General features: G+C 67.9%; 116 protein-coding genes and 2 tRNA genes (1 of these 118 only partly in view). 66 read left to right on the top strand and 52 right to left on the bottom strand.

Going from position 1 to position 110,059, the window contains the following annotated elements:
* Positions 1-298: the 3' portion of a RidA family protein gene (locus ACZ63D_RS37880; RefSeq protein WP_465359139.1), read on the top strand. The gene continues 95 nt to the left of window position 1, outside the view; 298 of the gene's 393 nt are visible here — the last part of the coding sequence; the start codon falls outside the window, past its left edge; it ends in the stop codon at positions 296-298.
* Here ACZ63D_RS37880 and ACZ63D_RS37875 read toward each other — a convergent pair.
* A complete protein-coding gene (locus ACZ63D_RS37875; protein ID WP_465359138.1) occupies positions 288-1,136 on the bottom strand; it encodes a PaaX family transcriptional regulator in 849 nt (282 codons plus the stop codon). The two genes, ACZ63D_RS37880 and ACZ63D_RS37875, sit on opposite strands and share 11 nt — an antisense overlap.
* 142 nt (positions 1,137-1,278) lie before the next feature.
* On the opposite strand from ACZ63D_RS37875, the gene ACZ63D_RS37870 reads away from it, so the two are divergent.
* Positions 1,279-1,950: a GNAT family N-acetyltransferase gene (locus tag ACZ63D_RS37870; protein WP_465359137.1), complete on the top strand. Its 672-nt coding sequence runs from the start codon at positions 1,279-1,281 to the stop codon at positions 1,948-1,950.
* 32 nt (positions 1,951-1,982) lie between these two features.
* On the opposite strand, the gene ACZ63D_RS37865 is transcribed toward ACZ63D_RS37870, so the two are convergent.
* Positions 1,983-2,432, bottom strand: coding sequence for a MarR family winged helix-turn-helix transcriptional regulator (locus ACZ63D_RS37865; protein ID WP_465359136.1), 450 nt, complete (start codon positions 2,430-2,432; stop codon positions 1,983-1,985).
* An 85-nt stretch (positions 2,433-2,517) separates the two neighbouring features.
* Between ACZ63D_RS37865 and ACZ63D_RS37860 the strand changes: the two genes are divergently transcribed.
* On the top strand, positions 2,518-2,922 hold the full coding sequence (locus ACZ63D_RS37860) for a nitroreductase family deazaflavin-dependent oxidoreductase (RefSeq protein ID WP_465359135.1): 405 nt from the start codon (positions 2,518-2,520) through the stop codon (positions 2,920-2,922).
* Positions 2,923-2,928: 6 nt separating this feature from the next.
* Here the strand turns inward: ACZ63D_RS37860 and ACZ63D_RS37855 are convergent, their stop codons facing one another.
* Positions 2,929-4,071 carry an FAD-binding oxidoreductase gene (locus tag ACZ63D_RS37855; protein ID WP_465359134.1) on the bottom strand — a complete coding sequence of 381 codons (1,143 nt, stop codon included), beginning with the start codon at positions 4,069-4,071 and terminating at the stop codon, positions 2,929-2,931.
* Between the two features lie 70 nt (positions 4,072-4,141).
* On the opposite strand from ACZ63D_RS37855, the gene ACZ63D_RS37850 reads away from it, so the two are divergent.
* The 3 genes from ACZ63D_RS37850 (at position 4,142) to ACZ63D_RS37840 (ending at position 6,893) form a co-directional block, all read left to right on the top strand.
* On the top strand, positions 4,142-5,017 hold the full coding sequence (locus tag ACZ63D_RS37850; RefSeq protein WP_465359133.1) for a LysR family transcriptional regulator: 876 nt from the start codon (positions 4,142-4,144) through the stop codon (positions 5,015-5,017).
* Between the two features lie 53 nt (positions 5,018-5,070).
* Positions 5,071-5,850 carry an oxygenase MpaB family protein gene (locus ACZ63D_RS37845; protein WP_465359132.1) on the top strand — a complete coding sequence of 260 codons (780 nt, stop codon included), beginning with the start codon at positions 5,071-5,073 and terminating at the stop codon, positions 5,848-5,850.
* 77 nt (positions 5,851-5,927) lie between these two features.
* The gene (locus tag ACZ63D_RS37840) at positions 5,928-6,893 is read left to right on the top strand and encodes a DNA polymerase domain-containing protein (protein WP_465359131.1); all 966 of its coding nucleotides are present in this window, start codon (positions 5,928-5,930) and stop codon (positions 6,891-6,893) included.
* Here the strand turns inward: ACZ63D_RS37840 and ACZ63D_RS37835 are convergent.
* From ACZ63D_RS37835 to ACZ63D_RS37825, 3 genes are read right to left on the bottom strand one after another with little or no spacing between them, the layout of a single operon-like run.
* Positions 6,876-7,613: a class I SAM-dependent methyltransferase gene (locus ACZ63D_RS37835; protein WP_465359130.1), complete on the bottom strand. Its 738-nt coding sequence runs from the start codon at positions 7,611-7,613 to the stop codon at positions 6,876-6,878. The genes ACZ63D_RS37840 and ACZ63D_RS37835 overlap by 18 nt on opposite strands.
* The gene (locus ACZ63D_RS37830) at positions 7,610-8,008 is read right to left on the bottom strand and encodes a 6-pyruvoyl trahydropterin synthase family protein (protein WP_465359129.1); all 399 of its coding nucleotides are present in this window, start codon (positions 8,006-8,008) and stop codon (positions 7,610-7,612) included. Before ACZ63D_RS37830 ends, ACZ63D_RS37835 begins: the two co-directional genes overlap by 4 nt.
* A gap of 11 nt (positions 8,009-8,019) precedes the next feature.
* Positions 8,020-8,994, bottom strand: coding sequence for a zinc-dependent alcohol dehydrogenase (locus ACZ63D_RS37825; RefSeq protein WP_465359128.1), 975 nt, complete (start codon positions 8,992-8,994; stop codon positions 8,020-8,022).
* A gap of 33 nt (positions 8,995-9,027) precedes the next feature.
* Here ACZ63D_RS37825 and ACZ63D_RS37820 point away from each other — a divergent pair, with 33 nt between their 5' ends.
* Entirely contained in the window at positions 9,028-9,744 is a 717-nt protein-coding gene (locus ACZ63D_RS37820; protein ID WP_465359127.1) for a CDP-alcohol phosphatidyltransferase family protein, read from the top strand.
* 363 nt (positions 9,745-10,107) lie between these two features.
* Here ACZ63D_RS37820 and ACZ63D_RS37815 read toward each other — a convergent pair whose 3' ends face one another.
* From ACZ63D_RS37815 to ACZ63D_RS37785, 7 genes are all read right to left on the bottom strand, one after another.
* Positions 10,108-10,503 carry a VOC family protein gene (locus tag ACZ63D_RS37815; RefSeq protein ID WP_465359126.1) on the bottom strand — a complete coding sequence of 132 codons (396 nt, stop codon included), beginning with the start codon at positions 10,501-10,503 and terminating at the stop codon, positions 10,108-10,110.
* A 59-nt stretch (positions 10,504-10,562) separates the two neighbouring features.
* Entirely contained in the window at positions 10,563-11,291 is a 729-nt protein-coding gene (locus ACZ63D_RS37810; RefSeq protein WP_465359125.1) for an SAM-dependent methyltransferase, read from the bottom strand.
* A gap of 42 nt (positions 11,292-11,333) precedes the next feature.
* Positions 11,334-11,957 (bottom strand): TetR/AcrR family transcriptional regulator, encoded by a 624-nt coding sequence (locus ACZ63D_RS37805; protein WP_465359124.1) that lies wholly within the window; start codon positions 11,955-11,957, stop codon positions 11,334-11,336.
* A 1-nt stretch (position 11,958) separates the two neighbouring features.
* On the bottom strand, positions 11,959-13,161 hold the full coding sequence (locus ACZ63D_RS37800) for an NAD(P)/FAD-dependent oxidoreductase (protein ID WP_465359123.1): 1,203 nt from the start codon (positions 13,159-13,161) through the stop codon (positions 11,959-11,961).
* A complete protein-coding gene (locus ACZ63D_RS37795; RefSeq protein ID WP_465359122.1) occupies positions 13,158-13,349 on the bottom strand; it encodes a ferredoxin in 192 nt (63 codons plus the stop codon). Before ACZ63D_RS37795 ends, ACZ63D_RS37800 begins: the two co-directional genes overlap by 4 nt.
* Positions 13,349-14,749, bottom strand: a complete 1,401-nt coding sequence (locus ACZ63D_RS37790; RefSeq protein ID WP_465359121.1) for a fatty acid desaturase — start codon at positions 14,747-14,749, stop codon at positions 13,349-13,351. The genes ACZ63D_RS37795 and ACZ63D_RS37790 overlap by 1 nt, the downstream gene beginning before the upstream one ends.
* 122 nt (positions 14,750-14,871) lie before the next feature.
* The gene (locus tag ACZ63D_RS37785; RefSeq protein ID WP_465359120.1) at positions 14,872-15,747 is read right to left on the bottom strand and encodes a LysR family transcriptional regulator; all 876 of its coding nucleotides are present in this window, start codon (positions 15,745-15,747) and stop codon (positions 14,872-14,874) included.
* A 129-nt stretch (positions 15,748-15,876) separates the two neighbouring features.
* Between ACZ63D_RS37785 and ACZ63D_RS37780 the strand changes: the two genes are divergently transcribed.
* The 10 genes from ACZ63D_RS37780 to ACZ63D_RS37735 all read left to right on the top strand — a co-directional run bounded on the left by ACZ63D_RS37780 (position 15,877) and on the right by ACZ63D_RS37735 (position 25,655).
* The gene (locus ACZ63D_RS37780) at positions 15,877-17,049 is read left to right on the top strand and encodes a CaiB/BaiF CoA transferase family protein (RefSeq protein ID WP_465359119.1); all 1,173 of its coding nucleotides are present in this window, start codon (positions 15,877-15,879) and stop codon (positions 17,047-17,049) included.
* Between the two features lie 3 nt (positions 17,050-17,052).
* Positions 17,053-18,225: an acyl-CoA dehydrogenase family protein gene (locus tag ACZ63D_RS37775; protein WP_465359118.1), complete on the top strand. Its 1,173-nt coding sequence runs from the start codon at positions 17,053-17,055 to the stop codon at positions 18,223-18,225.
* A 13-nt stretch (positions 18,226-18,238) separates the two neighbouring features.
* Positions 18,239-19,402, top strand: a complete 1,164-nt coding sequence (locus ACZ63D_RS37770; protein ID WP_465359117.1) for an acyl-CoA dehydrogenase family protein — start codon at positions 18,239-18,241, stop codon at positions 19,400-19,402.
* 14 nt (positions 19,403-19,416) lie between these two features.
* Positions 19,417-20,274, top strand: coding sequence for a 3-hydroxyacyl-CoA dehydrogenase NAD-binding domain-containing protein (locus ACZ63D_RS37765; protein WP_465359116.1), 858 nt, complete (start codon positions 19,417-19,419; stop codon positions 20,272-20,274).
* Positions 20,271-21,752, top strand: coding sequence for a CoA transferase (locus tag ACZ63D_RS37760; protein WP_465359115.1), 1,482 nt, complete (start codon positions 20,271-20,273; stop codon positions 21,750-21,752). The genes ACZ63D_RS37765 and ACZ63D_RS37760 overlap by 4 nt, the downstream gene beginning before the upstream one ends.
* 1 nt (position 21,753) lies before the next feature.
* Positions 21,754-22,632 carry an SMP-30/gluconolactonase/LRE family protein gene (locus tag ACZ63D_RS37755; RefSeq protein ID WP_465359114.1) on the top strand — a complete coding sequence of 293 codons (879 nt, stop codon included), beginning with the start codon at positions 21,754-21,756 and terminating at the stop codon, positions 22,630-22,632.
* Positions 22,633-22,842: 210 nt separating this feature from the next.
* Entirely contained in the window at positions 22,843-23,205 is a 363-nt protein-coding gene (locus ACZ63D_RS37750; protein ID WP_465359113.1) for a hypothetical protein, read from the top strand.
* The gene (locus ACZ63D_RS37745) at positions 23,202-24,530 is read left to right on the top strand and encodes a putative T7SS-secreted protein (RefSeq protein ID WP_465359112.1); all 1,329 of its coding nucleotides are present in this window, start codon (positions 23,202-23,204) and stop codon (positions 24,528-24,530) included. Before ACZ63D_RS37750 ends, ACZ63D_RS37745 begins: the two co-directional genes overlap by 4 nt.
* 4 nt (positions 24,531-24,534) lie before the next feature.
* On the top strand, positions 24,535-25,137 hold the full coding sequence (locus tag ACZ63D_RS37740; protein WP_465359111.1) for a hypothetical protein: 603 nt from the start codon (positions 24,535-24,537) through the stop codon (positions 25,135-25,137).
* Complete coding sequence (locus ACZ63D_RS37735) at positions 25,137-25,655, top strand: hypothetical protein (RefSeq protein WP_465359110.1); 519 nt, start codon at positions 25,137-25,139, stop codon at positions 25,653-25,655. Before ACZ63D_RS37740 ends, ACZ63D_RS37735 begins: the two co-directional genes overlap by 1 nt.
* Positions 25,656-25,664: 9 nt before the next feature.
* Here the strand turns inward: ACZ63D_RS37735 and ACZ63D_RS37730 are convergent, their stop codons facing one another.
* Positions 25,665-26,264, bottom strand: coding sequence for a TetR/AcrR family transcriptional regulator (locus ACZ63D_RS37730; RefSeq protein ID WP_465359109.1), 600 nt, complete (start codon positions 26,262-26,264; stop codon positions 25,665-25,667).
* 124 nt (positions 26,265-26,388) lie between these two features.
* Between ACZ63D_RS37730 and ACZ63D_RS37725 the strand changes: the two genes are divergently transcribed.
* Both ACZ63D_RS37725 and ACZ63D_RS37720 read left to right on the top strand, forming a co-directional pair.
* Positions 26,389-27,384 (top strand): fumarylacetoacetate hydrolase family protein, encoded by a 996-nt coding sequence (locus ACZ63D_RS37725; RefSeq protein WP_465359108.1) that lies wholly within the window; start codon positions 26,389-26,391, stop codon positions 27,382-27,384.
* 2 nt (positions 27,385-27,386) lie between these two features.
* Positions 27,387-28,337, top strand: coding sequence for an MBL fold metallo-hydrolase (locus ACZ63D_RS37720; protein ID WP_465359107.1), 951 nt, complete (start codon positions 27,387-27,389; stop codon positions 28,335-28,337).
* A gap of 4 nt (positions 28,338-28,341) precedes the next feature.
* Here the strand turns inward: ACZ63D_RS37720 and ACZ63D_RS37715 are convergent, their stop codons facing one another.
* Together ACZ63D_RS37715 and ACZ63D_RS37710 are read right to left on the bottom strand one after the other, a co-directional pair.
* The gene (locus ACZ63D_RS37715) at positions 28,342-28,725 is read right to left on the bottom strand and encodes a hypothetical protein (RefSeq protein ID WP_465359209.1); all 384 of its coding nucleotides are present in this window, start codon (positions 28,723-28,725) and stop codon (positions 28,342-28,344) included.
* A gap of 102 nt (positions 28,726-28,827) precedes the next feature.
* Positions 28,828-30,006 (bottom strand): cytochrome P450, encoded by a 1,179-nt coding sequence (locus ACZ63D_RS37710; protein ID WP_465359106.1) that lies wholly within the window; start codon positions 30,004-30,006, stop codon positions 28,828-28,830.
* A gap of 206 nt (positions 30,007-30,212) precedes the next feature.
* Between ACZ63D_RS37710 and ACZ63D_RS37705 the strand changes: the two genes are divergently transcribed.
* Positions 30,213-30,563 carry an antibiotic biosynthesis monooxygenase family protein gene (locus ACZ63D_RS37705; RefSeq protein WP_465359105.1) on the top strand — a complete coding sequence of 117 codons (351 nt, stop codon included), beginning with the start codon at positions 30,213-30,215 and terminating at the stop codon, positions 30,561-30,563.
* A gap of 3 nt (positions 30,564-30,566) precedes the next feature.
* Here ACZ63D_RS37705 and ACZ63D_RS37700 read toward each other — a convergent pair whose 3' ends face one another.
* A complete protein-coding gene (locus tag ACZ63D_RS37700; RefSeq protein ID WP_465359104.1) occupies positions 30,567-31,163 on the bottom strand; it encodes a TetR/AcrR family transcriptional regulator in 597 nt (198 codons plus the stop codon).
* A gap of 98 nt (positions 31,164-31,261) precedes the next feature.
* Between ACZ63D_RS37700 and ACZ63D_RS37695 the strand changes: the two genes are divergently transcribed.
* A complete protein-coding gene (locus ACZ63D_RS37695; RefSeq protein WP_465359208.1) occupies positions 31,262-32,266 on the top strand; it encodes a hypothetical protein in 1,005 nt (334 codons plus the stop codon).
* Positions 32,267-32,298: 32 nt separating this feature from the next.
* Positions 32,299-33,612: an MFS transporter gene (locus ACZ63D_RS37690; RefSeq protein WP_465359103.1), complete on the top strand. Its 1,314-nt coding sequence runs from the start codon at positions 32,299-32,301 to the stop codon at positions 33,610-33,612.
* Here ACZ63D_RS37690 and ACZ63D_RS37685 read toward each other — a convergent pair whose 3' ends face one another.
* Both ACZ63D_RS37685 and ACZ63D_RS37680 read right to left on the bottom strand, forming a co-directional pair.
* Positions 33,613-34,296, bottom strand: a complete 684-nt coding sequence (locus tag ACZ63D_RS37685) for a TetR/AcrR family transcriptional regulator (RefSeq protein WP_465359102.1) — start codon at positions 34,294-34,296, stop codon at positions 33,613-33,615. It abuts the gene before it with no gap.
* 55 nt (positions 34,297-34,351) lie between these two features.
* Positions 34,352-34,984: a TetR/AcrR family transcriptional regulator gene (locus tag ACZ63D_RS37680; protein ID WP_465359101.1), complete on the bottom strand. Its 633-nt coding sequence runs from the start codon at positions 34,982-34,984 to the stop codon at positions 34,352-34,354.
* 89 nt (positions 34,985-35,073) lie between these two features.
* Between ACZ63D_RS37680 and ACZ63D_RS37675 the strand changes: the two genes are divergently transcribed.
* Complete coding sequence (locus tag ACZ63D_RS37675) at positions 35,074-36,060, top strand: methyltransferase (RefSeq protein WP_465359100.1); 987 nt, start codon at positions 35,074-35,076, stop codon at positions 36,058-36,060.
* Here the strand turns inward: ACZ63D_RS37675 and ACZ63D_RS37670 are convergent.
* Positions 36,057-36,617, bottom strand: a complete 561-nt coding sequence (locus ACZ63D_RS37670) for a TIGR03086 family metal-binding protein (RefSeq protein ID WP_465359099.1) — start codon at positions 36,615-36,617, stop codon at positions 36,057-36,059. The two genes, ACZ63D_RS37675 and ACZ63D_RS37670, sit on opposite strands and share 4 nt — an antisense overlap.
* 66 nt (positions 36,618-36,683) lie before the next feature.
* Here ACZ63D_RS37670 and ACZ63D_RS37665 point away from each other — a divergent pair, with 66 nt between their 5' ends.
* Together ACZ63D_RS37665 and ACZ63D_RS37660 are read left to right on the top strand one after the other, a co-directional pair.
* A complete protein-coding gene (locus ACZ63D_RS37665) occupies positions 36,684-37,652 on the top strand; it encodes an RNA polymerase subunit sigma-70 (protein WP_465359098.1) in 969 nt (322 codons plus the stop codon).
* Positions 37,646-38,800: an AAA family ATPase gene (locus tag ACZ63D_RS37660; RefSeq protein ID WP_465359097.1), complete on the top strand. Its 1,155-nt coding sequence runs from the start codon at positions 37,646-37,648 to the stop codon at positions 38,798-38,800. Before ACZ63D_RS37665 ends, ACZ63D_RS37660 begins: the two co-directional genes overlap by 7 nt.
* A 170-nt stretch (positions 38,801-38,970) precedes the next feature.
* Here ACZ63D_RS37660 and ftsW read toward each other — a convergent pair whose 3' ends face one another.
* Positions 38,971-40,287 carry a putative lipid II flippase FtsW gene (gene ftsW, locus ACZ63D_RS37655; RefSeq protein ID WP_465359096.1) on the bottom strand — a complete coding sequence of 439 codons (1,317 nt, stop codon included), beginning with the start codon at positions 40,285-40,287 and terminating at the stop codon, positions 38,971-38,973.
* A gap of 127 nt (positions 40,288-40,414) precedes the next feature.
* Positions 40,415-41,656, bottom strand: coding sequence for an LCP family protein (locus tag ACZ63D_RS37650; protein WP_465359095.1), 1,242 nt, complete (start codon positions 41,654-41,656; stop codon positions 40,415-40,417).
* A gap of 267 nt (positions 41,657-41,923) precedes the next feature.
* Here ACZ63D_RS37650 and ACZ63D_RS37645 point away from each other — a divergent pair, with 267 nt between their 5' ends.
* Together ACZ63D_RS37645 and ACZ63D_RS37640 are read left to right on the top strand one after the other, a co-directional pair.
* Entirely contained in the window at positions 41,924-42,436 is a 513-nt protein-coding gene (locus ACZ63D_RS37645) for a pyridoxamine 5'-phosphate oxidase family protein (protein WP_465359094.1), read from the top strand.
* A 56-nt stretch (positions 42,437-42,492) separates the two neighbouring features.
* Entirely contained in the window at positions 42,493-43,347 is an 855-nt protein-coding gene (locus ACZ63D_RS37640) for an SDR family oxidoreductase (RefSeq protein ID WP_465359093.1), read from the top strand.
* Positions 43,348-43,359: 12 nt separating this feature from the next.
* On the opposite strand, the gene wzt is transcribed toward ACZ63D_RS37640, so the two are convergent.
* The gene (wzt, locus tag ACZ63D_RS37635; protein WP_465359092.1) at positions 43,360-44,106 is read right to left on the bottom strand and encodes a galactan export ABC transporter ATP-binding subunit Wzt/RfbE; all 747 of its coding nucleotides are present in this window, start codon (positions 44,104-44,106) and stop codon (positions 43,360-43,362) included.
* A 61-nt stretch (positions 44,107-44,167) separates the two neighbouring features.
* Here wzt and ACZ63D_RS37630 point away from each other — a divergent pair, with 61 nt between their 5' ends.
* From ACZ63D_RS37630 to ACZ63D_RS37620, 3 genes are all read left to right on the top strand, one after another.
* Complete coding sequence (locus ACZ63D_RS37630; RefSeq protein WP_465359091.1) at positions 44,168-44,797, top strand: TetR/AcrR family transcriptional regulator; 630 nt, start codon at positions 44,168-44,170, stop codon at positions 44,795-44,797.
* A gap of 16 nt (positions 44,798-44,813) precedes the next feature.
* Positions 44,814-44,886 (top strand) — tRNA-Arg (locus ACZ63D_RS37625).
* A 106-nt stretch (positions 44,887-44,992) separates the two neighbouring features.
* Positions 44,993-45,394 carry a WapI family immunity protein gene (locus ACZ63D_RS37620; RefSeq protein ID WP_465359090.1) on the top strand — a complete coding sequence of 134 codons (402 nt, stop codon included), beginning with the start codon at positions 44,993-44,995 and terminating at the stop codon, positions 45,392-45,394.
* A 37-nt stretch (positions 45,395-45,431) separates the two neighbouring features.
* On the opposite strand, the gene ACZ63D_RS37615 is transcribed toward ACZ63D_RS37620, so the two are convergent.
* Complete coding sequence (locus ACZ63D_RS37615; protein ID WP_465359089.1) at positions 45,432-46,034, bottom strand: TetR/AcrR family transcriptional regulator; 603 nt, start codon at positions 46,032-46,034, stop codon at positions 45,432-45,434.
* A 69-nt stretch (positions 46,035-46,103) separates the two neighbouring features.
* Between ACZ63D_RS37615 and ACZ63D_RS37610 the strand changes: the two genes are divergently transcribed.
* The 3 genes from ACZ63D_RS37610 (at position 46,104) to ACZ63D_RS37600 (ending at position 49,187) form a co-directional block, all read left to right on the top strand.
* On the top strand, positions 46,104-47,543 hold the full coding sequence (locus ACZ63D_RS37610; RefSeq protein ID WP_465359088.1) for a carboxylesterase/lipase family protein: 1,440 nt from the start codon (positions 46,104-46,106) through the stop codon (positions 47,541-47,543).
* Between the two features lie 360 nt (positions 47,544-47,903).
* Complete coding sequence (locus ACZ63D_RS37605; protein ID WP_009083595.1) at positions 47,904-48,557, top strand: response regulator; 654 nt, start codon at positions 47,904-47,906, stop codon at positions 48,555-48,557.
* 9 nt (positions 48,558-48,566) lie between these two features.
* The gene (locus tag ACZ63D_RS37600; protein WP_465359087.1) at positions 48,567-49,187 is read left to right on the top strand and encodes a trimeric intracellular cation channel family protein; all 621 of its coding nucleotides are present in this window, start codon (positions 48,567-48,569) and stop codon (positions 49,185-49,187) included.
* 2 nt (positions 49,188-49,189) lie between these two features.
* On the opposite strand, the gene ACZ63D_RS37595 is transcribed toward ACZ63D_RS37600, so the two are convergent.
* Positions 49,190-49,561 carry a hypothetical protein gene (locus tag ACZ63D_RS37595; RefSeq protein ID WP_465359086.1) on the bottom strand — a complete coding sequence of 124 codons (372 nt, stop codon included), beginning with the start codon at positions 49,559-49,561 and terminating at the stop codon, positions 49,190-49,192.
* A 140-nt stretch (positions 49,562-49,701) separates the two neighbouring features.
* Between ACZ63D_RS37595 and ACZ63D_RS37590 the strand changes: the two genes are divergently transcribed.
* From ACZ63D_RS37590 to ACZ63D_RS37570, 5 genes are all read left to right on the top strand, one after another.
* Positions 49,702-50,394 carry a response regulator transcription factor gene (locus tag ACZ63D_RS37590; RefSeq protein WP_009083592.1) on the top strand — a complete coding sequence of 231 codons (693 nt, stop codon included), beginning with the start codon at positions 49,702-49,704 and terminating at the stop codon, positions 50,392-50,394.
* Positions 50,391-51,830 (top strand): sensor histidine kinase, encoded by a 1,440-nt coding sequence (locus ACZ63D_RS37585; RefSeq protein ID WP_465359085.1) that lies wholly within the window; start codon positions 50,391-50,393, stop codon positions 51,828-51,830. Before ACZ63D_RS37590 ends, ACZ63D_RS37585 begins: the two co-directional genes overlap by 4 nt.
* A 119-nt stretch (positions 51,831-51,949) precedes the next feature.
* Positions 51,950-52,750, top strand: coding sequence for a DeoR/GlpR family DNA-binding transcription regulator (locus ACZ63D_RS37580; RefSeq protein WP_465359084.1), 801 nt, complete (start codon positions 51,950-51,952; stop codon positions 52,748-52,750).
* Complete coding sequence (galT, locus tag ACZ63D_RS37575) at positions 52,747-53,817, top strand: galactose-1-phosphate uridylyltransferase (protein WP_465359083.1); 1,071 nt, start codon at positions 52,747-52,749, stop codon at positions 53,815-53,817. Before ACZ63D_RS37580 ends, galT begins: the two co-directional genes overlap by 4 nt.
* A 79-nt stretch (positions 53,818-53,896) precedes the next feature.
* Positions 53,897-55,504, top strand: a complete 1,608-nt coding sequence (locus tag ACZ63D_RS37570; protein WP_465359082.1) for a S1C family serine protease — start codon at positions 53,897-53,899, stop codon at positions 55,502-55,504.
* Between the two features lie 296 nt (positions 55,505-55,800).
* Here ACZ63D_RS37570 and ACZ63D_RS37565 read toward each other — a convergent pair whose 3' ends face one another.
* From ACZ63D_RS37565 to ACZ63D_RS37545, 5 genes are all read right to left on the bottom strand, one after another.
* On the bottom strand, positions 55,801-56,247 hold the full coding sequence (locus ACZ63D_RS37565; RefSeq protein WP_465359081.1) for a hypothetical protein: 447 nt from the start codon (positions 56,245-56,247) through the stop codon (positions 55,801-55,803).
* Positions 56,244-57,392, bottom strand: coding sequence for a molybdopterin-dependent oxidoreductase (locus tag ACZ63D_RS37560; RefSeq protein ID WP_465359207.1), 1,149 nt, complete (start codon positions 57,390-57,392; stop codon positions 56,244-56,246). The genes ACZ63D_RS37565 and ACZ63D_RS37560 overlap by 4 nt, the downstream gene beginning before the upstream one ends.
* Positions 57,393-57,457: 65 nt before the next feature.
* Positions 57,458-58,087: a class I SAM-dependent methyltransferase gene (locus ACZ63D_RS37555; RefSeq protein ID WP_465359080.1), complete on the bottom strand. Its 630-nt coding sequence runs from the start codon at positions 58,085-58,087 to the stop codon at positions 57,458-57,460.
* On the bottom strand, positions 58,084-58,755 hold the full coding sequence (locus tag ACZ63D_RS37550) for a TIGR04282 family arsenosugar biosynthesis glycosyltransferase (RefSeq protein WP_465359079.1): 672 nt from the start codon (positions 58,753-58,755) through the stop codon (positions 58,084-58,086). The genes ACZ63D_RS37555 and ACZ63D_RS37550 overlap by 4 nt, the downstream gene beginning before the upstream one ends.
* Positions 58,752-59,396, bottom strand: coding sequence for a glycosyltransferase family 2 protein (locus tag ACZ63D_RS37545; RefSeq protein ID WP_465359206.1), 645 nt, complete (start codon positions 59,394-59,396; stop codon positions 58,752-58,754). Before ACZ63D_RS37545 ends, ACZ63D_RS37550 begins: the two co-directional genes overlap by 4 nt.
* A gap of 159 nt (positions 59,397-59,555) precedes the next feature.
* Between ACZ63D_RS37545 and ACZ63D_RS37540 the strand changes: the two genes are divergently transcribed.
* Genes ACZ63D_RS37540 through ACZ63D_RS37530 form a run of 3 tightly spaced genes read left to right on the top strand, consistent with a single transcriptional unit; the run spans position 59,556 to position 62,715 of the window.
* A complete protein-coding gene (locus ACZ63D_RS37540) occupies positions 59,556-60,959 on the top strand; it encodes a hypothetical protein (protein ID WP_465359078.1) in 1,404 nt (467 codons plus the stop codon).
* Positions 60,960-60,967: 8 nt separating this feature from the next.
* The gene (locus ACZ63D_RS37535; RefSeq protein ID WP_465359077.1) at positions 60,968-61,669 is read left to right on the top strand and encodes a response regulator transcription factor; all 702 of its coding nucleotides are present in this window, start codon (positions 60,968-60,970) and stop codon (positions 61,667-61,669) included.
* Entirely contained in the window at positions 61,666-62,715 is a 1,050-nt protein-coding gene (locus ACZ63D_RS37530) for a sensor histidine kinase (protein ID WP_465359076.1), read from the top strand. The genes ACZ63D_RS37535 and ACZ63D_RS37530 overlap by 4 nt, the downstream gene beginning before the upstream one ends.
* Before the next feature lie 18 nt (positions 62,716-62,733).
* On the opposite strand, the gene ACZ63D_RS37525 is transcribed toward ACZ63D_RS37530, so the two are convergent.
* Together ACZ63D_RS37525 and ACZ63D_RS37520 are read right to left on the bottom strand one after the other, a co-directional pair.
* A complete protein-coding gene (locus tag ACZ63D_RS37525; RefSeq protein ID WP_465359075.1) occupies positions 62,734-63,582 on the bottom strand; it encodes an MBL fold metallo-hydrolase in 849 nt (282 codons plus the stop codon).
* 53 nt (positions 63,583-63,635) lie between these two features.
* Entirely contained in the window at positions 63,636-64,697 is a 1,062-nt protein-coding gene (locus tag ACZ63D_RS37520; RefSeq protein ID WP_465359074.1) for an NAD-dependent epimerase/dehydratase family protein, read from the bottom strand.
* Between the two features lie 123 nt (positions 64,698-64,820).
* Here ACZ63D_RS37520 and ACZ63D_RS37515 point away from each other — a divergent pair, with 123 nt between their 5' ends.
* Positions 64,821-65,321 (top strand): MogA/MoaB family molybdenum cofactor biosynthesis protein, encoded by a 501-nt coding sequence (locus ACZ63D_RS37515; RefSeq protein WP_465359073.1) that lies wholly within the window; start codon positions 64,821-64,823, stop codon positions 65,319-65,321.
* A 64-nt stretch (positions 65,322-65,385) separates the two neighbouring features.
* Positions 65,386-65,559 carry a hypothetical protein gene (locus tag ACZ63D_RS37510; protein ID WP_465359072.1) on the top strand — a complete coding sequence of 58 codons (174 nt, stop codon included), beginning with the start codon at positions 65,386-65,388 and terminating at the stop codon, positions 65,557-65,559.
* Positions 65,560-65,563: 4 nt separating this feature from the next.
* On the opposite strand, the gene mscL is transcribed toward ACZ63D_RS37510, so the two are convergent.
* From mscL to ACZ63D_RS37490, 4 genes are all read right to left on the bottom strand, one after another.
* The gene (gene mscL / locus ACZ63D_RS37505; RefSeq protein WP_465359071.1) at positions 65,564-65,983 is read right to left on the bottom strand and encodes a large-conductance mechanosensitive channel protein MscL; all 420 of its coding nucleotides are present in this window, start codon (positions 65,981-65,983) and stop codon (positions 65,564-65,566) included.
* A gap of 74 nt (positions 65,984-66,057) precedes the next feature.
* Positions 66,058-66,717, bottom strand: a complete 660-nt coding sequence (locus ACZ63D_RS37500; RefSeq protein WP_465359070.1) for an SAF domain-containing protein — start codon at positions 66,715-66,717, stop codon at positions 66,058-66,060.
* Positions 66,718-66,846: 129 nt separating this feature from the next.
* Entirely contained in the window at positions 66,847-67,173 is a 327-nt protein-coding gene (locus tag ACZ63D_RS37495) for an FmdB family zinc ribbon protein (protein ID WP_465359069.1), read from the bottom strand.
* 656 nt (positions 67,174-67,829) lie between these two features.
* Entirely contained in the window at positions 67,830-68,429 is a 600-nt protein-coding gene (locus ACZ63D_RS37490) for a 5-formyltetrahydrofolate cyclo-ligase (RefSeq protein WP_465359068.1), read from the bottom strand.
* 24 nt (positions 68,430-68,453) lie between these two features.
* On the opposite strand from ACZ63D_RS37490, the gene ACZ63D_RS37485 reads away from it, so the two are divergent.
* From ACZ63D_RS37485 to ACZ63D_RS37450, 8 genes are all read left to right on the top strand, one after another.
* Complete coding sequence (locus ACZ63D_RS37485) at positions 68,454-69,359, top strand: UTP--glucose-1-phosphate uridylyltransferase (RefSeq protein WP_465359067.1); 906 nt, start codon at positions 68,454-68,456, stop codon at positions 69,357-69,359.
* Complete coding sequence (gene glp, locus ACZ63D_RS37480; RefSeq protein WP_465359066.1) at positions 69,356-70,711, top strand: molybdotransferase-like divisome protein Glp; 1,356 nt, start codon at positions 69,356-69,358, stop codon at positions 70,709-70,711. The genes ACZ63D_RS37485 and glp overlap by 4 nt, the downstream gene beginning before the upstream one ends.
* A gap of 3 nt (positions 70,712-70,714) precedes the next feature.
* Positions 70,715-71,374 (top strand): GNAT family N-acetyltransferase, encoded by a 660-nt coding sequence (locus ACZ63D_RS37475; protein WP_465359065.1) that lies wholly within the window; start codon positions 70,715-70,717, stop codon positions 71,372-71,374.
* Between the two features lie 161 nt (positions 71,375-71,535).
* A complete protein-coding gene (sepX, locus tag ACZ63D_RS37470) occupies positions 71,536-72,348 on the top strand; it encodes a divisome protein SepX/GlpR (RefSeq protein WP_465359064.1) in 813 nt (270 codons plus the stop codon).
* A 74-nt stretch (positions 72,349-72,422) separates the two neighbouring features.
* Positions 72,423-72,495, top strand: a tRNA-Ala gene (locus tag ACZ63D_RS37465).
* A gap of 739 nt (positions 72,496-73,234) precedes the next feature.
* Positions 73,235-75,664, top strand: coding sequence for an EcoAI/FtnUII family type I restriction enzme subunit R (hsdR, locus tag ACZ63D_RS37460; RefSeq protein ID WP_465359063.1), 2,430 nt, complete (start codon positions 73,235-73,237; stop codon positions 75,662-75,664).
* A gap of 116 nt (positions 75,665-75,780) precedes the next feature.
* Positions 75,781-77,277 (top strand): class I SAM-dependent DNA methyltransferase, encoded by a 1,497-nt coding sequence (locus ACZ63D_RS37455; protein ID WP_465359062.1) that lies wholly within the window; start codon positions 75,781-75,783, stop codon positions 77,275-77,277.
* Positions 77,274-78,395 (top strand): restriction endonuclease subunit S, encoded by a 1,122-nt coding sequence (locus tag ACZ63D_RS37450; protein ID WP_465359061.1) that lies wholly within the window; start codon positions 77,274-77,276, stop codon positions 78,393-78,395. The genes ACZ63D_RS37455 and ACZ63D_RS37450 overlap by 4 nt, the downstream gene beginning before the upstream one ends.
* On the opposite strand, the gene ACZ63D_RS37445 is transcribed toward ACZ63D_RS37450, so the two are convergent.
* The 3 genes from ACZ63D_RS37445 to ACZ63D_RS37435 form a co-directional block, all read right to left on the bottom strand.
* A complete protein-coding gene (locus ACZ63D_RS37445) occupies positions 78,379-79,062 on the bottom strand; it encodes a JAB domain-containing protein (RefSeq protein ID WP_465359060.1) in 684 nt (227 codons plus the stop codon). The genes ACZ63D_RS37450 and ACZ63D_RS37445 overlap by 17 nt on opposite strands.
* A 774-nt stretch (positions 79,063-79,836) precedes the next feature.
* Positions 79,837-81,597, bottom strand: coding sequence for a chitinase (locus tag ACZ63D_RS37440; RefSeq protein ID WP_465359059.1), 1,761 nt, complete (start codon positions 81,595-81,597; stop codon positions 79,837-79,839).
* A 70-nt stretch (positions 81,598-81,667) separates the two neighbouring features.
* On the bottom strand, positions 81,668-82,114 hold the full coding sequence (locus ACZ63D_RS37435; protein WP_465359058.1) for a MarR family winged helix-turn-helix transcriptional regulator: 447 nt from the start codon (positions 82,112-82,114) through the stop codon (positions 81,668-81,670).
* Between the two features lie 80 nt (positions 82,115-82,194).
* Between ACZ63D_RS37435 and ACZ63D_RS37430 the strand changes: the two genes are divergently transcribed.
* Positions 82,195-83,343, top strand: coding sequence for an MFS transporter (locus ACZ63D_RS37430; RefSeq protein WP_465359057.1), 1,149 nt, complete (start codon positions 82,195-82,197; stop codon positions 83,341-83,343).
* Between the two features lie 57 nt (positions 83,344-83,400).
* The gene (locus tag ACZ63D_RS37425) at positions 83,401-84,357 is read left to right on the top strand and encodes a LysR family transcriptional regulator (protein ID WP_465359056.1); all 957 of its coding nucleotides are present in this window, start codon (positions 83,401-83,403) and stop codon (positions 84,355-84,357) included.
* Here the strand turns inward: ACZ63D_RS37425 and ACZ63D_RS37420 are convergent.
* The 3 genes from ACZ63D_RS37420 to ACZ63D_RS37410 all read right to left on the bottom strand — a co-directional run bounded on the left by ACZ63D_RS37420 (position 84,354) and on the right by ACZ63D_RS37410 (position 86,859).
* Positions 84,354-85,241 (bottom strand): carbohydrate-binding protein, encoded by an 888-nt coding sequence (locus tag ACZ63D_RS37420; protein WP_465359055.1) that lies wholly within the window; start codon positions 85,239-85,241, stop codon positions 84,354-84,356. The genes ACZ63D_RS37425 and ACZ63D_RS37420 overlap by 4 nt on opposite strands.
* 186 nt (positions 85,242-85,427) lie before the next feature.
* Positions 85,428-85,979, bottom strand: a complete 552-nt coding sequence (locus ACZ63D_RS37415; RefSeq protein ID WP_465359054.1) for a helix-turn-helix domain-containing protein — start codon at positions 85,977-85,979, stop codon at positions 85,428-85,430.
* 7 nt (positions 85,980-85,986) lie between these two features.
* Positions 85,987-86,859, bottom strand: a complete 873-nt coding sequence (locus tag ACZ63D_RS37410; RefSeq protein ID WP_465359053.1) for a LysR family transcriptional regulator — start codon at positions 86,857-86,859, stop codon at positions 85,987-85,989.
* 70 nt (positions 86,860-86,929) lie between these two features.
* Between ACZ63D_RS37410 and ACZ63D_RS37405 the strand changes: the two genes are divergently transcribed.
* The 3 genes from ACZ63D_RS37405 to ACZ63D_RS37395 all read left to right on the top strand — a co-directional run bounded on the left by ACZ63D_RS37405 (position 86,930) and on the right by ACZ63D_RS37395 (position 88,970).
* On the top strand, positions 86,930-87,247 hold the full coding sequence (locus ACZ63D_RS37405; protein WP_465359052.1) for a hypothetical protein: 318 nt from the start codon (positions 86,930-86,932) through the stop codon (positions 87,245-87,247).
* Entirely contained in the window at positions 87,244-87,966 is a 723-nt protein-coding gene (locus ACZ63D_RS37400) for an SDR family NAD(P)-dependent oxidoreductase (RefSeq protein ID WP_465359051.1), read from the top strand. The genes ACZ63D_RS37405 and ACZ63D_RS37400 overlap by 4 nt, the downstream gene beginning before the upstream one ends.
* Positions 87,967-88,055: 89 nt before the next feature.
* Positions 88,056-88,970, top strand: coding sequence for a polysaccharide deacetylase family protein (locus tag ACZ63D_RS37395; RefSeq protein ID WP_465359050.1), 915 nt, complete (start codon positions 88,056-88,058; stop codon positions 88,968-88,970).
* On the opposite strand, the gene ACZ63D_RS37390 is transcribed toward ACZ63D_RS37395, so the two are convergent.
* Both ACZ63D_RS37390 and ACZ63D_RS37385 read right to left on the bottom strand, forming a co-directional pair.
* Positions 88,923-90,098: an MFS transporter gene (locus ACZ63D_RS37390; RefSeq protein ID WP_465359049.1), complete on the bottom strand. Its 1,176-nt coding sequence runs from the start codon at positions 90,096-90,098 to the stop codon at positions 88,923-88,925. The two genes, ACZ63D_RS37395 and ACZ63D_RS37390, sit on opposite strands and share 48 nt — an antisense overlap.
* A gap of 23 nt (positions 90,099-90,121) precedes the next feature.
* Complete coding sequence (locus ACZ63D_RS37385) at positions 90,122-90,688, bottom strand: TetR/AcrR family transcriptional regulator (RefSeq protein WP_465359048.1); 567 nt, start codon at positions 90,686-90,688, stop codon at positions 90,122-90,124.
* 84 nt (positions 90,689-90,772) lie between these two features.
* Between ACZ63D_RS37385 and ACZ63D_RS37380 the strand changes: the two genes are divergently transcribed.
* From ACZ63D_RS37380 to ACZ63D_RS37370, 3 genes are all read left to right on the top strand, one after another.
* Positions 90,773-91,921 (top strand): FAD-dependent oxidoreductase, encoded by a 1,149-nt coding sequence (locus ACZ63D_RS37380; protein WP_465359047.1) that lies wholly within the window; start codon positions 90,773-90,775, stop codon positions 91,919-91,921.
* A gap of 65 nt (positions 91,922-91,986) precedes the next feature.
* Positions 91,987-93,321, top strand: coding sequence for a sensor histidine kinase (locus ACZ63D_RS37375; protein WP_465359046.1), 1,335 nt, complete (start codon positions 91,987-91,989; stop codon positions 93,319-93,321).
* Between the two features lie 11 nt (positions 93,322-93,332).
* A complete protein-coding gene (locus tag ACZ63D_RS37370; protein ID WP_465359205.1) occupies positions 93,333-93,980 on the top strand; it encodes a response regulator in 648 nt (215 codons plus the stop codon).
* Between the two features lie 412 nt (positions 93,981-94,392).
* On the opposite strand, the gene ACZ63D_RS37365 is transcribed toward ACZ63D_RS37370, so the two are convergent.
* Positions 94,393-96,081, bottom strand: coding sequence for a 2-isopropylmalate synthase (locus ACZ63D_RS37365; RefSeq protein ID WP_465359045.1), 1,689 nt, complete (start codon positions 96,079-96,081; stop codon positions 94,393-94,395).
* Positions 96,082-96,286: 205 nt separating this feature from the next.
* On the opposite strand from ACZ63D_RS37365, the gene ACZ63D_RS37360 reads away from it, so the two are divergent.
* Positions 96,287-97,210, top strand: a complete 924-nt coding sequence (locus ACZ63D_RS37360; protein WP_465359044.1) for a LysR family transcriptional regulator — start codon at positions 96,287-96,289, stop codon at positions 97,208-97,210.
* Positions 97,211-97,216: 6 nt separating this feature from the next.
* On the opposite strand, the gene ACZ63D_RS37355 is transcribed toward ACZ63D_RS37360, so the two are convergent.
* Complete coding sequence (locus ACZ63D_RS37355; protein ID WP_465359204.1) at positions 97,217-97,930, bottom strand: GNAT family N-acetyltransferase; 714 nt, start codon at positions 97,928-97,930, stop codon at positions 97,217-97,219.
* A 15-nt stretch (positions 97,931-97,945) separates the two neighbouring features.
* Complete coding sequence (locus tag ACZ63D_RS37350; protein ID WP_465359043.1) at positions 97,946-98,677, bottom strand: DUF2786 domain-containing protein; 732 nt, start codon at positions 98,675-98,677, stop codon at positions 97,946-97,948.
* Between the two features lie 135 nt (positions 98,678-98,812).
* Here ACZ63D_RS37350 and ACZ63D_RS37345 point away from each other — a divergent pair, with 135 nt between their 5' ends.
* The gene (locus ACZ63D_RS37345) at positions 98,813-100,246 is read left to right on the top strand and encodes a phytoene desaturase family protein (RefSeq protein WP_465359042.1); all 1,434 of its coding nucleotides are present in this window, start codon (positions 98,813-98,815) and stop codon (positions 100,244-100,246) included.
* On the opposite strand, the gene ACZ63D_RS37340 is transcribed toward ACZ63D_RS37345, so the two are convergent.
* The 4 genes from ACZ63D_RS37340 to ACZ63D_RS37325 all read right to left on the bottom strand — a co-directional run bounded on the left by ACZ63D_RS37340 (position 100,213) and on the right by ACZ63D_RS37325 (position 103,566).
* Positions 100,213-100,863 (bottom strand): response regulator, encoded by a 651-nt coding sequence (locus ACZ63D_RS37340; RefSeq protein WP_465359041.1) that lies wholly within the window; start codon positions 100,861-100,863, stop codon positions 100,213-100,215. The genes ACZ63D_RS37345 and ACZ63D_RS37340 overlap by 34 nt on opposite strands.
* Positions 100,860-102,002: a sensor histidine kinase gene (locus ACZ63D_RS37335; RefSeq protein ID WP_465359203.1), complete on the bottom strand. Its 1,143-nt coding sequence runs from the start codon at positions 102,000-102,002 to the stop codon at positions 100,860-100,862. The genes ACZ63D_RS37340 and ACZ63D_RS37335 overlap by 4 nt, the downstream gene beginning before the upstream one ends.
* 212 nt (positions 102,003-102,214) lie before the next feature.
* Complete coding sequence (locus ACZ63D_RS37330) at positions 102,215-102,784, bottom strand: TetR/AcrR family transcriptional regulator (protein ID WP_465359040.1); 570 nt, start codon at positions 102,782-102,784, stop codon at positions 102,215-102,217.
* Complete coding sequence (locus ACZ63D_RS37325) at positions 102,781-103,566, bottom strand: SGNH/GDSL hydrolase family protein (protein ID WP_465359039.1); 786 nt, start codon at positions 103,564-103,566, stop codon at positions 102,781-102,783. The genes ACZ63D_RS37330 and ACZ63D_RS37325 overlap by 4 nt, the downstream gene beginning before the upstream one ends.
* 117 nt (positions 103,567-103,683) lie before the next feature.
* Here ACZ63D_RS37325 and ACZ63D_RS37320 point away from each other — a divergent pair, with 117 nt between their 5' ends.
* From ACZ63D_RS37320 to ACZ63D_RS37310, 3 genes are all read left to right on the top strand, one after another.
* On the top strand, positions 103,684-104,298 hold the full coding sequence (locus ACZ63D_RS37320; protein ID WP_465359038.1) for a TetR/AcrR family transcriptional regulator: 615 nt from the start codon (positions 103,684-103,686) through the stop codon (positions 104,296-104,298).
* Positions 104,299-104,364: 66 nt separating this feature from the next.
* Entirely contained in the window at positions 104,365-105,501 is a 1,137-nt protein-coding gene (locus ACZ63D_RS37315) for an agmatine deiminase family protein (RefSeq protein ID WP_465359037.1), read from the top strand.
* A gap of 48 nt (positions 105,502-105,549) precedes the next feature.
* Entirely contained in the window at positions 105,550-106,458 is a 909-nt protein-coding gene (locus ACZ63D_RS37310; RefSeq protein WP_465359036.1) for an NAD-dependent epimerase/dehydratase family protein, read from the top strand.
* Here the strand turns inward: ACZ63D_RS37310 and ACZ63D_RS37305 are convergent.
* Positions 106,455-107,933 carry a helix-turn-helix domain-containing protein gene (locus ACZ63D_RS37305; protein ID WP_465359202.1) on the bottom strand — a complete coding sequence of 493 codons (1,479 nt, stop codon included), beginning with the start codon at positions 107,931-107,933 and terminating at the stop codon, positions 106,455-106,457. The genes ACZ63D_RS37310 and ACZ63D_RS37305 overlap by 4 nt on opposite strands.
* Positions 107,934-108,033: 100 nt before the next feature.
* On the opposite strand from ACZ63D_RS37305, the gene adh reads away from it, so the two are divergent.
* Entirely contained in the window at positions 108,034-109,557 is a 1,524-nt protein-coding gene (gene adh, locus ACZ63D_RS37300) for an aldehyde dehydrogenase (protein ID WP_465359035.1), read from the top strand.
* Positions 109,557-109,928: a DUF779 domain-containing protein gene (locus ACZ63D_RS37295; protein WP_465359034.1), complete on the top strand. Its 372-nt coding sequence runs from the start codon at positions 109,557-109,559 to the stop codon at positions 109,926-109,928. The genes adh and ACZ63D_RS37295 overlap by 1 nt, the downstream gene beginning before the upstream one ends.
* Positions 109,929-110,059: the final 131 nt, after the last annotated feature.

Below are 110,059 nucleotides of genomic sequence, written 5' to 3'. Positions count from 1 at the left end.
CGCGCTCGACGCGGACAACCGGATCGCCGGCGACGGTGTCGTGGAGCAGTTCGAGCGCGCGCTCGGCAACCTGCTCACCGCGTTGCGCGCGGCCGGCGGCGAGCCCGCGGACCTGTGCAGCCTGACCGTCTACATCGTCGACATGGACGACTACAAGGCGCACGCGCGCGAGATCGGCCGCGTGTGGAAGCGGCTGGTGGGCGCGGATTACCCGGCGATGGCGGGCATCGGCGTGAGCCGGCTGTGGGACGTCGAAGCGTTGGTGGAAGTGCAGGGCTACGCGGTGGTCAACCGCTGAGCACCTGCCGCAGGTGCGTCCGCGCGGCTTCCTCAAGCCGGTCGTGGAGCGTGAAGAACACTTCGGCGGCGCGGATGCCGGACCACCCCTCGGGAAGCAATTCCGCGGGCAGGCAGGGGTCGAGATACGGCATCCGCCGCCAGCCGGTGAGCACGCGCAGGTAATCGGCGAACGCTTCGTCGGTGGGCGTCGTCCGGCGGCGCTGCCACCGGCGCAGTGCCGGTTCGTGCTCTTCGAGGAACACGGTGTACAGCTCGTCCAGCTGGTCCAGGTCCCACCACTCGCGCACCTTCTCGCGCGGGTCGCCGAAGGCCAAGTGCTCGGCGCGGAACAGGTCGGCGTACTCGGCGAGACCGAGGCGATCCAGTGTGCCGACCGTGACCTCGTACAGGTGCGCTGGCGCGATCCAGACGCCTGACGACGCGGTGCCGAAACCCAGCCGCGACAACTGCGTCCGCAGCACGTGCCGCTTGTGCCGCTCGGCTTCCGGCACCGAAAACACCGCGAGCAGCCAGCCGTCAGCGAGCTTCGCGCGGTCGCGCCGGAAAATGCGTTCGTCGCCTTCGCGCAGCAAATCCACTGCGGTACCGGACAATTCGTACCCGGCGGCCCCGTCGCGGCGCACCGCTTCGAGCACCCCGCGCCGTTTGAGCCGGGAAATCGAGGACCGCACGGCGGGCTCGTCGATCCCGACCGCGGCGAGCAGATCGATCAGCGAGGCGACCGAAAGCCACTCGCCGCCCGCCTGGTGGTGCACGCCGTAGACCGACACGATGAGGTGTCGTGGCTGGGCCGCACGCCCGCCGTCGGCGTCGGCTGCTTCCGATACGGCCGTCACCCGATCACCATACAGTGCTGTTTGTCGCCAATCCGACTACAGCCACGGCGGAGAAGGGTTTCTATGGGCACATCGGCTGCGGACCGTCTCCGCCTACTTCCGGTCGGATTGGCAACGGGCGAGGGGTAGCATTTCCGGCGCGATGGCGTTTGTGAGCAATGCACCTTTGGTGAGCCGGCTGACCCGCCGCGGACGGCTGATGGCGAAACGCACCTGCGACCGCCGGGGACACGCCTTCGCGTTCGGCCGGTTCCTTTTCCGCACCCCCACCGCGTGGGAGTACGCGGCGGCGGTCGCGGGCGGCAGCGATCCGGCCGCGCAGCGCTGGCTCGGCTGGCTGGCCGACTCCGTGGTGGCCGAACCCATGCGCGGCGAAGCGCTGCGCGTAATCCCCGGCACCGGTCCGGACTGGACCACTCCGGACCCGCATTCGGTGGACGTCGTCGCGATCGATCTCGTGGCTGGCCGCTGCGCTGGTCTCGTGAGCGTGCACGCGGGCGAGGACGGCGGACCGGAAACCGGCGGCTATCTCGCGCCGGAGTATCGCGGGCAGGGCTTCGGCCGGGACCTGTTCGCCGCCGGTCTCGTGCTGGCGCACGAGCATCTCGGACTGTCCCGGGTGCGCGCGGGCGCGGAGGTCGGCAACGTCGCGAGCGGCCGTTCGCTGGAAGCGGCCGGATTGCGCCGGGTGCCGGGTCCGCCGCAGTACACACTGCCGGACGGGCGGGCTTGTGAGGCGTGGTGGTACCAGCACGACGCGGCGTGGCCGAAGAAATGCGCGGGCCCACAGGCTCGGTGGCTAGCTGTCTCGTGAGTGACTTAGCCGGTTAGAACCGGCTGGAACACTCACGAGCCGTATTGCTCGTACACCTTGAGCGTCCTGATCACCAGCGCCCGCTCGCTGGGACTCAACGGCGCCAACGCTTCCTGCCAGGCCTTCGCACCGCGGGCGAGCCACGCGTCGACGGCCGGGCGCTTGTCCGGGTGGATGCTCACGATGGTGCGCCGCCGGTCGCCGGGGTCCTCGGTGCGTTCCAGCACGCCCTGGCGCGACAGGTCGCCGATCATCAGACTCGCTGTGGTGGGCGCGATTTCGAGCCGTCCGGCGAGTTCGTTGACCGTCATCGGGCCGTCGAACAACAGATAGGCCAGCAGGGACAGATGCCGCGGCGCGAGCGCGACGTCGTCGAGTTCCGGAGGCGGCGGCGTCCGCTTCGCGCGCCCGACGATGCGGGGCATGAGAAGCAGCAGTTCGCGGACCCCGTCCTCGACGGTCGGGCCGGATTCGGTGGCCATGCCGCGACAGTACCCGCGGGTGTGTTGACAGCCCGATTCGCGCGATCCTAGGTTTGTTGTTACATCAGCAACAGGGAGTTCTCCGATGTCGGACTGGAATCAGCAGATCATCGACGAGTTCCGCGCGAACGCGGGCAAGGTCGGCGGGATGTTCGAAGGCAAGAACATGGTTTTGCTCACGCACACCGGTGCGAAGAGCGGCAAGCAGCGGGTTACTCCGCTGGTGTACACCACCGATGGCGACCGGATCGTGATCGTCGCGTCCAAGGGCGGCGCGGACACCAACCCGGACTGGTACCACAACCTCGTCGCGAACCCGTCGGTCACGGTCGAGGTCGGCACCGAGAAGTTCCCGGCGACCGCGAAGCTCGTGACCGACCGCGCCGAGCGGGACCGGCTGTATGCCGGGATGGTCGCGCACGCGGAAGGTTTCGCGGAGTACGAGAAGAAGACCGAGCGCGTGATCCCGGTCTTCGTTCTCGAACGCTGAGCGCAGTCAGCTCAGCGGCTGACCGTAGACGAAGCTCCGCAGCCGTCCAGTCGACATCGGGTCCAGCGGAGCGAACAGCTTGGCGTGCGCGGCCTGCACGGTCGCCGCGTCCGGCTCGACCATCGACAACGCGCGCACGGTGTAGCGCGATTCGGCGGTGAAATCCGGTGCGGAGGAGTGCTGGTACGCGCCACCGAGCAGGTCGATGATCAGCACAGTAGGTACGGATGCTTCCGGGCCGGCGTGGTCGAGCACCGCGCTCAGCACGTCGTCCCGGAGCGTCGGCAGCACGCGGTTGTCGCCGAGGTAGGAGTGCGGGTTCGGCGGCTCCGCGGCGATTTTGCCGGAGTCGGTGAACGGCATCGTCGTCAGCGTGTCCTGCAGCGGGCCCAGTGCGCGCAGCGGTGCGACGAGCTGGTCGCCGCCGGTGCCGAGGTAAGCCACCCGGATGTGCGCGATGTGCTTGCCCCGCAACGGTTCCGGCACCATCGGCAAGTCCGGGTAGGGCACCATCGCGACCGAGGTGCCGACGGTGTCGGGCAGGTCGGTGGTCCAGTCGCGCCAGGTGCGCAGGACGTCCGGGATCTTGGCGGTGTCGAAGTACAGTCCGCCGCCGTACAGCGTGGTCACCGGGACCAGATCGAACTCCAGAGCGGTGACGATCCCGCTGCCGAGCGGTCCGGTTTCGCGGGTGCCGTCGGGCCGGACGAGTTCGGCGGAGCGGACGCGGTCGGAGGCCAGGCCGAAATGCCGGCCGAGCAGGCCGAAACCGCCGCCGAGGGTGTAGCCGACCACGCCGACGCCGGGTGCCGAACCGCTCAGCGGCGCGAGCCCGTGTTCCGCGGCGGCGGTGATGACGCTGCCCCAGGTGGTTCCGGCTTCGACGCGCGCCACCGCGCGGTCCGGGTCGATGGTCACGCCGGTCATCCGGCGGGTCGAGATCAGCACGCCCTCGGCCGGTGCGCGCAGCCCGTGTCCGGTCGCCTGCACGGAAACCGGCAGGTCCCGCTCGTTCGCGAGCCGGACCGCCGCGGCGACGTCGTCCGCGCTGGTGGCGGCGACGACCAGCGGCGGGGTGGAGGTGATGCCGGTCTGGAACCCGGCGATCTCTTCGCGGTAGCCGGGCTGATCAGGGGTGAACTTCTGCATGCCTCCAGCCTGCTGGCTGCTTAGCGATAAGTCCAAGAGATACTCGTTCCGGCGGCTAGAATTACTGGTTATGGAACTGCATCAGCTCGAATACTTCGTCGCGGTCGCGGAGGAAGCCAACTTCACGCGCGCGGCGGCCCGGATGCACGTCGCGCAGCCCGGGGTCAGCGCGCAGATCCGGCGGCTGGAACGCGAACTGGGACAGCCGTTGTTCGACCGGTCCGGGCGCACGGTCCGGCTCACCGGCGTCGGCGAGGCCGCGCTGCCGCACGCTCGGGCCGCGCTCGCGGCGGTCGCGGCAGTGCGCGAGACGGTCGCCGAGCACGAAGGCTTGGTGCGCGGTCAGGTGTCGATGGGGATGGTGACTTCTCTCGGGCCGGTGGAGCTGCCGGAGTTCCTGGCCGGGTTCGCCGAGCGGTATCCGGGCGTCGAAATCACGCTCAGCGAAGCGAATTCCGACCTGATGGTCGAGGCGTTGCGCGAAGGACGGCTGGACGTCGCGGTGATCGGCCTGGCCGACGGGGTGCCCGCTGGGCTGACCACGCAGATCGTGCTGGACGAGGAACTGGTCGCGGTGACCGCGCTGGATGACGAGTTCGCCGACCGCGCTTCGCTCGCGCTGGCCGAGTTGGCCGAACGGCCGCTGATCTGCCTGCCGAAGGGCACCGGCATGCGCGGGGTGCTGGACCGGGGGTTCGCCGCGGCCGGGCTGCACTCGCGCGTGACGATCGAGGCGAGCGACCCGAACGTGCTGGCCAAGCTCGCGATGCGTGGTCTCGGCGTGGCGCTGGTTCCGGAGTCGCTGGCCCGCTACTACGCCAAGGACCTGCACACGCTGCGGTTGCGCCCGGAGCTGCGTGGACAGCTGGCGTTGGCATGGCGGTCCGACGGTCCCTCCGGGCCTGCGGCCCGGGTGCTGATCGAGTTCGCGCGGTCGGTGCTTTAGCCGGGCGTGCGGGCCTCTTGACAGGGTGTCAACTCCAGGCGTCCCCTGGACGGATGCTCCAAGACGGCATGCTCGGCGTCAGCCTGCTCGCGGGCGGCGCGAACGTGATCATGCAGCTGGGTCGGCCCGAGGTCGGCTACGGCGTGCTGGAAAGCCGCGTGGAATCGGGAAATCTCTTCAAGCATCCGCTGAAACGCACCCGCACGACAGTCACGTATCTCGCCGTTGCCGTGCTGGGCACCGACGCTGACCGGGCGGCGTACCGGCGGGCAGTGAACGCGGTGCACGCGCAGGTGGTTTCGACCGAGGCGAGTCCCGTTCAGTACCGCGCTTTCGACCGCGAGCTGCAACTGTGGGTCGCTGCCTGTCTGTGCCACGGCGTCGAGGACGTGCATCGCGCTTTCCTCGGTCGTCCCGCGCCGGAATCGTGGTACGCCGAGGCCGCGGTGCTGGGTACGACGCTGCAGGTGCGTCCGGAAGACTGGCCGAAGGACTTCGCCGCGTACTGGGCGGACGGATTGTCCCGGGTGGATATCGACGACCGGCTGCGCGAATACCTCACCGCGATCGCGAACCTGGAGTTCCTGCCGCGTCCGTTGTCGTTCCTCTTCGGACGGTTCCACCGCTTCGTCACGACGGGCTTCCTGCCCGAGGTGTTCCGCGAGCAGATGCGGCTGCCGTGGTCGGCCGCGGACCAGCGCCGGTTCGATCGGCTGATGCGCGGGATCGGCCGAATGGTCGAACCGCTTCCGGTGCGGGTGCGGCGGTTTCCCTACGACGCGTGTCTCGCGGACTTCCGGCGGCGGGTGCGGAAGGGGAAACCGCTCGTCTAAGCGGTTGACCGGGATGGGCTGGTGGGCAAGGGTTGGACTATGGCCACTGCCGACGTACTTTCTGCCGCGGAGGCAGCATGAGTAAAGCGGATGAGGTGCGCGAAGGGGTTTCCCTGACCAACCTCGACCAGGAGCTGTTCGTCGACGCCGGGGTGACGAAGCGCGATCTCATCGACTACCTCGACGCCGTTTCGGACCGGTTGCTGCCGGTGCTGCGCGACCGTCCGCTGTCGGTGATGCGGGTGCTGCGCGGGCAGGACGCGTTCATGCAGAAGAACCTGCCGAAGTACACGCCGGAGTGGGTGCCGCGGGCGAAACTGTGGGCGGAGAGTTCGCACCGGACAGTCACCTACGGCCTGTGCAACGACCGCCGGACGCTGCTGTGGTTCGGCAATCAGCGCGCGGTCGAATTGCACCCCGCGCTGACCCGGGTGGATCCGGTCGGCCAGACGGATCTGATCATGGACCTCGATCCGCCCGACGGCGCGGATTTCCAGGTCGCGGTGGCGGCGGCCCGGCTGGTGCGGCAGGCGTTGGCCGACGTCGGGCTCGCCGGTGCGTTGAAGACCAGCGGGTCCAAGGGCGTGCACGTCTTCGTGCCGCTGGTTCCCGGACTGTCCTTTGAGGACGTCGCGGCGGCGACCCGGGCGGTCGGCGCGCGCGCCGAGCGGATCGATCCGCAGCTGGCGACCACGGCGTTCATCCGGGAAGACCGGCACGGCAAGGTGTTTCTCGATTCCACCCGCGCGGGCGGGGCCACCGTAGCGGCCGTTTACAGTCCGCGGATCCGGCCGGGCGCGCCAGTGTCGTTCCCGGTTCGCTGGGCGGACGCGGACAACGTCACGCCGGCGGATTTCACGGTGAAGACCGCGGTGGAGCAGCTGGGCAGTGCGGACCCGTGGGCGGAGGAACTGCCGGAACCGCAGGAACTTCCCGCGGATCTGGTGACCGAGGGGCATACGATCCCGGTCGCCCGGGTCGCGGCGATGCACGAGGGCAAACGCCGGGCCCGGGCGCGCCGGGAGTCAGGGCAGAGCGAGTAAGTCCCGGTGCTGCACGGTGACTCCGGTGATCTTCCGGTCGCCGGGAGCAGCCAGGGATGGATCTTGTTCTCGTGCCGCGGCAACGAATCCGCGGTACCAGACGTCGATGAGTTCGCGGTGCTCCGGACCGAGCCGCCAGGGTGACGGTCTGGTGTGGACTGTCCAGCCGTGCCGGTTGAATTCTTCCGCGGTGAAGGCGACGGCTTCGGGACCCAGCTTTCCGCCTCGGCGCTGGTGGTCGTTGAAGGCAGCGTTGAGTGCTTCGTCCAGCGGGTCCGATGGCGTGAGGTGGGCCGATCCGGTCACGGACAGCGTGAACAACGCTGGGCTTCGCGCGTCCACACAGGACTTGACCAGTCGTTGAATTTCCTCAGGGGTAAGGAGATCCAGCAAGGCGGAAGCCGTGACCAAAGACGTGCCGGTGAGGTCCAGCCGGGTCACGTCGGCCTGCTCCGCGTCGACACTGATCCCCGGCGGAAGACTGCGCACGGCGATCTCCAGCAGCCCAGGGTCCTGGTCGTGCAGAATCCATCGCTGCGGCTTCGGAAGCCGGCCGCTCAGCCAGCGTCCCATCGCCCCGGTGCCGCAGCCGAGATCCCGGATGACCGCCGGACTGGCCGGGAGCAAGGCGACCAAATCGGCCGCCCTGGCCGCGGTGTCGGCCGGTTCACGCAGTCGCAGCCATTCCGGCGCGTAGCCGGAGGAGTCCACTGTGGTCACAAGGACCGCTCGTATCCGGCGGAAGCGGCGTGGGATTCGTGCAGGGTCACCGAAATCTGTGCCAGCCCGCGCGCGTTTTCGCCGAGTTCCCCGGCGTGCACGCGGTCCGCGAGCCGGTCGGCGATCACCTTGGCGAGGTATTCCGTCGAGGTGTTGACCCCGGCGAAGTGGGGTTCGTCGTCGAGGTTGCGGTAGTTCAGGTCGGCGAGCACCGCGCTGAGCTGCTGGGTGGCGAGCCCGATGTCGACGACGATGTTGTCCGAGTCCAATTCGGACCGCTGGAACGTCGCGTCGACCACGAACGTCGCGCCGTGCAAACGTTGCGCGGGTCCGAAAACCTCGCCGCGGAAACTGTGGGCGACCATGATGTGATCGCGCACGGTGACACTGAACAACGCGTTCTCCTTTACGGGTAGGTGATTCGGTGGGCCAGTCCGCGCAGAGTTCCGTCCGCCAGCCGCGCCGCGACGTCCGGCAGCTCGGCGAAGGTGGATTCGCTGGTGATCAAGGCGTCGAACGCCGGATCCGCGAGCAGTCGCAACGCCAGCGCCATCCGGTCGCCGTAATCGCGCCTCGCCGCACGAGCGGGCGAGACGGTGCCGACCTGACTGCCGCGCACCGTGAGCCGCCGCGAGTGGAAGTTCTCGCCGAGCGGCACCGATACTTGGCGGTCGCCGTACCAGCTCAGCTCGACCACCGTGCCCTCTTGGCCGAGCAGCTCCAGCGAACGCGCGAGCCCGGCGTCGGTCGCGCTCGCGTGCACCACGAGGTCGAGGTCGCCGCTGGCGTTTTCCGGGGTGGCGTAACGGATGCCGAACGCGTCCGCGATCTCCGCGCGGTCCGGGTCGGGGTCGACGAGCTGGACGTCCACGCCGGGAAACCGGGACAGCAGCCGCGCCACACTGCACCCGACCATCCCCGCCCCGACGACCGCGATCCGGTCGCCGACCAGCGGTGCCGCGTCCCAGAGCGCGTTCACCGCGGTCTCCACGGTCCCGGCGAGCACCGCCCGCGCCGCGGGAACGTCGTCCGGCACCACGGTGACCGCCGACGCGGGCACGACGTACTCGGTCTGATGTGGATAGAGGCAGAACACCGTGCGTCCGGTCAGCTCCGGCGGTCCGGAAAGGACCTCCCCGACGTTCAGGTAGCCGTACTTCACCGGCCACGGAAAGTCGCCCTCCTGATACGGCGCGCGCATGATGGCGTGCTGGCTTTCGGGCACCCCACCGCGCAGCACGAGACTTTCCGTGCCTCGGCTCAATGCCGAAAAACGTGTTCGGACCAGCACTTCGTCGGCCTGCGGAGCAGCGATTTCCGCCGGCCGGAGTTCCCCGCCCGCGGCCGAAGTGAACCAGAAGGCCTGCGCCGCCCGTGTCAAGGTTGTCCTCCGTTGCTGCCGGATCGAGGAGAAATGGCTGTCTCCACCTGTACACGAACCCCGGCCGAGCTGGGTTCAACCGTCGTCCAGCAGGCCCCCGCGCTGCTGGCGCAACTCGCGCTGCTGACCCTGCTCACGGTGACGACCGGCCTCGGCCTGGCCGGCTGGGCGGTCGGCGTGGCCTACCTGCTCGGCCTGCTGGTGCTGCTCACCCAGGGCGCCTGGCGCATCCGGGTCTACCGCCTGGGCCCCGCCGATCAGGTGACCCTCGCCCGAGCGGCCCTGATCGGCAGCGTGACCGCCCTGATCGCCGACCACCTCGGCGGGCACCCGCCGCTGCCCCTGATCGTCCCCATCGCGGCAGTCGCACTGGCCCTGGACGCTCTCGACGGCTACGTCGCGCGCCGCACCGGAACTGCCTCCGCGCTGGGCGCCCGGTTCGACATGGAAGCGGACGCCTTCCTGATCCTGGTACTGAGCGTCCTGGTCGCGACAAGGGTCGGCCCGTGGGTGCTGGCGATCGGCCTGATGCGCTACGCCTTCGTGGCCGCGGCCCGGCTGTGGCCGTGGCTCCGAGCGCCGCTGCGCCCCAGCCGGGCCCGGAAGGCAGTTGCGGCTTTGCAGGGAATCGCCCTGACCACCGCGGCGGCCGGAATCGCGCCGGTGGCCTTGGCCGGAGTCGCGGTGGCGACCCTGGGCTGGTCCTTCGGGCGGGACGTGTGGTGGCTGTACCGGAATCGTGCCGCTTGAGACCGTCGCCCGCGAATTCCGTCGCCGCATTTCACTGCAGCTGGGGTTTTGGAGACGAAACCGCGATTCCCGCAGCACTGAAAAAGCCAGCCGCTCGCCGCGAGCACGGTCCGCCTCGACGGACTCTCGCAGGTCAAACGGCTGGCCAAGGGATGCGGTATCGGCCCCCCTCAGGCTGATCGCCAACCTCCCGAAGCCCACCATAGCGGTGCCCGAATGCCCCGGGTTAACCCGTCCGTGGTTATTCGGGCCGGATTCCTTTTCGCAGCATCTGTCGCTCGGTCAATAGCGTCAGGAATTGCGCTCGAGCTGCGGATCCCTCGCGGTTAGCGATCGCAAAAAGAAACCGTACAGGTATCTTGCTCAGCCCTTCGCGCTCAGCTGCCACGAGACGCCCCATCGGTCGTTCACCCAGGCGAACGGGCCGAAGCCGTAGTCGTCGAGCGGCATCAGGGTTCCGCCGCCCTCGCCGAGCGCCTCGTAGGCCCGCTTGAGCTCGTCGGCCGAATCGACGGTGACGAACAGCGAGGTGGACGGCGTGAAGTCGAAACCGTGCTGAACGAAGCTGTCGCTGCACCGCACCCGCTGCCCGGCGACGGTGAACTCGGCCATCACGATCGTCCCCTCCGGCCCGGGGCCGTCGGCGTCGTAGCGCTGTTCGGACAGCACGGAGTCGCCGGGGAAGAGCGAGGTGTAGAAGGCCATCGCCTCGGCGGCGTCGCGCTTCTGGAACATCAGGAACGGCACGAGGTCGGTCATCGGACTGCCCTTTCGCGGGTTGGGGTCGAGTCCGAAAGTGGCATTGACAAGAAGTTTTGTCAAGGGCGCAGCACGACGCACGCGAACCCGAACGACTTCCGGTAATCGCGAAGCCACTCCTCCCGATGGGCGGCCGCGGCGGCGAGGGCTTCGGCTTGGTCGGGGTCGTCCGGGTGGTCCAGGGCCCATTCGGTGAGGCTGCCGGTCCACGACCATTCGTAGGCGTCCAGTTCGGCGCGGGTGCTGGTGTGTCCGTGGGTCGGCGTCCAGCCGGTGGAAATCACCTGGTCGAGGAGTTCGGGCAGGTCGGGCAGGTCGCCGAAGATTTCGAGCGCGGTGGGGGTGGGTCCGGCTTCCCAGTAGCCGTCGCCGAGCAGGGCGCGGCCGTCGGGGCGGACGTGGGCTCGCAGTGCGGCGAGGGTGGCGGGCAGGCCGCCGAAGGCGTGGGTCGAGCCGATGCACAGGACGGTGTCGAATTCGGCGGTGGCGGGGAATTCGGCGGCGGACTGCTGGTGAAGGGTCAGGCGGTCGGCGACGCCTTGGGCGGCCGCGGTGGCACGGGCGCGCGAGAGGGCGAATTCCGACGTGTCGACGCCGACGGCGCGGAGTTTTGGGTACGCGACGAGGGCGCGGATGAGCCATTCGGCACCGCCGCAGCCCAGGTCGAGGACCGCCGCTTCCTCGTGCGGGACGCTCAGGTTGATGAGGCGCTGGACCTCGTCGTCGCTGATCGGGGCCGCGATGGGGTGCCGGGTATGTGCGAGTGCGGAAAGTCGTTCACGGTTCACGCGCGGCAGGCTGACACGGGCGGCTCCGGTCGCGCATCTCGATTACGAGCGGGTGCGCATCGACCCCGACGGGCCGGTGCCGAGCACCCGAGCGGCGACCCAGGCCAGGCCGTCGGCGGTTTCGGCGGGGGTGCCCGACGGCTGCATCACGTGGCTCAGCACGGTGCGCACGACGAGGTCCATGACCACGGTGAGCTGGTTGTCGTCCAACGGCGGCGCGTAGCCGCGGACCCGGCCGCGCAGCACGGCTTTCGCTTCGGTGAGCAGGGTGCCGGCGCGAGTGGTCAGCAGCGGGAGGAATTCGGTGTCGGTGCCGTGTGTCGCGGAGGCGATGGCGCGCAGCAGGATGTTGTCGTCGGCCAGTTCGAGCACCGCGCGGACGGCGTCGTAAATCGCCTCGACCAGGTCGTCCGGATGCCGGTCGAACGCGGTGCTCACGACGGCGAGGAACCGGCGCAGCTCATGCGAGATCATCGCCTCGGCGAGCGCGGTTTTCGAGCCGATCTCGTTGTAGACGGTCTGCCTGCTCACCCCGACCAGTTCGGCCAGCCGCGCCATGGTGACCGCCGACCAGCCGGATTTCGCGGTGAGTTCGATGGCGGCGGTGATGAGGGGCTGCCGGTACTGGCCGCCCGCGGGCACCGGAAGCACGCTCATGGCGGTCATTCTAGGCGGCCGTTTCCAGAGCGAAGGCCACTGCCTCGGACCACGGCGCTCGCGCGGCGATCCGCTTGCGGTACTTCATGATGTCGCGCGGCCGGTCGATCGTGAACGCGCCGACGAGCCGATCGCCGCGCCGGTACAGCGCGGTGAAGCCGTGCTCGGCCGGGACCGCGACGATCACCTCGTCCGCGCGCGGCGTTCCGACGAACTGGATGCGGTGCGAGTACCAATCGGACCAGAAATACGGCACGGCGTTGAACACCCGCGCACTCGCCGGGTCCAGTGCGTGCCGGGCCGCGATCGCACCCTGCTCGGCCGCGTTGGTCCAATGCTCCAGCCGCATCAGCTCGTCGTCGAACAACGCGTTCGCCACGTGCGCGACATCGCCAGCCGCGTAGACGCCGTGTGCGGCGGCCAGGGTGCCGTCACAGATGATGCCGCCGTCGCGTTCGTGCAGCAGCAGGCCGCTGTCGCGCAGCCAGCCGGTGGCCGGGACCGCGCCGATTCCCGCGACGACGAGGTCGGCGGGGAGGACTTCGCCGGTAGCCAGCCGGACGCCGGATACCGCACCGTCTTTCGCCGTGAACCCGGTGACCCTGGTGCCCAGCCGGAGATCGGTGCCTGCCGCGCGATGCAGATCCGCGCAGACCTCGCCGACCTCGGGTCCGACTGCGCGCGCCAAAGGTGTTTCCAGTGTTTCCACAATGGATACTGGCAGGCCGCGTTTGCGCGCCGCGGAAGCAACTTCTGAGCCGATGAATCCGGCTCCGATCACGACCGTCCTCGCCCCACTGTCCAATGCGGATCGAATCGCGATCGCATCGTCCGCGGTGCGCAGTGAGTGAATTCCAGAGATCCCTTCGGCATCAGGGAGAACTCGGGCGACGGCTCCGGTCGCGATGACTGCGGCGTCGTAGGAGATCGTCGTGTCACCGATGTGGATCTCGCGGGCGATCGGTTCGAGTCCGGTCGCGGGAGTGCCCAGCCGGAGTTCGACGCCGAGTTCGCGCAGGGCTTCTTCGCTGAGAAACGGTTCCACCGCAACGGGTCCGTCCGCCGCGAGGAAAGCCTTCGACAGCGGTGGCCGGTCGTACGGCAGGTGCTCTTCCGCGCCAAGCAAAACGATCCGGCCGTCGTACCCGGTTCGTCGCGCCGATTCGACCGCACGCAGGCCCGCCAGCGACGCGCCGACCACCGCGAGCGTCATGACACCAGTTTCAACGCGAGCACCGGGCAGGCGTCGACCGCCGCGGCGAGGTCGGTCCGGTGCTCCTCGCCGGGGTTCCCGTCGAGCACGACGACCGTGCCCTCGTCACCCACCTCGAAGAAGTCCGGCGCCATCGCTTCGCACATGCCCAGGCCGTCACATTTGGTCAAATCCGCTTCGATCCGCATCACACACTCATCCTTCCGGGAGCGACAAAGTCCACTTTTTCCCTTACGCCACAGTCAGGACAGCACCAGTTGTCCGGAATGGACGACCACGGCGTACCGGCCGGGAAGCCTTCGCGCGGGTCGCCGCGCTGCTCGTCGTAGACGTATCCGCAACCGGGGCACATCCCGCCTTCGCTGGCGTCACCGCGCACGTCGTCCAGCACGGCAACGGTCTCGGTAGCGGAAGACCCATACCGGGCAAGGACTTTCTCCCGCTTGGACGGCTGGATGTTCGCCCGGCTGATGTCACCGTCGAAGTGGTTGAGCACCCGCTGGTCCATCACGCGCCGCCACAGCGGCGGGAACAGCGCGAGCACGATCATCCCGGCGTAGCCGGTCGGCAGCACCGGCGATTCGGCGAAGTCGCGCAGGGTCTGGTAGCGGCGGGTCGGGTTGGCGTGGTGATCGCTGTGCCGCTGCAGGTGATACAGCAGGACGTTGGTCGCGATGTTGTTGGAATTCCAGCTGTGGCTGGGATCCACCCGCTCGTAACGGCGGCGCTCCGGCGGTCCGACCTTCTGCCGCAGCATCCCGTAATGCTCCATGTAGTTCACGACTTCCAGCAGCGAGAACCCGATCACCGCCTGGATCACCAGGTACGGCAGGATCCCGACGCCAAGCCACGCCACCATCGCCACCCACAGCACCGCGGACATCAGCCACGCGTTGAGCACGTCGTTGCCGATCCGGAACGGATGCTTGTTCCGGCGGGCGTAACGCTTGCGCTCCAATCCCCAGGCGGATTTCAGCGAGCCGAAGACAGTACGCGGCCAGAACCGGTAGAAGCTTTCCCCGACGCGGCTCGACGCCGGGTCCTCCGGGGTCGCGACCCGCACGTGGTGGCCGCGGTTGTGCTCGATGTAGAAGTGCCCGTAGAAGCTTTGCGCCAGCGCGATTTTCGACAGCCAGCGCTCGTGGCTTTCCTTCTTGTGGCCCAGTTCGTGCGCGGTGTTGATGCCGATTCCGCCAATGCAGCCGATCGAGACGGCGAGCCCGATCTTGTCCGCGATGGACAGTTCACCGCGGGCGATCAGCCAGAACGCGAAGACGAACCCGACGTACTGGATCGGCAGGAACAGGTAGGTGATCCACCGGTAGTAGCGGTCCTGTTCGAGCCGTTCAATCACGTCGTCCGGCGGATTGCTCCGGTCGAGGCCAGCGACCAGGTCGATCGCAGGCACGATCGCCAGGATCACGATCGGCCCGATCCAGAACCAGACGCCCCAGCCGGTCGCGGCGTGCAAGCCGATCGCGAGGAACGCGAGCGACGGCACGACCAGCCCGATCAGCCACAGATACCGCTTTTTGTCGGTCCATCGTTCGGTCGACCCCAGCGGCACCGTGCCGGTCATCTCGCTCATCGCGCCCTCCTCCGTTGGCTGGCTTTACACGAAGGTAAGACATGTACACCGCGATTGACAAGTGCGGATGAAATGTAAAGACGTCACGACCGGGTGGTCCCCGGGTGCGGCGTCAGCCGAGGTCAGTCGGGTACGCGGGCGTGCCGCAGCACCTCGACCACCGGATCCAGCCGGGTGTCGGCGGTGCGCCGGATCAGGAACGTGGTCAGGGTGGCGACGAGATCGTCGATCGGCAGGACCGCGCATTCACTCGGGTCCAGCGCCAGCGCGGTCGCGGATTCGACCGGGGCGAGGGTGAAGCTTTTGGTGCTGCGCAAGAAGATCAACAGCCCGCTCACGTCCGAGAACTGCGCTTCCGGATCGACCAGCACCCCGCGGGCGGCGAGCTGCTCGGCCCGCCGGGAGCCGAGGTCCCAGTGCCGCGGACCCTGCAGGTACTGGAATCCGCGCAGGTCAGCGAGGGTGAGTGAGGTCCGGCCGGGAAACCGCGACGCGTCCACCACGGCACCGAGCGGCTCGCGGTAAAGGACGATGGTGGACAGCCGGTCGTCGGAAGTGCCCAGATGCGACACGGCGAGGTCGATCGAGTTGCTGAGCAGTGCCGATTCCATTCCGAGCGACGGCATCTGCCTCAGGGTGAATCGATAGGCGCCGTCCAGCGCCCGGATCGATTCGCTGAGCTGGCGGCGGTGCGCGGGGTTGAGCACGTCGGGGATGGCGAGGCGGACGTCGGCGCGCTGGTCGCGGGTGCGCATCCGGTCCGGAATGGCGTCGAAACCCGAAACGACCGACTCGGCGAGTGGCAGCAGCGCTTCGCCCGCCTCGGACAGGCGGGTGTGGTGAGTGGAGCGGTCGAACAGCGGCTCGCCCAGCTCGCGTTCGAGGTCGCGAATGCGCTGGCTGAGCGGCGGCACCGACATGTTCAGCGACCGCGCGGCGCGGGTGAAGTTCAGCTCGCGCGCGACCGCGAGGAAGTACCGCAGGTGGTGTATCTCCACGCTGAGCAGCGTACCCACGGTGTTATCACCGTGGTCATACCGATCTGATGCACTCGGTCATTCCCTTCTGGTGAGCAGGCGCTTAGCGTCAATGGTGAAGCCAAGATCGTCAACGGGAGGACCGCGAAGATGCCTGACGAAGCCACCGGACCGCTCACTGGAGTGAAGGTGCTCGACCTGTCGTCCGCGGTGATGGGCCCGTACGCCACGCAGATCCTCGGCGACTTCGGCGCCGACGTGATCCGGGTCGAACCGCTGCGCGACGTCGCCCGGCACTCGCCGGCCAACACCGGCCGCACGCCCGGGATGGCCCCGCTGTACATGCAGGTCAACCAGAACAAACGCAGTATCGAACTCGACCTCAAGGACCCGGCCGGCCGCGAAGACCTCTTCGCCCTGCTCGCCGACGCCGACGTCCTCGTCACCAACATGCGCGCCGCCGCCCTCGACCGGCTCGGCCTCGGCTACGAGCAGCTGCGCGAACGCTTCCCGCGCCTGGTCTACGCCCACGCGCAGGGTTTCGCGCCCGGCTCGTCGCGCGCCAACCGGCCCGCCTACGACGAGGTCATCCAGGCCACGTCCGGCCTGGTCAGCCTGCAGGACCGGGCGGGCGGCACGCTGCAGTTCGTCCCGACCTTCATCGCCGACAAGACCGCTGCGCTGTTCCTGCTCAACGGCGTGCTCGCCGCGCTTTTCGACCAGCAGCGCACCGGCAAGGGCCAGCAGGTCGAACTCGCGATGGCCGACGCGATGATCGCGGTCAACCTGGTCGAGCACCTGGCTGGCGACGTTTTCGTCCCGGCCGCCGGCGACGTCGGCAACCCGCTTTCGCTCAGCGACACGCACGCGGCCATGCGCACGGCCGACGGCGGCGCGATCGCCGCGGTGCCCTACACCAACGACGCCGTGCGAACGCTGCTGATCGGTGCCGGCCTCGAAGACGCCGCGGCCGATCCGGCCTGGGACTCCCCGGTGATCGACCGGGAGGTTTTCACCGCGGGGGTGGAGAAGGTGCTGGCCAACTCGGCCAACCGCACCACCGCGGAGTGGGAGGAGTACCTGACCGCCCACGACGTTCCGTACGCGGTCGTCGTCGACATCGCCGACCTGCCGACCGACCCGTACGTTCAGGAAGTCGGGTTGATCACCGAGCGGGAACACCCGACCGAGGGCACTATCCGCGTCGTGGAGAACCCGCTGCATTTCTCGCGGACCCCGGCCGGGTTCCGCAGGCACGCCGAACGCGCTGGCGCGAGCACCGCTGAAGTCGTCGGAGCCGTACGCACCACTGAAGGGGTTTGATCGATGGATCTCGAACTGTCTAAAGAGGACCTCGCGTTCCGGGACGAACTGCGGGAGGTGTTCCTCGGCGCGATTCCCGAGGAAATCCGCAAGCGCAGCGCGCTCGGCCTGATCACGCGCGATGACATCGTCACGAGCCAGCGGATCCTGAACGAGCACGGTCTCGCCGTGCCGCACTGGCCGGTGGAATGGGGCGGTCGCGATTGGACTCCGACCCAGTCCCACATCTACGCCTCCGAACTGCAGCGCAACGCGGTGCCGCAGCCGCTCGCCTTCAACGCGAGCATGGTCGGCCCGATCATCGCCGAGTTCGGCAGCGAGGAACAGAAGAAGAAGTTCCTTCCCGCCACCGCGAATCTCGACATCTGGTGGTCGCAGGGCTTCTCCGAGCCGGAGGCCGGTTCGGACCTCGCCGGGCTGCGCACCACCGCGAAGCGCGACGGCGACCACTACGTCCTCAATGGACAGAAGACCTGGACCACGCTCGGCCAGTACGGCGACTGGATGTTCGTGCTCGCGCGCACCAACCCGGACGCGCCGCGCAAGCAGCAGGGCTTGTCCTTCCTGCTGCTCGACCTGAACACGCCGGGCATCGAGCGCCGTCCGATCAAGCTGGTCGACGGATCCGCCGAGGTCAACGAGTTCTTCTTCGACAACGTGATCATCCCGGCGGAGAACCTGGTCGGCGAAGAGAACAAGGGCTGGACGTACGCGAAGTTCCTGCTCGGCAACGAGCGCAACGGCATCGCCCAGGTCGGCACCGGACAGCGGATCTTCGCCGACCTCGCCGCCGCGGCCGCCGAACTGCCCACTGAGGACGGCCGGCTCGCGGACGACCACGAGTTCCGCGCGGCCATGCACACCGCGAAGACCACGCTGCTCGCGCTGGAGGCGACCCAGATGCGGGTCACCGCCGCTTCGGAAAACGGACAGCCGAGCCCGGTGTCGTCGCTGCTCAAGATGGAGGGCACGCAAGCCCTGCAGGCGCTCACGAAGCTGCGCATGCGCGCGGCCGGTTCCGACGGCATGCTGCTGGACACCGAATCCCCGGTGCGGGCCGACGAGGCCGCGGTGGTGGCCGCGGCGCAGTACCTGAACCAGCGGAAGCTGTCGATCTTCGGCGGCTCCAACGAAATCCAGCGCGGCGTCATCGCGAAGACGATCCTCGGTCTGTAAGGGACGGCGACTCATGAACCTCGAATTCAACGAAGACCAGAAGCTGCTGTTCGAGACCGTGGACACGGCAGTCGGCCGCGGCTACCCGGCTGGTGGCCGCGCGGCCGCCACGAGCAGCGAACTCGGCTGGAACGACCAGGTCTGGAGCACTCTCGGCGAGCTCGGTCTCGCCGGTCTCCCGATCTCCGCGGACCACGACGGCGCGGGCGCGGGCCCGGTCGAGGTGTACGCGACGCTGGAAGCGATGGGCAAGCACGCGGCGGCCGAACCGCTGCTCGACGGCGTGTTCCTGCCGTCGTGGATCATCGCCGAGCTGGGCACGGACGACCAGGTCAAGGAACTGCTGCCGCTGCTGGCCAGTGGCGGCACGACCATCGCGGTCGCGCACGCCGAACCGGGACGTCCGTGGGGCGTCGCGCCGTCGGTGTCGGCGGCAGGTTCCGCGCTGACCGGGGTCAAGTCGCCGGTGCGCAACGCCGACCAGGCCGACAAGTTCCTGGTCACCGCGGTCGACGAGAACGGCCGCACCGGGGTGTACCTGGTCGAAGCCACCGCGGACGGCATCACTCGCGTCGACGGCCGGGCCGCGGACTGGGGACACACGTCGCAGGTCGAATTCGCTGGTACGCCGGCGGTTCTGCTCGGCGCCTCGGACGCTGACGTCTCGGCCGCGTTGCGTCGCGCGTTCTCGCGGGCGCGAGTCGCGGTGACCGGCGAGGCGATCGGTCTGATGGAGACCGGGCTCGCCATGACCGTCGAATACCTCAAGACCCGCAAGCAGTTCGGCGTTCCGCTGGCGGCGTTCCAGGCGCTCGTGCACCGTGCCGCCGACCTGTACGCGAAGGTCGAGCTGGCCCGTTCGCTCGCGCTGTGGGCCACCGCGACGGTCGAGGCGTACGACAACGGTGCGTCCACTGTGGACCTCGATGCCACGGCTGACGACGCGTTCGTGTTCGTGTGCGACGCGGCGACCGCGACCGCCGAAGAGATCGTCCAGCTGCACGGCGGCATCGGAATGACTTACGAATCGGAGGTCGCGCACCACGCGGCGCGCCTCATCGCAATTACGGAGAGTTACGGCGGAGTGAGCGCGGCCCGTCGCCGCGCGCTAGCGTCGGACGCGTTGCTGACGCCGCCGAGCGCGCTGCTCAACAACGCGGACGCGGTCACCGCCTGAGAAAGGAGCGCGCCATGCCGGTCGTCGCGATCGTCGGCGCAGGGGTCATCGGAGTGTCGTGGGCTCGGCTGTTCGCCGAGGCGGGCTGGACGGTGCGGGTCAGCGATCCGCGTCCGGACCTGGGGGACATCGTCGCCCGGGACCTCGCCGGGCTGCCCGCCACGGCGGTCGCGGACCTCGCGGAAGCCGCCGAAGGAGCCGACTTCGTCCAGGAGTCGGGCCCGGAGCGGATCGAGCTGAAGCGGGAAATGTTCGCGACGCTCGCCGCCGCCACGCGCGACGACGTAGTGCTGGCTTCGTCCTCGTCGTCGCTGTTGCCCTCGGTGATCGCCGAGGGCAACGCGGCGGCCTCGCGGATCGTGATCGGGCACCCGTTCAACCCGCCCGAGCTGATGCCGCTGGTCGAGGTGGTGCCCGGCGGTTCGACCTCGGAGGAGACCGTGGCGAAGGCCGTCGAGGTCTACCGCGGGCTGGGCAAGAAGCCGATCACGCTGAAAAAGGAAGTACCCGGCTTCGTCGGGAACCGGTTGCAGAAGGTCTTCAACGACCAGGCGATGTACCTCGTGCAGCAGGGCGTCGTGTCCGCGGCGGACCTGGACGAGCTGGTCAAAGCGTCGCTCGGGCCGCGCTGGGCGACCATCGGGCCGTTCGAGAGCATGCATCTCGGCGGCGGCCCGGACGGGATCCGGCACCTGGTGAGCCACGTCGGTTCGCAGATGAAGTTCGAGATCGGCCGCCCGGACCGGGAGCACCTCGACGCGGTGATCGACGAGGTCGAGCAGACCTACGGCACCGCGGACACCTACGCCGAGCGAGTCGAAGCACGCGATCGCCGGACTCGCGCGGTGGTGGACGCGCTGGAGAAGGAATGAGCCTCACCGAGCAACTCGAAGCCGCGCTCGCGAAGCCAGCTACCACCGACGAATACGATCTGCACCAGCCGCTAGCCGATTTGCTCGGCTCGGTCGGCCTGCAGGAGTCCGACGCCGGCGGCCGGATCGAGTTCACCGGAGCCGACCCGATTCTGCCGGGCGCGCTGCGCCTGGCCGGGGCGACGTCTATCGCACTGGCGGCGAAATCCGTCGCGGTGGCGAAGATCTGGCAGCTGCGTGGTGGACGCGGGCAGGACATTTCGATGGACCTGCGAACCGCGCCGCACCGGCTGTGCCCGTTCTACGACCGGAAATGGGAGCTGCTCGACGGCTATCCGCAAGGCGATCCCGCGCGCGTCGACCCCGCCTTCGGCACGGATCGCTTCTACTCCACCGCCGACGGCCGCTGGGTACACCCGATCAGCCCGTATCCGAAGCTGCGCAACGATGCCGCCGCGCTGCTCGGCGTTCCTGAACGGGACGCGTTGGTGCAGCAAGCGATCGCGCAGTGGAACTCATTCGAACTGGAGGACGCCGCCGAAGCCGCTGGCGTCATCATGCCGGTGGTGCGGACGACCGAAGAGCTGATGGCGACCGAGCAGTACCAATCGGTGCTGTCGACGATGCCTCCGGTGATCGTCGAGCGGATCGGCGACAGCACGCCGGAACCGTTGCCGCCCAACCCTTCCACGCCGCTCGAAGGAGTCCGCGCACTCGGCCGGGCGCACATTATCGCGGGCGCTGGCTGCGGTCGTGCGCTGGCGCTGCACGGCGCGGACGTGCTGAATGTCTGGGACCCGGGCGAATACGAACTGCCAGTGCTGTACGCGACGTCCAATGTGGGCGTTCGCTCCACCCAGCTCGACTTCCGTCGCGCGGCCGACCAGGAGCGAATGCACAAGCTGCTCGCCGGTGCGGACATCTTCTACGCCAACCGTCGCCCGGGATACCTTGCGCGACACGGTCTTGACGCGGAAACCGCCGCCGAAGTCCGGCCCGGGATCATCCACGCCGAGGTGACGCTCAACGGTAATACCGGCCCGTGGTCCGGCCGCGTCGGCTTCGACCAGACGGCCGGGTGCCTGTCCGGGGTCATGTTGCTGGAAGGCGAGGGCGGAGTCCCTTCGCTGCCCGGCGTGCCCGTGGTGAACGACTACATCACGTCGTGGTTCCTGCAGCTGGGAATCCTGCGCGCGCTCATGCTCCGCGCCGAATGGGGCGGTTCTTACCGCGTACAGGTCTCGCTGACTCGCGTCGCCTTGTGGTTGCTGAGCCTGGGAATCTTCGACAAGGGCTATGCGGCGGAGGTCGCCGGTGTCGCTCCCGGGCACGAATACTTCGATCCCGAGACGTTCACCGCGGACACCCCGCTCGGCCGCTATCGCGGCGTCACCGAGCAGATCCGGATGTCGGAGACTCCGGGCTATTACACGAATCCGTTGATCCCGAGGGGATCGCACCGTCCAGAGTGGAGGTGACATGTTCAGCGAACTAGTGGTGCTGGGCATTCGCACCGGGACGATTTACCGCGTCGGGCTTCCCGACGGGCAGGTTACCCCGCTGTACAAAGACGCTGGTGTCTCGCCGGACGGCGTGGTCGTCGCCGACGGGACTGTTTACTGGACCACTATGGGCCTGCCTTCGCGCGACCCGTCGGTGCCGGGCGAGGCTGGCCTCGACTACTCGGCTCGCAATGGCGGTCTGCACGCGGTTTCCTTGGACGGAACCAATGCGCGCGATATTGTCCCGAATGGAACTTTGACCACCGGGAAGCAGCTGGCTTACCACGGTTTTCTGTATTGGGGCGACCGGGAAGGCTGCCGAATCACCCGGGTGCGCCCGGACGGCACCGGGCTCACGGATTTGGTCGTGAACGAACCGGACGACAGCGGGACGCAGGAATGCGTCGGCGTGACGGTGGACGCCACGCAGCTGTACTGGACTCAAAAAGGCCCGGCCAAGGGCGGCGTCGGCCGGATTTTCCGTGCCGGACTGGAGATTCCGCCGGGGGAGACCGCCCGCGACCGGTCCGACGTCGAAACCCTGTGGGAGCACCTGCCGGAGCCGATCGACCTGGAAATCCACGACGGGTACCTGTACTGGACCGACCGCGGCGCGGCGCCGAAGGGCAACACGCTCAACCGCGCGCCGATCCCCGGCCCGGGCGAGAAGGGCACTGAGCCGGAAATCCTGGCGAGCGGCTTCACCGAGGCGATCGGATTGGCGGTGGACGACGACGTCGCCTACGTCTCCGACCTCGGCGGACGGATCACCGCGGTTCCGTTGGCTGGTGGCCAACCGCGGGTAGTGGTCGAAATGGGTGAGTTGCTGTCCGGGATCGCCGGAATTCGGAGTTAATAGGCGGTCTTGCTGATTTTCCGGCAATAAACGGCAGTTATTAATCTGATTTCTGAACGCGTTCTCTCTTATTTGTCCGCAATGGACTCATTGCTGGCCTATCTGTCTGCACTCGATTACACGCATTCAACGCATTGGGTGGCTGACAACTGCGCGCTGCCTCGTTAAAGTGATGTCTCGCCGGTTCGACGCCAACGTGGGGAGGCGTAGATGTCGAGTCGCGGGTACCGGGTGAATCTGGAGCAGATGGGCACGCTCATCACGACGCTGCAGCAGGCCAGAGAGCGCATGACGAACGCGAACAACGCGCTCAGGAACTCCTCCGCCACGGACCTGGGAAGCCGTGAGATCGACACCGCGGGCAGAGAGTTCCAGGACCGGTGGGAGTACGGCATCGGCAAGATCGCCGAGTTCTCCGGCACTGTCGCCGAAGGCCTGTCGAAAGCGAAACAGGTTTACGCGGACATGGAGCGGAAGGTCGCCGAAACACTCGGAAAAGCCGAAGAACAGGGCGAGCCGCCGCCTGCGCGGCGTTCAGCCATCAACGACCGGCTGGACGGGCGGAAAGCGTGAACCGGGACCGCGCCGCGCGCACGGGGGAGTATCCGGCGCTGGGATTCGACCCCGCGCCCGGCGTGGTCGCCACCGTCTCCGACGTCGCCGCCGCCTTGAGCAAGGTCGGGGCCGAGATGGGCCGCGCGTACGAGGATTTGGCCAAGGTCGGGAAGTCGGACAGCTTTTGGGAAGGCGACGGTGCCCAGGCTTTCCAGAAAACCGTCGGGGAGGTTCCGGGCTACCTGGACAAGGCGCACCGGTCGCTGACAGGTGCGTCGGGCACGTTGACCGGCTGGGCGGACGACCTGCGCACCATGCAGGCTCAGGCCGCCGATCTGGAGCGGCGGGCCGAAGCCGCTCGGACGCGCGTCGAGACGGCGCGGTCGAATCCGGATTTCGGGCTGGCTGGGCAGACGTTCACCGACCCGGCGCAGCTCCAGCGAGCACAGGAGACGCTGGGGCTTGCCCAGCAGAAGCTTGAGCAGGCGCAGCGGGGGCTGGACGAGATCCGGGAGGACGCCAAGCTGTTGCGCTCGCAGCATGAGGACCTGGCTGGCCAGGTCGCCGCGGCGCTGCGCAAAGCCAAGGACCAGGCCCCGGAAGAGCCCGGCCTCCTCGACGAGATCGGCGACGCCATCGGCAAGATCGCCGACGGCGTCAAGAATCTCGCGGGGAAGGTCTGGAACTGGGTCAAGGACCACGCGGACGTCATCGCGAAAATCGGCGACGTCCTCTCGACCATCGGGACCGTCCTCAGCACCATCGCGCCGTTCACCGCGGCCATTCCGATCGTCGGCGAGGTGGTCGCGGCCGCGGCGATCGGGTTCAGCGCCGGCGCGATGGCGACGCACGGGCTGGCCAAGGCGGCCGGGGCGAACGTCGGCTGGTCCAGCATCGCGTTCGACGCGGTCGGCATGATTCCCGGCGGCGGCGTGGCAAAGGGTGCGATCGGCGCGGCGAAGGTCGGTCCCAAGATCCTCAAGGGCGTGACCAGCGCGGCCAAGGAAGCCAAAGGAGTGGGGCAAGCGATCGCCAAGGGCGCGGGAGCCGCTCGCGACGTTCTGCACGACGAAGCCCTCATCCAGACGGCCCTTGGCTGGGGGACGAAGTTCGACAAATGGATCGGCGGCCCGATCCTCAAGATGGAGCACAGCGCCGGTGCGGCCGGCGCGGCGGCATGGGGCGCGGTGACGAAGGGGTCCGGTATGGGCGCCAAGTGGGTCGCCGAACCCTACCTGGAACGGGCGGAAGACTCCGCCAAGGATTTCGTCCGGGACACGGTGAGCGGGCGGCCGCCACAGTCGCCGGGCCAGATCTTCGATCGCGTCGTCAACGGTCGGTGACCGGATGACCCGCGAGTTCACCTTCAGCGTTCCGGACGGCTTCGTGACACTCCCGGTAGCCGACATCGACGTCGACGGGGTGGAGAAGCACGATCTCGACGGCCGGGTCGCCAGTGCCTTCGGTCTGACCGAAGACGACCCCAACGCGGCCATGCTCGCCAATACCTATGCCTTCTACGGCGAAACCATGGGCTCGCAAGGAATCGGCTACGCGGCGATCGCGCTCTATCGTTCGCCCGACGCCGCCGACCGGCCGATCATGCCCGTCCTGGCCAGCTCCTGCCTTCCCTCTGAACACGATTCGGTCGACGTCGCCCTCGAAGGCCTCCTGGATGTACACGCGTCCGTCGAGGGCCGATCGACCCGGCTGCTCGACCTTCCCGCCGGGAAAACAGTCATCACTGTGCAGGAAGAGAAAACGATTCTGCACAACGAAACCGACGATGTCGAAGTGCCTGTCTTGCAACGTCAGATCGCCGCGTGGATACCCGACCCGAGAGGCACGTCGATCGCGATGGTGGCCGTGTGCTCGAACAACTGGCAGGACTGGGAGCACGTCACCGTGCTGGCGCTCGACATCTTCGACACCGTCTCCTGGGTGGGCTGATGGACGAACACCTGATCACTCAAGCCAAGCAGTACTTCGAAGCGGCCTGGCGGGAGCCGGTGCAGGTCTTCGGGATGGGCCGGGTCACCGTCGGTTCCCGGCGGGACCGGCGCGGGAAACGGGAACGCGGTGCCGCGCGGGAAACCGGCCCGGGCGGCTGCCTGGCGGAGATCGGGGAGTTCCTCGTCGACGTGTTCTCCACCATTACCTGGCCCTTTGTCGCGGTCTGGAGCTTGACCCGGCTTTTCCGGCGGCAGGGCCCGAAACGACACGCCGCGATCCCGAGCGGTCCGGCGACCGGCCAGGCCTACCGTGTCGCGGAAGCGCTGAAACAGCACTCCGGCGACATAGCCGTCGTCCGGGGAAAGACCCAGCTCGCGATCGCCGAATTCGCTGGCCCGAACAAGAACCCGGCCGTCGTGTGGGCGGGCCGGGGCCTCGACCGTCCACAGTGGAGCCCGTCCCCGGCGAGCCTGTACTGGGAAGACGGCTCAATGCTGCTGCTCCCCGCGACCTGACGGCGGCGGCTACCGCACCGCGATCCCGCGCAAGATCATTTCCACCAGGTTCAGCAAACGCTCCTGCAGATCGAACGGCGCGTCCTCGCTCTCGATCCACGAGCTGAGCGTCCCGAAATACCCCGTGGCCAGAAGCAATCCCGCCTGCGCCGGATCGATGTCCGCGCGGATCTCCCCGGTCTCCCGTGCCCGGGCGACGAACGCGGCGAACTCGCGCGCCAGTTCCGGGTTGCCGAACACGTTGGTGGAGTGGATCGCCGCGCCCATGCAGGCGACGGTTTCCGCCCGGGAGTCGAGGCTGGTGCGCGCCAGTTCGATCAGGTACCGGCTGAGCACCTCGCGCAGTGGCCGGTCCTCGAGGTTTTCGGCGCGCACCGCGGTCATCGCGCGTTCCCGCCGACGCAGGCTCCACTCGTCCAGGAACGCCGTCTTGCGCTGGAAGTGGTTGAAGACGGTGGCGCGCGCGGTGTCGGCACGCTCGGCGATGTCCTCCATCGTGGTGTTGTCGTAGCCGCGTTCCACGAACAGCTCCACGGCCGCCTGGAACAGCCGGTCCCGGCGTTCGTGCCGCTGCCTGGTCCGCCGGTCGGTCGTCGCTTCTGCCGTCATGCCTCGCAGTCAACCATCATTTCCTCCCGGCGCCCGCTGAACGCCGACCTTGACGCCGCTTCCGGGGCGTCCTACGGTGATTGGACGCAAGTCCAAACTTATACTCCAGTTCAAGGAGGCGGCGATGCGGCTGGTCACGTACGACTCGGCGGGGACGGCCCGGCTCGGCGTGCTGCACGGTGACGCTGTGGTGGACCCGGCGCGGGTGTTGCGGGCGGCGAAGACCGGGCTCGATGTCCCGGCCGAGATGGTCGCCTTCTTCGAGGGTGGTGCGGAAGCGCGCGGCAGAGCTGAGCAGGCGCTTCTGCTCGCGGACGCCGCGGCCGAGAAAGGTGAAGTCCTGGTCGACGAAGGCCATCCGGCGGTGCTTTCGCGAGAGGAAGTGCGGCTGCTCGCGCCCGTGCCGAGGCCGCGCCGGATCCGCGATTACCTCACCTACACCCAGCACGCTCAAGGCTCCGGGCTCGCCGTTCCACCTGCTTTCGCGGCGATGCCGATCTGCTACCAGGGCAACGTCGAGACGGTCGTCGGGCCGGAAGAGCCGTTGCTGTGGCCGTCTTACACCGCGCAACTCGACTTCGAGCTCGAGCTCGGCTTCTTCACCTCCGGCGGCGGCAAAAACCTCACCCCGGCCGAGGCCGCCGGACGCATCGCCGGGGTCACGATTTTCAACGACGTCAGCGCCCGGGACATCCAGATGTTCGAGATGAGCATGACTATCGGTCCGGGCAAAGGAAAAAGCTTCTGCTCAGCGATGGGACCGTGCGTGCTCACCATGGACGAGGTCGACGAATGGGCAGTGCAGATGACGGCGACGGTCAACGGCGAGGTCTGGGCGTCCGGGTCTACAAAGGACCGGAAGTTCTCGTTCGCCGAGGTGCTCGCGTGGGCGTCGCTGGACGAAACCGTTTACCCGGGGGAGTTTTTCGGCCTCGGCACGGTCGGCGGCGGATGCGGGCTGGAGCTGGACCGCTGGATCCAGCCGGGTGACGTGGTGGAGCTCGCCGCCTCTGGCGTCGGGGTGCTGCGCAATCTCGTCGGGCAACGACAGGTCGCGCCGGAAGGCGCGGGATTGGCTTCGTATCAGGGTGCACCCGAGGTGCACGTTCCCAGGAGGTAAGGATGTCGCGCACGCCCAAGGATGTTCCGTACACCAAAGGACATCACCGGCTTACCGAGCACTGCTCGGCCTGGTTGGTCCCCGACGGAACCTGGGGCTGGAGCAACGCCGGGCTGATCGCCGGGAAGGGAGAATCCCTCCTCGTCGACACGCTCTTCGATGTGCCGATGACCCAGGAAATGCTGAACGGTCTCAAAGAAACCACAGTAGACAGTCCTATCAAGACAGTCGTGAACACGCACGCCAACGGGGACCACTGGTTCGGCAACGAACTGGTCGCCGACGCTTCCATCATCGCGTCCGAAGCCACCGCGGAAGAGATGCGCACCAACGGCCCTGAGCTCATGCGCGGCCTGGTGCACCAGGAAGGCCCGCTGGGCCGCTTCGCCCAGCACATCCTCCACCCGTTCGACTTCGATTCCATTACCGCGACCCCGGCGACGCGGACGTTCGCCGAGCAGGTGAAGCTCGACATCGGCGGCGTCGCAGTGGAAATTCGCTGCCTCGGCCCCGCGCACACCGAGGGCGACAGCGTCGTCTTGGTCCCCGACGAGGGCGTGCTGTACGCCGGGGACCTGCTGTTCATCGGCGGCACCCCGATCACCTGGGCGGGCCCGGTCTCGAACTGGATCGCCGCCTGCGACGCGATGCTCGCGATGGACGCCGAGTTCGTCGTCCCCGGCCACGGCCCGGTCACCGATGCTGACGGCATCCGTTCGGTCCTCGACTACCTGCAGTGGGTGCAGGCCGAGGCCGCCGACCGGCACCGCCGGGGAATGACCTCGGAGGAGGCGATGCGCGACATCTCGCTCGGCCGGTTCGCCGACCTGGACGAACGAGGCCGTCTCGCGCAGAACGTGCTCGCGGTGTACTACGAACTCGACCCGGAGATGGAGCGCGTGGACACCCGGGAAGTGTTCCGCCGCATCGCGGAGCTGGAAGGGTTCGCGTGAGCCGCTAACCCGCCAAGGTCAGGATCCCGAGCGCCAGCAGCACGAGCACTTTCACAGTTTCCGTTGCGATATAGACGAAATGCGCCCGGGAGCGAGGCAGCTCCACCCCCTCCGGAGCCGCGAGGACGCGGTCCGTCCGCCGGTTTAACGCCGGACGGACCGCTCCTAGCTGCACGATCAGCACCACTATCGCCACCGCCGCCAGCACCGTCACCGCGGTGCTCGGCTGCCCGGCCACCACGGTGACCGCTATCCCCACCGCCAGCAGAATCTCGGCGAGATTCAAGGCCCGGAACACCAGCCTGCCGATGCCGAGACCGATCGGGATGGTGACCCCCGGCGCGCGGAACTTCAGCGGGGCCTCCAGGAACGAGATGGCGAGCACCATCCCGAACCAGACGAACGTCAAGGCACCAATCAACGCGATCGCATGCACAGCGCGGAAAACCTCGATTCCGATGTTCGATCCGCCACTGTCAGGCTACCCCCGCTACCAGGTCACCGGCAGCCGCACCGGACCGTAGATCGACGCGTCGTGCGGCAGCTCCACCTCGGCGAACGGCACCGCGAGCCGCAGGTCCGGGAACCGAGCGAACAGCCGGAACAGCGCGATCCGCATCTCCACCCTCGCCAGCTGCTGCCCGAGGCATTGGTGCACGCCGTGGCCGAAACCGAGCTGCCCGGTCGCCTTGCGCGTGACGTCCAGCTCGTCCGGGTTCGGGAACTTCTCCGGATCCCGGTTGGCGACCGGCAGCGACAGCACGAGCGGATCACCCGCCTTGATCGTCACGCCGCCGAGTTCGACGTCCTCCAGCGCGGTGCGGATCGGGCCGATGTGGATCACGCTGAGGTAGCGCATCAATTCCTCGACCGCGCCCGCCGTGAGGTCCGGATCGGCCTTGAACTTCGCCAGCTGCTCCGGGTTCTCCAGCAGCGCCAGCGTGCCGAGCGCGATCATGTTGCGGGTCGTCTCGAAGCCGGCGACCAGCAGCATCATGCCGATGTTGGCGAGTTCCTCGTCGGTCAATTCGCCGCCGCGGACCAGATCGGACAGCAGATCGTCGCCCGGGTCCGCCCGCTTTTCCTTGATCTGCCCGGCGATGAACGCGACGACGCCCTGGGTGGCGTCGATCCGCTCGGCGATCGGGACGTCCTTGGAGAACATGGTGGTGGTGTAGCCGTCGAACTCCGCGCGCCGCTCGTAGGGAGCGCCGAGCAGTTCGCAGATCACCAGGGACGGCACCGGCCGCGCGAACGCTTCCACCAGGTCGACCGGACCGCCTGCCGCGGCCATCGCGTCGAGGTGATGCTCGACGATCTCGGCGACGCGGTCCTCCAGCGTGCGCATCCGGTGCACGGTGAACGCCCCGGTCAGCAGCTTGCGGTAGCGGTGGTGGTCCGGGTCGTCCATTCCGCTGAACACCCCCGGATCGGCCGGTTTCGGCGGCGGCAGCGGGCCGAAGTCGAGCGGAACCTTCGTCAGTTCCACCCGTGCGGACATCCGCTTGTCCGAGAGGACCGCCCGCACCTCCTGGTACCCGGTGACGAGCCAGCCCTGGGTGCCGTCCGGATACGTCATCGGCTCGATCGGAGCCTGAGTGCGCTGGGCCGGCACCGGATCGAACGGACACGCGCCCCTTTCGAGCGGGAGTCCTGCCTGACGGGTCATTGTCGCTCCTTCCCCTCTGAATGATTCAGAAGGTACACAGCTTTCACAAATTTGTGAAGATAGTGGCGAAGCTGAACGCGACCACGGTGGCAATTCACCGGCTCGGGCTAGTTCTAGCTGTGCTAGACAATCGAGCGGCAGCAGTGCTAGCGTCGATCTAGTACCTAGCACTGCTAGATCCACCCGAGAGCAAGGGAAGTGCCGAAATGGCCCAGCTGCGGAGTCTTGACCCGAACACGCCGATGTTCGCTCAGTTCAAGGAGAAGACCGGACCGATCGTCCTGGCTAACACCTTCGTCGTCCCCGCGGAGAAGACCGAAGCGTTCCTGGCCACCTTCCGGAGGCAGGCCGAGTTCATGAAGGCGCAGCCTGGATTCGTCTCGCTGCGGATGCACCGGGGAACGGCGGGCAGTGAGTTGCTGATGAACGTCGCGGTCTGGGAGTCGACCGAGGCGCTCGCCACCGCGTTCGGGAGTCCGGAGTTCCAGCGTTTGGCGGCCGAGTCCTCCGACGACGTCGTGTCGTATCCGCACATCTTCGAGCAGATCGACGTCTGAGGTCTAGCTCGCCGCGGCGTCGAGGGCGGGAACGAGTGGTTCGAGCATCCGCCGCAACAGCTCCGGCAGTGAACCGGACACCACGACCAGCCCGTTGCCCGCCGGTCGCGTCCACTGCTCCAGCGCGACTCGCACCGCTGCCGCGACCGACGCGGCCAGCACCCGCGCGGTCTGCGGATCGCCGACCCGGGCGGCGATCACCTCCTGCAGCGGGTCTTCCAGTGCGGCCGGAGTGTCGAGGAATGCTGTGCGCAGGCCGGGATTCGTGGTGATCATCAGCAGTGCGTCGCGACTCTGCTCGTCCGGATCGGTGTACTGCTCCGCAATCGTGTCGATGATCGCTTCGGCCAGCGGGGTGTCCGGCGAGCGATCGGCGACCGCGGCGGCGATCCGGCTTTCCCGGTCCGCGGTGACCGCGGCGACGATCGCGTCCTCGCGGCTGGAGAAGTAGTTGTTGTAAGTCCGCGGGGAAACCCCCGCTGCCTCGGCGATGTCGTCGACGCGGACGTTCGCCGGTCCGCGTTCGATCGCCAGCCGCAGGGCCGCTTCGCGCAGGGCGACGCGGGTGGCCTGCTTCTTTCGTTCGCGCAATCCGGTCACGGGGTCAGTCTCGCAGTCTTCGTGCGCTTACGCAAACTTGCGTGCACGCAAGCTTCGTGCGTAAGGTGGGCGGCGTCCCCGAACGAGAGGAAACCGCCATGCGCGGCAAGGGAATGACGTACGACACCGGGTTCGTCCGCAATGGACGGTCGTCGCGGGAGAGCTTCGAACCGGAGGTGGTCAAGCGCGAACTGGCGATCATCCGCGACGACCTGCACTGCACCGCACTGCATCTCGTCGGCGGTGATCCGGACCGGCTGGAGCGGGCCGCACGGTGGGCGGCCGACCTGGGGCTGGAGGTCTGGTTCTCGCCGTATCCGCTGGAGCAGACACCCGAAGAGATCCTCGAGCTCTTCGCCGACTGCGCCACCCGGGCGGAGCGGCTGCGCGCCACCGGAGCGAACGTCGTCTTCGTGACCGGCGTCGAGCTGAGCGTGATGAATCCCGGCTTCCTGCCTGGCAAAGACACCGCGGAACGGGTCAGCTTGCTGCTCGACGACCCCGAAGGCCGCGCCGAGCGGCTGGCCGAGGTGGGCAAGCGGCTCAACCCGTTCCTCGACACCGCGGTCAAGCTCGTGCGGGAACGGTTCCACGGCAAGGTCACCTACGCCTGCATTCAGTTCGAGCAGGTGGACTGGAGCCGGTTCGACTTCGTCACGGTGGAACTCATCCGTTCCGCGGAGGTCGCCCACATCTTCCAGGCCGGCGTGCGAACCCTGGTGGCGCAAGGGAAACCGGTCGCGATCACCGGATTCGGCACGGCCACCTGGCGCGGGTCCGGCGACGTCGCGCCGCGAAGCATGGAGATCGTCGAATACGACAAGGAAACCGGCGATCCGCTCCGCGTCGACGGCGAGTACGAGCGCGACGAAGCCGGGCAGGCCGCGTATCTGCGCGAGCTGCTGGAAATCTTCGACGAGGAGGGGGTGGACAGCGCGTTCGTGTTCCTGTTCGCGCTCTACAACTATCCCGGCGAGCTCGACCTCGCGAGCTTCGGCCTGGTGAAAGTCCTGGAAGGACAATCGGGCACGGCGTATCCGGGGCTGAACTGGGAACCGAAGGAGGCGTTCGCGGCCGTCGCCGAGCACTACGCGAAACCTTGACGCCGCGGGGTCCGGGCGGGTGAGATCCGGACATGCCGACGAAGACGAGCGCACTGGGCAACCGGGTCATGGCCAAGGCGGCGGTGCGGATCATGCCGCTGCTGATGCTGCTGTACTTCGTCAATTACCTGGACCGGGTCAACATCGGGTTCGCCGGTCCGAACGGGATGAACAAGGAGCTCGGCCTCACCGCGACGGCCTTCGGGCTCGCGTCCGGGATCTTCTTCATCGGCTATCTGATCCTCGAGGTGCCGAGCAATCTCGCGCTGCACCGGTTCGGCGCGCGCCGCTGGATCGCGCGGATCATGATCACCTGGGGTGCGGTGGCCGTCGCGATGGCGTTCGTGCCGAACACCACGACGCTCGTGGTGCTGCGGTTCGTGCTCGGCGTCGCCGAGGCGGGATTCTTCCCCGGCATCATTTTGTATCTGACGTACTGGTTCCCGGCCGCGCAGCGGGCGAAGGCGGTCGCGCTGTTCATGTGCGCGGTGCCGGTGTCGAGTGCGATCGGCTCGACCGTCTCCAGCCTGCTGATCAGTGGCGGGCACGGCGTGTTCGGGCTGTCCGGCTGGCGCTTCATGTTCCTGGTGGAGGGCATTCCGGCGATCCTGCTCGCCGTGGTCACGTGGTTCTGCCTGAGCGACCGGCCGGAAACCGCGAAATGGCTGTCGGCCGAGGAACGCGACTGGCTCACCAGCGAACTCGACGCCGAACGCCGCGCCACCGAGGCCGAACACCATTGGCCGCTGCGGAAAGCGCTCACGCACCCGCGCATCCTCGGGCTGGCGTTCGTGTACTTCGCGGTCGTCTACGGCTTGTACGCGCTGGGCTTCTTCCTGCCGACGATCATCGCCGGGTTCGGCGAAGAGTTCGGCACCAAGCTCAGCGTGCTGCAGGCGGGTCTGGTGAACGCGATCCCGTACGTCGCGGGTGCGCTGGTGATGGTCCCGTGGGCGCGTCACGGCGACCGGACCGGGGAACGGACGTGGCACGTCGCGCTGCCGATGCTCGTCGGCGGCGCGGCGATCCCGGTCGCGCTGTACCTCGGAAACCCTTACGCCACAATGACCGCGGTGACCATCTGCGCGATGGGCGTGTGCGCGGCGCTGCCGACGTTCTGGGCGCTGCCGTCCAACTTCCTGTCCGGCGCGGCGGCCGCGGGCGGGATCGCGCTGATCAACGCGCTGGGCAACTTGAGCGGGTTCGTCGCGCCGTATGTGACGGGCTGGCTGCGCGATCTGACCGGTACGCAGCGGACCGGGTTGTGGGTGGTCGGCGCGTGCATGGTGGCCGGAGCCGTGCTCGCGGTGGTGTTGGGGGCGAAGCCGCGCGCGTCCCGTCGGTGATCAGGTGGCGCGGCGGACCCGGTCCGTCAGCACGCGCACCTCGGTTTCGAACAACGCGTCCGCGTCGAGGCCCATCGCGGTGAAGCCGCCGCCGATTTCCAAGCTGACAAAGCCATGCAGCCGCGACCACAGCGCGACCGCCAGCTGGTGGTTCTCGGTGTTTGCGCGGCGGGCGTCGAGCACTTCCTCGTTTTCGTAGGCGGCTGGCTTGGCCTTAGCGTCGGAATCGGCGTGGTGCAGCACTCCCAGCACCACTCCCATCAACGACCGGGCCGCTTCGGCGAGCGGTTTGGCGTGCGCGTCGTAGCCGGGAAACGGTGCCTTGAACAGCAATTCGTACCGATGCGGCTCTTCCCGCGCCCACGCCCGGTACGCGGCGGCCAGCAGCCGGATCCGCGCCTCCGCGTCGGGGGCATCGGATGCCTCGCTGTCGAGCGCTTTCGCCATCGCCTCGCGGAGATCGTGGTAGGCGTCGATGACCAGGACGTTCAGAAGTTCGTCGCGGCTGGAGAAGTAGCGGTACAGCGCCGGTCCGGACACTCCGAGCTGCTTGGCGATGGCGTTGATGGAGATCGCCTGCGCGCCCCCGGCCGCGAGCTGGTCGAGCGCGGCCGCTTTGACCTCATCGCGCACCTGCTCGCGGAACCGTTCGCGCATCGGCTTGCGGGTGCCTGCTGCGGGCATCCCCACCTCCTTGACGACGCCCGACGGTAACACGGCTGATTGTTCGGAAGACCTTCTAACTGTTCCCCGTGGCCTCGAAGGCCCGCTCGACGTCTTCGCGCTCGATGGCGGGACCAGGCACTTCGATCGGTCCCTCGGCGGCGAGCCCGTTGAGGAAATGCGCGATCTGCCGTCTCGCCAGGTGGGTCCAGTCGAGGACGGCCGCCTTCGGCTGCGTGAGCAGCGTGCTGAACGCGACCAGATCGGTGGCGTTGACCGGGCCGCGGATGCTGCCGTCCGCACGGCCGGTCGCGAGGAAGAAATCGAGGCGGCGGTAAATCGACTTGCGGGCCGCTACGGCTTCCGGGGTGACGAGCGGGGGCGCGCCGTGCAGCGGGAGAACGAGCTGGTCGGCGAGGTCCACGGTGCCTTCGAGGTAGCGGCGGACCTGGTCGAGGCCGGTGCCGCTGTCCGCTATCTGGTCGAGTAACCCGTTCAGCAAGCCGTACGCACGGTGCTCCAGCGTTTGCAGCAAAGCGTCGCGGTCGGCGTAGCTGCGGTAGAGGGTGCCGATTCCGAGACCGGCCTCGGCGGCGATGGTGGCCAGCGGGACGTGCCGGCCTTCGCGAAGCATCGCCGCGGCGGCCGCGGAGAGCAGCCGTTCGCGGTTGGCTTCCGCGTCCTTGCGGACTTTGCGCGGGCGGGACATCGGTTCTCCTCGCGGTGCCTGGACACTGCCCGCCAGCCTATTCCTCGCCCGGGAAAAGCCGGTTGACCACGCTGGCAAAGTGAAGTCACGTGAATGATGACGCGAATCACCTGCTTCGTGCCGCCAGCCTGGCCACCCCGATGGCGTTGCGCGTCGCGGTAACGCTGGGCCTGCCCGACCGGCTGCGCACCCCCGGCACCGTCGACGAAGTCGCCGCGGAACTGGATCTCTCGCCGATCGCGCTCGACGTCCTGCTCGGCCACCTGAGCACAGTCGGCGTGGTTGAACGCACCGGCGACGGCTACCTGACCACCGCCTACGGCACGAATCTCTGCCAGGACAACGAAAACGGCCTCGCCAACCTCCTGCAACTCGACCGCGCCGCCGGTCGCGCCGAACTCGCTTTCGTCGAGCTGGCGCACAGCATCCGGACCGGCGAGGCGGCCTACTCCCGCCGCTACGGCAAGGATTTCTGGACCGACCTGTCCGAACAACCGCACCTGCGGCAGTCCTTCGACCAGCAGATGACCACCCGGTTCCGCACGGAAATCCCGCAAGTAGTCGCCGGAATCGACTGGTCTTCTTTCGGCACCGTGGTCGACGTCGGCGGCGGCCGAGGAGATTTGCTCGCCGCGATTCTCGAAGCCCATCCGAAATTGCGCGCCCACCTGATCGACCTCGAACCCACTGCGAGCGAGGCACGCGCTGCCTTTGCTTCCCGCGGGCTCGCCGATCGTGTCGAGGTATCCGGCGGCAGTTTCTTCGACCCGCTCCCCGCAGGCGCGGATGCCTATGTGCTGGTGGACATCCTGCACAACTGGGATGACGAGAATGCCTGCCGCATTCTGCGACGGTGTGCGGAAGCGGCAGGCCCGTCCGGTCGGATTCTCGCTATCGAAGCGGTCAGCGGAATTCACGCCCGCACTGAAATGGACCTGGTCATGCTGGTCCATTTCGGCGGACGCGAGCGACGCGTCGAGGAATGCCGTGCCCTCGCCGATTCAGCGGGCCTAGTGCTGGAATCGGCAGCCCCGTTGACCGACCAGCGAGGTCTGCTGGAATTCCGGGTCGCTTAACCCGGCGACCGCCCGAGCAACGCGACCAGCCGATCCAGCGGCGGCGCGTCCTCCGCGACCGAAACCGGCGGCGCGAACGGACTCCGCTCCGCCGGAAGGTCGGCGAGTTTCGCCGCACTGAACGCGATTTCCCGCTCCACGAGGGCGTCCTCGAACTTCGGCTCCTGGCCGGTGGCGCGAGCGAGGTCCCAGCCGTGCACGAGTTCCTCGACGATCCGCAGGTGCACCGCGGCGATCCCCGGAACCGTCCCGGCTGGGACCTCGAAAACCCGCTCCAGCACCCCCGGCTGCCGAAACGCCGCGAGCAGCCCGGCGACCGCGTCCCGGTAGGCCGCGACCGGATCCTCGCCGAGCACGTCGGAAGCGCCAGGGTCCAGCGAGCCGCCCGTCTCGCCGCGCAGCACGGCGGTGAACAGCCGGTGCCCGAGGACCAGATGGTTCACCAGTTCGCGGACGGTCCACTCCGGGCACGGCGTCGGCGCGTTCCAGCGCGACACGCCAGCGACCAGCGCGCTCGTGGAATCGAGGGCGGCGGCCAGGTCGTCGACAGGGTTCATCGGTTCACCTTTCTCAGGGGTCGCCAGTAGAGACACCGCCCGCCCTGGAAACGGAACGATGGCAGGATGCGACGGGTGGACCAGGGCATTCTCGATCGCGCACGCGCCGGAGACGAGCGTGCCTTCCGCGAGCTGGTCGAGCCCTACCGGCACGAGCTGCAGGTCCACTGCTACCGCATCCTCGGCTCCCTCACCGACGCCGAGGACCTGCTGCAAGAGACCCTCCTCGCCGCCTGGCGCGGTTTGGACGGCTACGCCGGTCGAGCGTCGCTGCGTGCCTGGCTGTACCGCATCGCCACCAACCGCTGTCTCAACGCCCTCCGCGACGCCGGCCGTCGCGTCCCGGCCGAACCGTCGCCGCCGTTCACCCCGACGGAGCCCACTCGCCGCACCGACGTGACGTGGCTGCAGCCCATGCCAGACGATCCCGCCGCGCACTACAGCGCCAAGGAAACCTTCGAGCTGGCGTTCGTCGCGGCCCTGCAGAAACTCCCTCCGCGCCAGGCCGCCGTCCTGCTGCTCCGGGACGTGCTCGACTACTCCACCGCCGAGGTCGCGGACCTGCTGGACGCCAGCTCCACCGCGGTCAAAGGCGCTCTGCAACGCGCGCGAGCCCAACTGCGTCAAGCTGTCGAGCCCGCCCCGCCCGCGCCACGCGAACGAGAGATCGCACAACGGTTCGCGGACGCCTTCAGCGAGGGAGACGTCGAAGGCGTAGTCGCACTCCTGACCGACGACGGCTGGCTCGCCATGCCGCCCGCGCCCCACGAATACGTCGGCCGGGAAGCTGTCGCCGCGTTCCTCTCCAGGTTCAGCGAATGGCGCGGCACCCGGCGGTTCCGCCTGCTCTCGACGCGCGCCAACACCCATCCGGCTTTCGGCTGCTACCTCACCGAATCAAGCGGAACTGTGGGCCGCCCCGCCGGAATCCTCGTCCTCGCACCGTGGGGTGACCGAATCCGTACCGTTACGTGGTTCCTCGAACCCGAGTTGTTCTCCCGCTTCGGCCTGCCCGCGGAGGTGCCAGCGTGCTGACCACCCTGGCCATCCAGAACTACCGCTCGCTGCGAGACCTGGTGCTGCCGCTTTCACAGCTCACCGTGATCGTCGGAGCGAACGGCACGGGCAAGTCCAGCCTGTACCGTGCGCTGCGCTTGCTGGCTGACGCCGGACGCAACGGCGCGGTCGCCGCACTCGCCGGAGAGGGCGGCCTGCCGTCGACGCTGTGGGCGGGTCCGGAGACCATCGGCCGAGCCGTCCGCGAGGGCCGGGCACCGGTACAACCGGTGCAGCGCACCAAATCAGTCGGCCTGCGACTCGGCTTCTCCGGCGACGAATTCGGCTACGCCCTGGACTTTGGCCTCCCCGTCCCTGCCAAAACGTCCTTCAACCTGGACCCGGAGTACAAACGCGAATGCGTCTGGCACGGCCCGGTGCTGCGCCCGTCCGCACTGCTGGCCGACCGCTCCGGCACGAGAGTCCGCATCCGCGACGAATCGGGATCCTGGGTCGAGAGCGGTCATTCGATCGCCCTCACCGACAGCATGCTGAGCGAATTCGCCGACCCGCGCTTGTGCCCGGAACTGCTGATCGTGCGCGACCGAGTCCGCGCGTGGCGGTTCTACGACCATTTCCGCACCGACGCGGACGCCCCCGCCCGGCAAAGCCGGATCGGCACCCGCACCTGGGCGTTGGACCACGACGGCGGTGACCTGGCCGCCGCCCTGCGCACCATCCAGGAATCCACCGACGCCGACGCACTGGCCTTCGCGATCGACGACGCCTTCCCCGGCTCGTCCGTCGAAGTGACCGCCACCGACGGCCGGTTCGACCTCCGCTTCCGCCAACACGGCCTGCTGCGCCCGCTGAGCGCCGCCGAACTTTCCGACGGCACCCTGCGTTACCTGCTGTGGGCCGCGGCGCTGCTCAGCCCGCGCCCGCCGGAGTTGCTGGTCCTGAACGAACCGGAAACCAGCCTGCACCCGGACCTGCTGCCCGCGCTGGCCGCGTTGATCACCGCCGCGGCGAAGAAGACGCAACTGCTGGTGGTGTCGCACTCTCAGCTGCTCGTGCGCTTTCTCGAGGACGCTTCGGTACTGGAACTGGAAAAGGACTTCGGCGCGACGATGGTGGCCGGGCAGGGGAGGCTCGATCAGCCAGCTTGGCATTGGCCGAAACGGTAAAGCCTGGCGGGATAGCCGATATGCGGAGCAGGAAGGGCCATAACGCGGAGGCGGTCAGGCCTTGCATCAGTTGCCGCACAAGACTTCCCGCGAGCTGCGTGCGCGGGATCATCCGTTGGACGAGACGCTCGATCCCGTCACCGGAGGCCCAGCACCTCCGGGGCGCTGCTCTAACGTTTCGCCCGCTGCCCGTCCGCCAGCTCCGGCGGCCGCCGCCGTTTGGGCGCGGCGGCCGGTCGCCGCGCGCGAGTAGCCTTCCCCGGCGTCCGGACCGGCCGATACGGCTCCGGTACCGGCAACCGCAGGATCCGCCCGATCTTGCCCGGCCCGAGATGGTTTAGATCCGCCACCGCCGCGGGTTCATGCCGGGCGCAGCTGGCGAGCACGCCGAACAGGAACATCGTCACGATCAGGGACGTCCCACCGTAGGACACCAGCGGCAGCGTCACCCCGGTGACCGGCAGCGCGTTCACCACGTACCCGATGTTGACCGCCGCCTGTGCCACCAGCAGCACGGTGATCGTCGCGGCGACGATGCGGATCCACGGGTCGAGGTTGCGCGTCGCGATTCGCAGGCCGACCAGCGCGAGCCCGCCGAAGAGCAGCAGCACCACCGCGCAGCCGAGAAAGCCGAGTTCCTCGCCGATCAAGGCGAAAATGAAGTCGTTCTGCACGTTCGGCAGGTACTTCCACTTCGACGCGCCCTGTCCGAGCCCGACACCGAAAAGCCCGCCCTCGGCGAGGGCGTACTGCGCCTGCACCGCCTGGTAGCCGGCCCCGGACGTGTCCGCGTCGGGGGAGAGGAACGACAGCACGCGCGCGAGCCGGTAGTCCGCGACCAGCGCGAGCACCACGAACCCGGCCACACCGCCGGCCAGCAGCGCGCCGAAGAGCCGACCTGGCGCGCCGGAGAACCACAGCAGCGACAGCAGCACGATGCCGAGCGAGATCGTTCCGCTGAGGTTCGGCTGTGCCATCACGAGGGCGAACATCAGCAGCGCGACCGGGACCAGCGGCACCAGCAAGTGCCGCCAATGGTGCAGCAGCCGAGCCTTTACCACGAGAATGTGCGCGCCCCACAAGGTCAACGCGACCTTCGCGAGCTCGACCGGCTGCAGCGTCAGCGGTCCGAGCGTGAACCACCGTTGCGCGCCGTTCACTTTCGCGCCGAGCGGGGTGAGCACCAGCGCGAGCAGCCCGAGCGTGACGAGCATCAGCATCGGTGACAGAGACCTGATCCGCCGCAACGGAATCCGCAGCCCAGCCCACAGTGCGACCAGGCCGAGGAGGACGAAGATGATGTGCTTCTGGAACGTGCTGTACACGCCGCCCGGCTGTGCCGAAGACGCCGACAGCACCATGATGACGCCGAGCAGCGTGAGCAGACCGCACAACGCGAGCACGAGGTGGAACGACGCCAGCGGCCGGGACAGCCAGCCGACGATCGCGACCGGGACCCGGTTCCGTCTGTTGCGTGTCGTAGCCACTCGAGCACCGCCGTCCGCCGATTTTTCCGGCGCGGGGAAGGAACGCGCCGGGACGATTATGCCTGCTCTGTCCTGATAGGACATTGAGGCGCGCGGAGTGTCCGTGGTCTCATTCGCGGTGCCGAAGTTATTTCACACAAGGAATTCCGCCTCCGCTCAACGCTGGCGGGGGAGCGGGGACACCGCTGCTGTGCGTCATCGGGGTCACGTACGCGGCCGGGGTCGGCACCGGCGCGCCGCTGAGCAGTTGCGCGACCAAGGCCTGGATTTGCCCGGTGTTGACGAAGTTGACGTCTTCCCCGGACGGGCTCTTGCCGAAATGGTCGACCGGCAGGGTCACGAAACTGACGTTTCCGCCGGTCAGGCTGGACGCCTGTTTCGCGAGCGCGAGCAGGTCCAGTGAACTGTCGACCGCGGTGTTCTGGTTCGCGACGTCCATGATCCCCTGGAGTTTGGCCGGATCGGTGAAGGTGCCGCCCTGTTTGAGCTGATAGGCCAGCGAAGCGATGAAGGCCTGCTGCCTGCGTTCGCGGTCGAGGTCGGTGAAATTGAGCGCTGGATGCACGTTGTCGCGGCGCTGCCGGACGAATTCGACGGCCTGCTCGGCACTGATCTGCTGCTGGCCGGCGTGGAAATTCGCGCCCGAGTAGCTGTCCTGGGTGTCCTCGTTGAGACACACCGTGATCGGCTGCACGACCTGGGCGATCTCGAAGAACGCCACGAGGGTGACCTCGACGAAATGGTCGATCGGGACGTCACCGAGAAATTTCCGCACGGTGTCGATTTCCGCCCGGCGGCCCGCGTCCCGCGCCTGCTGCTCGCGCTGGGATTTGTCGGTGACGTGCTGCGCGACGAGCTGTTTGGCCTTTTCGTCGAACGCCAACCCGTAAGCCTGTTTGATCTTGCCCTTGCACACGTTGTCCGGACAGCCCGCCAGCGGAACGTAATCGTCGCGCGGAATCGAGATCGACGTCGCCTTGCCGCCGTCGCCGGGGACGTGGAGCAGCATCAGCACGTTGGCGTTGTAGCCGCCGTCCTGCTGGTCTCCAGCGTGCAGCGAGTTGTAGATGTCCTTCGGCAGCGGGTTGCCGTTCTCGTCGAGCCGCGAATCGAGGCCCATGATGAGGATGTTGGTGTCGCCACCGCTGGAGGTCGACTGCCCGTCGAGCACGTCGGAAACCTGCAGCCCGGATACGACGCCGTGATAGGCCGCCCAGCCGTACCCAGTCAGCGACAGCGTGAGCGCGGCCGCGAGCGCGAGGGCGACCCGGCCGGTGATCCGCCGCCGCCGAGCCGCGGCACGAGCGGCGACACCGCGCGCCGCCGCACCCCGAGATGCGGCGACACGTCTGTCGTGGGGGCCGGTCATCAGGCCTTCCGGTACCGGAGCGTCATGGTTGTCTACTTTTCTGCACACTCGCTGTGCGCACGCTGAGAGGGAAGCTCACGCAGAGTTAACCCACCTGCTCCTGGAGCACTCAACGCCATCCGCCAGACAACTGGCAGGCACGTATACAAGTGTTGGATCCATCGGTGTGTCCCAGGTCACTCTCGAACTAATGTCGAGAACGCCGAGCCAGCTCCGTCCCCGCAGCACCTGGCCGCACAACGAGGCCCGAGAAAGAAGGAGACCACCATGGAACCGCAGGAAGTCGCCGAGGTCCTGAACCGCCCGTACAGCCGCGAACTGCTCGCCCGCGACATCGCCCGGCTGGCCTATGTCGCGAAGGACGGCACGCCGCGCAGCGTCCCGATCGCGTTCAGCTGGAACGGCACCGAGATCGTCTTGTGCACCACCAAGAACGCCCCGAAACTGCCCGCGCTGCGGGCGAACCCGATGGTCGCGCTGACCATCGACACCGAATCGCACCCGCCGAAGATCCTCCTCGTCCGCGGCCGCGCCGACCTGGACTACGTCGACGGAATCCCGGAGGAGTACCTGGAAATGAACGGCTCCTACGAGATGACGCCCGAGCAGCGCGTCGAATGGGAGGCCGAAATCCGCTCGCTGTACGTCGACGGCATGGTCCGCATCGTCGTCACCCCGACCTGGGCGAAACTGATCGACTTCGAAACCACGCTGCCGTCGGCCATCGCTGAGTTGGCTCAGCGGCGGGCCAAGGCGGAAGCGGATCCGGCGGCCCACTGATCCACTACACTGGCTCGTTCACACGACGCGGTTCCTCGACACGCGAAGGCGGCGGCATGATCCTGGTGACGGGTGCGAGCGGCAACGTAGGGTCGGCGCTGGTCAACCAGCTGCGCGCGGCCGACGTGCCCTTCCGCGCCGCCTACCATTCCCCAGAGAAGGCAAGGAAAGCCGCCGCCGACGGAATCGACGCGGTCCCCGTCGAAATGTCCAATCCGGCTACCCTGCAACCAGCACTGGCCGGAGTGTCGAAGGTGTTCCTGCTGGGCGCGATGAGCCCCAATCAGACCGGCAACGAGTCCAATGTGGTCGAAGCCGCCGTGTCCGCCGGCGTCACGCACGTAGTGAAACAGTCCCTATGGCGAGCGGACGAGGAACTCACCCCGATCGCCCGGCTGCACCGTCCCGTCGAGCGGATGCTGGAAACGTCGCCGTTGTCCTGGACATTCCTCCGCGCGAACTTCTACTTGCAAGCCTTCTCGGGAAACTGGGCCACCACCATCCGGTCCGGAAATTTCTTCGCCAGCCCGCTGATCCGCGGTCCCATCGCGTTCGTGGACGCCGAAGACATCGCCCGCGTCGCATTCCACGCCCTAACCGAAGACGGCCACGGCGGCAAGGCATACGCGCTCACCGGCCCCGAAGCACTGACCTACGACGAGGCCGCAGCCGTGCTATCCGAGGTTCTCGGCCGTCCGATCGCCTACCGTGGAATGTCGAATGAGCAAGCACTTTCCGCACTGGCTGAGGCCGGAATGTCGCCGTTTCACGCCAAAGCACTGGTTGAGGTATGCAACACGTACCTGGACGGCGGCGCGGAAACCGTAACCTCCACAGTCGAAGACGTCACCGGCGAGCGACCGCGAAGCTTCCGCGAGTTCGCGACCGCGCACCGCCATTGCTTCGAATAACCGCTTGTGTTCCTACACCGCAGCCTTCCCGCTGTAGGCAGCGAGCACTTCGGACAACGACCCGTGCTGCCTCACCCGGCCTTCATCCATCCAAAGGGCCGTGTCGCAAAGCTCCGCGAGCAATTCGTCGGAATGATTCGCGAACACCAGAATCCCTGACCGCTTCACCAGATCCTTGAGCCGATCGCGCGCCTTGGCGAGAAACGCCGCGTCAACCGCGCCCAGTCCCTCGTCAAGCAACAGAATCTCCGGATCAATCGTCGTCACGACCCCGAGCGCGAGCCGCACCCGCATCCCCGCTGAATAAGTGCGCAACGGCAACTGCAAATAATCGCCAAGCTCAGTGAACTCCGCGATGTCCTCAACCCGCTTCGCCATCTGCCGTCGGCTCATTCCTAGAAACAACCCCTGCACCAGGATGTTCTCGCGTCCAGACACCTCCGGATCGAGCCTCACCCCGAGATCGAACACCGGCGCGACCCGCCCCTCAACCCTCCGGATCCCACGCGTCGGCTCATAAATCCCCGACAACAGTCGCAGCAACGTGGACTTCCCAGCCCCGTTATGCCCCACCAACCCGACCCGATCGCCCTCGCCGAGCCGGAACGACACGTCCCGCAACGCCTCGATCACCGGCACCCTCGCTCCGCTGGCGATCCTCCCGCCGACCTTCCCGAGCACGCGCTTCTTCAACGACCGGGTCTTGGCGTCGAAGACCGGAAAGTCGACGTAGGCGTTGCGCACCTCGATTGTGACCATGGGCACCCTCCCCTGAATGTGAACGCAAATTACCATTCGCATCCGTGGTACCGTGCCACAGGTGAGCCAGCCGACCGAGGGTTTCCGCCCGCCGCAACAAGCGCGCAGCCGCGCTTCGCTGCACAAAGTCCTGACCGCCGCCGAACACGTCCTGGCCTCACAAGGCTTGGAGTCCTTCACGGTCGCCGCGGTGGCTTCGCAGGCGGGGATGTCGGTCGGCACGATCTACCGCCGCTTCGACGGCAAGGAGCAGTTGCTGCACGCCGTCAAAGACCGCCTGTTGACCCAGCTGGAGACGAGCGTCCGCGATGCCCTCCGCTCAGCCTCGCCGGACCTCCACTCGACCTTCCGCGCCTTCGTAACTGCCCTAGCTGAGACCTTTGCCGACCACGACCGAATCTTCCCGGAACTCCTAGACGCCCAACGCTCCGACGGCCGAGACCGCGGCCTGGCGGCGCTGTCCGCGATCCAGGACGCCCTACTGGAAGCTCTACCGGCTCAGACCGACCCCCACGGCGCGAAAATGGCAGCCCGAACGATCATCGGCGCGTGCGTCCACCGAGCCGCGACCTGCCGATTCTGGCCAGACGACCAGTCGTGGACGAGCTGGTCAGGGGAGGCCGCGGAAATGGCACTGGCGTACCTGACTTCACCAGCCGCAACCCCGGCAACGGCCCCCGCTAGGATGTAGCCAGCAGCACGCGACTGCCCTCGTAGCTCAGGGGATAGAGCACGGCTCTCCTAAAGCCGGTGTCGCAGGTTCGAATCCTGCCGGGGGCACATCTTTCCTGGTCATGCGAGGTGCTCCACCAGGCAGTTGGGTCACCCGCTTGCAGCTGTGGGCAAACAAAACCCGCGCGATCGAACGGGGTCCTACGCTGCCCAGATGATAAGTCGCGCGGCGGACGATCTCGCATCCGAGATGACCTGGCAGGCCGGAGACGTCTCGCTCACGATCCAGGTCGCGTCCAGTCACGACGGATATCAGAAGGTCGTCATCAGCGCTGCTCGCGAAGGGTTCAGCGCTACCCGCCGATCCTGGCTTGATACCGGTGACATCGAGCGGTTCGCCGACGAAGTTCACCGCATGTGGACGCACCTGGCTGGTACCGCCGAGCTCAGTGGCGAACACGGCACCGAGTTCTCAGTCAAGCTAACTATGAGCAGCGGCGGTCATGTCGACGTTGACATTGAGATCAACCAGCCGTGGGCAAACCTGCGTATTGAAGCGGAGACTGATCAAACGTACCTGCCCGCTCTCCACGATGGCCTGCTCGCACTACGCTGAATCGACGGATCAGTTCAGCCGACGCCGCCGCGAAGACTCAGCCACCATTGCTCGACTCAAGAAAAAGCCGATCCAAATACTGATCAATAGCCACCAGCGCAGCACGAGGCTCAATCACATCCAGCTCAAGCAGCGGCGTCAACCCAGTCAGCGCAAGGACCAGATTCGTCTCAACAGCCGGGTCGCGATCGGCCGCGATATGCCCGTCGGCAATGGCTTGCCGGATCAGGGCCTCGACCAGCCCTCGTTTCTCGCGTAACTCATCGCGCAATCGAGCGTGCAACTCCGGATCATGCAGCGCTTCGAGAACGTACGCGGCGCTCATCCGGCTGGTGGCGCGGGCGTCGGGATGCAGCGGCAACATCTCGGCGAGCGTTACGCGCAGCACCTGCCGAGGATGCGTGGCGCCGGCGAGGCCCTCGGCGACCCGGTGAGACGTCTGCTCCGCGGCGAACTCCATCGCGAACGTGAGCATCGCGGTCCGAGTCGAGAAGTAGTGCTGCACCTGCCCGAGGGACGCATCCGCCTCCCTGGCGACCTCTCGCATGGTCGCCCGGTTCCAGCCTTGCTGCGCTATCACCCGCCACAACGCGCGCGCGATCGCTTCCCGGCGCTCGCGGTGGTCGACCTTCTTCGGCACGCCAGCCCTTCCCCTCGTTTCAATACAACCGACATAATACACTTGACTTGAAAACCGAGGGGGCTGAGAATGATCGACAAGACGCAGCCAGCGGTCCGGACGGTCGAGGGGGCCGTGGCGGGCCGCTGGCGGGCGGGGATGGCGGAGTTCCGCGGGATCCCGTATGCCCAGCCGCCGGTCGGTGCTCTCCGGTTCGCCGCGCCGGTCCCCGTTTCGCCTTGGGACGGCACGCGGCAGGCGACCGAGTTCCGTCCGTTGCCTCCGCAGTCCGGGCCGGTGCAGATCGAATCAGCGCACGAGATCGACTGGCTGACCCTCAACGTCTCGGCGCCGGATCCGGACGCGGCGGGGTTGCCAGTGCTGGTGTGGCTGCCGGGTGGCGGGTACGTCATTTCGGTGAGCAGCGACCCGACCTACGATTCGACGCTGTTGTGCGCGGCCGGATTGGTCGTCGTGAGCGTCAATTACCGGGTCGGCGTCGAGGGGTTCGCGTTCATCGACGGCGCGCCGGCGAACCGTGGGTTTCTGGACCAGATCGCTGCCTTGGAGTGGGTGCAGCGCAACATTTCTCGCTTCGGCGGTGATCCGGCGTGGGTGTGTGTCGCCGGGCAATCAGCGGGAGCGGGGTCGGTCGCGGCCCTGCTGGTGTCGGCGCGAGGGTTGTTCCAGCGCGCGATCGCCCATTCCGTACCTGGCATCTTCGCCCGTCCCACGCTCGCGAAGCAGGTCACCGAAGCGCTCGCGAAAGGGCGGTCGCTGCGGGACGTCGATCCTTGGCAGTTAGCTGACGACCTCACCGCATTCAATGCCGCTCTGCCGGGTCAGCACGATCGCTGGGGTCCCATGGCCCAAATCGGGGCTGGCGTCTGCCCTGTTCTGGACGACGCTGCCCTTCCTCAAACGCCCTGGTCCGCTCTCTCGGACGGCGTTGACCTGCTCGTCGGCCACACTCGCGATGAGTTCCGGCTGTTCTCCGTCATGGCCGGGCGGGCAGGTACGTTCACCGCCGAGGACGCACAAACAGCGCTCGATCTCTTCGCTCCAGACCCGGACGGCTACCGCACTGCCTACGCGGAAGCCAGTCCGGAGGAGCTGATGGAGATCGTCTACTCGGACGCGCTTTTCCGGATGCCGAGCCAGCAGCTGGCCGAGGTGAACGCGCTAGCCGGCGGTCGGTCGTATCTGTTCGAGCTGTGCCTGTCCGCGCCCAGTCTTGGTGCCTGTCACAGCCTCGATGTGTCCCTCGCGTTCGGGACCCTGGACAGTCCCGTCGGCCGCCAAGTGTTCGGTGAGGTGCCTGACGCCGCAACGCTTCGGGCGTCCGACGAGCTTCGGCAAGCTTGGATCAGCTTCGTTGCCACCGGTGATCCGGGTTGGTCGGCCTATCGTCCCGGCCAGCGGTTAACCCGGGTGATCGACGTCGAGTCGAAGACGGTTCCCTACCCGGAAGAGGCGTCGCGGAAGATCTGGGAGAACCACGCCCCGGTTCCGTTCAGTTTTCCAGCGTAGCTACGGGCGACCCGTTACCCAGCGCTGCGCGTCGCGCTGAGTCGTCTCACGAGGTCCAGCAGCGAGACTCGGCCTGCCCGTCAACGGGGCGCACCGCCGTGCGCACTCGGCGGCGGTGCCTCAAACTCAGCTGAACACCACAAGTCCTTCTGGATCGGTTCGGCAACCCGGTGAGACCCACCTCATGTCGTCACTCAAGTGGGTGACGTGCAATCGGGTCTCCTGCTGTTCTCAGCCGCTCCGGTGGACCAGCCGAGTCACCTGGTCGTGTCTGGTTTCGAAACCGTGAACAACAGTAGGTAATCTTCCGTAACGGGTGCGGGGAGCCGCCTCCAACCCACGGTCTGCCGGAGGGCTTCGTTGATCAAGCTCATGTTCGCCGACGACGAGGAACTAGTTCGGTCGGGGCTGCGCGCCATGATGTCCGGGGCTTCGGACATCGAGATCGTGGGCGAGGCAAGCGACGGCAGATCGGCGGTCGAGGTCGCCCGTCGCTATCACCCTGACGTCGCGCTGCTCGACATCAAGATGCGCGCCCCTGACGACGGCATTCGCGCGCTTCGGGCCATCCTCGCGCTGCCCGATCCGCCCACCGTCGCCATGCTCACCACCTTCGACATCGACGAGTACGTCAGCCTCGCGCTGCGGCTCGGCGCCAACGGCTTCCTGCTGAAAGACATCGACCCGGCGGCGCTGCTGCGGGCCGTGCGCGACCTGGCCAAGGGCGGTGCCGTCCTCGATCCGGGCGTGGCCGTGCGCATGGTGCAGAGTCACCGCGACGAACAGCGGGCCGCGCAGCCGGCGCGCAAGCTCCTGGCCTCGCTGTCCGAGCGCGAACGCGAGGTTGTCGCGCTGATCGGGCAAGGGCTGTCGAACGCCGAGATCGGCGGGCGGCTGCACCTGTCCGAGGCGACCGTGAAGGGCTACGTCTCGGCTGTGCTGTCGAAGATCGGCGCGGCCAACCGGGTGCAGGCCGCGCTCCTGGCCTACCGCGGCGGGCTTCTCGACCAGTAGAACCAGCACATGCTGCTGACCGCGCTCGAGTTCCTCGGGCTAGGGGCGTTCGCGGCGTCCGGGGCGCTCGCCGCGGTCCGGGCGCGGCTGGACGTGTTCGGGGTCGTCGTGGTCGGCCTGACCACGGCGCTCGGCGGCGGCATCATTCGCGACGTGCTTCTCGGCATCCATCCGCCGACGTCGCTGCGCAACTGGCCGTACCTGGCCGTCTGCGCGGCGACGGCGCTGATCGTGTTCGCCTTCCATCCGCAGGTTGCCCGGCTGCGGCACGCGGTGCTGCTCGCCGACGCGGTCGGGCTCGGCGTGTTCGCGACGGCAGGGACGACCCTGGCGCTCAACGCGGGCGCGACCGGGTACGCCGCGTGCCTGATCGGCATGACCAGCGGCATCGGCGGCGGCGCGCTCCGCGACCTGCTGCTGCGGGAGATTCCGCTCGTGCTGCGCAAGGAGATCTACGCGATGGCCGCGCTGACCGGCGCGGTCTGTGTCTGGGCCGGGCACGCCCTGAACCTCCCGGCCGGCGTGGTCACGACCTTCTCCGCGGTGGTCGTGGTCGCGATCCGCGTGCTCGCGCTCTGGCGACATTGGAACGCGCCGGTCGCGCGGCCGCCGGAAGAGCGTTCGCTCTGATGTCAGCTGCAGATGTGGATGTGCTTCCCGCCGACACAGGTGCGCGCGTGCGGGTGCGGAATGTGCGGTACGTGCACGCTGCCGCCTGAGTCGTCGGGCAAAGGCGCGCCGGTGGACCCAGTTCCGGTGTAGACGGGATCGTCAGAGGGGAGCGCGTATGTCGGCGTCGAGGTGGACGTGTCCGCGGTCGTCGAAGGTTCGGAAGATGAGGGCGGACTGTACGCGGGGATCGAGGGCGTGAACGGGACCGTCACGGAGGCAGGCGCGGTAGTCCCGGCGTCCTTGCTGCTGCACGCGTTGCCGATCAGCCCGATGACGGCGAGTACACAGATTCCCGCCAGCCAGCCGGGGCCGAGCCGTTTCCGATGGGCCATCAGCGCTCCTCGTTCTAAAGTTCAGCTGATGGTCGCGGCCGCCGCCCCACCTGTTACCCGCCGCACTCCGAGGGAACGCTCTTTGTGTGTTCTGCGTGTGTTCTTAGGCGGGTCTCAGCACTCTGCGTAAGACTGACGGCATGCGCATCCTCGTAGTGGACGACGACCGTGCCGTCCGTGAATCGCTCAGGCGGTCTTTGGAGTTCAACGGCTACACCGTGGAGCTCGCGAGCGACGGTGCGCAGGCTTTGGAGACGATCCTCGCCAACCGTCCGGACGCGATGGTGCTCGACGTGATGATGCCGCGCCTCGACGGGCTCGAAGTGGCCCGCCGGCTCCGCAGCACCGGCGACGACCTGCCGATTCTCGTGCTGACCGCCCGCGACACCGTCTCCGACCGGGTCTCCGGCCTCGACGCCGGCGCCGACGACTACCTGCCCAAGCCGTTCGCCCTGGAGGAACTGCTCGCCCGGTTGCGCGCCCTGCTGCGCCGCGCCGCGCCGGACGCTCAGCAGGGCGAGACGTCGGAGGTGCTGTCGTTCGCCGACCTCACGCTGGACCCGGGCACTCGCGAGGTCCGCCGCGGCGGACGCGAGATCAGCCTCACCCGCACCGAGTTCGCGCTGCTCGAGCTGTTCCTCTCGTACCCCAAGCACGTGCTGACCCGCGGAAGGATCCTGGAGGAAGTATGGGGTTACGACTTCCCGACGTCGGGCAACGCGCTGGAGGTCTACGTCGGCTACTTGCGCCGCAAGACGGAGGCGGAAGGCGAACCGAGGCTGATCCACACGGTGCGTGGAGTGGGCTACGTCCTGCGCGAGACCCCGCCGTGACCGACCATCCGGCGGGCGCGCACGCCGCGCCGGAGGGGGAGGTCCCCGACCCGCGGGGCACCCGGTGGAGCACCCGCCGGTTCTCGCTGCGCGGCCGCGTCACGCTGCTGGCCGCCGCTTGCGTGGCAGGCGCGGTGGCGCTCGTGTCCCTGTGCGCGTACCTGGTGGTGCGCAACAACCTCCTCACCCAGCTCGACGACAACCTGCTTGCCCGGGCCCAAGCTGCGGCGAACTCGCCGCAGGTGCCGACCGACCAGCTGCGCGAGGTGCCGGGTGCCCTCCTGGCCAGCGCTGACCTGCAGATCGGCCAGCTCAACGGCCTCACCGGCGACCTCATTTACCCGCAGCCGGGCACCCGGCCGCCGGTCGGCCCGGCTGAGATGCGCGTCGCGACCGGCGTGCTGCCGCAATCGCTGCGCACCGACGCGACCACCGGCATGCGGGTGGTCGCGGTGCCGCTCGGGCACGGGCAGGCGATCGTGCTGGCGCAGTCGATGGCTCCGACGATGCGCGCGCTGAACCAGCTGTCCGTGGTGCTGTTCCTGGTCGGCGGAGCCGGGATCGTGGTGGCCGCGGGCGCGGGCACAGCGGTCGCCCGCGCCGGTCTGCGCCCGGTCGACCGGTTGACGTCGGCCGCCGAGCGAGTGGCCGCGACCGGCGACCTGCGTCCGATCCCGGTGAGCGGCGACGACGAACTCGCCCGGCTCACGCACAGCTTCAACATCATGCTCGGCACGGTCGCGGACTCGCAGGAACGGCAGCGGCAGCTGGTCGCCGACGCCGGGCACGAGCTGCGCACTCCGCTGACGTCGATGCGCACCAACCTCGAACTGCTGCTGTCGGCCAACCGTCCGGGCGCGCCGTCGCTGCCGGACGAGGACCGCGCCGACATCGAGGCCGACATCCGCGGCCAGCTCGACGAGCTCACCCAGCTCATCGGTGACCTGGTGGAGCTGGCCCGCCAGGACGAACCGCGCGAGCAGGCCGAACGCGTCGACCTGATGGAGGTGGTCGAGCGTGCGCTCGACCGGGCGCGCCGCCGGGCGGGCGAGATCGAGTTCGAGGTCGCGCTGCAGCCGTGGGTGCTCACCGGCGACAACAGCTCGCTCGAACGCGCGGTGCTGAACCTGCTGGACAATGCGGTGAAATTCTCGCCGCAGGGTTCGCGGGTGCGGGTCACGCTGCGTCCGCTCGGCGACGGCACCGCGGTGGTCGAGGTCGCGGACTCCGGGCCCGGCATCGCCGAGGAAGACTTGCCCAAGGTCTTCGACCGTTTCTACCGCTCGTCGGAAGCGCGTACCTTGCCCGGATCGGGTCTCGGGCTGGCGATCGTGAAGCACGCCGCCGAACGGCACGGCGGCACGGTTTACGCCAACCGGGCCCCGGAAGGCGGCGCTTTGCTCACGATCCGGCTACCGGGGGCGCCCGTCGCCTGAATCGGCCGTACCGGTTGGCCGTCGCCCGGCAGGGGGACGCTCGATCTGCACGTCGCACACACCCGATGTTGAATCGTGTAGGATTTTGTGCAGTTGATGGGTGTGCTTGGGGAGTGGCGGTGCTCGCGCGGCAGCGACAGGCGATGATCCTCGAGGAAGCACGCCGGACCGGTGCGGTCCGGGTCAGTGACCTCGTCGCGAGGCTCGGCGTCTCCGATATGACGGTCCGCCGCGACCTCGACGTGCTCGCGGGCCGCGGCCTGGTCGAGAAGGTCTACGGCGGCGCGACGTCGCTGGTCGGCAAGAGCACCGACGAACCGGGGTTCGAGGCGAAATCGGTGCGGCAGCGCGCGCAGAAGGAAGCCATCGCCGAACTGGCGGCCACCCTCGTCAAGCCGGGCACCGCGATCGGATTGTCCGCGGGCACCACCACCTGGACGCTCGCGCACGCGCTCGACGGCATCGAGGGCCTCACCATCGTCACCAACTCGATCCAGGTCGCCGACGTGCTGCGCAACGCCGGACAGCCGGACCGGACGGTGGTCCTCACCGGCGGCGTGCGCACTCCGTCGGACGCTCTGGTCGGCCCGGTTGCGGTGCAGAGCTTGCGGACGCTGCACCTCGACCTGGTGTTCCTCGGCGTCCACGGGATGGCGGTGGGACCCGGGTTCACCACCCCGAACCTCACCGAGAGCGAGACCGACCGCGCGCTGGTGGAGGCCGGACGGCGGCTGGTGGTGCTCGCCGACCACACGAAATGGGGCACGGTCGGCATTTCCACGATCGCGGACCTGGAAGAAGCGCAGGTCGTGGTGACCGACGACGGCCTGGACGAACGCGCGCGGGAAGACCTCGCGGAGCGGGTCGGAGAACTCATGATCGCCGAAACGGCGGAGAACCTCGAGGCAGAAGAAGCGTGAAACGCACTGTGCGGCACCTGGCCGACGGCCGGGAGATCATTTACTTCGACCACACCGACGCCGTCGAACGGCTCGCCGCCGACACCCGGGACCTGCCGCCGGTCGCGGCGGCCTCGGAAATCCGCCGCGACCCGCTGACCGGCGAGTGGGTCGCGATGGCGGCGCACCGCCAGACGCGCACGTATAAGCCTCCGGCCGACCTCTGCCCGCTCTGCCCGACCCGGCCGGGCAAGCCGAGCGAAATCCCCGAAGCCGACTACGACGTGGTCGTGTTCGAGAACCGGTTCCCGTCGTTCTCACAGCAGGCCACCGGTGAATCGTCCACTGTGGACGGACTCGGCCTGGTGCCGACCGCGCCTGGTCTCGGCCGCTGCGAGGTCGTGTGCTTCACCAGCGACCACGACGGCGCCTTCTCCCGGCTGACTCCGGAGCAGGTGCGCCTCGTGGTGGACGCCTGGGCCGACCGCACCGCCGCGCTCGCGCGGACGCCCGGCGTCGAGCAGGTCTTCCCGTTCGAGAACCGCGGCGAGGAAATCGGCGTCACGCTCTCGCATCCGCACGGCCAGATCTACGGCTATCCGTTCGTCACGCCCAAGACCGAGCGGATGCTCGCGGTCGCGCGCGAACACGGCGGATCGGTGCTCGGCGAGGTGCTGGCGGCGGAACAGAAATCGGGCGAGCGCGTGATCGCCGCGGGCGAGCACTGGACGGCTTTCGTGCCGCCCGCCGCGCGCTGGCCGGTGCACATCCAGATCGTGCCGCATCGGCAGGTGCCAGACCTTCCCGCGCTCACCGATGCCGAGCGCGACGACTTCTCCCGCGTGTACCTGGATGTGCTGCGCCGATGCGACGCGCTGTACGACCGCCCGCTGCCCTACATCGCGGGCTGGCAGCAGGCACCGGTGCGGCGGGACCGGGAGCTGTCGTGGCTGCACCTGGAGCTGTTCTCCGTGCTGCGGGCCAAGGACAAGCTGAAATACCTGGCCGGATCCGAGTCGGGCATGGCGGTCTGGATCAACGACGCCACCCCGGAACAGATCGCGGAGCGGCTTCGCACGGCAGGCTGACCGCGACTCGCGGCATACTCATCTACGAAACACAGGTTCGACTCAGGAACCTCTCAGGCCCAGCCGCTTAGGTGAGGACATGACCGAGAACGACCCCCACGTGCCCGACTCCGCGGCGGGTCGCCAGGACCCGGGCGCCCAGCCGGGCGCCGAAGGCCAGGCGGCCTGGCAGCAGACCCCGGCTCAGCCGGAGCAGCCCTCTTCCGCTGGAGACGCGGGACAGCCAGCTTCCAGTGCGACTGGTTCGACTGCCGCGTACGGTTCGGCCGCTGAGGGCTCGGCAGGGACGTCCGGCTCCGGTACGGCGAGCGGTGACGCTTCCGGTGCGTACGGAGCGCCCGCGGGGCAGTACGGCACCGCCCCGGCCTACGGCTCCGCTCCGTCTGGGAGCACGCCGAATCCGTGGTCGGCCCAAGGCGCGGCCGCCTCACCCGCTGGCGTGCCCCAGAGCGGCCCGAACCCGGGCGCTCAGCAGCCCGCGCCGGGTCAGCCGTATGGCAGCCAATATCCCGGCGGAACGCAGACTCCTTCCCATGGGATCCCGGCCAATCCTTACGGCGCACCGGGAACGTCGGTGTACGGCGTTCCCGCGCAGCGCGAGAAGAAGGGGTCGGCAGGCAAGCTCCTCGCGAGCGTCGCCGCGATCTCGCTCGTGATCGGCGGCGTGGCGGGCGGGACCGTCGGGTACCTCACCGGCGGGTCCGGTTCGTCGGTGAGCGCGCTCGACGCGCCGAAACCCGCGCAGCAGACCGGCAACGTGCCCGCCGGCTCGGTCGAATCGGTGGCGCAGAAGCTGTCGCCGAGCGTGGTCGAGCTGCAGGTGTCCGGCCGGACCGCGGCGGGCGAGGGCTCCGGGTTCGTGCTCAGCAGCGACGGCTACATCCTGACTAACAACCACGTCGTCCAGGTCGCCGCGAACGGCGGCCAGATCCAGGCGGTGTTCCAGGATGGGAAGAAGGCCGCGGCGAAGGTCGTCGGCCGGGACCCGACCACGGACATCGCCGTGGTGAAGGTGTCCGGCGTCGGCAACCTCACGCCGGTCGAGCTGGGCCGTTCCGACGACCTGCGGGTCGGGCAGCAGGTGGTCGCCATCGGCTCGCCGTACGAGCTGACCGGCACGGTCACCTCCGGCATCGTCAGCTCACTGCACCGCCCGGTGCAGGCGGGCGGCGACGAGACCGACCAGACCACGGTGATGGACGCGATCCAGACCGACGCCGCGATCAACCCCGGCAACTCGGGCGGTCCGCTGTCGAACATGAGCGGCCAGGTCATCGGCATCAACTCGGCCATCTACAGCCCGAATTCCGGCCGCGGCCAGGGCAGCGGCGGCGAGGGCGGCAACGTCGGCATCGGCTTCGCCATCCCGATCGACCAGGCTCGCCGCACCGCGCAGGACATCATCAAGACCGGGCACGCGACCCAGACGTTCATCGGCGCGAAGGTCACCGACGCGCCCCAGGGCGGAGCCCAGCTCGGCGACATCACGCCGGGCAGCCCGGCGGAGAAGGCGGGCCTCAAGCCCGGCGACGTGGTGACCAAGATCGACAACCGCGTCATCGACAGCGCCAACACGCTCGTCGCCGCGATCCGCACGCGCGCCCCGAACGACCAGGCGACCTTCACCCTCGCCAGCGGCCGTACGGTGCAGGTCACCCTCGGCGGGCAGGCGGTACCGGCCAACTAGATCGCTCGGCCGCCGAGGCGCGGCCGAGACCAGCCACGGCTCGACCCCCCCTTCCGCGCTGGGGCCGAACCTTTGCAGGCCACGCGCGACCGGATCAACCGTGCCGGTCGCGCGTGGCCGTTTTCACGGCCAGCACCCGAAAACCGGCTCGCGCACGAAAACACGAAGAGGCTCTCCGTGCCGCCTCCGACTCGGCACGGAGAGCCTCTCCGCGTGCGGTGAGGTGCCCACGCGCACGCTGACCCAAACGCCGAATCCGCGGGAAAATTCCGGTTCCGGAAGAAAACCCAGGTCAACTATGCGCGCGTCCGGATTTTCCGCGCCGCACGATGTCGAAACCAGACAATCCGGACGGCTGCCACGGCCAGGACGGCACTCCACACCACCGCGAGTGTCACCGCCAGCCCGAGCCACGTGTTCCCGTCGTGCAACCCAGGCTTCGACGGCACGCCATAAGTGCGCCACAGCAGCGGGAACGCCACGAAACCCAGCACCGCGGTCAGCGCTGCGCCTACCTGCACCGGCCCTCGCCACGGCCGCGGCAGGACCCGAGCGAGCAGCAGGCCGACCACCGCGGCGACCGGAGCGAACACCGCGTCGTTCACGATCGGCCCGCCGCCGATCCACAGCAGCGTCGTGAAGCTGTCCGGCCATGCCGGTGCCGCATAGTCGAGGAACAGCACGACCCCGTACGCCAACGCGGCTAATCCGGGCAGCGCCAGCGCAATCCGTGCGGTCTTCACTGCACCTCCAGCTTCGAGACCCACTTCGTCTGCAGCAAACCCGGCCGGCTGGGTGCGATCACGCGGCAGGGGTAGCCGTGGTCGAGGTTCAGCACCTCGCCGTTCAGTTCCAGCGCCAGCAACGTAAGCGGGTCAGCTGTGTGCTCGCCAGGCAGCACGCTGACGCCGTACAGGCCGTTCTTCTCCAGCGACGACACCCGCACGGACACGCCAGGTGAGCTTCCCGCTGCGCGCAGCAGGTCGGGGAACGAGATCCCGCGCCACGTCGCCATCTGGCTCCACCCTTCGACGCACGCGATCGGCAAGTCCACAGTGGTCTGCGGCAACGCCCGCAGCTCCGCGAGCGTGAACTGCCGTGTCCCCGCCGGAGTGACCACGGAGAGCCGCCATCCTGGGTCCTGCGCGATCCGCGTTACCTGCGCTGCCACGGCTGTGCGGTTTACTGGCAGCTTCTGCGTGCCCTTATCCGATCGCCACGAGAGTCCGGAGACGTTCCGCAGCGCTGGGACTGTCGCTCCCGCCGTGGCCAGCACCGCGACTCCGGTCGCGATCCCAGTGGTGGTCAGGAATCCTCGGCGTGACAACCCAGGGCCAGGAGACTGAGCGGGTGCGCGTTCCCGCGTCAACGCCCGCCGGATCACCGGGAGCTTCACCGCGACGTGGACGAAGATCGACCCGATCGCCACCCACGCCACCGCGTAGTGCACCTGCGGAAAGTAGAAGTTCCACGGGTAATTCTGCGCAACGTTGAGCAGCCCTGAACTCAGCTCGAAGAACGCCGCCCCGGACAGGACGAGGATCGACAGCCGCTCCATCGCGTGTGGCACCGAACGCACCAGCGGCCGCTCGAACAGCTTCGGGTAGACGCTCCACAGTTTGGCCAGCAGCAACGGAATCGCCGCTATCCCGGACAACACGTGCGCACCCTGCGTCACCCGATACAGCCACACCGGCCGACTGGGCCAGAAGAACCACTCCGGCGGATGCTGGATCAAGTGGCTCAGCAGCCCGGTGACGAAGCAGATCAGAAACGCGAGCCCGAGCAGGCTGCCCACCCGAGTTGTCGCGCGCTCGCCGTGCGCGCCGCCCTTGAACTGCTCCGCCTTCGGGACCTGGCGATCGACGGCCCGGGCCCGTTCGCTCACCTTGGCTTGCACTGAAGTGACCCGAGCGTCTAGCGCACGCCACGCGGCCGCCAGCCGTCCGCGTTTCACGCGCGCGCCAGCTTCGCGAACCAGCGGTGCCCGCGACTGGTCGTCCACACCACACGAAAACCAGTCCGTACGGCGATTTCCGCGATGGCGTCGACTCCCACCCACGCCCAGGTGAACCACCGTCCGCCAGCGGGATCCGGTCGCAGGCGCACGTGGTCCCGGCGCACTCCGTGGCCCGGTTTCTCCAACTCCACGAGCACGTCACCGTCCGGCATGAGCAGTTCGTGCACTCGCCGCAGCAGCGCATCGGGATCGCCACCGATCCCGATGTTGCCGTCAGCCAGCAACACGTGCTCCCATCGCCCCTCGCCGGGTAAGCGAGCGAAAACGTTGCGCTGCAACGCGCTTGCTCCGCGACGCCGAGTCATGCGGACCGCGACCGGCGAACTGTCCACGCCGAGAGCTACCACCCCACGGCGCGCCAAAGCGGCGGTAAGACGCCCGGGCCCGCAGCCGACGTCGAGCGTCGGACCTGCGCACGCGTCTAGCAGCACAGCGTCGCCCGCGCCGCAGCCGTCCGCCCAGCGACCCACAGGAAGCTCGACGCGGCCACCGTTCGCAAGCTCCAGCCAGCAGTGGTAGCCAAGCAGTCCGCGGTCGAATTCCCGGCCAGTCGAGAGTTTCACGCCACCACTCCCACCTCGTCGACTGCGGCCGCGAACCTGCTGTTCGGCCGGATCGCGGCCACTCGCAGCGCGTCCGCCATGGTGTCCACATCGGACAGTGTCGGTAGCTCGCCAACTCGAAGCCCCGCACCTTCCAGTGCCGCGCGAGTGCGGAATCCGGTGTCCGACCGAGACATCGGAACTCCGGCGAGCACCTGTGCCTGCCGCGGGTCAGCCAGCCCAAGTCCCCACCAGCCACCGTCTTCCGCGGCACCCAGCACTGCGCGGCTGGCTCCGGTGACGACCGGCTCGATCGCCGAAGCCAGCAACGCGGGGGAGACCTGCGGCGTGTCCATGCCGATCTGCAGCACGGGCAACCCGACGTGCATCGCGGCGGTATCGGCGTGCGCATTGACTAGCCGTGCGCCGAAATCCCAGCCTCGCTGCGCGATCACGGTGGCTTCTCGCAATGCTCGACCGATTTCGGTGCCCCGCGCCGCCGCGGCGAGGTCGCCCGTCATCGCCACCACCGTGATCGCGCCGTCAGTGGCGAACGCAGCGTCCAGCGTGTCCAGCAGTGCGGACGCGGCGATTTCCGCAGCCTGTTCCGCCGTCGCGGGCGGGCACAACCGAGTCTTTGCGAACCCCGGCACCGGGGCCTTCGCGATCACAAGCAGGCAGAACGTCATCGGGCCAACGCCCGCCCGAAGTCCCGTACCGCCCGTAACGTGCCGCGCACCGAACCGGACACCTTCGATTTCGTGCCCTGCGCCCGTTCCCGGTAAGCGACGTCGAACTCCTGGACTACCCAGCCCGCGCGCTGCGCCTTTACCAAGAGCTCAAGCGGATAGCCAAACGCCCGGTCCGTGACGCCCAGAGCCAAAAGTTCCCGGCGACGCACAGCCCGCAACGGCGCGATGTCCCGCACCGGCAGCCCGCGGGTCCGCAAGAGCAGCGAGAGGACGACGTTGCCCGCTCTGGCGTGCCAAGGCCAAGCCGCGCGGGACACCGGCACCCGTCGCCCGACCGCGAGGTCAGCACCGTCCACGACCGCGGCAACCAGCCGTGGCAATTCGGCCAGATCGAGCGACCCGTCGGCATCCGCGAAACAGACGATGTCGGCGGTCGCGTTCTCCAATCCGGTGTGGATGGCGGCACCATAACCGCGCCGCGGCTCGTCGACGACTTTCGCGCCGTGCGCAGCCGCGACTCCGGGGGAACCGTCGCGTGACCCGTTGTCCACGACGATCGCGCGATACCCCGGCGGCAGGCTGGCGAGCACGCCGGGCAGCGCGGCCGCCTCGTCGAGGCAAGGGAGGACGACGTCCACTCCGAATTCGTTCACGAGGCGTACGGTAAGTCTGGAAAGGACAGTGCAGAACCCTTGCTGTGCTTACCAAATCCTGACGTCCGGCAGGATCTTACCGAGTTCTCACGGATCCGCCGGATACCTGCCGGACGGCCACCAGCGCGGCTATCGTGACCGGCGATGAGCGAGTCGACGAAGGCTGCCCGGCTCGCCGAGCCGCCGCCCCCGGTACCCGTCCGTCCCCGGTTCCGCGCTGATCTCGTGACGGTCGGCGTCACCCTCGTGGTGATCGCCGCCGCCACCGCGGTCGGCGTGTATTACAACCGGCCAGGCTCGGACGTGGTGATCTACGCGTTCGCGCCGCCGTTGTTCGCGCATTGGCTGCCGCACGTCGGCCCCGGCTCGGTGTTCGCCGTCCTGATCGCCGCCGGCGTCGTCCTGTACGGCCCGGCCCTGGCCGCCCGGTTGTCGTGGCGGCGCGCCCTCATCGCGGGCTACCTGGCCTCCCTCGCCTGGATCTTCTCCCTCGCCATGGTCGACGGCTGGACGCGCGGCTTCACCGGCAGGCTCACCACCCCGCAGGAATACCTGCACGAAGTCCCCGGCATCACGGACATCCCACGTTTCCTGCGCGAATTCTCCTCGCGCATCCTCGATTTCCAGCCGAACTCGTGGACCACTCACGTGTCCGGCCACCCGCCCGGCGCGACCCTCGTCTTCGTCTGGCTCGACCGGCTCGGCCTCCACGGCGGTGCCTGGGCGTCGACCGCGGTGGTGCTGGTGGCCGCGCTGGTCGCGGTCGCGGTGCCAGCGACGATCGCGCTGCTCGGCGATCCTGACGCGGCCCGCGCGGCGTTGCCGTTCGCCGTGCTCAGCCCTGGTGCGGTGTGGCTGGGCGTGTCCGCCGACGGCCTCTTCGCCGGTGTGACCGCCACCGGCATCGCGCTGCTTGCCCTCGCCTCCGTGGGCTTCCGCGAACGCCGTGGTTACGCCTGGCCCACGGCGTTGGCGGCCGGAATTCTCGTCGGATTCGGCATCTTTCTTTCCTACGGCCTCGTCCTGCTCGGCCTGGTCGCACTCGCCGTCGCCTTGCTCGGCAGGCAATGGCGTGCCGCTCTGGTCGCCGTTCTCGGCGCGTTGGCCGTGGTCGCCGTGTTCGCGTTCGCTGGATTCTGGTGGTTCGACGGCTACCACCTCGTGGTCGAGCGCTACTACCAGGGCGTTGCGCTAGTGCGGCCGTATTCCTACTGGGTGTGGGCCGATTTGGCCGCCGTGGCGGTCGCGTGCGGACCGGCAGTCGTCGCAGCGACCCGCCGAGGGGTGGCCACCGCGATCTTCTTGCCCTCTCGCCGGACTATCCTGCGCGATCCAGTGCTCCTGATCGTGGCGGCCGCCGTGCTCACGATCGTTTTCGCGGATTCGTCCGGCCTGTCGAAGGCTGAGGTAGAACGGATCTGGCTACCGTTCGGCGCGTGGCTGATCCCAGCCACGGCACTGCTTCCGGCGGGCCACCGCCGCTGGTGGCTGGCCGGACAGGCGGTGGTCGCGCTCGCGGTCAACCACCTGCTGCTGACGAACTGGTGAGGTGAGGCATGGAGGACCAAGCGGGTCGCGTGCTCGTGGTCGACGACGACGAGACGGTGCGCGACGTCGTCCGTCGCTACCTCGAAACCGCCGGTTTCACCGTCGACCTGGCCGGTGACGGTACCGCTGCGCTCGCCCAGTTCGCCGAGCGCGTGCCGGACCTGGTGGTGCTCGACGTGATGATGCCCGGCCTCAACGGCCTGGAGGTGTGCCGCCGACTGCGGCAGACGAGCCAGGTGCCGATCGTCATGCTCACCGCCCTCGGCGAGGAGGAAAACCGCATCGCCGGGCTGCAGCTCGGGGCCGACGATTACGTCACCAAACCGTTCAGCCCCAAGGAACTCACGCTGCGCGTGGCCTCCGTGCTGCGCCGGGCCCGGATGCCGCGGCCCGAGCCACCTACGGCGGAGCTGGTGGACGGCAACCTCCGGCTCCAGATGACCGCCCGCCAGGCGACGCTCGACGGCGCGGTGCTGCCGCTGACCACGCGCGAGTTCGATCTCCTCGCGTTTTTCCTCTCTCATCCCGGCGTCGCGTTCAGCCGGGCTGACCTGCTGGAGAAGGTGTGGGGCTGGGACTTCGGCGACCAGTCCACGGTGACTGTCCACGTGCGACGGTTGCGCGAGAAGATCGAACGTGACCCAGCCAAACCGATCCGGGTCGCGACGGTGTGGGGCGTCGGCTACCGCTACGACCGGACCCGGTCATGATCGGCTCGGGCGAGTCGGCGTGGGAGATCTTCGTCCACGTCCTGCATATCCTGCCGCTCGCTCTGCTGTTCGCCCTGCCGGTGGCAGCGCTGGGCGGGCTAGTGCTTTACCTGCTGCGGCACCGGTCGCTGGCCACCACGATGACCACGCTCGTGCTGACCCCGGTCGCCGCGATGCTGGTCGGGATCCTCGGCGTGAGCGGCTTTATGTTCACCGAGGCACTGACCACCGAGCTGCTCGTGTGCCTGCTCGTCGCACTGGTGGCGGTGCCCGCGGCGATGGTGCTGGGCCGGGTGATCGCGCGACGCAGTGTGTGGGAACGCGAGGCGCGGGAACGCGAACGCGCGGCGGAGGCGTCGCGTCGCGAACTGGTCGCGTGGATCAGCCACGACCTGCGCAGTCCGCTCGCCGGGATCCAGGCGATGGCGGAGGCACTGGCTGACGGCGTGGTTTCGGAACGCGCCGAGGTGACCGACTACGCCCGGCGCATCAGCGGGGAGACCACCCGGCTGTCCGGCATGGTGGGCGACCTGTTCGAGCTGTCCCGGATCACCGCGGGAGCGCTCGAACTGAGCATGTCGGCGGTGCCGCTGCGCGACGTGGTGAGCGACGCGGTCGCCGCGCAGGCACCGGTGGCTGACCGCAAACGCGTGCGGGTGCTGGAAAACGCGTCCGCGTGGCCGGTGGTGTCCGGCAGCGATCCGGAGCTGGCGCGGATCGTGCGGAACCTCGTGTCCAACGCCATCCGGCACACCCCGCCGGACGGCACGGTCGCCGTGCAGATCGGCATCGACGGCGACCAAGCGCTGCTGGCCGTGGACGACGGCTGCGGCGGAATTCCGGACGACGAGATCAACCGGGTCTTCGACGTCGCCTTCCGCGGCACGCAAGCCCGCACCCCCGACCGCAGCGGCACCACCAGCGGCGGCGGACTGGGCCTGGCCATCGCCAAGGGCCTGGTGGAGGCACACCGGGGGCGGATCGGCGTGCAGAACCACGGCCCAGGATGCCGCTTCGAGGTGCGATTGCCCCTGGCGGCTTCCTGAATCGTCTATTGTGGACGGTCAGGACGCGGCGACCGCCGACACCGGCTCCACGGTGCGGTCGGTCGCGATCCGGAAGAATGGCTCGTCGGGGAAATGCGCTGCGGCGACGATCGTGCCGGTGCCGACCACCTCGCCGAGCCAACGGCGGCGAGTCAGCTCCGCCTGACCGGGATCGACGTCGGATGCCGCGCCGATCGTCGGGTCGGCCATCTGCTCCGGGATCTGGAAGACATCACCGACCAGGACCACGCGCCGGTCCTGATCCACGACTTCCAGTACGTAATGCCCTGGCGTGTGTCCGGGTGCGTGCCGGACGGTGACGCCGGGAGCGACCAGTTCACCGTCCAGCAACGGACGCAGTTTGCCCTGAGCGCGGACTGCTTCCAGCGCTACCCGGCCGCGGTCGTGCCGCCCCGCCGGTTCGACGAACGCCGCCCAGTCAGGTGCGCCGTACCGCACTTCGGCATTCGGGAAGTACGGCTCGCCATTCGGCGCGACCCAGCCGATGTGGTCGGCATGCAGATGCGTCAGCACCACAATGTCGACGTCTTCGCGGGCAACCCCGGCCTCGTCGAGCGCTGCGGGCAGCCCGCCGGTGAGCTCCGGCTCGATCGCGTCGACCACCGGGTGCAGCTGCTCCCGGGAATGCTGCGGCAGATGCGGCTCGCCGGACGGGCGCGGACCGAAACCGGCGTCGACCAGCACCGTCCGGCCGCCGGTCCGGATCACGAACGCGCCAGTGGTCACCGGGACAGTGCTCGGCGCCGAGCGTTTGCCCTGGAGCCCCGGGAAGAACGACGACGGCAGCCGCAGCCGTCCGTCAGTCAGTGCGTGGATCTCGATGTCCCCCACCACGATGGAACGCATGCCCAGCATCAAGATCCGGTGCGGCCGATTCATTCCGGAACGTGATCTTCACCTCATCGGGTGATGGGCGCGCGCAGCTCGGCGGTGGCGAACTCCGCGATGCCATCCGTGAACGACCTTTCCGCCTGGAACCCGAGCAGCTCCCGTGCCCGGGCCGGGTCGGCGACCACGTGCCGGACATCGGCCGGTCGCGCGCCACCGACGATCCGCGGCTCCGGCCCACCGCAGGCGTGGGCCAGTTCGCGGGCCAGGTCACCGACGCTGTGCGGCTGTCCGGAGCAGATGTTCAGCGGCGTGAGATCTGCTTCCGGACCGTCGTTTCGGAGCGCGAGGACGTTCGCTCGGGCAACGTCGTCCACGTGCACGAAATCCCGCTGCTGCCGCCCATCCTCCAGCACGGTCGGTGCTTCGCCGCGCTCCAGCGCCGAACGGAACAGCGACGCCACCCCAGCGTACGGAGTGTTCTGCGGCATCCGCGGGCCGTAGACGTTGTGGTAGCGCAACGCCCAGACCGTGCCGCCGGTCTGCCGCGCCCATGCTCCCGCGAGGTGCTCTTGCGCCAGTTTTGTTGCCGCATAGGTGCTTCGAGGCAACAGCGGGGCGCTTTCGGGCACGAGTTGCCAGCCCAACTCGGCACCGCAGTGCGGGCAAGCGGGTTCGAATCGCCCGGTGTCCACATCGGACTGCCGACGAGGCAGCGGCGGGACGACACCGTGGTCCGCACACGCGTAAAGCCCCTCGCCGTAGACCACCATCGACGAGGCGAGCACGAGCTTGTGCACCTTCGCCGCGTACATCGCGGCCAGCAGCACGGCGGTGCCGTAGTCGTTGTTCAGCGCGTATGAGGGCGCGTCGGAGGGATCCACGCCATGCCCGACTACCGCGGCCTGGTGACAGACCGCGTCGACGCCGTCGAGCAGTTCGGCGACAATTTCGGCGTCGGTGACGTCACCGCGCAGGAAACGGTGCCGCCGGGTGTATTCGGGTGGCGTGGCGGAGCCGTGCGCAGTGGACAGCAGGTTGTCCAGCACGATGACCTCGTCGCCGTCGTCAGCCAGCTGATCGGCGATCCGGGACCCGATGAACCCGGCACCGCCGGTGAGAAGCACTCGCACTCCGCCGACGCTAGGCCGCCTGCCCTGGGGTGCGCGCGGCCTGCGCGGACCACGTCACCGAATCGTCAGAAATCACCGGGCCCGTGGCGGCGGAGCGGGCCCCGAACCGGATACGGTGTCGGCATGGAACGGAGCGCACAGCGGCTGGGCCGGGCACTCGTGGTGATTGTGGACGACCGGGTCGCGCACGGGGAGCACGACGACACCTCCGGGCCGCTCGTCACCGAGCTGCTCGAGGAGGCCGGATTCATCGTCGACGGCGTCGTGGTGGTCGAGGCCGAGACCGCGGGCATCCGCAACGCGCTCAACACGGCGGTGATCGGCGGGGCGGACCTGGTGATCACGGTCGGCGGCACCGGAGTCTCGCCGCGCGACCGCACGCCGGACGCGACCGCCGGGGTGCTCGACCGCCCGATCCCGGGCATCGGCGAGGCCCTGCGCGCCTCGGGGCTGGCCGCGGGCGCGGTCGACGCCGGGATCTCCCGCGGCCTGGCTGGCGTTTCGGGCAGCACGCTGGTGGTCAACCTGGCCGGCTCGCGCGCGGCGGTGCGCGACGGCATGGCGACCCTCTCCTCGCTGGTCCCGCACGTGATCGACGAGCTCTCCGGCCTCGAAGAGGTCTGAGCCCGCTCGTAATGCGGCGAATGTCTCTCTGCACTTGTCAAACAACAGGTGGGACGATGGACCCATGCCGCACGAGGAACGACGCCCCCGCGTGACCGAGGCCCAGCGCCGCCGCCGGGTCGACGAGATCTTCGGCGACGTCCTGCCGGAGACCACGTCCGATGAGCGGGGCCGGGGCCCGGAGACCACTCCGGATTCGTGGTTCCTCGAGAACCGGCCCCCGCATCACGATCAATGACCCCTCAGTTCTCTCGGCTGGAGGGGCCGTTGCCCTGCTGCGCGCGCAGCAGGTCGCGGATTTCGGTGAGCAGCTCGACGTCCGTCGGCTCGGCCGGGCCCTTCTCCTGGCCCCGCTTGCGCCGCTCCTGGACGTGCTTCATCGGCAGGACCATCAGGAAATAGACGACCGCAGCGACGATCACGAAGTTGATCGCCGCGTTGATCACGCCGCCGAAGTCCAGGAACGTCGAGTCGTTGCCATTCAGGACATTGAAGCCGAGGCCCTTCGCCGCGTCGGTTCCGCCGAGCGCGTTGATCAACGGCTTGATGAGGCCGTTGGTGAACGCCGTGACGATCGCGGTGAACGCGGCACCGATGACGACGGCGACCGCGAGGTCGACGACGTTGCCGCGCATCAGAAAGTCCTTGAAACCTTTCAGCACTGCTGCTCCCAGGAGAATCAGGACGGGCGTCTGGCCGCCCTGAGACAGCCGTCGCCCGTCGGGACAGGGTCGGGTTAGCGGAGAGTAACCGTTACCGGTCGTTCGAGCGAGGAAGCGGCGACCTGCGTGGCAACCTGCGCGGGCAACGCAAGCAGCACCAGCGGACCCTTCTGCGGCGGGCCCAGCATGCGGTTCCCGGCGTCGTCGGAACGCCGGACGGTGACGACGGTGGCCCCTCTGGCCAGCACAGACGCGGAATTCGTGGTATCCGCGCCCGCGACGACATCGACGCGCTGGCCCGGCTGAAGGAGCTCGGCGACAGCCGCGTCCGCCAGGCTGACGGCGACGGTGACCGCGCCGGGTTCACCCGTTACGGGGAGGTTGTTGCCGAGGAGCCGGACGTCGGTGATGGGCTCCCCAGCCCGGGCGGCCCCGGCCAGAAGCCGGCCCACCGCCGCGTCGGAAGCTGACAGCGCGCCGGACGGGCGAAGGTCGTCGGGCAGTGCGACGGTCCGCACGTCAGCGGCGCGCAGAACAGAACCCGCGGGCAGGTCCCGCGCGGAGACGACCGTCGAAGTGGCGGGCGCGCCCCGCGCGGAGGGCGGGAGGAATAGGACGAGCAGGCCGGCCAGGAGCAAGGCCGCCGCGAGACACCGGCGGAGCATCCGGGCTCGCCTACCGCGCGGCAGACGGAGGTCCGGCAGCGCGGGAAGACGGCTGAGCAAGGTGTTCACGGTTGTCCCCTCGTCGGTTCCGGTGCGGCGGGATACCGCACGAATCCGACGTTAAGGACGTCGCGAACCGGCCGGAAGGGCCGATTCGCGAACCTGTGGACAACTGGCCCCTTGTGGATAACTCGGGGGTCAGGAGGCCGTGGAAGCCGTTTTCGTCGTGCTCGTGGTGGAGGATGTGTTCGAGGACGAAGACGTCGACGAAGAGGAGGTGGTGGACGACGAGTCGGACTTGGCGCTCTCGGTCTTGGCCGGGGCCGCGGAGGTGCTCGACTTGCTCGAATCACGCGAATCCGTGCGGTAGAACCCGCTGCCCTTGAAGACCACGCCGACCGAACTGAAGACCTTGCGCAGTGCGCCGGAGCACTGCGGGCAGACGGTCAGGCTGGGGTCGGAGAAGGACTGCACCGCCTCGAAGCGGTGGTCACATTCCTTGCAGGCGTACTGGTACGTGGGCACTGAAGCTCCTTCATGCACTGGCACTCGACCTACAAGAGTGCTAACCCAATTGTGCTGGACAGCATTCCCTCAGCGCAATTACCCCTTGCTCACAGTGCTGTGGCGGAAGGGGCGGCGGCGGGTTAGCGCTGGTCAGGGTGCCTTTGATGGAGGCGGCTGGGTGACTGGGCCGCGGCGGGTCCGGCCGATTGGGCCGTTGGTGGGCTCGTTGGCGGGGCCTGGCGGTGTCCATGGGCGGGCTTGCGTCGGTCGGTTTTGGCGGCTGCCGGTGTGGTCGCTGGCGCGGAGTGGGCGTGGATGCGCGGCTTGGGCGGTTGGTGTGGTTCGTGGCTGGACGCTGAGGCGAGAGGGCTGGGCGGAGCTGGCGGCGTGTGTGGCTGACCGTGTGGCAAGCGACCTGGCGGCTGGGGATGGCGAGCCAGGGTGAGCGCGGTGCGTTGGCGGAGGCTGGCGGTGTGGCCGTCGCCGAGGGACGCGGCTGGCTTCGGTGCGGAGCTGTGGTCGGATCGCCGAGGCACTCGGGTCGGACCGCGGGCATCGGCTGGGCCTTCGTCGGTCATCGGCTGGAGGCCGTCGTAGCAGCGGCCGATCGGCCCTGGTGGCGACACTGAACTCGGCGGGCCGATCGAGTGGTCTTGACCACTCCCTCAGCCCTCTCAGCGGGCCGCGGCGGCGGTCGGCAGCTGGATGAGGCCGGAGGGCGTCAGGACGGCGGTCATGGGCACGTCGTGAGGTTCGGCCGGGAGACGGTCGACGACCTCCTCCGCGCGCACCACAGCCACGCGGGCGGTGTCAGCCGCGGCGGTCAGGGTGCGGTCGTAGTAGCCGGCTCCGCGGCCGAGGCGGGTGCCGTGGCGGTCGACGGCCAGGGCTGGGATCAGCAGCACCTGTGCCGACGCCACCGCGGCGGTGCCCAGGCGTGGGCCGGATGGTTCCAGGACGCCACGCAAGCGTCCGGGGATCAGGGCGTCCGGGCCGGTGTACTCGGCCCAGTCGAGCGGGCCGGGCGTGTCCGGGATGACTGGCAGCAGGACGCGAGCGCACGTCGCGGCCAGGGCGTCAACCAGCGAGATTTGGCCGGGCTCGGTGCCGAAAGGGAGGTACGCGCACACCGTTGCCGCGTGGATTGACGACGCCGCGGTCGCCAGGGCGGCTGCCTCGCGAGCGTGAACTTCGGGGGGCAGTTCGGCGCGGGCGCGAAGGATTTGGGTCCGCCACTCCGCCTTGCTCGGGGTCTCATTGCCCGGCTCGTGCATGAGACCAGGTTAGGCTTTGCGCCCATGACGGGCGCCTCAACCACCCAGACCTTCAGAACCGCAATCGTGCCTGCCGCAGGCCTCGGCACGCGATTCCTGCCGACGACGAAAGCGGTGCCCAAAGAGCTGCTGCCGGTGGTCGACACGCCGGGGATCGAGATCGTCGCGGCCGAGGCGGCGAGTGCGGGCGCGACGCGGCTGGTGATCGTCACCTCGCCGGGCAAGGAAGCCGTCGTCCGGTACTTCGAGGCGAAGCCGGACCTGGAGAAGACGCTCGAGGACAAGGGCAAGACCGAGCTGCTGGCGAAGGTCCGCCGCGGGCCGGAACTGCTGGACGTCGAGGTCGCGATCCAGGAACAGGCCCTCGGGCTCGGGCACGCTGTCGCGCAGGCCGAACCGAACCTCACCGACGAGGACACCGCTGTCGCCGTGCTTCTGCCCGACGACCTCGTGTTGCCCGCCGGGGTTCTCGACCGGATGTCGGCCGTCCGCGCTCAGCACGGCGGAAGCGTGCTCTGCGCCTTCGACATCCCGAAGGAACAGATCTCCCCGTACGGCGTCTTCGACGTCACCGAGACCGACGACCCGGACGTCAAGCAGGTCCACGGCATGGTCGAGAAGCCCAAGCCGGAGGACGCGCCCTCGACCTACGCCGCGGCCGGGCGGTACCTGCTCGACCGGGCGATTTTCGACGCGCTGCGCCGGATCGAACCCGGCGCGGGCGGCGAACTGCAGCTCACCGACGCCGTCGCCCTGCTGATCCAGGAGGGGCATCCGGTGCACATCGTCGTCCACCGCGGCGGGCGGCACGACCTGGGCAACCCGGGCGGATTCCTGCGCGCCGCCGTCGATTTCGCGCTCGAGGACCCGGATTATGGGCCGTCGCTGCGCACCTGGCTGACCGAACGGATCGGAAACGATCGCCCATGACGGACTCCCTCGACGCCACCCCCGCAACCCCGGCCGAGGACCTGACCGAACCGGTGATTCAGGCGGTCGCGGCGGCGGAATCGGCAGGAACCATTGCCCCGGCGGAAGAATCCACTGAATCCGGAGATTTCCGCTCGGTCGACGAGCAGATCGCGCTGACCCTCGAAGCCGCCGTGCGCCCGCGGCCGGTGCGCGTCGCGATCTCCGAAGCGCAGGGCCTGCTCTGCGCGGAGGAAGTCGTCGCCGAGCACGCGCTGCCCGGGTTCGACCAGGCGGCGGTGGACGGATACGCCGTCCGGAGCGTCGACGTGCAGACCGCTGGACAGGAACCGGTCCAGCTGCCGGTCGTCGGCGAAATCCCGGCTGGCTCGCGGCAGCCGCGACGGCTGCAGCCTGGCCAGGCAGTGCGGGTCGACACCGGCGCGCCGCTGCCCACGCTCGCGGACGCCGTCGTCCCGACCGCTTACACCGACGGCCACCAGGCCAAGGTCACGATCAACCGGTCCGTGCCGTCCGCCGGCTACGTGCGCCGGGCCGGCGAGGACGTGCAGATCGGCGACGTCGCGGTGCGCAAGGGCGACACCATCGGCTCCGCGCAGGTCGGGCTGCTGGCCGCGGTGGGCCGCGCGAAGGTGCTGGTCTACCCGCGGCCGCGAGTGTCGATCGTGTCGGTCGGCGACGAGCTGGTGGACATCGACCGCACGCCGTCGGTCGGCCAGGTCTACGACGTCAACTCGTACGCGCTGGCCGCGGCCGCGCGCGACGCTGGTGCCGAGGTGAGCCGGGTCGGCATCGTGCCGGGCGACCCGAAGCGGCTGCGCGAGGTCGTCGAAGGACGGCTGCTGATGTCCGAGATCGTGGTCGTCGCGGGCGGGGCAGGCGGGTCCTCCGGCGACGAGGTGCACGCCGCGCTGTCCGACCTCGGGCACATCGACCTGACCAGGGTCGCGATGCACCCCGGGTCGGTGCAGGGCTTCGGCAGGCTCGGCCCGGACTCGGTGCCGACGTTCCTCATCCCGGGCAACCCGATGAGCGCGCTCGTGGTGTTCGAGGTGCTGGTGCGGCCGCTGATCCGCACCGCGCGCGGCACCCGCAACCCGCACCGCCGGGTGGTCGGGGCGCGGCTGCTGTCGTCGATCACCTCGACGAAGGGCCGCCGCGGCTACCTGCGTGGTCAACTGCTGCGCGACGAGGCGAACGGCGAGTACCTGGTGCAGCCGCTCGGCACGTCGGGCGCGCACCTGCTGGCGTCGCTGGCCGAGGCTAACTGCCTCATCACCGTCGAGGAGGACCTTACCGAGGTGGCCGCGGGCGACCAGGTCAAGGTCACCTTCCTTGCCCAGCGCGCCTGATCCGTGGCCGCACTCGCCGACTCGGTCGAAAACCGGCACCCCGGCTGGCCCGCCACGCTCGGCCCCCTGCGGATCCCGGCAGGCGTGCTCGCCGTGCGCCCGGTTCGGCTGCGCGACGCCGGCGAGTGGAGCCGCGTCCGGCTGCGCGACCGCGAGCACCTCGAGGAGTGGGAGCCGACCGGGATCGGGTCCTGGGCCGACCGCAACGCGTTCTGGTCGTGGCCGTCGCAGTGGGCGGCGCTGCGCGGGCTGGCGCGGCGGGGCCAATGCCTGCCGTTCACGATCACGGTGGATGGAAAGTTCGCCGGGCAGATTACTGTCGGTAATGTGATCCGCGCCGCGCTCCGGTCGGCCTGGATCGGGTATTGGGTGTCGTCCGAGATCGTCCGGGGCGGCGTGGCCACCGCGGCCGTCGCACTCGTGACAGATCACGCTTTCGATGCCGCCGGACTGCACCGGCTGGAAGCGACCGTGCGGCCGGAGAACAACGCCAGCATCCGCGTGCTCACCAAGGCCGGATATCGGCAGGAAGGGCTCTTCGAGCGATACCTCGACGTCGCAGGCGCCTGGCGTGACCACCTCTGTTTCGCCGTGACGAAAGAGGAGACCGGCGACGGCCTGGTGTCCCGGCTTGTGGCCTCGGGGCGCGCCGAACGGGTCTGACGGTGACTACGCGTCCCTCCCCGATCACGCGTTACCACATCCTGTGAGATTCACCTAATGCGGTGATGCATTTTCGTGATCGAACCCGGCGAGTCTGCGCCTCCTGTGTGACTGTTGTGGCTAGCGTGACTACAGCAGAGGATCGGGGGAGGTGACGGGAGATGCCCAGTTCGGTGATCATCGTCGCGCTCGCCGCGGCATGGCTCGTCGTTCTCGTGCCCATGGTGGCTCGCAAACGCCAGCAAGTCGCGCGGACGCCTACCTCCGCGCTGGCCGCCCGGGTAGTGCGAAGGGGCAGTGCTCGCAACGAGGGACAGGAGGACGACGCCGTGTCCGACCATGCGAATCCTTCGGTAGAGGATGATCTCGCCGAACTCGAGGCGGAACTCGACGCTGACCTGGAAGCCGAGCCCGAACCCGAACCGGAGCCGCTCCCGCAGCCCGCGCGCGCCGAACGTGCCGCCGCGCCGCGCCGCGAACGCCGCAGCTACCGGCCCGGCCGAGGCGGCTTCGACCCGGAGGCCGCGGAGATCGCCGCCCGGGCCAAGTACGCGTTCCGTCAGCGAGTGGTCGTGATCCTGCTGATCGCCGCTGTCCTCACGGCTCTGATCGCCGGATTCGCGTTCTCGCTCGCGTGGTGGGTGCACGGTGCGGTCGACCTCGCCCTCGTCGGGTACCTCGTCTACCTCCGCCGTCAGGTCCGCATCGAGAACGAGATCCGCCAGCGCCGAATGGCCCGCTACGCGACGACGGCACCCGCTGCGCCCGAGGCGTACGACTCTTTCGCGAAGGAAGAGGAGGACGTCGAGGTCGTCGCCCCCGAGGTGCCGCGCGACATCGTGGAGCGCAAACCGTCCCCGATGTCCCGCATCCGCAGGCAGGCGGTCGTCGTGGATCTGGACGACGAGGACCCCGCTTTCGAGGAACTCGCCGAGCCCAGCGCGAGCCCGTACCGCCGGGCGGTGGGAGAGTGACCCCCCGTTGTTTGGCGCTTGGAGGGCGCTGCTAAGCTTTCCAAGCACTGAACAACAGGGGCTCACGCTCCTGAGGGGCTGTAGCGCAGTTGGTAGCGCGTCTCGTTCGCATCGAGAAGGTCAGGGGTTCGATTCCCCTCAGCTCCACACCTGAGATTTGAGCGGTTCTGGTACGCGGTTAGCTGCAGGATTGCTCAGAAGCTGATGCCAAGTGTATCAGCGGCCGGGAGTTCATCAGTAGTGATGCGTCGCCGTCGGCTATCGTTGGAGTTGGCATCGGTGCACCGGTCATTTTCGGTGTTTTCTCGCACCCATGATCGGTCCTGCTCCTGAAGAGACGGTCGCTGCAACCATGATCCCCCTTGCGTTCCGGGCCGAGATCGGGACACGCCCCTCAGCAGTTCGCCATTGTTCGATGATGACTTGGCTGCGAAGCGCGCCAGTCACGACCGCCTGAATGGTGTGGAGCTTGATAACATATACGGGGCCACGGGCTCACGCGTACTGACCGTCACCTGACAACGAACGCCGACATGCGATGGTGATCCGCAGAGGTGCCGGTAGTCCGCCGATCGCGGGCTCCATCGTGACGAGTCCATCGCCGCCTGCCTCCAGGTCGCATTGCATACGCCTGGCATTAGAGGAACTAGATGGGCAGGTTCGGTTGCGCGCGAACCTGCGGCACTCGGTCGGGCATGGTGTCCGCGTGTCCACGGCAGCTGTAGCAGGTGGCGTAGCCTCGCGGCCGCCAGTGCGAACATCACGCCAACGACTCCGACATCGATCCCTCGAAAGAGGTAGTCGAAGTCGTTCTCGGTTTCCTGCTCCGCGTCACGGACTGGATACGGCACTGGAAGTGTCAGTCTTTGGAGGTAAATTGCTCTCCATGACTTGGGGACCGCTTGAGGACGACACTTGCCGTGAGTCGATTCTGCCCGCGCTTGCCAAGGTTGGTTGGGCTGAGGAACAAATCCGCTCCCAGTACCCCGTGACCGCCCAGCGGGTGATCTCGTTAGGCGGCGTCGAACGCGACCTCGGTCATGGACGCGTCGACTACGTCCTTGAGATCGTGCCGGGATTGCCGGTTGCGGTCCTCGAGGCCAAGCGTGCCTACAGGGAGGCAGCGGAGGGGCTGCAGCAAGCCGTTCGATATGCACAGCAGGTCGACGTCCCGATCGCCTACGCGAGCAACGGGCGCGAGATTATCGAGCGGGACATGGTAGCGGGGACCGAGCAGCGTGTTGATTCCTTTATGACGCCGCCCGAGCTCTGGAGTCGTTACACCGCGTGGCGTGGACTCGACGGCTCCGGCCAGACGCTGCTGCGTCAGGAGTTCAATCGGAACAAGCGCACCGCCGCGGGCGACGTCATCCAGCCGCGGTGGTATCAGACGGTCGCCGTCCATCGCGTGCTCGCCGCGATGGCGCGGGGCGAGCACCGGATCTTGTTGCTGATGGCGACCGGGACGGGCAAGACGTTCACAGCCATGCAGATCGTGCAGAAGCTTCGGAGACACGCGAAGCTCGTCACTCCGGAACGCAACTATCGGGTGCTCTACCTAGCCGATCGGGACGCCCTTGTCGACCAGCCACAACGAAAGGACTTCTCGACCGCTTTCGGTGGAGAACCGTTGTGGCGTGTCGCCGGTGGTGTTAACCGGGCCCGGGAGATCTACTTCGCCACCTATCAGGCGATGTCCGGCGGAAAAGAAGAGGAGAAGCTGTTTCGGGATTACCCGGCGGACTTCTTCGACCTGGTCATCGTCGATGAATGCCATCGAGGTAGCGCTGCAGAGAACTCGTCTTGGCGGCACATCCTCGAGCATTTCACGGATTCGGTTCAGGTCGGGCTCACTGCGACACCAAAGCAGACCGACACGGTCAACACCTACGACTATTTTGGCGACCCGGTTTTCTCGTACTCGCTGCGACAGGGAATCGCGGACGGGTTCCTCGCGCCGTACCGGGTGCGGCGGGTCGTGCTCAGCCCGGACGCCGACGGCTGGGAGCCTACGCAGGGGCAGCGTGACCGGTTCGGCAGGGAGATCCCGGAGGGAGTATACGGCACCCGTGACTACGAACGCGTCATCAGGCTCCTCGCCCGAACGGATCTTGCCGCACGGCGGCTTTCTCGCCTACTTCGGCGCGACCCCATGGCGCGCATGATCATCTTCTGTGTCGATCAGCAACACGCGGACGACATGCGTCGGGCCATGGTCAACGCCAACCGCGACCTGGTGGGTGATGATCCAGAGTGGGTGGTGCGGATCGTCGGTGCAGAGGGCGAAAAGAAGCGGCTGCTGGAGAATTTCACTGACCCGGAACGTTCGTCGCCAGTGGTGGTGACCACGTCGAGGCTGCTGTCCACAGGTATCGATATCGAGGATCTTCGGTACGTGGTGATCTTCCGTCCGGTTGGATCGCCCGTGGAGTTCAAACAGATCGTCGGCCGGGGAACTCGACTTTACCCGGACAAGGGCAAGAAGTCGTTCGAAATCGTTGACTTCGTCGGTGCCACTCAGCATTTCGCCGACCCGGACTTCGACGGTTATCCGGTCCGTATCATCAACGAGGCCGACGACGATCCGGACGACGACACCGAAGACGCAGACTCTGCCGAAGCAGATGGCGATCAGGTCGCTGAGCCTGAGCCGCCGTTTACACCGACCAATCCTGGTGCGGACGGTGACCGGCCGGACGGCGCAGGCGGCCCCAGCGCTGGCGACGGTCCCGGGCGGCTTGAGAAGTACGTTGTCGACGACGGAGCGTTCTTCGTCGTAGCTGAGGCAGTGCAGGTGCCGGACACCTCAACCGGCCGATTGGTGCTCACCGAGTACGGCACATTTGTCGCCGGCCGGATCAGACGGCTGGCCGAGACCCCGGCAGGCCTCGCGGCGCAGTGGTCGCGCGAGCCGTCCCGCGCCGAGGTAATCGACACCCTGGCCGCGGCCGGAGTGGACTTCGCAGAGTTGCTGCCGCCCGGTGCGGAAGACGTCGACCCTCTCGACCTGCTCGTCCAGGTCGCGTGGAACCAGCCGGCACGTACCAGGGCCGAGCGGGCTCGTAGGGCCAGGGAGGCGCACCATGCCGAATTGGCGGCGCTGTCGGACACGGCGCGTGCGGTCCTGACCGCGTTGCTGGACCGCTATGCTGCGTACGGGGTCGACGAAATTACGTCACCCGAGGTGGTCCGCATCCCGCCGCTGTCCGCGCTCGGTTCGCCACGTGAGATCATTCGGGCGCTCGGTGCGGGCGGTCTCCGCGCAGCCGTCGAGGATGTGCAAAAGTGGATCTATATGGACGAATCCGCGTCCTGAAAAGTTGAGCAACGATTCGACCGATGCCCGCTAGCGTGTCGGTGTTCGGCGGCGATGTCAGGACTGGAAGAATTAGCCGATCATATGCGACAGCATCAGCACGGAGGACTACTAGCGTGACCGCGACGCGGGCGAATAGGACTAAGAAGCCGCAGACCACCCAAGCCCGGCTCCAGTCGATCATCAAGGAGTCGCGCAACATCATGCGCAAGGATGCCGGGCTGAACGGCGAGTTGGATCGCCTCCCGCAATTGGCGTGGCTGCTATTTCTCCGTGCCTTCGACGAGGCCGAGCAGGACCGCGCGGAACTCGATCGTAGCTATAAGCCGGCTATCAGCGACCGGTATCGCTGGTCAGAGTGGGCCCAATCGGACCAGACCGGCGAGCCGCTGCTGAACTTCGTCAACAGCCAACTCTTGCCGCACCTCCGGGGACTGCGCGGCTCAGGCAAGGCCGGCGACCCGAGAGACACGTTGGCGTCGATCTTCGCCAACATTACCAACCGAATGCAGAGCGGCTACCTGCTTCGCGAGCTGATCAACCAACTGGACAAGGTCGACTTCGCCAATCGCGATGATGTGCACACCATGGCGGTGATGTATGAGTCGATGCTCAAGGAGATGCGTGACGCGGCAGGCGATTCCGGTGAGTTCTACACACCCCGCCCACTAGTCCGCTTCATCACCGAGATGATCGACCCGCAGGTCGGTGAGGTCGTCATGGACCCGGCTATGGGTACCGGTGGGTTCCTCATCGAAGCCTACGAACACATGATCAAGAGGGCAGAGACGGCGGTCGATCGGGAAACGGTGAAGAACTCAATTCGCGGCATCGAGAAGAAGTCCATGCCGTTCCTGCTGTCCGAGATGAACTTCCTGCTGCATGACATCGACCATGTCAAAGCCGTACAATCCAACGCTCTAGCCTATAGTATCGCCGCCATGCGCAGTGACGGTGTGGACGTCATCCTAACCAACCCACCCTTTGGCGGCGAAGAAGAAAAAGGCGTTCAAAAGAACTTTCCTGCAGGAAAACAAACATCAGAAACGGTCTGGTTGTTTCTTCAATCCGTCATGGCAAGGCTGGAAAAACGAAAGGGTCGCTGCGGCATAGTTGTACCTAACTCGGTCCTCTTCGACCAGGGCATCGGAGCACGTATCAAGGCCGACCTCATGGAAAGGTTTAACCTCCACACTGTATTCCGGCTGCCCAGCGGAGTGTTCGCGCCGTACACGTTGATTCCCAGCAACGTTTTATTCTTCGAGCATGGCAAGCAGTCCGACCATATCTGGTTCTATGAACACCCACTTCCCGAAGGCCGCAAGAACTACACCAAAACCAAGCCGTTGCAGTATGAAGAGTTCGCCGACTGCAAAGGCTGGTGGGGAGGTTCAAGTCGGGAGGGCAGGCTTGAGACCGAGCATGCCTGGAAGGTCGCCACGGCAGATGTTGTGGCAAGTGGATACGACCTGAATGTCAATAACCCTAACAGTCCCGACGCTCTTACGCATCGACCACCTGGTGAACTGGTAGCTGAATTAATCGACACCGAACGTGAACTACTGGCAATGCTGGAGAAACTTCATCGAGAGATCAAGGACTTCTCGGCATGACCCTTCGTCCGCTGCGCGACGTGCTAGAGCGTGTGGATTTATCGGTTCCAGTCGATCCGGCGGAGATTTACGAAATGATGGGAGTTCGAAGCTTTGGTCGCGGAGCTTTTCCTTCGTCGGAACTGAAAGGGTCGGATACAAGATATTCTACCCTAAATCGTGTCGAGGAAAATCTCCTTGTTTATCCGAAACTCATGGCTTGGGAAGGTGCATTTGCGGTTGTGCCTAAGTCTTTGCATGGTCGATTTGTGTCACCCGAGTTCGTCTCATTTCGTGCGGGACCAGAGCTCGATCCTGGTTACCTTGCGCACCTGGTGGCATGGGAAGGGTTTCACGAGAATCTGCGGGGGCTGAGCTCCGGAACCAATGCCCGCCGTCGACGTCTGCAGCCGAGCCAATTGCTTGAATTCTGTGCGCCTGTGCCGGATCTTGAAAAGCAACGGCGCATCGCAGCTTATCTCGATCAAGTCGGGTCCGAGATGATAAAATCGGCAGAGTTGGCTCGTCATCGAACGATGTTCTTCAACCAAATTCGGTCCGGTCATTGGCAAGGTGTGCGAACTCCGGTCGGCGAACTAGTTAATCGGGTGCAGCGGCGGGAATCGGTAGAACCAGATAAAAGATATCAACTGCAGGGTGTTCGTTGGTACGGCGACGGAGTATTTACTCGCGAGATTAAACTGGGCAAGTACCTCGCTGCTAAAGATGTCTTCCGGGTCGCTCGCGGCGATCTTGTTTACAACAGGTTGTTTGCTTGGAAGAAATCGTTCGCGATCGCAACGCATTCGGATGGCGTTGTGTCAAATGAATTTCCAACCTTCAATATCGCAGAGGACTGTGTCATTCCGTCGGTCCTGCTTGCACTGCTTCTAAGTGATGAATTTACTAGGCAGGTAAATGATGCAAGCACGGGAAGCACGCCGACTAGTCGAAATCGACTGAAGGAGCGTGATTTTCTCGAACTCGAAGTATCCCTGCCCTCGAAATCCGAACAGCGTCGAATTGCAGAGATGTTGAGAATTGTTTCCGCGGCGGATGCCACTAATCGGCGTCAGAGCGAGATAGTGTCCGCTTTGCTTCCGGCAGCGCGAAACGAGGTTTTCAACTCGATGCTGTGATGCTTCGCCATTGATCTCCGGCCACTACTACATGGTCAAAGAAGCGTAGGCCAACATCGATGGATGCCTGGCGGAGTCGGACGGTTACTGCTGTGTCGGCTTGGCTTGGGTCCAGGGTGCCGCTGGGGTGGTTGTGGGCTACTGCGAAGCCGATGGCGTCGTGGCGGAGGGCCAAGGAGAGGATTTCGCGAACCGGGACGATGCTGGTCGTGGCTCCGCCGGTGGCAACCGGGATGACGCGGACTACCCGGTTTGCTCCGTCGGCCAGCACGAGCAAGACCTGCTCGGTTCGTGCTCGTCCAATCTGAGGGATCGCCACGGCGGCTATGTCGGCTGATGTCCGTATTATAGGTCGGTCGATCGTCGCCTTCATTCGGTCGGAGAGAGCGAAGGCGGCGACTATGCGGCATGCCTTGGCCATGCCGACCCCGGTATGTCTGGCGAGTTCGTCGACGTCTGCCCGGCCGAGGCCGGCTACGCCGCCGAAGTCGAGCAGCAATCGGGATGCCAGGTCGACCGCAGTCTGGCCTTGGCTGCCTGAACTGAGATGGATTGCGATCAGTTCGGCGTCCGACAAGGCCGATGCGCCGAGCGCCACGAGGCGTTCGCGCGGACGCTCGTGCTCGGGGTGGGAGGTCAGCGGCACCTTCTTAGGTGAGTCGGGCACCGGGTGAACTTAGCGCTTGACGGCCGCTTCTGCGCGTTGATCTGCGGACACGCCGGTCCTTTCACGATCGCGGTCGGCTGTGGCTGTCACGAGCGGGGACGCAGAGTTCGCGAAGTCTGGCCAGGACGGTGTGGAAGGTTGCGTCGGCGGACTGTAGTGCTGTGGGCGATTAGTTATTTTATTCGCTTTCCGGTGTCAAACCCAAGAAGTAGTTCGGCCGTTGGTGCGACAGCGCCTATGGTGCGCTGACAATAGGCCACAACGTGAACTATGCAGAGTTCGAGGGAAGTGCCAACCGCCAGGCATATGGCTAGGTAGGTGGCAATGGCAAGGGCTCAAGCCGAGAAGCGGCCGGCCCGATCAGGAGGCGGGGTGGCCGCATTGACTACCTGGCAGGCTGGTCAACCGTCGCAGTTGCTCGAGTTGCTGCTATCTGAGTTCGAAATATGTGCGAATAGGATGAGTTGGTCTCTTCACGGGCACGGCTTCGGCGCTGCCGCTGCCGAGAGTCCCGTTAGGCGAGCTCCGAGCTCCTGGCTCCGCGTGCGCACGGGCTTCGTGGACGGTCTTGATGCGCTCTTCGAATTGTAATTGTTGACATTTCCTTCTGTGTGCGCGGAGCCCGATCGAGGAACGGCTCTCTCGCGGTCAGTGTCGCTTGGCCGGGCATCGCCTGGTTGGCTCGGCGCTGTTCCCTCTCGCCTGAAAAGCTTGCCATTCGATGGCACACGGCGCGCGGATATAATTTCTGGAAAGAAGAGGGTCGAATGGGCTTTATCCGAGCCCATCCAGGAACGGCCGATGCGCGTTCTGGAAAGCCCACCCGTAATACCGATCCCAGTTCACCGACCACGTCATCAACCCCCGCAAGGCAGGCGACGACCCTCCTCGCAGCGTGTACGAGCCGCAGCCGGTTCCGTGGGCTAGGCAGTTCACCGCGGTGTGGACTTCGTCCGGCGAGACGTAGCCGTTCCCAGCGCTGACCGCTGCGGGGATGCCGACGGCGATTTGGTCTTCTCGGAGGCCTGGAAAAGTCTGTCCGGTGTTCGCGACCTTGAAGCCGGACTTGAGCATGTCGGTCATGGCGATCAAGAAGTCCGCGCCGCCCATGGTGTGGTACTGGTTGTCCAATCCCATGACTGGGCCGGAGTTGTAGTCCTGGACATGCAGCACCGTGAGTGAATCGCGTAGAGCGTAGATGACCGGCAGGTAGGCGCCGGTACGGCTGTCGCCGCCGCCTGCGCCTCCGTAGAATTGGTAGCCCACCTGGACGAAGAAGGTTTCGGGGGCCATCGTGAGGACGAACTTGGCTCCGTAGCGGGCTTTCAACGTTTTCAAGGCCGAGATCAGGTTGACGATCACCGGCGTGGTCGGGTTGTGGAAGTCCGTGTCGCCAGAGTTCAGGGACAGGGATTGGCTTTCGAAGTCGACGTCCAATCCGTCCAGGCCGTATTTGTCGATGATCGCCGCTACCGAGTTGACGAAGTTGTCGCGGGCCGCTGTGGTCGTGAGTTGGACTTCGCCGTTTTGGCCGCCGATGGAGATCAGGACCTTCTTGCCCTGGGCCTGCTTCGCGCGGATCGCGGCGATGAAGTCCGCGTCGCTTTCCACGCCGGGGCATTCGGTGGTTGAGCAGCGGTTGAAGCGGATGTCGCCTGAGGTCACGGACGTTGGTTCGGCGAAGGCTAGGTCGATGATGTCCCAGGCGGCGGGGACATCGGCGAGCTTCAGGTAGCCCGAACCGTTTGCGAAGCTGGCGTGGACGTAGCCGATCAGGGCGTGTTTCGGCAGGCCGGTGCTGGTGCAGCCGCTGGTAGTAACAGAAACCGCTGGGGTGTGGGCGGATTCGGCCTTGTCGTTGTAGGCGGTGATCGAATAGCTGTGCGAGGTGCAGGGGGTGAGGCCGGAGAGGGTGGTGGAGGTTCCGGTGACGGTGGCGCGCAGGGTGCTGTCTTCGTAGACGCGGTAGCCGGTCACGGTGCCTGCGGCCGCGGTCCAGTTCAGGGCGATTGAGGTGTCGGTGACGGTGCCGGCGGTGGGGGTCCCGGGGACGCCGGGTGCGCCGGGGGTGTCGCCGCCGGGGCCGTCCAAGACCACGTCGTCGGCGTAGTAGGTGCCTGCGCCGTACCAGCCGTGCAGGTACAGTTCGGCGGACGTCTGGTTCGCGGTGGTGGTGAAGGACAGCGAAAGCTGGCTGTAGGTGGACGCGTTAGTCCAGGTGGACGAGCCGCCGGTGACGCCTAGGTAGACCGGGGCGCCTTGTACCCAGGCGGAGATCGAGTAGGTGGTGTTCGGGCGCACGGAGACCGTTTGGGTGCATTGGCCCTGGTCGGACGCGCCTGGGCTGACGGCTAGCGCGTAGGTGCCCGAGTGCACTGGGGTCTTGACGGCCGCGCCTGCGGGGCAGGTCCAGCCGGACGTCGTACCGGCTTCGAAACCGGGGTTGGCGAGCAGGTTCGCCGCTTGCGCTGGCCCGCCGACGACAAGTCCGGCTGCGGCTAGCAGGAGTACGACGAGGAAACGAGCACGCTTCATTGCGGTTCCTCCGGTCTGGCGCGGCCCCCTGAGCAGATATTGTCTAGACCATTCCTGAGGTTGTCCAGACCTATCGGTCCGACGAAAGTCGGCTTTCCAGAGCGTCCGACGGCAGCAGGGCGCGGAGCAGTTCGTGCAGGGATTCCTGCTGGGCGGGGTTGAGCGGCGTCAGCGGGGAGCGTGCGTCGAGGTGGCGCAGTGCTTCGGCGCGACGGCGTTTGCCCGCCGGGGTGAGCACGATTTGCTTAGCGCGGCGGTCCGCTGGGTGCGGCTGGCGCTGGATTAGGTCCTGCTCTTCGAGCCGGTCCAGGACGAAGGTGGCGTTTGAGGCCTCGCACGCCATCCGGGTGGCCAGTTCGCGCGCGGTGATCGGCTCGGACAGCTCACGCAGTGCGATCACCTGGCTCGGCGTCAGGCCCATCTGCTCGGCTACGCGCCGCACGTGGACGTCCAGCGTGTGCGCGAGGTGGTGGACCAGCTTGCATACGTCGCGGTCCAGGTCCGGAGTCCCTGCCATGCCGGCAAGTCTAGCGGAACTGCTTCGAGTTGTGATAGTTCTAATTCAAATCATTCGAACTAGAACTACTGTGGGGTGCCGTGCCGCTCTCGGTTTTTTCCTTGCTGCTCGTGGTTTTCAGCCTCACCACCGGCGAGTTCGTGATCGCGGGCATCCTGCCCGACGTCGCCGCCGGGCTGTCGGTTTCGGTGGGGTCGGCTGGGTTGCTCGTCACCGCCTACGCGATCGGGATGATCGTCGGCGGGCCGCTGGTCACGCTGGCTACCGCGCGGGTTCCGCGCAAACCGCTCATCGCTGGGCTGATTTTGGTGTCCATGGCGGGCAATCTGGGGTCGGTGATCGCTCCGGGCTACGCGCTCGTGGTGGTGTCCCGATTCGTCGCCGGGCTGGTGGTGGCCACGTTCTTCGCGGTCGCGATCGCGACTGTGGTGTCGATGGCGCCGCCGGGAAAGGCGGTTTCGACCATCGCGAAGGTGACCATGGGGTTGAACCTCGGCATCGTCGCGGGCAGTCCGCTCGGCACGGTTCTCGGCCACCATCTTGGCTGGCGGGCGACTTTCGGAGCGGTCGCCGCGGTCAGCGGGATCGCGTTGCTGCTGGTGCTGCGGTTCGTTCCGGCGCAGCCCGCGGCCGGGTCGGTGCGTGGGGAGCTGCGGGTGCTGGCCGATCGCGACGTCTGGCAGGCGATCGGCCTGACCGTGCTCGGCAACGTCGGCGTGGTGACCGTTTTTACCTATATCGCGCCGTTGCTCACCGACGTCAGCGGATTCAGCAGCGAGCTTCTCCCGGTGCTGCTGGTTCTCTACGGCGTCGGCGCGGTCGCGGGCAACTACCTCGGCGGGCGGTGGGCGGACAAGGCGCTGGTGCCGTCGCTGGTCTGGATGCTCGCCGCGCTGGTCGTGGCACTGGTGGCGGCTTGGCTGGCCAGTCCGGTCAAACCGGTGATGATCGGGCTGGTTTTCGTGCTCGGGATGCTTGCCTTCGGCATCGTCCCGGGCATGCAGGCGCGGGTTATCGCCGCGGGGAGCAGCGCTCCGACACTGGCGGTGGCGGTCAACGCGTCCGGGTTTCAGTTGGCTGCCGCGGTGGCGGGGCTGTTGGGTGGGCAGGTGATCAACCGTGCGCCGCAGTCGGTTTACCTGCTGGCCGCGGTCCTCACCCTGGCTGGTCTCGGCATCGCGCTGTATTCGCTTCGCCGCGAGCGACTGAGTACCGACTCGCGTCGGTAATTCCTCACGATCTTCGGCGTTACAGTGACCAGGCGAGGGGTTGCGGCCGGAGGAGTCATGGAGCTGGAACTGCGCCACCTGCGCGCGCTCGTGGCCATCGCCGACGCGCACAGTCTCGTTCGCGCGGCCAAGACATTGCACGTTTCGCAGCCCGCGTTGTCCGGGTTGCTGCGGCGCGTCGAGCGGTCGGTCGGCGGAAGTCTGTTCGCGCGCTCGCCGACCGGATGCGTGCCGACGGCACTCGGGGAAACCGTGGTCGCGGACGCGCGTGCGGTGCTGGCTGGGATGTCGGCGTTGACCGAGCGGGCTGGTGCGCGGCGGGAGTCGGCTGGGGCGGTGCGGGTCGGCGGGTACAGCGGGTTTTTGCATCTCGCGTTGGCGAGGTGGCTGCGCGATCAGCCGTGGTGTCGCGCGGTGCGGGTGCATGAAGAGCAGGACGAGGCTCGGACATTGGCGGCGCTCGCGGATGGGGAGCTGGATCTCGCGCTGATTTACCTTGCGCCGCTTCCGGATCGGATCGTTCCAGAGGGTGTGGGGAGCGTCGTGGTACAGGCGCGGGAGCCGGTTTTCGTGATTCTGGCGGAAGATCATCCGCTGGCCTCGCGCGGGGAGATACCGCTGGAGGAGCTGGCCGCGTATCCCTGGGCGGACGATCCGCCGTGGACGACTCGGTGGTCGGTGTACCTGCAGGAAGTCTGTCGGCAGCGTGGGGTGGTGCTCGATCAGCCGCATCGGCCGCAATGCCTGGCTACGCTGCTGGATCTGGTGCGCGAGGGGATGGCAGTCGCGCCAGCGTTGGCGACGCGGGAGGATCGCCAGGACGGGATAGTGGTGCGGGCGATCGAGGACGCGCCGCTGTGGCAAGAGCTGCGGTTGTGCTACCGGCTGGGCACCGAGGTCGCGGATCGGGTCGATGAGATATCTCAGAAGGTGGCCCGTGATTACGCCAACCGGCAGGGGTGCAGTGCCGCGTTTGACCGCTGGTGGCACGCACCCCTGCCGGCCGGGGCTTAGACGGTGACGCGCCAGTTGCTGTTCGGCGTCGGCACCTCGAACTGCAGCGACGAACAGCTGTAGTCGCTGGGGTTCGGGTTGGCGGTCGGCTGCAACGGCGAGTTCGACTCCGTCGCGGGCGTCCACTGGCCGCCGATGCGCAGCTGCAGCTGGCTGGATTCGAACACCTTGCCCTTGGCGTCCGAGCAGTAGTACGCCTGGCCGGTCGACGGGTCGACGGTCGAGTACAGCTCGAAGATGTCCCAGCCCTCGTTAAGCGTGCTCTGGTCGCTCCCGCTCTGCGTGAACAGGTCGTCCCACTTGCCGGTCTTCACGTTGTAGAGCGAGGCGGTCCAGCTGTTGGCGCCCGCGTCGGTCTGGACCTCCTGCACGGTGAACGCCGGGTGTCCGTCCACTGTGGACGTGTAGTTCGAGAGGAACGAGCTGTCCAGCGGGACTACCTTGGCGGGCCCGATCGTCCCGCACCAGTCCCAGGCCCAGACCTGACCGCCCTGGTCGAGTCCGTACGCGGTGACGACCTCGATGCAGGAATGGCCGGTGGGCTTGACCGTCGGGGCATAGACGACGTCCGCGCTGTTCGAGAGGCGAAGGTCGGGGACGACGCTGTGCGTGACGAGAATTCCGTCCGCGCCACTGGACAGTTGCGGTTCGGGGCCCCAGAAGGTGTGCTGCTGCGCGTCGAGCCGCGGTTTGACGCTGTGACCGGCTTTTTCGTGGCGCATCTTGAGGAACCGGTCCGCCGCGGTCCCGGCGGCGGCCTTCGCGGCGGCCCCGGTCAGCCCGGGCACCACCCCGCTGCCTGCGGCCGCGGAAACCGGCGGGCTGGCGGCCACGACAGCCGCGGCCGCCAGGGCGGAAGTGAGCAGGGCGAAGAGTTTCCGCATCGGTGCATCTCCTCGTCGTAGGCGAAGGAAACGCGCGGAGGGAAAGGGTGTCCGTCCGCGGGACACAGAGTTAAGCCGGGATTTTTCTTGCCGGGCACCGACTTTCGGCGGTGTGCTTGGATCAGCGCAGGTCGCTGGGGGTATAGGTTTCCCTTCGGCGGCGGGTTATGCCGCCAAACGGAGCAGTCAGCGCGTCTTGGCCCGGATGCGGAGGCGCTCGCCCTGCTTGCCGAACAGGCTGAGGATTTCGACCGGGCCCTCGCCGGTGCTGCCGAACCAATGCGGAATCCGGGTGTCGAATTCGGCGACCTCGCCTGCCTTGAGGACGACGTCGTGCTCGCCGAGCACGAGCCTGCCCTTGCCGCTGAGCACGCAGAACCATTCGTGCCCGGGGTGGGTGCGCGGAGCGGGTTCGCATTGGGTGGCGTCGAAGATCATCTTGGCCGATTGCAGCTGGCCGGGCTGCTGGGTGAGCGGCACGACGGTCCGGTCGCTGCGCGTGACCGGCTGCAGCGGGGCAGTGCCGATCAGTTCGTCCAGCGGGATTCGATGCGCGCGGGAAATCGGGAGCAGCAGTTCGAGGCTGGCCTTCCGCTGCCCGGATTCGAGGCGGGAGAGGGTGCTGATGGAGATGCCGGTCGCGGTGGACAGTTCGTCCAGGGTGCAGTTGCGTTGCCGCCGGAAATGCCGGAGCCGGGGTCCGATCCCGGCGATGATGTCCTCCACACAGGCCAGCATGACACTCCTAGCCGGAAGACTGAACGCGATTATCCGGGATCGGGCCACGCTGGAGCGAATCCAGTGCCGCGTTGACGAACGAAGCCACCTGCGGCCGCCGGTCTTGTTCGTTCCAGGCCAGTACGAGCTGACTGGGCGGAGCGTCCTCGATCGGCACGCAGACCACGCCCGGCGGGACCTGGTCGACCAGCGACCGCGGCAGGACGCCGATCATCCGCTCCAGCGAGACGAGGTGCAGCAGCTGGACCACGTCAGCCACCTCGGGCCCGCTTCCCTCGACCCCGGGCACGCCCTTCCACGACGGCAGCGTCTCGCCGTCCAGATCGGCCAGCCGGACGGACGGGCGCTGGGCCAGCTGGTGCGTGCTAGGGACGATGGCCACGCGGTTCTCGGCGTGTAGTGGTTCGGAGGCAAGTCCGGTCAGGTCGTCGAACGGGACGAACAGGAGGCCGACGTCCGCGCGGCCGCTGAGGAGGAAGTCGGTGCGGTCGGCGGGACCGCTGAACAGGATGTCGACCTGGTGGGCGGCGGGATGCCGCGAGTACTCGGCGAGGATTCCGGACAGCAGTCCGGCGTCGCCGCCCGGTTTGAGGACCAGGCGCAGGTGGGTCTCCCCGGCGCGGCGGGCGTTGCGGGCGGCGGCGCTGACCGCGTTGAGGGCGTGCCGTCCGTGTTCCTGCAGGGCCTCGCCGGCGGCGGTCAGTTCGACGTGGCGGCTCGAGCGGGCGAACAGTTGCACGCCGAGCCGCGTTTCGATGCGCTGGATAGCCTTCGACAGCGCCGGCTGGGCGATCGACAGCCGCACTGCGGCGCGGCCGAAGTGCAGTTCGCTGGCGACAGCCAGGAAGTACTCGAGTTCGCGCGTCTCTAGCTCAGCCATGCCGCCAGGTTATCGCCGAATAGCGAATCGGTCTTGGACGCGCAGTCGAAACCGGGGCATAACTTGAAGCATGATCACGCACACGATGATTGTTTCGTTCGACCAGCCGGTGCCCGACACTGAGCTGGATCAGTACCTCAGCGATATCAAACAGGCGATGCTGGCGACCGGGTTCGCCGAGTCGGTCGAGACCCGGCGGCACCTGCCGATCCCGGGCGAGGACGCCATCCCGGCGCTCATCGCGACGGCGATCGTCCAGGTCACCGTCGCGGACCTCGACACGCTGGCCAAGAGCTTCACCGCGCCCGAGCTGCACGAGGTGATCGAGCGGTGGCAGGCGCGGCATTCGTACCGCGTGGCCTGGGCGAACCACGAGCCGATGGCATGAGCGGGCTGGTCACCGGGGCGGGCAGTGGGATCGGCCGGGCGGCGGCGATCGAGTTCGCGCGAACCGGCGCGGCGGTGGCCGTGCTAGACATCGACGAGGATGCGGCGGCGGAGACCGTCGAGCTGATCAAGAAGGACGGCGGGGAGGCGCTCGCCGTCCGGGTCGACATCGGCGACGAGTCCTCGGTGCAGGCGGCGATCAAGCAGACGGTCGAGGCGTACGGCGGGCTCGACTTCGCGGTGAACAACGCGGGTTTGTCGTCCCGCAAACGCGTCGACGAGCTGACGCTCGCCGAGTTCGAGCGCGTGGTGCAGGTGAACCTGTCCGGGACCTTTCTCTGCATGAAGTACGAACTCCCGCACCTCAAGGGCGGCGCGATCGTGAACGTCGCGTCCAACGGCGGGTTGTACGCGATCCCGAACGCACCGGCGTACGTCGCGGCGAAACACGGGATTGTCGGCCTGACCAAGGTCGCGGCGGTGGACTACGCGGCGGACGGCATCCGCGTGAACGCGGTGTGCCCGGGGCCGACGCGGACGCCGGGGTTCGACAAATGGGCTGGCGACCCCGACATGATCGCCCGGCAGGAGGCGATCACTCCGCTCGGCAGGCTGGCCACGCCGGAAGAGGCTGCGGCGGCCGTGGTCTGGCTTTGTTCGGATGCCGCGTCGTACATCACCGGGACCACGCTGTCGGTCGATGGCGGGCGTCGAGCCTAGAGTTTCCGTGCAGCGTGCCAGCTCGTCGTGCGGGTGCCTCATCGTGGTGCGGCGATACGATGGTGTATCGCGTAGTCAGGGGAGGAAGCATGACCGAACCGTGGCAGTGGAGCGAGAAAACCTGGCGTGACCACGTCGGTCACGTGCGGGCCGGGCGGCCGTTGCGGCCGGACTCCTGGCCGGGCGGGGCGCGGGTGGCGGTGGCGTTGTCGTTCGATTCCGACCATGAGACGCTCGCGTTGCGCGACGGTCAGGTGCTCCCGGGCAAGCTGTCGCAGGGGGAATACGGCTCGCGGGTCGGCGTGCCGCGCGTGCTGAAACTGCTTGAGCGGTTCGGGGTGCCGTCGACCTTCTTCGTGCCCGCGGTGTCGGCGTTGCTGCACGACGGCGAGGTACAGTCCTATGTAGACGCTGGGCATGAGGTCGCTTTGCACGGCTGGATCCACGAAAGCAACGTACAACTTCCGCCCTCGGCCGAGCGTGATCTCACCTTCCGGGCCGCGGACACCTTAGAACGGCTCACCGGCACGCGTCCGGTCGGCATCCGCACCCCGTCCTGGGACTTCTCGGAAAGCTCCCTCTCGATTATCCGCGAGCTGGGGCTGTCCTACGACTCGTCCTTGATGGCGGACAATGACTGCTACGAGATCCTCGCCGACGGCGAACCGACTGGCATCATTGAACTTCCGGTGGAGTGGATCCGCGACGACGCACCGTATTTCACGATGAATCGCCACGGTGCCCAGCGTCCGTACACCCCGCCGCGGGAAGTGCTGCCGATCTGGCGCGACGAGTTCGACCTCGCCTTGGCCGAAGGCGGGATCTTCCAGCTCACCATGCATCCGCACATCATCGGACACCGTTCCCGCATCACGATTCTCACTGAGCTGCTGGAGCACATCGCTTCGCACGAAGGGGTTTGGTTCGCCACGCACGCCAACATCGTCGACTACGTCTCATCGTCGGTGAATGACCGCCACGACAAGGCCGACGACCGCGGCTAACGCTCCGGAAAGGACAAACGTCGTCCCCATCCCGACAGCGTCGATCACCGGCTGCGCGATCAGCGGGGACGAGAACTGCCCGAGGAACAACGCGGACGTCAGCAATCCCAGCGCCCTGGTTCGAGCGCCAGGAGCCGCGGTGGAGACCAGCCAGCCGTTGATGGTCGGGTTTTGCAGCCCCACGCCGAGTCCGACGATGACCATGCCGAGCGCGGCCGTCCACAATGCACCGGCGGTGCCCAGCACGACCAGTCCCACGGCGAAGGCGGCGAACATCACGACGGCCAGCAACGGGAAGGACCACCGGGTGCGCAGCCGGCGGAAGTTCAGCCCCACCAAGGTCATCACCAGGTTGACCGCCGCGATCAAGGCTCCCGTGACAGCCGGCCCCGCGCCGCCGACCTCGGCCAGCCAGAACGGGGCCTGCGTGGGAACGGTGTAGAAGACGACCACGCCAATGAAGATCAGCGCGTACAACCCGAGCAACCGTGGCTGCCACGGTGACGCGACTGTGCTGGTGTCTGCCGGATCGGCTGGCTGGACTGGCGCGTCTGGCACGAAGCGCAACACGAGCACCAACATCGGAATCGCCAGCAAGTAGATCGCGAACGGTCCCCGCCAGTCCACCGCGGCCAGCAAACCGCCGAGCAACAGTGCGACAACGCCGCCGAAACCCATTGCCGCGCCTTGCAACCCGAGCACGCGGCCGTGCTCGCCGGGGCTATGGTGATCGGCGATCAACGCGGTGGACGTGGTCATGATCCCGGCGATGCCAATCCCGAGCACGGCCCGCCCGACGAGCAGAGCGGGCAGGGAATCCAGCAGCAGGCCGGATCCGCCGCCGACGGTGTAGAGGGCGAGGCAGGCGAGCAGCACCGGCACGCGTCCGGTTCGCCCGCTCAGCTTGGCCAGCAACGGCGCGGACACCATGATCGCCAGCCCGGGCAACGTGAGGACCAGCCGAACGAGCAGTTCCGCATGCGGTTCGGCGGCGAAATGCCGTTGCATGCCTGGCAGAGCGGGGGTGATCGTGGCGCTGGCCATGATGGTCATGGTGCTGACGCCGAGCAGCGTCGCCAGCAAGGACTTGGGTGGGCGCCGCACTCCGGCGTCAGTCGTTTCGGTCACGAGGCTGAAACTAGGACCTCAACTTAACTTGAAGTCAAGGCCACGATCGCGTGCTGGAACTGATTGGCGGTGGGAGCGGACTCCGGTGCGGCGAGCCAGATCAGGGACACGCCGTTGAGCACGGCGTGGTACAGCTGCGCCAGACCGTCCAGTTCGGACGGTGGAAGCTGTGGATGAACAGCGCGGAGGATGTTCGTGAGCGCAGCGACGCTCTGCTGCATCGCCGGTGCCATTGTCGTTTGCGGATCGCCCGCGCGGACGAGGCGAGTGAGCTGTTCCAGCGACGTCAGCAGGTGCGTGTGCACTGAGGTGAACGCCTCGGGCAGCCGTCCGCAGAACTCGGCGAAGGTCTTGCCGGGCTCGGCCCCGGCGGGGGTCTCCCGGAGGACCTTTTCGATCCACGCACCCAGCGCGTCGCCGATGACCTCGGCGGCGGCTTGTGCGAGCAGGGCGTCTTTCGTGCCGAAGTGATAGCCGATCGCGGCCAGGCTGACGCCGGCTTCGGACGCGATGTCGCGTGCGGTCGTGCTCAGCCCGCGCTCGCGCAAGCAGACGCGAGCGGCCTCCAGAAGATCCTCCCGATTGCCCACGGTGCACACCTTACCCGGCTGTCTCAGACGATGTTTTGCACAACGTCTTGCACAACGTACTAATCTGGCGCTACCGTCGGACCAGTGAAAACACCGAAGATCGTGATCAGCGGCGGTGGAATCGCTGGCAACGCACTGGGGGTGGCGCTGGGTCGACGGGGGATCAGCGCCACCGTGCTCGAACGCGCGGACGGACCGAGGATCGGCGGCCATACGGTGGATCTGCGTGGGCACAGCCAAGATGTCCTTCGCGGATGGGGGCTGCTCGACGACGTGCTCGCGGTGCGGGTGGCGGAAGAGAGGATGGTCGCAGTCGGCCGGGACGGTCGCGAGCTGTGGCGGATGCCCGCGCAGGTCGGGGGAATTGTGGCCGACGTCGAGATCGGCCGCGAGGACCTGAACGCGGTGCTGGAGAAAGCGTCCACTGCGGACGTCCACTATGGAGAACACCTGGTAGCGGCAGACGTCACTGCGGATGGCGTGCGAGTGGAAACCAACTGTGGGCGGCGGATCGACGCGGACTTGCTGGTGCTCGCCGAGGGCACGCGGTCATCCTCGCGGGCGCGGTGGTTTCCCACGGTGGAAGCTCGGTACTTGGGTGGCTACCTCGCGTTCGTCGCGGTGCCGTACCCGCGCGAATTCGGGTCTGACATGCGGATGTTCGCCGTCGGCGGTGGCGTGATGGTCGCCATCCGGCCGGGACGCGTCGGCGGTCAAGCGCTGATCGCGGTACGCGCACCTCATCGCGGAGATCTGGTCAGAGACGTTGCGGCCCAACGAAAATTTATGGCGGACTGCATTAGGCGGGCGGGCATCGCTGAGGATTGGCATCTACCGTCAGTGCTCGACGCGATCGCGCATGACCCCGGTTTCTACTGCGATGAGCTGGTGAAGGTCACCGCTCCATCCTGGTCGGCCGGGAGGGTGGTGCTGCTTGGTGACTCGGCTTGGGCGGGCTCGCCGATGACGGGGCTCGGCACGGCGATGGCGATCATGGGCGCGGAGGCGCTGGCCGCGGCTGTTGAGGCCGGTGACCTCGGCAGTTACGAAATCCGCATGCGCCGCTTCGTCCGCTGGGGACACCGGGACGCGAGTCCGGCGATGCTCAAGCGGTGGGCACCCGACACCGCGCGACAGGCGCGGCTCAACGCGCTGGCGATGCGGACAGTGACGCGTACGCCACTGCGCCGATTGCTCACCCGCGCGGACAATCCGCCGCCCTGGTATGCCTAGCCCTACCTTCGAGACTACGGGCAAACCGATCGAGACCGGACAGCTCGCTGGCTAATCTGGATCTCGTGGCTACCGTCTCTCCGACCGCGAAACCGCGTACCGTACTGGATGCCTTGGCGCATCGGACGTTTCTGATTTCTTCCTGGCCATGGCGGGCGCTGCTCTACGGGCTCAGTACCGGCCCGATGACGCTGCTGTTCGGCCTGCCGTTCGGGTTCTGTCTGCTGCCGCTCGCGGTGCTGGTGAGCCGGGTCGTGCACGGGCAGACCTCGGATCTGGGACTCGTTGCGGTGTTCTCGGTGTTCGGAATGCTGCTGTTCCTGAGCGCGGGCCCGGCGTGGGCGGCGGTGGTGGCCGGGGTCGAACGGCAGCGGTTGCGCATGGTGGACCTCAACCCGGTGACTGTCCCGGTTGGACTGATCGGCGGTGAACCGGGCTGGTGGCCTCGAATGCGGGCGCGGTACACCGAACCGGCGGCGTGGCGCGAACTCGGGTACGCGGTTTTGCTCTGCACCGCGATTCCCGCGCTGTACGCGGTGGGAGGCATGGTCGCGTTCTTCGCCGTGATTCTGGTTCTCAGTCCGCTGCTCGTCAGCGCGAACGAAACGATTTCCGTTGGTTTCAGCGAAGTTTCGACACCCGCGGGCGCGGTGCCGTACGCGTTGGCTGGCGTGGTCTTGCTCGTCATATCCGGCTACCTGCTGCCCGGATTCGCTGGTCTGCACGCGATGTTGGCTCGTGCGTTGCTCACCGACGGTGCCGCCGAGAAGCTTCGCGGCGAGTTGACCGAGGTATCGCAATCCCGTACGCGGTTGCTGTCGGCCTTCGATGCGGAACGTAAGCGCATTGAACGCGATCTGCACGATGGCGCGCAGCAGCGACTGGTCGGGCTGAGTTTGCAGCTCGGGCTCGCGAAGGTCGATCTGCCACCGGATTCTGCGGCGGCGAAGGCGGTGTCGGCCGCGCATGATCAGGCCAAGAAACTGATGATCGAGCTGCGTGAGCTGATCAACGGAATCCACCCGCGCGCGCTCGCCGAACTCGGCTTGCCCGCCGCGCTGGAGGAACTCGCCGACGGCTGCGCGGTGCCGGTCACGGTGGACGCGACGGTGCCCGCGCGGCTGCCGGAGTCGGTGGAATCCACGGCGTACTTCGTGGTGGCCGAGTCGCTGACCAATGTCGCCAAGCATTCCGCGGCCAGCTGCGCTTCGGTGACCGCCAAAATTGTCGGTCGGCTGCTTATCATTGAGGTATGGGACAACGGAGCCGGCGGTGCTGATCCGTCGCGCGGCACGGGGATCACCGGGTTGAGCGACCGGGTGTCCGTGCTGGGCGGCCGGATGTGGGTGCGCAGTCCGGTCGGTGGGCCGACTGTCGTGCGAGTGGAGCTGCCGTGCTGAGGGAAGAGCCGATGCGGGTCGTTCTCGCCGAAGACGAGGTGCTGCTGCGCGAGGGACTGTGCGGTTTGCTGGAGCGGTTCGGCTTCGAGGTCGTCGCCGCGGTCGGCGATGCCGAGGGGCTGCACGCCGCAGTACGTGAGCACGATCCGGACCTGGTGCTCACCGACATCCGGATGCCGCCCGGACATTCGGACGAGGGGCTGCGCGCGGCGGTCGAGCTGCGGCGCACCCGGCCGGAGCTGGCGGTGGTGGTGCTGAGCCAATACGTCGAACACCATCACGCGGCCGATCTGCTCGACTCCGCCGAGGGACGCGGAGTCGGCTACCTGCTCAAGGACCGGGTGGTCGACGTCGAGGAATTCGTCGGGACGCTGCGCCAGGTCGTCGACGGCGGAACGGCGGTGGATCCGCAGGTGGTGCGCCAACTGCTGCGCCGAAGGGCTGATCCGCTGGCTCGATTGTCGGCGCGGGAACGGGAAGTCTTGTCGCTGATCGCCGAGGGACACTCCAACGCGTCGATCGCCCGGCGGCTGGTGGTGTCCGACGCCGCGGTGGGCAAGCACGTCGGGAGCATCCTGGCGAAACTCGACCTCCCGCCGACCGACGACGCGAACCGGCGGGTGCTGGCGGTGCTGGCGTTTCTGCGTGGAGGCGGCTGATTCGCGGCAACCAGGCGGATCCTGTCAGGCGCTCGGCGGGTGCGCGGCAGCCGGGCGGTGACGAACCTCGATGGGTAAGCCGCGACGACCGCTGGGGCGCAGAGGCCGGTGATGTGGTTTTCATCGTGGAGAGGCTGAGTTCCAGCGCGTGAACCTCGGCGTGGACCGTGTGGATAGCCGCGGCCAGCGCTTCCGGAGAGCTAGAAATCCGCAAGCGGGACACAAGACCGGGCCGACGTACTCGCCAAGTCAGCGCCAGGAGCGGCAGCCGGGCAGGGTGGTGGTTAGTTCATTCGTGACGCACCCTGGTCTGCGGTCCCTTCGTGCTGGACGGCCGCGTCGGCGGCAGGTCGGGCTCCGCCGCGCATCCGCGCCGGAGCCCGACCAGGTCATGAATTACTGAGACGGGCAGCTAAGCGGCGTTCACCACCGCGGTCAGGCTGGCCGCGAGCACGGAACGGTTCCGACCCGCTGTCCACTGTGTACCGCTGTCAGTGCGATATTCCAGCAGTGTCAACGCTTCGCTGTCGTTGCCGGACCCGATGCTCGTCTGGTGCAAGGCCACGATGTCCACCTTCCGCCCGTGCTCGCCCAGCGCGGCGGTGAGCGCTTCGACCGGTCCCATGCCGGTGTACGTGCTGGCGTGCTCGACCCCGTCGACTCGCAGGCTGATGCTGGTGTGTTCGTCGGCCGAGTTTTCGAAGCGGGACAACGTGATTGCCGGATTGGGCTGGAGGTAGGCGGCCTCGAAGAGCTGCCACAATTCGCTCGCGGTCACCTCGTGGCCGGAGCCGTCGGTGTGGTCTTGGACGCGGCGCGCGAAGTCGATCTGCAGCCTGCGCGGCAGCGTGATGCCGTACTCGCTTTCCAGCAGGTAAGCGATTCCGCCCTTGCCGGACTGCGAGTTCACCCGGATCACCGCGGCGTAGTCGCGGCCGAGATCGGCCGGGTCGATCGGCAGGTACGGCACGCGCCAGTCCAGATCGCGGGCGGGCACGCCGGTTTCCGCGGCGCGCGCGTGATGTTCGGCGAAACCCTTCTTGATCGCGTCCTGATGGGTGCCGCTGAACGCGGTGTGCACCAGGTCGCCGACGTACGGATGCCGGGCGTGGACCTCGATCCGGTTGCAGTACTCGACGGTGCGGCGGATCTCGTCGATGTCCGAAAAGTCGATCATCGGGTCGACACCCTGCGCATGCAGGTTGAGCGCGAGCGTCGCCAGGTCGACGTTGCCGGTGCGCTCGCCGTTGCCGAAAATGCAGCCCTCGACACGTTCGGCGCCGGCCAGCACGGCGAGTTCGGCGCAGGCGACGCCGGTGCCGCGGTCGTTGTGCGGGTGCACGGACAGGATCACCGAATCGCGCCGTGCCAGGTTGCGGTGCATGTACTCGATCTGGTCGGCGTACACATTGGGCGTCGCGATCTCGACGGTCGCCGGGAGGTTCAGGATCACCGGCCGCTCCGGGCTCGCCTGCCAGGTCTCGGTGACGGCGTCGCAGACCTCCAGGACGTAGTCGGGTTCGGTGAGATTGAAGACCTCGGGGGAGAACTCGAAGCGGACGTTCGGCAGATCGCCGGCTGCGCGCAGAACGTCGCGGGCGCCGTCGAGGATCAGTTCTTTCAGCGACGCTCGATCGTGGCCGAGGACCACCGTGCGCCAGGTCGGCGCGGTGGCGGTATACAGGTGGATCACGACGTCGTTGCGGAGGCCCCGGATGGACGCCACGGTGCGCTCGATCAGCTCGCGGCGAGCCGGGGTGAATACGACGATGGTGACGTCGTCCGGGGCCAGTCCGGTGTCCGCGAGCAGCCGGACGAAGTCGTAGTCGGTCTGCGAGGCGGACGGGTAGCCGACCTCGATTTCCTTGTACCCCATGGCGATCATCAGCTCGAAGAACCGGCGTTTGCGCGCCGGGTCCATCGGTTCGGCCAGTGCCTGGTTGCCGTCGCGCAGGTCGACCGGCACCCAGAGCGGGGCCTGGGTGATCCGGTTGCCGGGCCAGGCCCGGTCGGTGTTGGGGACGTCGACGCGCTGGTAGACGTCGCGGTAGCGGTGCGACGGCATGCGGGAGGGTTGCTGCCGGTTCCATCCGGTGTTCATCTGCGGTCCTTCTCGGGAGGTCGAAAATCGACCGGCACGCGTGCTTGCCCCACGGCGGGGGGCCGGTCCGGTCAGGCCCCGCCGTGGCGGCGAAGGAGAAGGAAGCGCGTGAACATCGAGGCGAAGCGTAGCACAACTCCTCAGACAAGTAGCGGGGTTTAGTCGGTGGTCCGCGATCGGTGGCGCGAGCGCTTAGGATTGGCTCGTGGAGCTGGAATTCGTGCGGACCTTCATCGCCGTCGTGGACGGAGGGCAGTTCCAGGAAGCGGCCGCCGAGCTGGGGATCACGCAGCAAGCAGTGTCCAAACGCGTCGGTACGCTGGAACGCGAGCTGGGCGTGCAGTTGTTCACCCGCACCGCACGCGGGGCTCGGTTGAGCAGCGATGGCGCGGCGTTCCTGCCGCACGCACGGGCGCTGCTCGACGCGGAGAAACGCGCGCTCGCCGCTCTGCGTCCGGAGCAACGGCCGCTGCGGGTCGACGTGCTGAACCGGCGGACCAAGTCGGCACATCTCGCGCTGAGCTTCCACCGGGCGTTCCCGGACGTGCCGCTGGAGGTCGTGACCACTGGCGCCGAGTTGAGCTTCGACGCCGCCGTCGCCGCGGTCGCGGCCGGTTCGGTCGACGCGGCGTTCCGCGGAGTGCCGAAGCGCGACCTGCCGGGTGGCGTGCTGAGCGGAGTGGTGGACTACGACGCGCACGAGCTTCTGGTCGGCCCGCGGCACCCGTTCGCTGACCTGCCGTCGGTGCCGATCGCGAAACTGGTCGGCCACCGGATCTGGATGCCGGGCCTGTCGGCGAGCACGGAATGGGGCGCGTACTACGCGGAACTGGCCGAGGTGTTCGACCTGACCATCGACGTCACGGGCCCGGTCTTCGGAAACGAAACGATGCTGGACGAACTGGCGACCTCGCCGGACTTGTCGACCTTCGTGGGCGCCGGTTCGCGGTACTTCTGGCCGGACGAATACGACCTTCGCCGGGTTTTGGTGGTCGACCCGACGCCGGTGTACCCGATGTCGTTGCTGTGGCGGCGGGAGCCCGCGCATCCGGATGTGCGGAAGTTGCGTGATTTCCTGGTGAAGGGGCAGGAGCCGGGGGATGGGGTTTGGCTGCCTGGCTGGGAGTAGGCCTAGTCAGAGGGGGTGTTCGTACCAGACGTTCGGTTCGACGTATACGCCTAAGTCCTGTTCTGTCGAGGCGAGCACGGGTGCGATTCCACCGGGCACGACGGTGTGTCCGTCTTTGAGGTGGAGGCCGGTCCACTGCTCCCACTGCGCGAGGGTGCCGGTGACGGTCATCGCGAAGGGCGCGATCTTCCGGAACTCCGCGCCGAGCCGTTCGTGGCTGCGCAGCCAGGGATCGGTGCGGCGGCCGAGATAGTCCGCAATGGATTCCAGCGGCGGTTTGCCGGTCGGCCGCACCGGCACGACCAGCCGGGAAAGCCCAGCTCGGCGTGCCCGGCTCTTCAACTCGGCGAGCGCTCGCGCGGCAATGCCTTGCCCGCGCGCGGATTCCGCGACGTACACCTCCAGCGCGACCAGCGTGGTGGGTTCCCGTCCGTCGAGGTGGTCTTCGGCGGCCCAGACGAGGGCACCGTCCCAGCCATGGTCAGGCAGCTCAGGTCGTTCCGGAGTCGGGAAGGCGACGGGGATCGCCGCCGCTCGCGCGACCGGAACGTCTTCGTTGAGCAAGACCAGGAAGAACTCCGGCCAGTGCGCGGCGATCCGCTGCGAACTGGCCAACCCCGCGGTGAGACCCCGGCCGAGAAACTCGCCGCCGACGAACCCCAGCTGAAGTGCGGGTACGCGCAGCTCCGGCCGAGCGGCAAGGTCTTCGACGCGGAGCACGACGGCCACGTCAGCTCACCGCACCGGAAGCGCCGACCGTCGCCTTCCCAGTGCCGCCGGGTCGAGGTTCGCCCGGGTTCCGGCTCGGTGGCCCTCCCTGTATCCCGACCCCGACAACCGGCGCGGGGCGGCTGAGCGCAGGTCGCCGTACTCGCGGTCGAAGGCCTGCTGCACCAACGCCGTCCGGTCCCGCACCACCAGCTCCGCCGACTTTCCGCCGACAGCGTCGGAATACGTTCGCGCGGCGTTCTCTTCCGCCGCGGTGAGCCGCTCGTGCACGGCGCGCGCGAAGCCGTGCAGCCACGTCCGCCGGTACGCTGCCAGCGATTCGCGGAAGACCCGTTCGTCCGGACGCACTCGCGTGAGCTGCGTGCTCGCCTGCAGCAGCAGGCTGGTGAACAGCAGCTCGACCCGCGCGAGGTCGGTGCGGAAGCCGAATACGGTGACCTCTTCGACCCCTTGGCCGACCCGGTGCAGCAAAGTCCGGCAGCGCAACGGATACGCGATGCTGGTGAGCAGGCTGGCTTTGTCGCGGCTGTACGGATTGGAGATCGGCAGCTTCAGCACCGTGATGTCGTCGCCGCTCTGGCCGGACGCGGCCAGCATCGCGTTGTCGATCCCGTGCCGCGCGATCAGCTGCGCCGCTTTGGTGTTGTACAGCTCGGCTTCGGCGGGCGTGACGGCCGGGTCTTCGGCCTTGGCCAGCAGCTTCCGCACGCGCTCCAGCAACGTGTCGTGGTCGGGCATGACCCCCCTCTCCAGCAGGCGCGGCCCGTGCGGACCGGCATGGGGTGCACGGTAGGCGTGGGGTACGACAATATTCGATCAGATGTTCGGGAGTGACAGTGGGCGCCCGGTTCGTCGCAGCCGTAGGCTCGGGACGTGTCTCCGCCCGTCACGCTGGACGTCGCGGTCGTCGGCTCGGGGCCGAACGGCCTGGCCGCGGCCGTGCTGCTCGCGCGGGCCGGGTTGTCGGTCGAGGTGTTCGAGGCGGCGGCCCAGCCGGGCGGCGGGGCGCGGTCGAAGCGGTTGTTCGACGCTGACGTTATCCACGACATCTGCTCAGCGGTCCATCCGATGGCCGCGGCTTCGCCGTTCCTCCGGCAGTTCGATCTGGACCTCTGTCATCCCGAAATCTCGTACGCGCACCCGATCGACGAGAAGACCACCGCGATCGCGTACGCGGATCTCGACCGCACCTGCGCGCGGCTAGGAAGCGACGGCGCACGGTGGCGGCGCTTCATGGCACCACTGATCGAACACTCCGCTGAGATCACCGAAGTGCTCCTCGGCGACCTTCGCCGCCCGCCGCGTCCGCGTACGGCGGCGTACATCGCGACGCGCGCTCTCGCGGCGACAGTGAATTCCTTCCGGGGTAAGGAAGCAGCAGCACTCTTAGCTGGTGTCGAGGCGCATGCGCTTGGAAAGCTGCCCTCGCTGACCGGCGGCGGTGTCGCGGTACTTCTGAGCCATCTCGCGCACACAACGGGTTGGCCGATTCCCCGCGGAGGTTCGCAGCGCATCACCGACGCCCTCGTTGCGGACATCGAGGCGCACGGTGGTCGCGTACACACCAACGCGCGCGTCACCGACGTACGCGAGTTAGCGCACGCGCGTGCCGTACTGCTGGACTTAGCGCCCAAAGGCGTCCTCGAGATTGCCGGGTCGTTGTTGCCGCAGCAGTACCGCAGAGCGTTGGAGAATGTCCGCTACGGGCCAGCTGCGGCGAAGGTCGATTTCCTGGTCTCCGAAGCGATCCCGTGGCGCGAGAAAGAACTCGCCAAAGCCGGGACTGTCCACATCGGAGGGACGAGAGCCGAGGTGCACGCGGCGGAGAACGCGACAGCCGCCGGAAAACGGGCTAGGGAGCCGTTCGTTCTCCTTGCGCAGCCGATGGTCGTCGACTCGTCCCGCGGTCTGCCCGGCAAACAGCCGATCTGGGCCTACGCCCATGTCCCGCACGGAGATCCGCTCGACCCGACCGCCGCGATCATCCGCCGCATCGAACGCTTCGCTCCGGGCTTCCGCGACACAATTCTCGCCTCGCGCGCGATCCTGGCGAGCGATTTCGAGGCCTACAATGCCAATTACGTGGGCGGGGACATCGCGGCCGCCGCGGTGACGATGCGCCAGGTGCTGGGTCGGCCGGTGCTGCGCTGGGACCCGTACCGGACCCCGTTGCGCGGCGTCTACCTGTGCTCGGCGGCGACGCCGCCCGGTCCGGGAGTTCACGGAATGGCGGGCCAACACGCCGCGGAACGCGTGCTGCGCAACGAATTCGGCTACCGCCCCGGCCGCACCAGCCCGGTTTCGTAAGCGACCACCACCGCCTGCGCCCGGCTGGAAATTCCGAGCTTGGGCATCAGCCGGTTGAGATGGGTTTTCACCGTGGCCTCGCTGACCAGCAGCCGAGCCGCGATCTCCGAGTTCGGCATGCCAGTGCCGACCAGCCGGAGCACCTCGCGTTCGCGCTCGGTCAGCCCGCTCAGCTCCGGCGCGGGTTCGGCGGGCGGTGCGCTCGTGTACGCCTCGACCAGCCGTCGCGTGATCGTCGGGCCGAACAGCATGTCCCCGCGCGCCACTGCCTGGATGCCGGAGATCAGCGTCTCCGGCGGGCTGTCCTTGAGCAGGAACCCGGCCGCGCCGGCCCGCAGCGCGCGGTACACGTATTCGTCGAGGTCGAAGACGGTCAGGATGAGCACACGCGGGTTGTCCGGCCCGGCGAGGATGCGGGCGGTGGCCGACACACCGTCGAGGCCGGGCAGCCGGATGTCCATCAGGATCACCTCGGGCCGCAGCCGCGCCGCCTCCTGCACCGCTGCCAGCCCGTCCCGTGCCTCGCCGACGACCTCGACGCCCGGCGCGGCGTCGAGCAGCGCGACGAGGCCGGCCCGGACGAGGTCCTGGTCGTCCACCACGAGCACACTGGTCACTTCGGTTCTCCGCCGGTCCGGTCCGGGTACGGGAGGCTCAGCACCACCTCGAACCCCGCCGGTTCGCGAGGCCCGATTTCGATCTCGCCACCGTACATACGCGCGCGTTCCCGCATGCCGACGAGGCCGTGACCAGCGGGATTGCCGTCGGTGCGCGGTCCGCCGCCGGAGTCGGCCACGCGCAGCCGCAGCGCGTCGGACAGGTACTCGACCTCCAGCGTGGCGGAGGAATCCGGCGCGTGCTTCAAGACGTTCGTCAACGCTTCCTGCGCGACCCGGTACGCGCACAACTGCTGGCCCGACGGCAGGGTCCGCGGCGTTCCGGCGACCCGCAGCCGCACGGTCAGCCCCGCCTCGCGGACCCGGCCGACCAGCGCGGGAAGCTCTTCGAGACCGGGCTGTGGACGGTATTCGCCCGGCTCTTGATGCGGCGGACGAAGCACGCTGAGCAGGCGGCGGAGCTCGTCCAGCGCCTCGGTGGTCGTGCCGGTGATCGTGTCGAGCGCGCCGCGCGCGGTGTCCGGAGCGGATTCGAAGACGTACCGCGCGAGGTTGGCCTGCACGGAGATCACCGACAGATGGTGCGAGACGACGTCGTGCAGCTCGCGGGCGATGCGCAGCCGTTCTTCCACGACCGCAAACTCGGCGCGGTCAGCACGTTCCGCGGTCGCGTGCAGAGCGAGCCCGCGAAGGTAGACCGAGCGTCCAATAAGGATGGTCGCGGACGCTTGCAGCACAGCGATCACCGTGTCGCCTATCGGATTCGAGCTGTCGCCGACGAGCATCGTGACCTCGAAACCGGCGGCTGCGAACAGCGAAGGCAGCCAGGCTTGCCGCACTGGATAACGCGCCCAGACGGTGTACGCGGCGATCAGCAGGTCGGGACGGCCGAGCGTCGCGCGGAACCCGGCCAGTGCGAACGCGCCGACCAGCAAAGTCACCGCGATCAGCACGCGGATCGGGTAGCGCCGCCGGACCGCCAGCGGTGCCGCGCCCGCCGCGGCGAGCAGCAGTCCGGACAGCCCCGGCCGGTCGCCGAGCGAGCCGTGGTGGACCGCCGCGCCGGCGAGCAGGAAGAGCGCGACGGCGGCGGCCAGCAGCGAATCCGTAAGGAGCGGCCGCGCTCGCAGGATCCGCATCACGCGCCCGAAGCTACCTTCCTGACCGGCGGTTTCCCAATTCCCTACCGCGATCGCGGCAGGCCGCCTACCGCCAGGGTTTACCCCGGATGGGGCGGTGGGTGGATTCCGGGGCGGGAGCGAGCGGTTACGGTCGGCTCCGAATGGTCATCCATTCCCGCTGTTCGGCGGAGAGCCAGGGGTGGGGAGGACTCCGGGCTCTCCGCTGAGCTTCATCCCAGGTACGCGTCGAGCGTCACTGCCAACGCCGATTCCGGCGAAGGCGCGAAGCTGGCACCCGCGAGCCCGCCCCACAGCCACAGCTGCGCGAGACCGTGCAACGCGGCCCACAACGACGCTGCGACCAACCGTGGATCCGTACCTGGCCGCAGTCGGTCGTCGTCCGCTTCGGCGCGGTCGAGCCGCACTAGTTCGGCGAAGGTGTCGAAGACGGCACTGCTGGCCGCGACCAGTCCTGGTTCCTCAGGATCGATGAGGTCGCGACGGAACATCAGCTCGAACATCGCGGGGTTGGCGACCGCGAAGTCGACGTACGCGTGACAGGCCGCCGTAACGCGCTCGCGCGGGGTGCCGTCGGGCAACTGTGCGCCGCGATGGAGCAGCTGTGTGAAGCCAAGCGTCGCTACGGCGGACAGCAGCTCCGCGCGTCCCGAGAAGTGGCGAAGCGGTGCACCGTGCGATACGCCAGCCGCCTTCGCGATACCGCGCAAGGTCACGGCTTCGACGCCGGAACCGACGAGCAGCTCCGCTGCGGTGCTGATCAACCTCTCTCGCGCGCTCATACCTGAGCTTCGGAGAAGGCCACGGGCAGCAGCTCCGGCCGCTTCGGCAGGAAGCCGTCCCCAGGGGACCGGCCGGTGAGCCGGTTGCGCAGCCGCGTGACTCCTACCGGCAGCACCTCCTGCCACAGCCAGCGCAGATCGGCGATCGCGCTGCCCCGGGCCGGAGCGCCGGGCAACGGCTGCAGCCAGCTGCCGTCGTGCGCGACGCCGAGCCGGTCGAGCACGTGGCCAGCGACGCGCAGATGTCCGGCCTGCGACAGATGCAGCCGGTCTGGCCCGAAGTAGCGCGAGTCGTGCGCGGCCTGGTCCGGCCATAAATCGACGAGCTTCGCGCCGTAACTGACCGAAGCCTCGCGGATGGCGTCGTTGAGCGCGGTGACCCGCGGCCGCATCCGCCCGCCGAGCGGCATGCGATGCGCGATGTCGCTCAAGGTGAAGGTGACGACCGTCGGCGCGATCTGCGTGCACTGCCGGATCGCGGCGTCCACCCGGCGCGCGACCGTGCGAGCGTCCCAGCCGCGGCTCATCACGTCGTTGCCGCCGCCGAAAAGCGCGATCAGGTCCGGCTCGTGCCGCTCCGCGGCCGGCAGCTGTTCCGCGGTGATCTGGTCGAGCCGTCGTCCGCGAACGGCCAGATTGGCGTACCGGAACGCGGTTTCGTCGCGCGCGAGCCGCCCGGCGACGTAGTCCGCCCAGCCGCGGTACTGGCTGTGATCCGGGTAGGGATCGTCCAGCCCCTCCGCGCAGCTGTCGCCGACGGCGACGAACGTGTGGAAACCCATTCCGCTCTCCGTAACCTGTGGTTCATCTTGTAGACACTGTCTATCAAAGTATGTAGACGGTGTCTACAGCCGGGGCCCGCTACCTTGTTGACTGAAGCTTCAGTCAAGGAGATGCGAATGGCAGGCAAACGGGATCGCATCCTCCGGGCCGCGGTGGGCATGATCGCCCGCAACGGCGTCCGAGGGCTGCGAGTCGAGGAGGTCGCCGCCGAGGCCGGCGCGTCGACCGGGTTGATCTATTACCACTTCAAGGATCGCGCAGGGTTGCTGCGCGCCACCCTCGATCACGTCAACGACCGTGCCGAGCGGTACACCGCGCAGGAGGTGCCGGATTCGTCGGACGCGCGGGCCGCGCTCGAGCAGACGCTGCTGCTGGAACTGCAGGACACCGCCGAAGTCCGGGAGAACAGCACGGCATGGGGAGAACTGCGGGCCAGCGCTGTCTTCGAGGGCGACCTGCGCGAGCGTCTCGCCGACGCCACTCGGCTGTGGGTGGCCGAGATCGCCGAGTTGGTCGAGGCTGCGCGGGGTTCCTCCGACGACTCCGCCGGCGTCGTATCGCGACCAGCGGAGTCGACCCGTTCGCTCGGCGGTCTCGCCGATCCCGTTGATGTCGCCGAACGGCTGACCGCGCTGGTCGAAGGGCTGTCCGAACGCTGGCTGTCCGAGACCCTCGACCTCCAGCGGGCGCGCGCCCTCGTCCGGGGGGCGATTGCCGCCGAGCTGGGTTGATCAAATTGACTAAATTTTCAGTCAGTGTCACAGTGAGGGCCTGCCGATCCGCTGGGAGCTCTCTCGATGTCGCACGAATTCGTTTCCCGCCGCACCGCGCTCACCGCCGCGCTCGGGCTCGGTGCCGCGCTGGGCTTAGCCGCGTGCGGAACCGAGACCCCGGCCGCCGCTCCGTCGCCAGGCAGCAGCGGCGCCGCGTCCGGTGGCCGCGCGTTCGGGGCCGAATGGGAGAACCACGCCCGCACCCTCATGGCCTGGCCGGCTTCGGACGGCATCTGGGGCACTGACCTGCCCGCGGTCCAGGCCGCGATCGCCAGGCTGGCCCAGGCCGTCGCCGGATTCGAAAAGGTCGTCCTGCTGGCCGGTCCCGAACACCGCGACGCCGCCCAGCGCGCGGCCGGGTCCGACGTCGAGGTGGCCGAGATCCCGGTGGACGACCTATGGGCCCGCGACACGGCCCCGGTCTTCATCCGGGAAGCCGGGAAGCCGGTCGGCGTCGATTTCGGGTTCAACGGCTGGGGCGGCAAGCAGCAGCACGCCCGGGACGGCGCGGTGGCCAAGGCTGTACTGGAGAAATACCAGCTGCCCCGCATCGCGGCTCCGCTCGTCGCCGAGGGCGGAGCGCTGGAGACCGACGGCCAGGGCACGCTCCTGGTCACCGAAAGCTCGCTGGTCAATGACAACCGCAACCCGGGCAAGGACCGCGCACGCGTCGAAGCCGACCTGAAGCGGACGTTGGGCGTCACCACCGTGATCTGGCTGGCCGGCGTCAAGGGCGAGGACATCACCGACGCGCACGTCGACTGCCTGGTCCGATACGTCGCGCCCGGAGTCGTACTGCTGGACAAGCCGTTTCCCGGCGCTCCGGCGGACGTCTGGTCGCGCGCCGCCGAGCAGGCGCGCGGAGTGCTGGCCGGTGCCGCCGACGCGGCCGGCCGGAAGCTCGAAATCGTCGACTTGCCCCAGCCGGACCCGGATCGGATCACCGGCCGGGGCGAGGCGTTCGTGTCGTCCTACGCCAATTTCTACATCGCCAATGGCGCGGTGTTCCTGCCGAAATTCGGCGACGAAGCCGCCGACGACCGGGCACGCGGCATCGTGGCCGAGCACTTCCCCGGCCGCGAGGTCGTCCTGGTCCCGATCGACGCGATCGCCGCAGGCGGTGGCGGGATTCACTGCTCGACGCATGACATGCCCGGCTAATGCCGCGGAGACGGCCAGCGGATCGCGTCGGCTGGGAAGATCACGGACATGAAGATCTTGGTGGTCGGCGGCAGTGGCCTGCTGGGCCAGCACGTACTCGGCGAGCTGCGTAACCGCGGACACGACACGACAGCGGTCGCGCGTACGGCACGCGAGGGCGTCGACAAGACACTCGACGTCTCGAAGGCTTCGCACGACGAACTGTGCTCAGTGCTGGACGGACACGACGGCGTCGTCTTCGCGGGCGGCATGGACGACCGTGCGGTCGGGCGTGGGCCGGTTGAGCCTCGGCTGCGCGCGGGGAACGTCGAGCCTGTCGCTGCGTTGTTGCGCGCGGCGCGCGAAGCAGGCTGTACGCGGGCTGCGGTGCTGGGGTCGTATTACACGTACTTCGACCGCGTACACCCTGAGTGGGGGTTGGCCGCGAAGCATCCGTACGTGCGGAGTCGGCTGGAGCAGGCCCGCGTCGCTCGCGAAACGGCCGGGCCGGGATTACCGGTGGCGGTGCTCGAAGTGCCGTTCGTCTTCGGTGTCGCGGAGGATCGCGTGCCGCAGTGGTCGGTGCCGATCGTGAAGTGGGTCCGGTCCGGCTCGCCGCTCTTCGCGCCTCCTGGCGGGACCGGGGCGACGAGCGCGCGTGGGGTCGGCGTCGCGACGGTGGACGCGCTGGAACAGGCGTCGGGGGCGGATGTCCCGGTGGCAGAGGAAAATCTGCGGTGGACGGACATGTTCGCCCGCCTGGCCGCGGCGGCGGGACGGCCGCGGCGAGTGCGGTCGATGCCGTCCTGGCCGGTGCGGGGCGCGTTCAAGCTCGGCGGGTTTCTCAATGGGCTGAGCGGAAAACAGCCGGGGCTGACGGTGCAGCACATGGACGGATTGTTGTTGCGGGAGCTGTATTTGGAGCTGAATTACCCGGCTCCGGTCGAGGAGGCGATCAGGGAAACCGTTCGCGCTTAACCCAGGCGAGCGCGGTGAGTGCGTACCGCCGCCAACCGTGGATCCGACGGCGAGAGCGCGGCCGTCAACGCGTCCAGAATCGCCAGATCGTCGGCCCCGCAAGAGGTTTCCCAGAAGGCCCACAACGTATCCGCGTCCCCGCTGTTCAACGCCAGCTGCCGGACCTGCGCGCTGATCGACTCGCGTTCCTCCAGGATCGCGGGCGACTCCGACTCCGCGAGCAGCGGGCCCTGGAACGACCGGACCGCCGCCGCGGCGTCCCCGGCGCGCAGGGCGGCTTTGGTGCGCAGGAAATCCGCGTCCACGGTGGCCGCGAGCCGGTACGGGCGCGTTTGCAACACCCCCGTGCCGAGCTGGGTGCGCAACCGGTGGATCTCGGCGCGCACGGTCACCGGGTTGCCAGCCTCGCCGTACAGTTGCAACGCGAGCTTCTCCGCCGACAAGCCGCGTGGCTGCAGTGCGAGCAAGGTCAGCAATTCGGCGTGCCGCAGGGTGAACGGGACGTCTCGACCGTCCACAGTGGTCGATCCGGGACCGTCGGTGAGGTATTCGAGGGACAGCCTCCGCCGGGGCGCGGAGCCGGAGGTGGCGATGCGCAGGAGGTAACCCTCGTCGAGCGGATCGACGGTGGCGACCCGGCCGTCTGGCAGGGTGACCGTGCCGCCGCCTTTTCGTACCTCCACAGTGGACGGAAGGGTGCACGCTTCGGCAGCGAGCACCCGGCCGCCCGCGGACAAGAGCGCGCCGGGGCGGCCGCGCAACGACGCCAGGTGCGGCATGTTCGCCCGCCGCACCTTCTCGTCGCGGACCGCCAGCTGCGCTCGCAGCCGTCCCTCGGCAAGCTGCGCCGTGGCGGTGACCAGCGACAACATCGCCGGATGCACCGTGCGGAGCGGGCCGCTGACGTCGATCGAGCCGAGCAGTACGCCGGTGTCCGGATCGCGCACGGGGGCCGCCGCACAGGTCCACGTGTGGTAGCGGCGCACGAGGTGTTCGGCGGAGTAGATCTGCACCGGCTTCCCGGTCGCGAGCGTGGTGCCCATGGCGTTCGTGCCGATCGCCTCTTCGCTCCACCGCGTGCCCTCGGTGAGCGCGACCTGGTCCGCGCGCAGCAGCACGCCGGTCGCCCCCTCGCGCCACAGGATGAGCCCGTTCGCGTCGGTCACGATCATCATGTGCTCGGCGTCGTCGGCGATGCTCACCAGCATCTCGCGCAGCAGCGGCAGCACCGGGGCCAGCGGATGCTCCGCGCGCAGGTCGGTGAGCTCGTCCGCCTCGCAGATCAGCGGGGCCTCGCCGGAGTCCGGGTCGACGCGCGCGGCCAGCGAGCGCTCCCACGACTCCGACACCACCGAGCGCGGAGAGCGCGGCGCGGTGGCTCCGGACAGCACGGCCTCGCGGACGTGCCGGAGCAGCTGCGCGTACGACTCCGGATCGCGCAGCAAGTCGGGTTCGGGCGGCTCTGCCACGTGAATGAGAGTAGAGACCCTGGTCACAAGCCTGCAACGTCGGCGCAACGTTGCCCGGCCTACGGTCGCCGCCGACCGTCACCGACCAGCAACGAGGCAGGGCAAGATGGCCGTTTACGCCGCACCGAACACCGACGGCTCCGTCGTCGGCTACGAGACTCGCTACGACCACTACATCGGCGGCGAATACGTCGCGCCAGCCGGCGGGCAGTACTTCGAGAACCCGACGCCGGTGACCGGGAAGACCTTCACCGAGATCGCCCGCGGCACGGCGGCCGACATCGACCGGGCGCTCGACGCGGCCGAGGGCGCCGCGCCCGCGTGGGGCCGCACCTCGCCCGAGGAACGCGCGAACATCCTGCTCAAGATCGCCGACCGGATGGAGCAGAACCTCGAGAAGATCGCGGTCGCCGAGTCCTGGGAGAACGGCAAACCGGTCCGCGAGACCCTCGCCGCCGACATCCCGCTCGCGATCGACCACTTCCGCTACTTCGCCGGCGCGCTGCGCGCCCAGGAGGGCGGGATCTCGCAGATCGACGAGAACACCGTCGCCTACCACTTCCACGAGCCGCTCGGCGTCGTCGGCCAGATCATCCCGTGGAACTTCCCGCTGCTGATGGCCGTCTGGAAGCTCGCCCCGGCGCTGGCCGCGGGCAACGCGATCGTGCTCAAGCCCGCCGAGCAGACGCCGGCGTCGATCCATCTGCTGCTGTCGATCATCGGCGACCTGATCCCGCCGGGCGTGCTGAACATCGTCAACGGATTCGGCGTCGAGGCGGGCAAACCGCTCGCGTCGAGCAACCGCGTGCGCAAGGTCGCGTTCACCGGCGAGACCACCACCGGGCGGCTGATCCTGCAGTACGCCAGCGAAAACATCATCCCGGTGACCGTCGAACTCGGCGGTAAGAGCCCGAACATCTTCTTCGACGACGTCGCCGCCGCCAACGACGCGTTCTACGACAAGGCGCAAGAAGGCTTCGCACTCTTCGCGCTGAACCAGGGCGAGGTCTGCACCTGCCCGTCGCGCGCGCTGATCCAGGCCGGGATTTACGACCGATTTCTCGGCGACGCGGTCGAGCGCGTGAAGAAGATCAAGCAGGGCAACCCGCTCGACACCGAAACGATGATCGGCGCGCAGGCCTCGAACGACCAGCTCGAGAAAATCCTGTCCTACATCGACATCGGCAAGCAGGAGGGCGCGAAGGTGCTCACCGGTGGCGAGCAGTCCGACCTCGGCGGCGACCTGTCCGGCGGCTACTACGTGCAGCCGACGGTGTTCGAGGGCGACAACAAGATGCGGATCTTCCAGGAGGAAATCTTCGGCCCGGTGGTGTCCGTGGCGAAGTTCGACGACTACGACGACGCGCTCAAAATCGCCAACGACACCCTGTACGGCCTCGGTGCCGGCGTCTGGTCGCGCGACGGCAACACCGCCTACCGCGCGGGCCGCGACATCCAGGCCGGCCGGGTGTGGGTCAACAACTACCACGCCTACCCGGCGCACGCGGCCTTCGGCGGCTACAAGGCGTCCGGCATCGGCCGCGAGAACCACAAGATGATGCTGGACCACTACCAGCAGACGAAGAACATGCTGGTCTCCTACTCCGACCAGGCGCTGGGCTTCTTCTGATGCCGCGGCGGGTGGACCTGACCCCAGCCGCCGCCGACCTGCTGCGACGGCTGGTGTCAGTCCACGGTCCGGTGATGTTCCACCAGTCCGGCGGATGCTGCGACGGCAGCGCCCCGATGTGCTACTCCGTCGGCGAATTCCGGGTCGGTTCCCGTGACGTGCATCTGGGCGACCTGGAGGTGACCGGGATCGACGCGGTGCCGGTGTGGATGTCCGGCCCGCAGTTCGAGTACTGGCGGCATACGCACCTGACGATCGACGTGGTGCCGGGGCGGGGCAGCGGGTTTTCGCTGGAGGCGCCGGAGGGGGTGCGGTTTTTGATCCGGTCGCGGCTGCTCAGTGACGAGGAGTCGGCGGAGTTGAACGGCTAAAGCATGCCAGCCACGGCGGGGGGGGGGGGGGGGGGGGGGGGGGGGGGGGGAGGAGAGGGGGGGGGGGGGGGAGGGGGGAGCGCGCACCACGCTGGGGGTTGAACACACTCTTTTTTCACACCCGCCCCCCC

Source organism: Amycolatopsis sp. NPDC104775, from assembly GCF_055583325.1.
Note: the sequence above shows the minus strand (reverse complement) of the source record. Positions and strands in the feature narration are given on the sequence as shown.

Bases quoted from the DNA above. Each gene is read 5' to 3' on its own strand.
- ACZ63D_RS37525 (WP_465359075.1), bottom strand. From the start codon at position 63,582: ATGCGTTCCATCGTGGTGGGGGACATCGAGATCCACGCACTGACTGAC.
- ACZ63D_RS37440 (WP_465359059.1), bottom strand. From the start codon at position 81,597: ATGAAGCGTGCTCGTTTCCTCGTCGTACTCCTGCTAGCCGCAGCCGGA.
- ACZ63D_RS37325 (WP_465359039.1), bottom strand. From the start codon at position 103,566: ATGGGTTTCCACACGTTCGTCGCCGTCGGCGACAGCTGCGCGGAGGGG.
- ACZ63D_RS37750 (WP_465359113.1), top strand. From the start codon at position 22,843: ATGTCGAGTCGCGGGTACCGGGTGAATCTGGAGCAGATGGGCACGCTC.
- ACZ63D_RS37410 (WP_465359053.1), bottom strand. From the start codon at position 86,859: ATGGCTGAGCTAGAGACGCGCGAACTCGAGTACTTCCTGGCTGTCGCC.
- ACZ63D_RS37610 (WP_465359088.1), top strand. From the start codon at position 46,104: ATGATCGACAAGACGCAGCCAGCGGTCCGGACGGTCGAGGGGGCCGTG.
- ACZ63D_RS37515 (WP_465359073.1), top strand. From the start codon at position 64,821: ATGGAACGGAGCGCACAGCGGCTGGGCCGGGCACTCGTGGTGATTGTG.
- ACZ63D_RS37415 (WP_465359054.1), bottom strand. From the start codon at position 85,979: ATGCTGGCCTGTGTGGAGGACATCATCGCCGGGATCGGACCCCGGCTC.
- ACZ63D_RS37320 (WP_465359038.1), top strand. From the start codon at position 103,684: ATGGCAGGCAAACGGGATCGCATCCTCCGGGCCGCGGTGGGCATGATC.
- ACZ63D_RS37650 (WP_465359095.1), bottom strand. From the start codon at position 41,656: ATGACCGGCCCCCACGACAGACGTGTCGCCGCATCTCGGGGTGCGGCG.
- ACZ63D_RS37350 (WP_465359043.1), bottom strand. From the start codon at position 98,677: ATGCCCGACCACGACACGTTGCTGGAGCGCGTGCGGAAGCTGCTGGCC.
- ACZ63D_RS37760 (WP_465359115.1), top strand. From the start codon at position 20,271: ATGAGCCTCACCGAGCAACTCGAAGCCGCGCTCGCGAAGCCAGCTACC.
- ACZ63D_RS37870 (WP_465359137.1), top strand. From the start codon at position 1,279: ATGGCGTTTGTGAGCAATGCACCTTTGGTGAGCCGGCTGACCCGCCGC.
- ACZ63D_RS37405 (WP_465359052.1), top strand. From the start codon at position 86,930: ATGATCACGCACACGATGATTGTTTCGTTCGACCAGCCGGTGCCCGAC.
- ACZ63D_RS37770 (WP_465359117.1), top strand. From the start codon at position 18,239: ATGAACCTCGAATTCAACGAAGACCAGAAGCTGCTGTTCGAGACCGTG.
- ACZ63D_RS37485 (WP_465359067.1), top strand. From the start codon at position 68,454: ATGACGGGCGCCTCAACCACCCAGACCTTCAGAACCGCAATCGTGCCT.
- ACZ63D_RS37670 (WP_465359099.1), bottom strand. From the start codon at position 36,617: ATGAACCCTGTCGACGACCTGGCCGCCGCCCTCGATTCCACGAGCGCG.
- ACZ63D_RS37490 (WP_465359068.1), bottom strand. From the start codon at position 68,429: ATGCACGAGCCGGGCAATGAGACCCCGAGCAAGGCGGAGTGGCGGACC.
- ACZ63D_RS37510 (WP_465359072.1), top strand. From the start codon at position 65,386: ATGCCGCACGAGGAACGACGCCCCCGCGTGACCGAGGCCCAGCGCCGC.
- ACZ63D_RS37715 (WP_465359209.1), bottom strand. From the start codon at position 28,725: ATGGTGCTCGCCATCTCGTTCCTGGAGGCCCCGCTGAAGTTCCGCGCG.
- hsdR (WP_465359063.1), top strand. From the start codon at position 73,235: ATGACTTGGGGACCGCTTGAGGACGACACTTGCCGTGAGTCGATTCTG.
- ACZ63D_RS37395 (WP_465359050.1), top strand. From the start codon at position 88,056: ATGACCGAACCGTGGCAGTGGAGCGAGAAAACCTGGCGTGACCACGTC.
- adh (WP_465359035.1), top strand. From the start codon at position 108,034: ATGGCCGTTTACGCCGCACCGAACACCGACGGCTCCGTCGTCGGCTAC.
- ACZ63D_RS37640 (WP_465359093.1), top strand. From the start codon at position 42,493: ATGATCCTGGTGACGGGTGCGAGCGGCAACGTAGGGTCGGCGCTGGTC.
- ACZ63D_RS37740 (WP_465359111.1), top strand. From the start codon at position 24,535: ATGACCCGCGAGTTCACCTTCAGCGTTCCGGACGGCTTCGTGACACTC.
- ACZ63D_RS37780 (WP_465359119.1), top strand. From the start codon at position 15,877: ATGCCTGACGAAGCCACCGGACCGCTCACTGGAGTGAAGGTGCTCGAC.
- ACZ63D_RS37855 (WP_465359134.1), bottom strand. From the start codon at position 4,071: ATGCAGAAGTTCACCCCTGATCAGCCCGGCTACCGCGAAGAGATCGCC.
- ACZ63D_RS37595 (WP_465359086.1), bottom strand. From the start codon at position 49,561: ATGGCCCATCGGAAACGGCTCGGCCCCGGCTGGCTGGCGGGAATCTGT.
- ACZ63D_RS37620 (WP_465359090.1), top strand. From the start codon at position 44,993: ATGATAAGTCGCGCGGCGGACGATCTCGCATCCGAGATGACCTGGCAG.
- ACZ63D_RS37845 (WP_465359132.1), top strand. From the start codon at position 5,071: ATGCTCCAAGACGGCATGCTCGGCGTCAGCCTGCTCGCGGGCGGCGCG.
- ACZ63D_RS37570 (WP_465359082.1), top strand. From the start codon at position 53,897: ATGACCGAGAACGACCCCCACGTGCCCGACTCCGCGGCGGGTCGCCAG.
- ACZ63D_RS37790 (WP_465359121.1), bottom strand. From the start codon at position 14,749: ATGAGCGAGATGACCGGCACGGTGCCGCTGGGGTCGACCGAACGATGG.
- ACZ63D_RS37735 (WP_465359110.1), top strand. From the start codon at position 25,137: ATGGACGAACACCTGATCACTCAAGCCAAGCAGTACTTCGAAGCGGCC.
- ACZ63D_RS37295 (WP_465359034.1), top strand. From the start codon at position 109,557: ATGCCGCGGCGGGTGGACCTGACCCCAGCCGCCGCCGACCTGCTGCGA.
- ACZ63D_RS37850 (WP_465359133.1), top strand. From the start codon at position 4,142: ATGGAACTGCATCAGCTCGAATACTTCGTCGCGGTCGCGGAGGAAGCC.
- ACZ63D_RS37860 (WP_465359135.1), top strand. From the start codon at position 2,518: ATGTCGGACTGGAATCAGCAGATCATCGACGAGTTCCGCGCGAACGCG.
- ACZ63D_RS37365 (WP_465359045.1), bottom strand. From the start codon at position 96,081: ATGAACACCGGATGGAACCGGCAGCAACCCTCCCGCATGCCGTCGCAC.
- wzt (WP_465359092.1), bottom strand. From the start codon at position 44,106: ATGGTCACAATCGAGGTGCGCAACGCCTACGTCGACTTTCCGGTCTTC.
- ACZ63D_RS37800 (WP_465359123.1), bottom strand. From the start codon at position 13,161: ATGACGCTCGCGGTGGTCGGCGCGTCGCTGGCGGGCCTGCGTGCGGTC.
- ACZ63D_RS37425 (WP_465359056.1), top strand. From the start codon at position 83,401: ATGGAGCTGGAACTGCGCCACCTGCGCGCGCTCGTGGCCATCGCCGAC.
- ACZ63D_RS37335 (WP_465359203.1), bottom strand. From the start codon at position 102,002: ATGCGGATCCTGCGAGCGCGGCCGCTCCTTACGGATTCGCTGCTGGCC.
- ACZ63D_RS37730 (WP_465359109.1), bottom strand. From the start codon at position 26,264: ATGACGGCAGAAGCGACGACCGACCGGCGGACCAGGCAGCGGCACGAA.
- ACZ63D_RS37755 (WP_465359114.1), top strand. From the start codon at position 21,754: ATGTTCAGCGAACTAGTGGTGCTGGGCATTCGCACCGGGACGATTTAC.
- ACZ63D_RS37815 (WP_465359126.1), bottom strand. From the start codon at position 10,503: ATGACCGACCTCGTGCCGTTCCTGATGTTCCAGAAGCGCGACGCCGCC.
- ACZ63D_RS37530 (WP_465359076.1), top strand. From the start codon at position 61,666: ATGATCGGCTCGGGCGAGTCGGCGTGGGAGATCTTCGTCCACGTCCTG.
- ACZ63D_RS37865 (WP_465359136.1), bottom strand. From the start codon at position 2,432: ATGGCCACCGAATCCGGCCCGACCGTCGAGGACGGGGTCCGCGAACTG.
- ACZ63D_RS37795 (WP_465359122.1), bottom strand. From the start codon at position 13,349: ATGCGGATCGAAGCGGATTTGACCAAATGTGACGGCCTGGGCATGTGC.
- ACZ63D_RS37450 (WP_465359061.1), top strand. From the start codon at position 77,274: ATGACCCTTCGTCCGCTGCGCGACGTGCTAGAGCGTGTGGATTTATCG.
- sepX (WP_465359064.1), top strand. From the start codon at position 71,536: ATGCCCAGTTCGGTGATCATCGTCGCGCTCGCCGCGGCATGGCTCGTC.
- ACZ63D_RS37725 (WP_465359108.1), top strand. From the start codon at position 26,389: ATGCGGCTGGTCACGTACGACTCGGCGGGGACGGCCCGGCTCGGCGTG.
- glp (WP_465359066.1), top strand. From the start codon at position 69,356: ATGACGGACTCCCTCGACGCCACCCCCGCAACCCCGGCCGAGGACCTG.
- ACZ63D_RS37820 (WP_465359127.1), top strand. From the start codon at position 9,028: ATGGCTGTCTCCACCTGTACACGAACCCCGGCCGAGCTGGGTTCAACC.
- ACZ63D_RS37535 (WP_465359077.1), top strand. From the start codon at position 60,968: ATGGAGGACCAAGCGGGTCGCGTGCTCGTGGTCGACGACGACGAGACG.
- ACZ63D_RS37600 (WP_465359087.1), top strand. From the start codon at position 48,567: ATGCTGCTGACCGCGCTCGAGTTCCTCGGGCTAGGGGCGTTCGCGGCG.
- ACZ63D_RS37310 (WP_465359036.1), top strand. From the start codon at position 105,550: ATGAAGATCTTGGTGGTCGGCGGCAGTGGCCTGCTGGGCCAGCACGTA.
- ACZ63D_RS37775 (WP_465359118.1), top strand. From the start codon at position 17,053: ATGGATCTCGAACTGTCTAAAGAGGACCTCGCGTTCCGGGACGAACTG.
- ACZ63D_RS37710 (WP_465359106.1), bottom strand. From the start codon at position 30,006: ATGACCCGTCAGGCAGGACTCCCGCTCGAAAGGGGCGCGTGTCCGTTC.
- ACZ63D_RS37705 (WP_465359105.1), top strand. From the start codon at position 30,213: ATGGCCCAGCTGCGGAGTCTTGACCCGAACACGCCGATGTTCGCTCAG.
- ACZ63D_RS37645 (WP_465359094.1), top strand. From the start codon at position 41,924: ATGGAACCGCAGGAAGTCGCCGAGGTCCTGAACCGCCCGTACAGCCGC.
- ACZ63D_RS37840 (WP_465359131.1), top strand. From the start codon at position 5,928: ATGAGTAAAGCGGATGAGGTGCGCGAAGGGGTTTCCCTGACCAACCTC.
- ACZ63D_RS37690 (WP_465359103.1), top strand. From the start codon at position 32,299: ATGCCGACGAAGACGAGCGCACTGGGCAACCGGGTCATGGCCAAGGCG.
- ACZ63D_RS37695 (WP_465359208.1), top strand. From the start codon at position 31,262: ATGCGCGGCAAGGGAATGACGTACGACACCGGGTTCGTCCGCAATGGA.
- ACZ63D_RS37550 (WP_465359079.1), bottom strand. From the start codon at position 58,755: ATGACGTTCTGCCTGCTTGTGATCGCGAAGGCCCCGGTGCCGGGGTTC.
- ACZ63D_RS37680 (WP_465359101.1), bottom strand. From the start codon at position 34,984: ATGTCCCGCCCGCGCAAAGTCCGCAAGGACGCGGAAGCCAACCGCGAA.
- ACZ63D_RS37315 (WP_465359037.1), top strand. From the start codon at position 104,365: ATGTCGCACGAATTCGTTTCCCGCCGCACCGCGCTCACCGCCGCGCTC.
- ACZ63D_RS37720 (WP_465359107.1), top strand. From the start codon at position 27,387: ATGTCGCGCACGCCCAAGGATGTTCCGTACACCAAAGGACATCACCGG.
- ACZ63D_RS37330 (WP_465359040.1), bottom strand. From the start codon at position 102,784: ATGAGCGCGCGAGAGAGGTTGATCAGCACCGCAGCGGAGCTGCTCGTC.
- ACZ63D_RS37590 (WP_009083592.1), top strand. From the start codon at position 49,702: ATGCGCATCCTCGTAGTGGACGACGACCGTGCCGTCCGTGAATCGCTC.
- ACZ63D_RS37765 (WP_465359116.1), top strand. From the start codon at position 19,417: ATGCCGGTCGTCGCGATCGTCGGCGCAGGGGTCATCGGAGTGTCGTGG.
- ACZ63D_RS37665 (WP_465359098.1), top strand. From the start codon at position 36,684: ATGCGACGGGTGGACCAGGGCATTCTCGATCGCGCACGCGCCGGAGAC.
- ACZ63D_RS37420 (WP_465359055.1), bottom strand. From the start codon at position 85,241: ATGCGGAAACTCTTCGCCCTGCTCACTTCCGCCCTGGCGGCCGCGGCT.
- ACZ63D_RS37435 (WP_465359058.1), bottom strand. From the start codon at position 82,114: ATGGCAGGGACTCCGGACCTGGACCGCGACGTATGCAAGCTGGTCCAC.
- ACZ63D_RS37370 (WP_465359205.1), top strand. From the start codon at position 93,333: ATGCGGGTCGTTCTCGCCGAAGACGAGGTGCTGCTGCGCGAGGGACTG.
- ACZ63D_RS37400 (WP_465359051.1), top strand. From the start codon at position 87,244: ATGAGCGGGCTGGTCACCGGGGCGGGCAGTGGGATCGGCCGGGCGGCG.
- ACZ63D_RS37805 (WP_465359124.1), bottom strand. From the start codon at position 11,957: ATGACCGCCATGAGCGTGCTTCCGGTGCCCGCGGGCGGCCAGTACCGG.
- ACZ63D_RS37685 (WP_465359102.1), bottom strand. From the start codon at position 34,296: ATGCCCGCAGCAGGCACCCGCAAGCCGATGCGCGAACGGTTCCGCGAG.
- ACZ63D_RS37540 (WP_465359078.1), top strand. From the start codon at position 59,556: ATGAGCGAGTCGACGAAGGCTGCCCGGCTCGCCGAGCCGCCGCCCCCG.